The sequence below is a fragment of the Rhodobacter calidifons genome (assembly GCF_011174775.1).
Taxonomy (GTDB): domain Bacteria; phylum Pseudomonadota; class Alphaproteobacteria; order Rhodobacterales; family Rhodobacteraceae; genus Tabrizicola; species Tabrizicola calidifons.
The window spans coordinates 1-111,661 of the sequence record NZ_JAANHS010000005.1; the positions used below are offsets into that span (position 1 = coordinate 1).

A 111,661-nucleotide genomic window follows, 5' to 3' on the forward strand; every position below is an offset into this window, starting at 1 on the left:
CCGCCGAGGGGCGGGGCCGCCTGGTCGCGCTGGCCGAGCGGCTGGAGGCGGCCCCGGCGGCGCGGTTCGCCCGGGCGCGCGACCGGCTGGAGGCGCTTGACCGGACCCGGATGACGCTGGGCTACCATGCAACGCTGAAACGGGGCTATGCGGTGGTCCGGGCGGACGGGGCGGTCGTCACCTCGAAGGCAGGGGCCGAAAAGGCGGCCGCGCTGGAGATCGAGTTCGCCGACGGGCGGATGGCGGTCGGGAACCGGCCTGTCCGGCGGGCGAAGGGCGCTGAGGACGGCGGGCCGGACGGCGGGCAGGGCAGCCTGTTCTGACCGGGCCGATTCCGGCGGGACGGTGTGGCCTGGGCCGTCCCTCCCTGCCGGCAAGGGACGCGGGACTTCGGCGGCCTCAGACCCCGAAATAGCCCTCGCAGGTCACGATCTCTGGCGAGGGATACAGCAGGATCGGCGGGTTGGCCCGGTCGCCGTCCAGCCAGGCCATCAGCCAGTCGCCGCGGTCGTGGTAGGTCCAGCAATAGGGCTGCGGCTCGCCGGGGTAGTCGAAGCAGATCAGCGCGCCCTGCGGGCGCCAGCGACCTTCGAGGCAACGTTCGGCATCGCGCCAGATCGCGCGGCGGCCGGGCAGGAAGGTTTCCACCCCGTAGCGGCCGGTCTGGTCATGGGTGTCGAAGGTGCGACCCTGCACGAAGGTCTCGAAGGCCTCGGCCGAAAGCGGCGGGTCGGTCTCGGCATGGACCGCGAACCCGCAGGCCAGGGCGGCGGCCAGAAGCGCCGGGCCGCGCATCGCGGGCATCATGCGCCGATTCCGGGGCCAGGACAGGCCGGGGGATCGGGCGTCTCGGCGATGGTGACCGGCGGCGTTCCGGGCGGATGCGCGGTGTAGAGCGCATCGAAACCGTCGGCGGTGCGGGTGATGATCCAGCAGTCGGGCTCGCTGTCGGTTTCGTACTTGAAGCAGATCGCGGGGCCATCGGCATACCAGTGCCCGGCGGTGCACTCCGCGCCCACCGCCGCCCAGCGGACCCGGCGGCCGGGCAGATATTGCTCGACGCCATAGACTGCGCCGAACTCGGACCAGGTCATGCTGCGGCCCAGGGTGAGCGCGTCGAATTCCTCGGCCGTAACGGGGTCTTCGGCGCAGACCGGGCCTGCGGCAAGAGCAACGAGCAGGCAAGGCAGTCCGCGCATGGTCAGACCCCCACGTCGGGGCCGGTGCAGGCCAGAGGTGCCGAGGCCTCGGTCACCTGTTGCGGCGGCGTGTCCGGGGCGGCCGACAGGGGCTGCGCCACGACCGTCTCGCCCTCGCGCCAGTAGTGCCAGCAATGCACGCCCGCGATGGCCGGATAGACAAAGCAGATCGCCTCGCCATCCGCAAACCAGCTGCCGTCGATGCAGGGACCGCCTCTGTCGGCATCGCGCACCCGGCGGCCTGCGAAATAGGTCTCCGAGCCCAAGATCTGCCCATCCACCGCATAATCGAGCGTCTTGCCCCGCGACCAGTCGTCGAATTCCTCGGCCGTCATCAGGGTCTGCGCTGCAAGGGGCTGAGCCGTGAGAAGCCAGACCAAGATCCCGACGCGCATGGTCAGACCCCCACGTCGGGGCCGGGGCAGGGCAGGGGCGTCGTGTCGGCCGCGGTCTCGTACAATTCCTGACCCGGCGCGGCCTCGGTCGACAGCGCCACCAGCGCGCCGTCCTTCAGCCAGAAGATCCAGCAGGCGGGCCGCGGGTCGCCGTCATAGACAAAGCAGATGTCCTGTCCCGCAGGATACCAGCTGCCGTACTGGCAGGTGTCGGCCGTCACGCTCCAGCGGACCTTGCGGTCGGCCATGTACTGCTCGATCCCGAACAGGACGCCGTCCTGCCGGTAGGTGATGGTCTTGCCGGTGACATGGGCCTCGAACTCGTCGGCGGTGATCGGGGGCTCGGCGGCGGCGAGCGTCGGCCAGAGCACAAGCAGCAGGGCAGGCAGGCGCATCGGTCTAGACCCCCACATCCGGGCCACGACAGGACAGGGGCGCGGTCGCCACGGTCACGCGGCGGGGGGCGTCGCCGGGCCGGTCGTCGAAGGACCGTGCGGTGACAGCCTCGCCATCGCGCCAAAGGGTCCAGCAATGCCTGAACGGGTCGCCGTCATAGACGAAGCAGATATGCCCGGACCATTCGTGCCAGGACCCTTCCAGGCACTGGCCATCGCTGCCGGCCCAGCGGACGCGGCGGCCGGGCAGATATTCCTCGGTGCCGAAGATGCCGCCCTCGTTGGCGAAGTCGAGCGTCCTGCCGGTGGCGAAGGCGTCGAATTCCTCGGCGCTCATCCGCGTTTCGGCGGCGGCGGAGGCTGCGGCGCACGACAGCAAGAGGGCAAGGCGCAGGGTCGGGCGAAGCATCGGTCAGACGCCCAGATCCGGCCCGGGGCAGGGCAGGGGGCCGCCCCCGCGTGAGGATTCCAGGATCTCCCAGCCGCCGCCCTCGCCCATGTAGCGGCCGCGGATCCTGCCATCCTCAAGGAAATACAGCCAGCAGGCCGGGGTCGGGTCGTTTTCGTAGTCGAAGCAGATCTGGTCCCCCTTCTGATACCAGACGCCATAGATGCACAAGTCGCCCTCGAAGGCCCAGCGGACCCGGCGCCCTTCAAGATATTCCTCTGTCCCGAACAGCCCGCCGCCGTAGTCGTAGGTGATCGTGTCGCCCCGGGTGGCCGCGTCGAAGGCCTCGGCGTCCAGCGGGGTTTCGGCAAGCGCCGGCGTGGCGGCAAGGATCAGGGCAAGGCGGAAGGCACGCATGTCGGGCTCCATCAGATCTGGCGCGAGAGTGCCAGAGGCGGGGCGGGTTGGCCAGTCAAGCCGCCGTGTCCGCGGGTGCTGCCGCAGGTCGGGTTTCCCGCCATCGGGCCAGGTGAGGCGCGATGGCGCGCCGCCATGTGCGCGGGGCAAGCGCCAGGGCACAGGCCAGGGGCAGGGGCCAGGGCAGACGGGGGGCCTCGTCCGCCGGCGGCAGGATGAGGGCGGGGAAGGCGCGGCCGGGGTGGACATGGTGGTCGGAATGGCGCGGGGCGTTCAGCATCATCGCCGAGGAGAACCAGTGCGCAGTGTTCCAGCTGTGGGCGGGGCCGACGGGTTCCGGTTTCCCGTCCGGCCGCCGGGTTCGGGTCAGGCCGTAGTGCTGGACGTAGTCGGACAGCAGGATCTGGCTTTGCGCATGCAGCGCAAGGCAGACCCAGGCGAGAAGGCCGGGCAGGCCGGCGATCAGGAAAGCAAGTGCGAGGGCGGCCAGGCCGATCGCCAGATAGGCGGCGTAGGGGTGCAGGCCGCGCCCGGCCACCCCCTTGCGCAGCGCCGTTTCCGCCTTGGCGCCTTCGCGGAAGCTGCCGATCCAGGCGCGGGGGGCGAAACGGTAGAAACTCTCGCCCGCCCGGGCGGTGTTCGGATCGTCGCGGCTGGCGACGTGGCAGTGGTGGACCAGCCGGTGGGCGCTGGCGTGCTGGCCGAAGAGCAGGGCGGAATAGACCGTGGCCCCCAGGCGGAACAGGGCGCGGCGCGGGCGGTGGATCAGCTCGTGCGCGGCCGGATGCGCGACCTGGCCCAGCCAGAAGCCCGCCGCGAAGAACAGAAGCACCCGCTGGCCCCCGGTCAGGCCCGAGGCTCCGGCAATGCCCCAGGTGGCCAGGGGCAGAAGGACCAGCGCGCCGCATCCTGCCGCCACCAGCAGCGCGTCGGCAGCCGGAAACTCGCCGTCCTCGGCCGGTGCGGCGGTCAGGGGGATCAGCTGGTCAAGGACCAATGTCAGCACCGCCATGTAGAGAAATCCCGCCCAGAGCCAGCCGCCGCCAAGCGCCAGCCCGGCCGCGATCAGTGCCAGCGGGCCAAGCGCGGCCAGCGCAAAAAGGGGAAGGGGCAGGGGGCGTGCTTGCATCGGGGGTAATGTGCGGTGAAGTCTGGCGCGGGGAAGGCGGAGGGCAGGATGCCGGACAAGTTGGGCGAAATGCTGGCGGTTGCAACCGCAATTCCGGCACTGGCGGCGGCGGTCGTCTTCTGGCTGCGCTTTGCGACGCGCGAGGTCAAGGGTCCGGTGGGAGCGGCGGTCAAGACGGCCTCGACCGGCCTTCTGGCGGTTCTGGGGCTGGCCCTGGCGGTTGCCCTGTCGCCGGGGGGCTGGTTCTGGCTGTTTGCGCTGGGGCTGGCGCTGGGGGCGCTGGGCGACCTGATGCTGGCGCTGGGCGGCCTGCGGCGGTTTCTGGCCGGTGTGGCGGCCTTCGGCCTGGGACATCTGGCCTATGCGGGCGGTTTCCTGTGGCAAGGCGCCGCGCTTGGCTTCGACGGCCTCTCGCTGCCCGAGGGGCTGGCGCTGGGTGGGCTTCTCGCCCTTCTGGCCTCGACCGAGGTCTGGCTTGCCCCGCGCACCGGGGAATTGCGCGCGCCGGTGCGGGGCTATGTCGGGCTGATCGGGCTGATGGGCGCTGCGACGCTGATGCTTCCGGCGCATCCGGGGCAGGGCATCCTGCGGATCGGGGCGGCGCTGTTTCTTCTCTCGGACCTGCTGCTGGCGCTTCAGCTTTTCGTGGTCAGGGATGCCGGATGGCGGCGGCGTCTGGCGCTGACGCTCTGGCCCGCCTACTGGGCGGGGCAGGCGCTGATCCTCTGGGGCGCGGTGCAGTTCGCGGGCGTCGGGTGAGGGATCGCTGCCAGCGGGGCAACGGCGCGACCCGTCGTGCGACGGCGTCTTCTCCTCGCAAGCCGGGCGGCGCGCGACGAGGAGCCGCAGGCGAACGAGGAGCCCGGTTGCCGGGAGGTCCGGGCCGATGCACTTCCAATGCCGGGCCAAAGCGACTAGGTGAAGGGAAACAGCCCGGGGGTGCCGCCCATGTCGTTCTTCAGAAAGCTCAAGGAGCGCATGTTCCGCTCTTCGGACCGGATCGGCGAGGGGCTGGAGGCGCTGGTCGCAGAGGGTGCCGAGGCGCCGAAGGATCCGCCGCCGGAGATCCCCGCCCCCCCGCCGGACCTGCCGGCCCCCGCGCCGCCGGAACTGCCCCAGCCTTCGCATCCCGACCCTGACCCGCCGCCGCCCGAGGATCCCGCCCCTGCTGACCTCGGCCGCCCGGCGACGGCGGCCGGGACCACGCCCTCGGCCGAGCCCGCAAGGCCCGGGCTTCTGGGGCGGCTCTTCGGCCGGGCCCAGGCCGAAGAGCCGCGCCGGGTGCTGGATGACGCCATGCTGGAAAGCCTGGAGGAGCTGCTGATCCAGGCCGACATGGGGGTGGACACCGCCGTCCGGGTCACGGCGAACATCGCCGAAGGCCGGTTTGGCCGGAAGATCTCGACCCGCGAGCTGCGCGGGGCGCTGGCCGAGGAAGTGGCGCGGATCATGGCGCCCGTGGCGCGGCCGCTGCCGCTTTATCCCCAGAAGCCGCAGGTCGTGCTGGTGGTGGGGGTGAACGGTTCGGGCAAGACGACGACGATCGGCAAGCTTGCCAGCCAGTTCAAGGCGGCCGGCAAGCAGGTGGTGATCGCGGCGGGCGACACGTTCCGCGCGGCGGCGGTGGAACAGTTGCAGATCTGGGGCAACCGCGCCGGCGTGCCGGTCCTGACGGCTCCGGAAGGGTCGGACCCGGCCTCGCTGGCCTTCGACGCGCTGACCCGGGCCAGGGCCGAGGGTGCGGATCTTCTGATGATCGACACGGCGGGGCGGTTGCAGAACCGGGCCGACCTTATGGAGGAACTGGCCAAGATCGTCCGCGTCATCCGCAAGGTGGACCCGACCGCGCCGCACAACACGCTTCTGGTGCTGGATGCCACCACCGGACAGAATGCGATCACCCAGGTCGAGATCTTCCGCAAGATCGCCGATGTCTCGGGGCTGGTCATGACCAAGCTGGACGGGACGGCCAAGGGCGGCGTGCTGGTGGCCCTGGCCGACCGCTTCGGGCTGCCGATCCATGCGATCGGCGTGGGCGAGCAGATCGACGATCTGGCGCCCTTCGACCCCGAGGAGTTCGCCAGGGCCCTGGTCGGGGCCGAGGCATGATCCGGCGCGCGGTCCTCGCGCTGTTTCTGGCCATGGCGCCGGGCGGGCCGGCTCTGGCCGAGACCAGCCTGTGCCGGCACGTCTGGGATCGGGTGTCCGCCACGCTGGGCGCGCTTGGCCGGGTCACGGCAGAGGCCGTGGCACAGGAGGGCGACTGGTGTCTGGTCAGCCGCCCGGTCCTTGACATCGACGGGCGATATGCGCCGGACTGGCATCTGGATCGGCTGCGGTTTCGCGGCAGCGCGCCGGTCTGGCTGGTGGACGGATCGGTGCCGCCCGAGTCGCTGGAGGTCGCGGTCGAAGGTCTGCGTCTGGTGGTGCAGACCGGAGATGCCCAGTTCGACTGGCTGTACGCGGCGCAGGCTCGGGCCAACACCATCGCGGCCGAGGCGTCGCTGGCCTGGGAACCCGCCGCGCGCCTGTTGCGGCTGGAAGGGCTGCGCGTGGATTTCCCCGGCGCCAATGCGCTGGACCTGCGCGCGGTGGTGGCGGGGGTGGACCTGTCCTCCGCCGGGGCGATGCAGATGTCGGCCACGGGCTTTTCCCTGACCGAGGCGGACCTGCGGATCGAGACGCATGGTCTGTTCGAGGCCTATCTGCTGATGCCGCTGGGGGTGAACCTGCTGCCCTCCGAGGGCGACATGCAGGCCGCGGCCGAAACCTTGCGCGGCGATCTTCTCGACCTCGTCGCCGCCTTGCCCGAGCCTAGCGTTTCCCCCGCCAGCAAGGCGGCGCTGGTGGGCGAATTGCCGAACCCGGCGGGGGTGCTGACGCTTTCGCTGCGGGCTGAGTCCGGCATCGGGCCGGCACGGCTTGCCGGATATGCCCTGACCGGCATGCCCGCGACGCTGGCCGAGGCAGCGCCGCTGCTTCGGGGGGTGGTCGTGGATGTCGGGTGGAGCCATGGCGATGCGCCTTAGGCTGGCGCTGATCCTGGCGCTGGCCGCGGGTCCGGGCGCGGCCGAGACGGCGGTGGACTGCGCCAGGATGCCGGACCTTCTGCGCGACCTGTCCGGCCTTGCGGTCACCGCCCCGCCTGCGGCAAGTGCGGAGGACTGGTGCGTCCTGGACGGGGCACGGCTGGGACCCGATGGCGGTCCGCGCATCACGGCGGCGCAGTTGCGGGCCCGCGCGACGGCGGACGGGCCGGAGATCCTGTCGCTTGCGCTGGAGGCGCGCGGGCTGCGTCTGGCGCCGGATCCCCGGGACCCTGGGATGCCGGACTGGCTGCGCGACCTGTTGCGGTTGCAGTCGGGCGATCTGCGTCTGATGCTGCGGCGCGAGGTGGAGGCGGACCGGCTGCTTCTGGATCTGGCGCGGCTTGATCTGTCGGGGGGCACCATGCTGGAGCTTTCAGGCGCGCTTGCCGGGGCAGGGATCGCCCCGCGAACGCTGCCGTCCGGTCGGCTGCGGCAGGTGCGGCTGGTGTGGCGCAGCGACGGAAGCACACTGCGCCCGGTGCTGGCCGCCTGGGGCGCGCGGCTGAAGCCGGGCCTCGCCGAAGGCGCGGCGGTAGAAGCGGCCCGCGCGGCGCTGCTGGCGCTGGCCGCGGCGGTGCCCGCAGGCGCGCTTGGCGAGGTGGCGCGGAAAGAGCTGGAGTCGGCGATCCGCGCCCTGCCGCAGGGGCGGGGCAGGCTGACCGTGGACCTGGCTTCGGAAGGCGGGATCGGCGCGGCGGATCTTGGCCTTCTGGCCCTGTTGCGCGACCCCTCCGGCTCCGATGCGCTGGCGCAGTTCCTGGCGGGCAGCCGGCTGGACATCGACTGGCAGCCGGGCATCCTGCCCTGAACGCAGGTCCGGTGCGAGGGCCGGGAAAAGGGCACCCCCTGGTGCCGCAGGCAGAGACGACAAGGAGCAGGCAAGGTCATGGCCGGACGGAAGATCAACCCGATTATCAAGCAGGTGCTGGAACTGGGGCCGACCCTGGTCTTCTTCCTGATCTACATGCGGATCAAGGACGAGACCTACACGCTGGGCGGGACCGACTATTCCGGCTTCATTGTGGCAGCCCTGATCCTGGTTCCGCTGCTTCTTGCCGCAATTTTCGCGCTATGGTTGTTGACGGGCACGATCAGCCGGATGCAGATCTTCGTGGCCGTGATGGTCGTGGTCTTCGGCGGGCTGACCGCCTGGTTCAACGACGAGCGCTTCTTCAAGATGAAGACCACGATCGTCTATGGCACCTTCGCCCTGATCCTCGGCGCGGGGCTTTTGCGGGGCAAAAGCCTGCTGCAATGGGTGATGTCCGAAGCTTTGCCAATGAAACCAGAGGGTTGGATGATCCTGACCCGTCGGCTGATGTGGATGTTCGCGGGCCTGGCCGTGGCGAACGAGATCATCTGGCGCACGCAGAGCACCGAGCTCTGGGTCAAGCTGGAGACTTTCGCCATGCCCGCGGCCCTGTTCCTGTTCCTGATGTTTCAGTTCATGGCGCTGCAACGCTTCATGATCGAGGACCCCGAGGACAAGTCCTGACAGGATGCACAGGATTGCCCCGCAAGGGTCCGGGTTCTGCCCCAGCTCTGCCTTGATGCGCCGCTACACCGGAAGGCGAGCAAAAGGGAGACACCCCATGCACCGCACACCTTTCGATCTGGTCCGCCTGTTCCTGAGCCTGTTCCAGGATCTGCCGCCCCTGTCCCGATCGCTGTATCTGCCGGGCGCGGTGCTTCTGGTGGGATATCCGGTCCTGTCAGTCGCCTATGGTCCCGACCATTCCGGCGAAGCCTTCGCCACGGCCTTCATGGCGGCGCTGGCGATGCGGATCGGGATGGGGTTCGAGGGCATGGTGCGGCGGCTGCTGACCCGCTATTCGGTCGCGCAGGCGGTGGGTTGCGCGCTGGCCTTCGCCGGTCTGCCGCTTCTGGTGCTGGCGCTGGCGGATGATCCGCTGTGGTGCCAGCGGATGCAGAGCCTGTTCTACGTCGTGATCGGCGGCATCTTCCTTCAGGACGTGCTGAAGGGCAGCACGGCGACCGCCGCCAGCTTCTGGCCGGATGCCGAGATGCGCGAATATCTGCCGAACCTGACCCGGATGATGGTGATCTACAACTTCGCCTTCCTGCTGATGAACGAGACCATGATCCGGGCCGTCGATCCGTCGCACTGGCTCCTGTTCTGGGCGGTGCTGCCGATCATCGGCCATACGGTCCTGCGCGCCATGGTGCTGACCGTCATCAATCTCGACGACAACGGCCACCGGGCCTGACCGGCCTGGCGGGCGGCGACTTTCATCAAGCCCTTTGACCCCCAAGTTCCTTTGAAAAGGGCGCCGGAAGGCGCCCTTTTCTTGCCGCCGGGATAGCTAGGCTGCCGGAAGACCCGACCCGAGATCCATGCCGCGCGCGCCCAGGATCAGCCGCGACCAGCGTCGGCCAGGCCGGTGGACGGGCAGGTTCTGCGCCGAGAGCCGGCCCTCGATCAAGGCGCGGTACAGCGCGATCGTGCCGGGGCGCAGATATGGCGACCAGTGGCAGATCCGGCGCGGAGGGTCGGGCAGCGCGTGTCCCAGGCTGGCGAGGGCGCTCAGCGTCCGCGGCTGGTCGATCCACAGATCGTGCCAGTTCGGCCGGCTGCGCCCCAGACCCTGGCCGATCGAGGTGCTCAGCCCCAGATGGATGCCCCATTCGAAACAGGCGTCGAAGAGATCGTTCTCGCGCGTGGTGACGTTGACCACCTCGACCGTCCGTCCCGCGGGCGTGTCCAGGGCGGCAAGGGCCCGGCCCCGGGTCTCGGCCGCGGCCAGGAGGATGATCCGCTCGATCAGCCCGGCCGGCAGCAGCGGCAGCGCCGACAGCGAGACGCGGGCGCCCATGGAATGGGCGACGACCTGGACCCTGCGGCCCGACATCTCGTGGACGGTCAGGGCGATCTCGGCCAGGGCCGGTCCGGTCCGGCCCGCCCGCAGATGCGCGCGCCAGGGATCGCATTTCGCGTTCCAGCCCAGCGCGATGCCAAGGGCCGAGCGCCCGTCCAGCCCCAGATGCCGGGGCCAGCTGACCGCGCGCCGGTCGTCGGTCGGCGGGTCGAGCGAGAGGATCGAGCCGTGCGGGCAGTCCCTGGCGAAGCCCGGCGCATAGCGCCAGCCATGGATCATCACCACCACTGGCGCGGTCGCGGGCAGGGCGGCGAGGCGGCGCTCCAGCCGGGCGCGGTCGAGCCTGAGACCGAAGGCGCCGGCATCGGCGCGGATCGGTCGGGCCTCCTCCATCCGGGAGCCCTGGGTCTGGAGAGCGTCAGTCTGGGGATCGTCGGTCATTGCCAGTCGACCACTACTGATTGTGTTGCCAACGCCTTTGCCGCAGGCGGGCAACGCTGCGATGACGCGGCCGTGACAGGTCGATGACGCCGCCGCCCTGTGGCCGCTTGACCACAGGCTGGCGCGGGCGTATCAGGCGCCCCGTGGCGCTTTGTTACCGGATTGCGGGCCACGTTAAACAAGCCGCTAAAGAGGTGAAGGGCATGGCCCCGGCACCTTTGGTTTGCCGGGGCTTTTTCTTTGCCGGAGGGCGCCTGAGATGACGAAGGACTGGAAGACCCGCACGCAACTCGTGCATGAGGGCAGCCGACGCAGCCAGTATGGCGAGATGGCCGAGGCGATCTTCCTGACCCAGGGCTTCGTCTATCCCACGGCCGAGGCCGCCGAGGCGCGGTTCGTCAAGGCGGGCGCGGACGAGTTCATCTATGCCCGCTATGGCAACCCCACGACGCGGATGTTCGAAGAGCGCATCGCCGCGCTGGAAGGGACCGAGGATGCCTTCGCCACCGCCAGCGGCATGGCGGCGGTCTCGGGCGCTCTGATGTCCTGCTTGCGCGCGGGGGATCATGTGGTCAGCGCGCGCGCGCTGTTCGGCTCCTGCCTCTATGTGCTGGAAGAAGTGTTGCAGAAATTCGGCGTGCGCGTGACCTTTGTCGACGGGGCAGATCTCGACCAGTGGCGCGCGGCGGTGACGCCGGGGACGAAGGCGGTGTTCTTCGAATCGATGTCGAATCCCACGCTGGAACTGGTGGACATCCGCGCCGTCTCCGAGATTGCCCGCAAGGCGGGAGCCCTGGTGATCTGCGACAACGTGTTCGCGACGCCGATCTTTTCCCGCGCGGTGGAACAGGGCGCGGATGTGGTGGTCTATTCGACGACCAAGCACATCGACGGCCAGGGCCGGGCGCTGGGCGGGGTGGTCTGCGGCACGACCGGGTTCATCCGCAAGGTGCTGGAACCCTACATGAAACACACCGGCGGCTCGATGAGCCCCTTCACCGCCTGGATGCATCTGAACGGCCTGGCGACGCTGGACCTGCGCTGCCGGGCGATGGCGGACAGTGCACTGACCGTTGCCCGCGCGCTGGCGGCGCATGGGAAGGTGACGAAGGTGATCCATCCCGGGCTGGAAAGCCACCCGCAGCACGCGCTGGCGATGGCGCAGATGGGCTCGGGCGGGACGCTGGTGACCTTCGAGATCGCCGGCGGCAAGGAGGCGGCCTTCCGTTTCATGAATGCGCTTCGGATCGTGAAGATCTCCAACAACCTGGGCGATGCCCGGACGATCGCGACGCATCCCGCGACCACCACGCACCAGCGCCTGCCGCAGGACCAGAAGGACAGGCTGGGGATCACGCCCGGGTTGATCCGCCTGTCGCTGGGGCTGGAGGATGCGGACGACCTGATCGCCGACCTGACCCGGGCGCTTTCGGTGGCGTGACCGTCGCAATCGGTGCTTGCCTTGGGCGGCGGAATGCCTATCTGATGGAGACCTGCCACGGGCCAGGGTGATCCGGCGGCGGGGCTTGCGCGTAACACTCTCCGGAAATTGACGGCGCCTGCCTGCGGGCCGCGCCCGAACCGAAAGGAACTGCCCATGAATGTCCATACTCCTGAAATCGACCGTCTTCCCACCCGGGAAGAGGCCGAGGCGGCGCTGGCCGTCCTGCGCCAGTGGGCAGGCAGGACCTCGGACGAAGAGATCGCCCGGCTGGATTCCGCCGTGGGCTGGCTGGTGCCGGGGCAGGGCTATCCCGTGCTGTCGCGCAGCTACCCCGAGACATTCCGGCCGGACGCGGGCTATCGGGCCTCGCTGCCCGACCTGCAAAACGGGCCGGAAAGCCTGATCCGGGGAGCGAAGGCGCGGATCCAGCATGTCGGCATCTCGAATTTCCGCCTGCCGGTGCGCTTTGCCACCCGCGACGGCGCGCCCATCATGCTGGAAACCAGCGTGACCGGCACGGTCAGCCTGGAGGCCGAGAAGAAGGGCATCAACATGAGCCGCATCATGCGGTCCTTCTATGCCCATGCCGAGAAGGAGTTTTCCTTCGGCGTGATCGAGGCGGCGCTTGACGATTACAAGACCGATCTCGGCGCTTTCGACGCGCGCATCCAGATGCGGCTGTCCTTCCCGATGCGGATGGTGTCGCTGCGGTCGGACCTGACCGGCTGGCAGTATTACGACATCGCCCTTGAACTGGTCGAGACCGCCGGGGTGCGCAAGCGCATCGTGCATCTGGACTATGTGTACAGCTCGACCTGCCCGTGCAGCCTGGAACTGTCGGAACATGCCCGCGCCACACGGGGGCAGCTGGCCACGCCGCATTCGCAGCGCTCGGTCGCGCGGCTGTCGGTGGAGCTGACCGGCGAGATGGCGATCGAGGATCTGGTGGACCTCGCGCGGGGGGCGGTGGTCACCGAGACGCAGGTCATGGTCAAGCGCGAGGACGAGCAGGCCTTCGCCGAACTGAACGCGGCGAACCCGATCTTCGTCGAGGACGCGGCGCGGCTGTTCTGCGATGCGCTGCGGGCCGATCCGCGGGTGGGCGATTTCCGGGTGGTGGCCAGCCATCAGGAAAGCCTGCACAGCCACGACGCCATCAGCCTTCTGACCGAGGGCGAGACCTTCGCGGCCGAAAGCCTGGACCCGCATCTGTTCCGCACGCTCATCCACGCGCGCTGAGCGATGGATTGACCAAAGGCGCGGGGCGGCGTAGCCATGCCCGACCATGGTTGACTTCCGCCCCGTCGCCTATGTGATCGGTCGCATCCTGATCGTGCTTGCGATCCTGATGCTGGCGCCAGCCATCCTGGACTGGCGCGCGGGGCTTGCGAACGGGCATGCCTATCTGGCCTCGGCGGCGCTGACCGGGGTCACGGGGGCGGCGCTGACGCTTTCGACGGCCAATGCGTTGGGCCAGGCGCTGGACACGCGCCAGGCCTATCTCCTGACCGCCTGCATCTGGTTCCTGGTGCCCTTCTTCGGCGCCCTGCCGTTCTGGATCGGAGCGCCGCAGCTGTCCTTGCTGAACGCCTATTTCGAGGCGGTCTCGGGGATCACGACCACCGGGGCCTCGGTGATTTCCGGGCTGAAGGAGCTGCCGCAGAGCGTGAACCTCTGGCGCGGCATGCTGAACTGGCTGGGGGGCCTGGGGATCGCGTTCATCGCGATGATCTTCCTGCCCCTGATGCGGATCGGGGGGATGCAGTTCTTCCGTACCGAGGGCTTCGACACTTTCGGAAAGATCCTGCCGCGCGCCACCGACATCGCCAAGCAGCTTCTGATCGTCTATCTGTCGCTGACGGTCATGACGATGACGGTCTATGCCATGCTGGGCATGCCCGCCTTCGAGGCGGTGGTCCATGGCATGACCACCGTGGCGACGGGCGGCTTTTCCACGAACGACGATTCCTTCTCCGGCTATCCGCCGCCGATCCACTATGCCGGCGCCTTGTTCATGTTTCTCGCCAGCCTGCCCTATATCCGCTATGTGCAGCTGCTGAACGGCTCGCCCCTGCCGCTGTGGCAGGACGCACAGGTGCGCGCCTATGTGCGCTGGCTGGGGTTTGCGGTGCTTTCGGTCTGCCTCTGGCGGGCCTGGACCGCGAATATCGGTTTCGAGCAGGCCTTCCGGGAAAGCCTGTTCAACCTGGTCTCGATCATGTCCTCGACCGGCTACGGCGCCGGCAGTTTTGCCGGCTGGGGCGGGTTCATGCTGATCGTGGCCTTCGTGATCGGCGTGATCGGCGCCTGTTCCGGATCTTCGGCTGCGGGTCTTTCGATCTTCCGCGTGCAACTGGTGATCGCGGTGCTGCGGCGCGACCTGCGGCAGATCGGCAGCCCCTCCAGCGTCGATCCGATCCGCTACCAGGGCCGCGCGGTCGAGGATGACGTGCTGAACGCGCTGATCCTGTTCGTTTCAAGCTTCATCCTGATCCTGGGCGTGGCGAGCGTGGGCATCACGCTGATGGGGGTCGACAGCGTCTCGGCCCTGTTCGGGGTCTGGACGACCCTTGGCAACGTGGGCTACGGCTTCGGTCCCCTTGTCGAACGTACCGGCACCTTCATCGACTATCCGCCGGGCGCCATCGCGATCATGACGCTGTGCATGATCCTGGGGCGGCTGGGCCTTCTGGCGATCTTGGTGCTGGTGCTGCCCAGTTTCTGGCGGCGCTAGCCGCGCGGGACCGCGCGCCTCGCCACAACCCGCCTCGTGCGCCTTCGGCTTCTCGTCGGTGGGTCAGCGACGAGGGACGCAGTCCCGAGGAGCCGGAGGGCGCCGTTTCACTCCCAGCACGAGACCAGCGCCGCCACGTCCGTTGCGGTTTCGGACAGGGCCGCCGGGGTCAGCGGCCCCGTCCGGTTGGCAGAGGCCGGCACGATGCCGGCCGGGGCCAGCAGCCGGGTGATCTCTTCCGCCGACAGCGCGAAGGCCACGCCGTCCGGCATCTGCCTGCCGCCCTGCGGGCTTGCGGGCAGCAGCATCCCCAGCACATTGCCCGCGCCGTCCAGAACCGGCCCCCCGGCATCGCCGGGCAGGGATTGCAGCGCCAGACGGCGCAGCGCGGTCTCGCCGTTCAGGCCGGTCAGATCCTCCAGCGTGCCGAAAGTGATGACCGGGGCGGGCAGGCGGTCCTCGTAGGAATAGCCCGGAACCGCGACTTCGGCCCCGGGCCGGGGCGCGGCGTCGGCAAAACCGGCGACGGCCCGCGGCGACAGCGGGGTCCTTGGGGTCAGGACCGCCAGACCGCTTGCGGCATCGGCCAGGGTGACGCGGGCCTCGGTCGCGCGGTCGATGGTGACGCGGGCGCAACCCTCGACGGCCTCGGTCGTGGTCAGCACCGCGCCCTCGGGCGTGACGAAGAATCCGGTGCGGCTGAGCCTCGGCTTGCGGACCTCGAGTCCGGCCAGAAGGCCGGCCCGCGTCTCGGCCGCCATCGCCATCATGCCGGGGTCCAGCACCGACGCGCCATCGGGCGAGAAGCTGTCCTCGATCGCCTTGACGATTCGCGCATCGCGCGCCGAGTTGCCGGGGGTGGAGATCAGCATCCAGCCCTTGATCCGCCCGCCCTTCAGCTGGGCCGAAACCGTGGTATCGGCCTTTGCCGAGGTGCCACGGATGCGGAAGCTGCGCTCTCCCCGTTCGCGCGGGCCGTCAAGCGGCACCGAATCCAGCGTCTGCAACACGTCATACAGGCCGTAAAGCGCCGCCTGATCGCCCGGTTGCGAGATCAGCACGATCCGCGGGCCGTCCGGCGTCTTGGGGCGGTAATGGACGAAGGGCGGCTCGTAGCGGTCGAACTCGACCAGGCCCAGGGGCAGGGTGACGGTGATCCCGGATTCGGCCTCGACGACCTCGGTGAAGCCGAAGGCCGCGATGTCCCCCTGCCAGGCGTCCAGAAGCGCCCGGCGCTGGCGGGTGGTCAGGATCCCCGTCGCCTCGACGCCCTGCGCCTCCTGCCAGGCCGCCATGGCATTGCGCGTGCCGGGGCCGAAGGCGCCGTCGATGGCGCCGGGATAGAAGCCGAACCATCGCAGCGCGCTTTGCAAGGCGCGCCGCTCCTCTGGGGTCAGCAGGATCTCGCTGTCGCGGGCTTCGGCACGGGTCTCGTCGGGCAGCAGCACCGGATCGGGCGCGGCGACCGCTTCGGCCGGCGCGGCCTCGGGCCCGGGCTCGGGCAGGGGCTCGGGCTCGGCCGCGGCAAGCGTCTCGGCAAGAGCCGCCGCCGCGCCATCCTCGGGGTAGAACTGCGCGCCATAGCGGGCACCATCGGCCACGAAACTGTCCGAGGGCACGCGGCCCTCGCGCTTCAGCAGGCCAAGGCGGATCGGCGCCTCGTCGGCGGGGTAGGGGCCAAGCGCGATGCCGTACCAGCCCGAGCCCAGCCGGAAGCCCGCGGTTTCGGGAAACTCGGCCGCATAGGCGCGGGCGCGGTTGCGCGCGGTTTCAAGGTCGGGATGCGCCTCGATCTGGACCCAGGCCCGGCCCTCCTGCGCGGCAGAGCGCGTTGCGGGCACAAGGCTCAGCACGACAAGAAGCAGGGCAAGAAACGCAAAGGGTCTGAACATGAACGGGTCCCGGGGCCGGTAGAGGATCGGGCCGACATTAGCCATGGCGCGCGCCGCGGCAAGGGCGAACAGGGGCGCATCGGGTCACGATTGCGCCGGTCCTTTCCGGAATTGACCCTTCCGTGCCCGCCGGATAGGGAAGGCGCGAGTTTCGCCGCTGCCCGGGGGCCGCCCATGTCCGACGCCACCACCACCACGCCCAGAAGCTTTCAGGAAATCATCCTGCGGCTTCAGACCTACTGGGCCGCGCGGGGCTGCGCGGTGCTGCAACCCTATGACATGGAGGTCGGCGCCGGCACCTTCCATCCAGCGACCACGCTGCGGTCGCTGGGCACCCGGCCCTGGGCGGCTGCCTATGTCCAGCCCTCGCGCCGCCCGACCGACGGGCGCTATGGCGAGAACCCGAACCGGTTGCAGCACTATTACCAGTATCAGGTCATCATCAAGCCCAGCCCGCCCGACTTGCAGGACCTCTATCTCGGCAGCCTCGCGGCCATCGGCATCGACCTTGCGCTGCACGACATCCGCTTTGTCGAGGATGACTGGGAAAGTCCCACCCTTGGCGCCTGGGGCCTGGGCTGGGAGGTCTGGTGCGACGGGATGGAGGTCAGCCAGTTCACCTATTTCCAGCAGGTCGGCGGGCATGACTGCAAGCCGGTCTCGGGCGAGCTGACCTATGGGCTGGAACGGCTGGCGATGTATGTGATGGGCATCGATCATGTGATGGAAATGCCCTTCAACGACCCCGACAGCCCGATCCCGCTGACCTACGGCGACATCTTCCGCCAGACCGAAGAGGAATACAGCCGCCACAACTTCGACGGCGCCTCGACCGAGATGCTGTTTCAGCATTTCAAGGACGCCGAGGCCGAATGCGAACGCCTGCTCGCTTTCGACGCCGACGATCCGAAGTCGGGCAAGCGGATCGTCATGGCGCATCCCGCCTATGACCAGACGATCAAGGCCAGCCACCTGTTCAACCTGCTGGACGCGCGCGGCGTGATCTCGGTCACCGAACGCCAGGCCTATATCGGCCGGGTCCGGGCCCTGGCGAAGAAATGCGCCGATGCCTTCCGGTTGACCGAGGCGGGGGCGGACCTGTGAATGCGGGCAAACTCATCGTGGCGGCCATCGTGATCGTCGCTGCCGTCGCGGGCGCGTTTCTTTGGTACACGGCCGAGCGCGCCTTCTATGAACCCGTGGCCTTCACCCCGGGCGCAGAGATCCGTCTGGTGCCGCTGACCTCCGACCAGCCCGAGCCGATCCTTGTCGATGCGATCGAGGGGATCGACGCGGCTTCATCGCCCATCAAGTTCCGGGCCTGCTTCACCACGCCCCTGTCGCTGGCCATGCTGACCGAGACCTACCGCCCCTACGAGGGCGCGGTGCCGCTGGTCGCGCCCTCGAACTTCCCATGTTTCGACGCCATGGCCATCGGCCGGGCGCTGGAGACCGGCGAGGCGCTGGCCTTCCTGTCCGAGCCCGAGATCCGCCCCGGCGTGGACCGGGTGGTCGCCGTCTTCGGCGACGGCCGCGCCTATGCCTGGCAGCAGACCAACAGCAGTCTGAAGGACTGACCCATGCCCGATTTGCTGATCGAACTTTTCTCCGAGGAAATCCCGGCGCGGATGCAGGCCCGCGCCCGCGAGGACCTGCGGAAACTGGTGACCGACGGTCTGGTCGAGGCCGGGCTGACCTATGCCTCTGCCGGCGCCTTTTCCACGCCGCGGCGGCTGGTCCTGTCGGTCGAGGGGCTGACGGCGGAAAGCCGACCGCTGCGCGAGGAAAGGAAAGGGCCGTCCACAAGTGCGCCGCAACAGGCGATCGATGGGTTCCTGCGCTCGACCGGCCTGAGGCTCGACCAGCTGGAACGCCGGGCGGACAGGAAGGGCGAGACCTTCTATGCCGTGATCGAAAAGCCGGGGCGCAAGGCGGGCGAGATCGTGGCCGAGGTGCTGGAGACCACGATCCGCACTTTCCCCTGGCCGAAGTCGATGCGCTGGGGCTCGGGCAGCTTGCGTTGGGTGCGGCCGTTGCAGTCGATCCTCTGCATCCTGTCGGACGAGACCGGCGCGCATGTGGTGCCCGTGTCGGTGGACGGGATCGCGGCGGGCAACACGACCGAGGGCCACCGCTTCATGGGGATCGGGCGGTTCACCGTGACGGGCTTCGACGATTATGTGGTGAAGCTGAAGCGCGCGAAAGTGGTGCTGGACAGCGCCGAACGCGAGGCCGCGATCTGGCAGAGCGCGCACAACCTGGCCTTTGCCGCCGGGATGGAGGTCGTGCCCGACCCCGGCCTTCTGACCGAGGTCGCGGGGCTGGTGGAATGGCCGGTGCCGCTGATGGGCCGGATCGCTGACGATTTCCTCGACCTGCCGCCCGAGGTGTTGCAGACCTCGATGAAGGAACACCAGAAGTTCTTTTCCGTGAAGAACCCCCGGACGGGCCGGATCGAGGGCTTCGTGACCGTCGCCAACATCGAGGCGGCGGATGGTGGCGCGGTGATCCTGAAGGGCAACCGGAAGGTGCTGGCCGCCCGGCTGTCGGACGCGAAATTCTTCTGGGAGAACGATCTGCGCGTCGCCCGCGCCGGGATGGGCGAGTGGGCCGAGGGGCTGAAGGCCGTGACCTTCCACGCCAAGCTGGGGTCGCAGGCGGAACGGGTGGAGCGGATCGCGGCGCTGGCGCGCGAGATTGCCCCGCTGGTCGGGGCGGATCCCGACGACGCCGAATGGGCGGCACGGCTGGCGAAGCTGGACCTGCGCTCCGCGATGGTGGGGGAATTCCCGGAGTTGCAGGGCGTGATGGGCCGCTATTATGTGCTGGAGGCTTTGCAGACAAACCCCGCCCCGGACTTGATCCGGGAGCCCGCCCCGGACTTGATCCGGGGCCTCGGGGAGGCAAGCGGAGGCCCCGGGTCAAGCCCGGGGCGGGCATCCGCGATTGCCGACGCCGCGCGCGACCACTGGCGGCCGAAGGGGGAGAATGACTCCGTTCCCACCGAGCCGGTGTCGGTCGCCGTGGCGCTGGCCGACAGGATCGACATGCTGACCGGGTTCTGGGCGATTGACGAGAAGCCTACCGGGTCGAAGGACCCGTTTGCGCTGCGGCGGGCGGCGTTGGGGGTGATCCGGTTGGTGCTGGGGAATGGGGTGAGGGCACCACTGCTTGGCTGGCTGCGCCGGGCCATGGGCAGGCATGTCTCCGATACGCTGGAGGCGGGCCAAGACCTCCTCTCCTTCTTCCACGACCGCCTCAAGGTCTACCTCAAGGACCAGGGCATCCGGCACGACATCATTGATGCCTGCCTTGCCATGCCGGGGAATGACGACCTGACGCTTCTGGTGAAACGGGCCGAGGCGCTGGCGGCGGTGATGAAGACCGAGGACGGGTCGAACCTGATCCAGGGCTTCAAGCGCGCCGCCAACATCCTGGCGCAGGCCGAGGCGAAGGACGGCGTCGAATATTCCTTCGGTGCGGACCCGAAATTCGCCGAGACCGACGAGGAACGCGCGTTGTTCGCTGCTCTGGACAGGGCCGAGGCCGAGATCGCCCCCGCGATGCAGGCCGAGGATTTCCCGCGCGCCATGGCCGCGATGGCCGCCCTCCGCGCCCCCATCGACGCCTTCTTCACCGCCGTCCAGGTGAACAGCGACAACGAGATCATCCGCCGCAACCGGCTGAACCTTCTGCACCGCATCCGGGCCGTCTGTTCCGGTGTGGCGGATCTCGGCCGGATCGAGGGCTGACCCCGCGCCCCGGACTTGATCCGGGGCGGGTTTTCGCGGCGCCCGAAGATTCGTCACAGTGCTGACATGTCACGCTTGCGCGACGGGTCTTTCGGCGTATGTTGCATCTGAACATCGGGTGCCGCAGTGCAGAAACACGATCCCATTGCTGAATTCGCCCGGATCACGCCCTCGGCGCAGATCGCGACGGCGACGCATGGCTGGCGGGCGAAATGCCTGCAACGGCTGGTGCGGCTGGACCTGCCGGTGCCGAAATCGGTCGCCCTGCCGGCCTCGACCGTGCGGGCGATTGCGGCGGGGCACGGGGTGGAGGTGCAGGGCATCCTCGACCATTTCGGCGACGGGCCGCTCATCAGCGTGCGGCCAAGCCCGGCAAACCCGGACTGGGGCGGTCCTGCGACGATCCTGAACATCGGGATGAACGCGAAACGCCATGCCCGCCTGGCCGAAACCCATGGCGAGGCGGCGGCGGATGCGCTCTACCTGCGCTTTGTGCAGGCCTATGCGATCCATGTCGCGCGGCTGGATCCCGACGTGTTCGACGGGCTGAAGCCGGGACCCGGCGCGCTGAAGGAGGCGCTGCGCGACTACGAGGTCGAGACCGACGAACCCTTCCCGCAGGACCCCGCGCGGCAGCTGGCCGAGGTCCTGCGCTCGATGGCGCGGGCCTGGGAGGGCACCTCGGCGCGCCTTCTCCGCCAGGCCAAGGGCGCGCCGGACGAGGCGGCGCTGGGTCTTGTCGTGCAGGAAATGGCGCAGGGCATCGGGCAGGGGATCAGCGGATCGGGGGTGATCCAGTTCGTCGATCCGGTCACCGGCCAGCCGCAGATCACCGGGCGCTATCTGGGCCAGAGCCAGGGCCGCGACGCGCTGAAGACGACCGAAGCACTCTATCTGACCCACGACCCGCGCGGCCCCTCGCTGGAGGATGTCGCGCCCGATCTCTTCGCGACGCTCGTCGAATACGGCGCCACCTGCCGCACCCGCCTGCGCGAGGAGATGCAGATCGAGTTCACCATCGAGGACGGACGGCTTGCGGTGCTGGATGCGGTGAAGGTGCCGCGCTCGGCCCGGGCGGGGCTGCGGATTGCCGTCGCGCTGGCCGAGGACGGGATCATCCCGAAGGATGAGGCTGTGCTGCGGGTCGAACCGCGTGCGCTGTCGGAGCTTCTGCACCACCAGGTCGATCCGCGCGGACCGCGCGACGTGATCGCCAGGGGCATCGCCGCCTCGCCGGGGGCGGCGACGGGGATTCTGGTGTTCTCCTCGGCGGCGGCGCAGGCGGCGGCGGCGCGCGGCGAGGCCTGCATTCTGGTCCGCCGCGAAACCGCGCCCGAGGACATCCGCGGCATGCATTCGGCAGCGGCGGTGCTTACCGAACGCGGGGGCATGACCAGCCATGCAGCGGTGATCGCGCGCGGGCTGGGGCTGCCCTGTGTGGTTGGGGCCTCGGACCTGCGGCTTGACGCGCGCGACCGCAAGCTGACCGCACCGGACGGGCGGGTCTTCCGCGAAGGCGACGTGGTGACGCTGGACGGATCAAAGGGCGAGGCGCTGGCGGGTGCGGCCGAAATGCTGCCCCCGGCGCTGGACGACAGTTTCCGCAGGCTTCTCGCCTGGGCCGACGAGGTGCGCGACATCGGCGTCAGGGCCAATGCCGACACGCCTGCGGATGCCGAGACCGCCCGCAAGTTCGAGGCCGAGGGCATCGGCCTCTGCCGCACCGAACACATGTTCTTCGACGAGGACCGCCTTGTCGTCATGCGTGAGATGATCTTTGCCGATGCGCCGGGCGACCGGGCGGCGGCGTTGGCCCGGCTGTTGCCGATGCAGCGGGCGGACTTCGTGCAGCTCTTTGAAATCATGCAGGGACTGCCGGTCTGCATCCGCCTGTTCGACCCGCCCCTGCACGAATTCCTGCCTCAGACCCGCGAAGGTCTGCGCGAACTGGCCGAGGCGCTGGACCGGCCGCTCTCCGAAGTCACCCGCCGCGCCGAGGCGCTGACCGAGGTCAATCCGATGCTGGGGATGCGCGGCGTCCGGCTGGGGGTGGTGCTGCCGGAAATCTATGACATGCAGGCCCAGGCGATCTTCGAGGCGACGCTCGAATCCGCCCGCCGCGGCGCCCCCGTGGTGCCCGAGATCATGATCCCCCTCGTCAGCGCCCGGCGCGAGGTGGAGCTGGTCAAGACCCGCATCGACGCGCTGGCCGCCATGGTGCGCACCAGGGCCGGCGCGGGCTTCGACTACAAGCTGGGCGTGATGGTGGAAACGCCCCGCGCGGCGCTGCGGGCCGGAGAGATCGCCCAGCACGCGGCCTTCCTGTCCTTTGGCACCAATGACCTGACGCAGATGACCTACGGCCTGTCGCGCGACGACGCGGGGCGCTTCATGAACACCTATGTCCGGCAGGGCGTCTTTCCCGAGGACCCGTTCCACATGCTGGACGTGGACGGGGTGGGCGAACTGCTGCTGATCGGGGCCGAACGCGGCCGCAGGACGCGGAAAGACCTCACACTTTCCATCTGCGGCGAGCATGGCGGCAACCCGGAATCCATCGACTTCTGCCGCCGCGCCGGCTTCGACTATGTGTCCTGCTCGCCCTATCGGGTGCCGATGGCGCGGCTTGCGGCGGCGCACCTGGCGCTGCTCGATCGGAAAAAACCGTTTAGAAACAATTAATTGTAACGAAATCTTCAGGGTTTTCGGCGGTATTTCGCTTATGCAGCATTGATTTGCGTTGCAAATCTGCAACAGCGGTGGACCCCGGCCGCCGGTTCGCCTAACTGCCCCGCTGCTTGTCAAGGCGGGGAAACTTCCGCCGGGAAACCAAAGACGGAAGAGCAGAATGAAACGCATCATCGCGACGCTGACGCTGGCCCTTGGCCTGGCGGGAGGCTCGGCCATGGCGGAATCGGGCTGGAAATCCAGTCTTTTCGGCCTGGCGCCGACCGCGGCCGCCTACAGCACCGAGCTGAAGCGGCTGCCGCCGCCGGATCTGGACGCGCCTTTGCCGGCCCATGCCCTGACCGAGGGCATCACCGAGGACTGGCTGATGTCACGGCCCGAGCCTGAAGGCGATGCCGAATGGCAATGCCTGACCGAGGCGCTGTATTTCGAGGCCCGGGGTGAAAGCCTGGAAGGGCAGATCGCCGTGGCCGAGGTGATTCTGAACCGGGTGGAGAGCCCGCTTTATCCCCGCACGGTCTGCGGCGTGGTCAGGCAGCGGGTCGGGGGCTCGTGCCAGTTCTCCTATGTCTGCAACGGCAGGACCCGGATGCGCGAACCGGCGGCGGCCGATCTGGCCGGGCGCATCGCCCGTGCCATGCTGGACGGGGCGCCGCGCCTTCTGACCGAGGGCGCCACGCATTTCCATGGCCGGGGCGTGAAACCCGATTGGTCCAGGCGCTTTCCGCGCACCGCGGCCATCGGGGCGCATGTCTTCTACCGCCAGCCCGGTTCGCGCGGGTGATGTCGCCAATCGCGGTTTCTCCGACGCCTTCCCGCTTGGCCCGCGCGCAGCCCGTGGTATGACGGGCCGAACGGCGGAGGTGCCCCGATGAGCGACATAGAACTGGCTTTCGCCCATCCCGAGGATCGGGCCGAGGCATCCGCCGGGGCCGCCCCACGCGACCGGATCAGCTTGCGCGACCATGTGGTCGAGGCCGAGATCGGCGCCTTCCAGAAGGAACGCGGCCACAAGCAGCGCCTGCGTTTCAACGTGGTGGTCGAGGTGCGCCCGGTGACCGAGCCGCTGGAGGATGACGTGGACCGCATCCTGTCCTACGACCGGATCACCGAAGCCATCGCGGCGGAACTGGCGGCCGAGCGGTTGAACCTGCTGGAAACGCTGGCCGAGCGGGTGGCAGAACGCATCCTGTCCGAACCCGCCGCGATGCGTGTCTTCATCCGCATCGAAAAGCTGGACATCGGCCCCTATGCGCTTGGGGTGGAAATCGCCCGCTCGCGTGCCGAACGCCCCGTGCAGCGGGCGGGGCTGGAGGGGATGGAGGCGGTGCATCCCCTGGTCGTCTTCCTGGACAATGCCACGATCCGCGCGCCGGACCTGTCGGCGCGTCTGGACAGGTTGCAGGCCGAGGGGTTGCCGATGATCCTGACCGTGGGTCTGCCCGACCTGCCGCGTCCCCTGACCGGGCACAAGCCGACCCAGCGCCGGGTCGATCTTCTGGCCATCGAGCAGAACGCCTGGACCCTGGCCGCCCGCGATCCGCGCTGCGTGGTGGTGGCGACGCGGACCGAGATCGACTGGGCGATGAAGCGCGGGCAATCGGTGGTCTGGGCGCCGTCGAAACTGGTGCTCGACGCGGTGGACGGGCCGAAGGGCACCGATCCGGTGGGCCTGGCGCTCTGGCTGGCGGAAACCATGTCCGCCGCGGCGATGGTCGTTCACGGCGAAGTTGCAGTTCCGGCAGGAAGCCGCGTTCCGGTAAGGCGCGTCTGACGCTTCCCCCTTGAAATGCCCGTTTTCTTCGGTCACTCCGAAGGCCATGGAGTATTTCCGTCCCATTGCGATGACCGACGCGGCCCGTCCGGCCGGGGCCTTTGTCCTTGCCGGGGGCTGGTGCTGGTTCGACCGGGTCGAGGTCCTGTCCCGGGCGGCGCGCGGGCGGCTCATCCCGGCATCAAAGGTGCCTCCGGCGGTCCTGCACCGCCTGACCGCCCCGCGCCCCGCCTTCGCCGGGCTGACGCTGGACCGCCCGCGCCTGATGGGCATCCTGAACGTGACGCCGGACAGTTTCTCGGACGGGGGCCGCTTTCTGGCGCCCGAGGCGGCGCAGGCGCAGGCCGAGGCCATGGCGGGCGGGGCCGAGATCATCGACGTGGGCGGCGAAAGCACCCGGCCCGGCGCGCTGGAGGTGCCGCAGGACGCAGAGATCGCCCGCACCGTCCCGGTGATCCGCGCCCTGCGCGCGGGCGGGCTGACCATGCCGATCAGCATCGACACCCGCAAGTCCGGGGTGGCTGCGGCGGCTCTGGAGGCCGGAGCGACCATCGTCAACGACGTTTCGGCCTTCGACTTCGACCCGCTGCTCGGGCCGCTGGTGGCACGGACGGGGGTTCCGGTCGTGCTGATGCATGCGCAGGGCGTGCCGGCCTCGATGCAGGACGATCCGCGCTATGACGACGTGCTTCTGGATGTCTACGACGCGCTGGCCCAAAGGCTGGCGCGGGCCGAGGCGCTGGGGATCGGCCGCGACCGGATCGTGCTGGACCCCGGCATCGGCTTCGGCAAGACCCTGGCGCACAACCTGGCGCTTCTGCGCGGGTTGTCGCTGTTTCATGCCCTGGGCTGCCCCTTGCTGCTGGGCACCTCAAGGAAACGCTTCATCGGCAGCATCGGACGGGCCGAGGCGCCCGAGACGCGCGCGCCCGGCTCCATCGCCACCGCGCTGGCCGGGGTGGCGCAGGGGGTGCAGATCACCCGTGTGCATGACGTGGCCGAGACGCGGCAGGCGCTGCGGCTGTGGCAATCCCTGAACACCGACCATCTGGAGGGCGAGGCATGACCCGCAAGCTGTTTGGCACCGATGGCGTCCGCGGGCGCGCGAACAGCTGGCCAATGACGGCCGAGCTTGCGCTTCGGCTGGGCGCGGCGGCGGGGCGGTATTTCCGCCGTGACGGCTCGGGCGCGCACCGGGTGGTGATCGGCAAGGACACGCGGCTGTCGGGCTACATGCTGGAAAACGCGCTGACCGCGGGGTTCTGTTCGACGGGGATGAACGTGCTGCTGCTCGGCCCGGTGCCGACGCCGGCGGTGGGCTATCTGACCCGGTCGATGCGGGCGGATGTGGGCGTGATGATCTCGGCCAGCCACAACCCGCACCAGGACAACGGGATCAAGTTCTTCGGCCCGGACGGGTTCAAGCTGTCGGATGCCGCCGAGGCCGCGATCGAGGCGCTGGTCGAGGGCGAGATCCAGCCGGCCCGGCCCGAGAACATCGGGCGCGCGAAGCGGATCGAGGACGGGCGCGGGCGCTATCAGGAATTCGTCAAGACCTCCTTCCCCACCGGCCTGCGGCTGGACGGGCTGAAGGTGGTGATCGACTGCGCCAACGGGGCCGCCTACCGCGCCGCGCCCGAGGTGCTGTGGGAACTGGGCGCCGAGGTGATCCCGGTGGGGGTCTCGCCGAACGGGACCAACATCAACGACCGCTGCGGCTCGACCCATACCGATACGGCGGCCGAGGCGGTGGTCGCGCATGGGGCGCATGTGGGCCTGGCGCTCGATGGCGATGCCGACCGGATCATGATCCTGGACGAGAAAGGCCGCGTGGCGGACGGCGACCAGATCATGGCGCTGCTGGCCGCGCGCTGGGCCGAGGAGGGGCGGCTTCAGGGCGGCGCGCTGGTGGCCACGGTGATGTCCAACCTCGGGCTGGAGCGGTTCCTGGCCGCGCGCGGCCTGCGGCTGGAGCGCACGGCGGTCGGCGACCGCTATGTCGTCGAACGAATGCGCGAGGGCGGCTTCAACCTGGGGGGCGAGCAGTCGGGGCATATCGTGATGACCGATTACGCCACGACCGGCGACGGGCTGGTGGCAGGGCTGCAATTCCTGGCCGAGATGGTCCGGACCGGGCGGCCCGCCTCCGAACTGACCCGCAGCTTCGAGACGGTTCCGCAGCTGCTGAAGAACGTCCGGTTCACGGCCGGGGCGCGGCCGCTGGAGGTCGCTTCGGTCCAGGCGGTGATCCGGGCGTCCGAAGCGCGGATCGAAGGGCGGGGGCGCATCCTGATCCGCAAGTCGGGGACCGAGCCGCTGATCCGGGTGATGGCGGAATGCGAGGACGAGGCCTTGCTTGCGGCGGTGGTGGACGACATCGTCGGCGCGGTGGAAGCCGCGGTCTGAACCGGCGTTCCGGGCGAGCCTTGCATTGCCCTTCGGCCCGGCCCCGCGTCGCGGGCGAAACCGGCTGGCCTCCTCGTGCGACTTCGTCTTCTCGTCGGCCGGCAGGCCTGCCTTGGCCCCGCACCCCGCCGCCCCGCCGCCCGCCCGCCTAGCCCTGCGGCTTCGGCGCCAGCGCAAAGTCGCCGCGATAGGCCAGCCGGCCGTGATGGGTGATCTGCGCGTTTTCGTGACACCAGATCTCGCCGCCGCAGCCGCTGATCCAGCGGCGGCAGAAGGACGTGTCCTCGCCATGCATCACCGCCCCGCCGCGCCCGCGCAGATGGCTGAAGAAGTCGTGGAAATCCGCCCCCGGATAGCCCGGACCGTTGAACCCCGGCACGGGCAGGGCGACCCCGGCCGCGACCATCCGTTCGGGCACGGCGCGCCGGATCAGCATGAAGCCGGTGCCCGCGCCGGGCACCTTTCGAAAGCCGTTGCGGACTTCGTGGGGCCAGGCTTCTCCGGCCTCGTAGGCCTCGGCGATGTTGTAGCGCAGCGATTCGGCCAGCAGGTCGGCGGTCGAGGCGCGTTCGGCCTCGGGTCTTGCGGCCTCGCGTTCGATGGCGGCGCGGAACTGCTGCCAGCGCATCTGGCGCTGGGGATAGGCGGCAACGGTGAAATCGGCGTCGAACTCCAGCAGGTCGAAGAAGAGCTGCGGCTGATAGCTCATGTCGCTGTCGAGAAGCAGCGCATGGGTAAACTTCTTGTCGGCCAGAAAGCAGGACATCAGGTAATTGCGCGAGATCACCAGGTCGGACCATTCGTAGGTCTTCAGCGCAAAGGGGATGCCGCGGCGTTGCAGCGCCTGGGTCAGGCCCAGCAGGCTGTGAACGGCGGGGGTGTCGATCTGCCCGCCGGTCGGCATCAGGATCATCAGGGTGGTCATTCGGGCCCTCGTTCCGGGGTGCCACAGGCTTTGCGGCGCGGGTTGGGCTTGTCAAGTCTGGAACCGGGGCCGCCCCGGGGCCGTTGTCCCGATGACGGCGCTGTGGAGCGCCCCAATCAACGGCGGCCAAGATGACCATCGGAGCGATTGTTTCCTTCCTGTCCCTGTTCACCCTTCTGGCCGTTGCCGCGCTGGCGCTGATCTCGAAAGAACGCACGAAGGCGCGGATGCGTGACCCCAATGCACCGGTCTCGACTTTGGCGCAGGATGGCAAATATGGCGGCGTGGCCTTCCTGCTGCCCCCCGATGCGCGTCCGCGTCGCGTCGTGATCGAGCCGCGCCCGGCGGTGATGGGTTAACGCAGGGGCTGCCAGCCGTCGCTGCACAAAAGGCTACGGAACCTCTGCGTGCAGGTGACGGTTGCGCCGTCGGGCAGGGCGAAGCGCAGGCTGAAGCCGAACATGACCCCCTGACCGGCGATACCGCGTGCCTCGCCATCTCGCGGTGCGCGGCCGCTGGGCTGCACCGGCACCCTGCGCCCGTCGCGCTCCAGCGCGCTGATCGGCCGGGCCGCAAGGTCGCTGACCGCCATGCTGGCACCGAGATTGGTCAGGACGAACCACAGGACTGCCAGGGCGATGAGAGCGACGGGGATCCATTTGCGCATGGCGGTTCCCGGAAGCATGGGCGCCCCGAGGGGCGCCCGACGACCCTAGTTCCGGGCCTTGTCCACCAGCTTGCCCTTGCCGATCCAGGGCATCATGGCGCGCAGCTTCTCGCCGACCTTCTCGATCTGGTGCTCGTCGTTCAGGCGGCGGGTCGCCTTGAAGAAGGGCTGGCCGACGGCGTTTTCCTGCATGAAATCGCGGACGAACTTGCCGGTCTGGATGTCGTGCAGGACCTCTTTCATGCGCCGCTTGGTTTCCTCGCGCGGCAGGATGCGCGGACCCGAGACATATTCGCCGTATTCGGCGGTGTTCGAGATCGAATAGTTCATGTTGGCGATGCCGCCTTCGTAGATCAGGTCCACGATCAGCTTCACCTCGTGCAGGCATTCGAAATAGGCCATTTCGGGCTCATACCCGGCCTCGACCAGGGTCTCGAAGCCCATGCGGATCAGCTCCACCAGACCGCCGCAGAGCACAGCCTGTTCGCCGAAGAGGTCGGTCTCGCATTCCTGGCGGAAGTTGGTCTCGATGATCCCCGACCGCCCGCCGCCGATGGCCGAGCAGTAGGACAGGCCGATCTCCATCGCCTTGCCGGTCGCATCCTGGTGGACGGCCACCAGGCAGGGCACGCCGCCGCCCTTGAGATATTCGCCGCGCACGGTGTGGCCGGGGCCCTTGGGCGCCATCATGATGACATCGACGCCCTTCTTCGGCTCGATCAGGCCGAAATGGACGTTCAGGCCGTGGGCGAAGGCGATGGCGGCCCCTTCGCGCAGGTTGTCGTGGACGTATTGCTTGTAGGTCGCGGCCTGAAGCTCGTCGGGCATGGTGAACATGATGAGGTCGCACCAGGCGGCGGCTTCGGCGATGCCCATGACCTTCAGGCCCTCGGCGTCGGCCTTCTTCGCGCTGGGCGAGCCCTCGCGCAGCGCCACCACGACGTTCTTGGCGCCTGAATCGCGCAGGTTCAGCGCATGGGCGTGGCCCTGGGAGCCATAGCCGAGAATGGCCACCTTCTTGTCCTTGATCAGGTTCACATCGCAGTCGCGGTCGTAGTAAACGCGCATCGGGCGTCCTCCATTGGTTGATGGCGGCACAATAGGCGTTTCCGGCGCGCATCCCGTGCATTCTTTGACGATCCTGGTGGATTGTGCGAAGGATCATTCACGGAATGATGAATCTCTGAGAAATCCATGCAACTGGACGACACCGACCGCCGCATCCTGCGCCACTGGCTGGCGGAGCCGGGGCAGGACCGCGCCGTGCTGGCCGAGCGCGCCGGGGTGACGCCCGCCACGCTGTGGCGCAGGCTTGACCGGCTGCGCGCGGGTGGTCTGATCCGGTCCGAGGGCGCGCGGATCGACTGGCGCGCGCTGGGCTATGCGGTGGAGGTGAGCCTCCGCTTCACGCTGGACAAGACCAACCCACGCGCCTTCGACGAGTTCATCGCGGCGGCGCGCGAGGTGCCCGAGGTGATCGGGATCGAGACCTTCCTGGGCCGGGTCGATGTGCGGCTGAACGTGATCGCGCGGGACATGGGCCACTGGACCGGCATCTACCGCGACCGCATCCTGACCCTGCCGCATATCGCCGAGGTGGAGGCGCTGATGCTGGTCGCCACCATCAAGGAGACGGGGGGGTTGCCGCTGTGATCGACCTTGACGACACCGACCGGGCGATCCTGCGGGAGCTGGTGGCGGATGGGACCCTGTCGGCGGGAGAGCTGGGGCGGCGGCTGGGGCTGAGCCAGCCCGCGGCCTGGCGACGGGTGCGGCGGCTGGAAGAGGCGGGGGTGCTGAAGGGCCTGGCGGTGGAGGTGGACCGCGAGAAGCTGGGCTTCGGCGTGACGGTGTTCCTGGGGGTGAAGCTGGCCACCAAGGGCCGGGTCAGCCTGGAGGACTTCGAGCGCGCGGTGCAGGCGATCCCCGAGGTGCAGGTGGTGCAGCATGTGCTGGGGCTGTTCGACTACCGGCTGCGGGTCGTGGCGCGCGACATCGCGGATTTCGAGCGCGTCTTGCGCCGCCGGATCATGACGCTGCCGGGGGTGGGCAACGTCGAGGCCAACGTGCTTTTGACCGAGGAACGTCGCCCCGGACCCCTCGGCGTGGCGGAAACGGCCGCGAATCCGTGATCCGGCGCGGCTAGGGTCGGGGCAAACCGGGAGACCCAGATGAAGATCGCCAGATTGGAAACCTTCGACACACCGTTCGTCTGCTTCGTGAAGGTCACCGCGGATACCGGCGATGTGGGCTGGGGTCAGACCTCGACCTATCAGGCCGACATCACGGCGGAAGTCTTCCACCGGCAGGTTGCGCCCCATGCCCTGGGAACCGAGGTCGCCGACCTCGACGACACGCTGCGCCGCGTCTATGAGCGCGAGCACAAGTTCCCCGGCAGCTATCTGCGCCGGGCGCAGGCGGGGCTGGACACGGCGGTCTGGGATCTGCGGGGGAAGGTGGCGGGAAAGCCGGTGGTCAGCCTGCTGGGCGGAACGCCGGGGCGTGTGCGGGCCTATGCCAGTTCGATGAAGCGCGACATCACGCCCGAGGACGAGGCAGCGCGGTTCCTGCGTCTGCGCGATGCACATGGCTTCGACGCCTTCAAGTGGCGCGTCGGCGCCGAAGTCGGGCGCGACCGGGACGAATGGCCGGGGCGGACGGAAGCGGTTATCCCCATTGTTTCCAAGGCTCTCGGCGACAAGGTTGAGAAACTGGTTGATGGCAATTCCTGCTATTCCCCGGCGAAGGCCATCGAGGTCGGGCGGATGCTGGAAGATCACGGCATCGGCCATTTCGAGGAGCCGTGCCCTTACTGGGAGGTCGATCAGACAGCCGAGGTCCGCGCGGCTTTGAACATCGACGTGGCGGGGGGCGAGCAGGATTGCGAGTTCACAGCCTGGCAACTGGCCATCGAGCACAAGGCGGTGGACATCCTGCAACCGGATATCCTGTATCTGGGCGGCCTCTGCCGGACGCTGGAGGTCTGCCGGATGGGGCAGGCGGCGGGCCTGCCGATCACGCCCCATGCGGCAAACCTCGGTCTGGTGACGATGTGCACGATGCACCTGCTGCGGGCGATCCCGAACCCGGGGAAATATCTGGAGTTTTCCATCGAGGGCCCGGATTACTATCCCTGGCAGGAGGGCCTGTTCCGGAACGACCCCTACCGGATCGAGGACGGCCATGCCACAGTGACGGATGCGCCCGGCTGGGGCGTCGAGATCAACCCCGACTGGCTGGCCCGCGCCCGCCATCGCGTTTCGGAGAGGAGCTGAGATGCCAGGACTGCACGCCCATATCGACCCGGAAGGGCTGGAGGAATTCTCGGTCGTCTTCACCGACCGCAGCCTCAACCACATGTCGGCGCGGTTCCAGCAGGTGATGCGCGACGTGTCGGGGATGCTGAAGGAGGTTTACAAGGGCTCGGCCGTGGCTCTGGTCCCCGGCGGCGGGTCCTATGCGATGGAGGCCGTCGCGCGGCAGTTCGGGAAGGGCCGGGTGCTGATCGTCCGCAATGGCTGGTTCAGCTATCGCTGGACGCAGATCTTCGAAGCCGGCGGGTTTGCGGCCGAGACGACGGTGGTGATGGCCCGCCAGACCGGGAACAGCGCGACGGCGCCCTATGCCCCGCCGCCGATCGAGGAGGTGGTGGCGAAGATCCGCGCGGCCCGCCCCGAGGCCGTGTTCGCGCCGCATGTCGAGACCAGCGCCGGGATCATCCTGCCCGACGACTATATCGCGCAGATGGCGGCGGCGGCGCATGAGGTCGGCGCGCTGATGGTGCTGGACTGCATCGCCTCGGGGTGCATCTGGGTGGATATGGCCGCGACCGGGGTCGATGTGCTGATCTCGGCGCCGCAGAAGGGCTGGTCGGCCTCGCCTTCGGCGGGCGTCGTGGTCCTGTCCCCGGCGGGCGAGGCGCGGCTGGCCGAGACCACGTCGAACAGTTTTGCGCTGGACCTGAAGAAGTGGCGCGCGATCATGGAGGCCTATGAGAAGGGCGGCCATGCCTATCACGCGACGATGCCGACCGATGCGATTGTCGGCTTCCGCGACGCGATGGTCGAGACGCAGGCGATGGGGTTCGAGGCCGCCAAGGCCGCGCAATGGGCGCTGGGGCGCGCGGTGCGGGGGATGCTGGCCGAGAAGGGCGTGCCCTCGGTTGCAGCCGAGGGCTTCCAGGCGCCGGGGGTGGTGGTCAGCTATACCGCGGACCCGGATATCCAGAACGGCGCGAAGTTCCGGGCCGAGGGGTTGCAGATTGCGGCGGGCGTGCCCCTGCAGGTTGGCGAGGGGCCGGACTTCCGCACCTTCCGCATCGGGCTGTTCGGGCTGGACAAGCTGAAGGACGTGGAGGCGACCGTCGCACGTCTGCGGCGGGCGGTCGAGGCGGTGCTTTAGGCACACAGGCCGGAGGAGAGCGTCTCCGACCTGTGCGTTTCGGCAGTCAGCGCGCCGATCACTGGGCCGTCAGGATCGCCTTGACGGCACCGGCCGGGTCCTCGCCTGCGCCCAGGTTGTCCGAATTCGCGAAGAGCGAGACGATCTGGGCATATTGCGAGTTGGTCAGGTCGGACAGGTCGGTACCCGGAAGCCAGGCCAGGATCTGCGACTGGATGGCCGAGGACAGCTGCACCGGAGCCTGCTGGGCAAAGGCGCCCGTGGCGGTCGCGGCAACCATAGCGGTGACAAGAGCGAAGCTTTTCATTTTGTAATCCTTCGGTTTTCTGTGTGGTCCGCCTGTCTTGTGGCGGTGACCCAGAGATGGGGTATGCCGGGCGGATAGGGAAATCACGGCTTCATCGCCGCACCTCGCCCATCTGTGATGCGGCGTGCATCTTGCGCCAGGAAAGCTGCGGAAAAGCCAAGGTTTGCTGACCTCGGGCGCAAGCCGTTGTTCACGGGCCTTGCCGATCTCACGGCTCTGCGACTCCGTGCGACAGGCCTGTGCAAAAATGCACGAAACTTCAGGGCTCTTGCGGCGTAACCGGCGTTCGGCCGACCCGGAGCCCGGCGCGCATCAGCATCCGGCGCACGGGCCGGGCGGAATACAGTGCGTCCAGCGCCTTGGCGCGCAGGTCGCGCAGAACCGGCGCCCCGGCCATCGAGGCGCGGTTCAGCAGGTCGATCCCCGTCACCCGGGCGCGCACTTCCAGGTGGCGCTGGCGGTGGTAGGCCGTGGTGACAGCGGCCTGGCCGGGGTCGTCGCGGTGCGCCTCGGCCAGGGCCAGCAGGGCCGCCAGATCGGCCAGACTCATGTTCAGACCCTGCGCGCCGATGGGCGGCACGACATGGGCGGCCTCGGCGATCAGCACGGCCCGGGGGCCGGACAGGCGCTCGGCGATCTGGCTGATGATCGGCCAGACCGACCGGCGCGACAGCAGCGTCAGCGGGCCCAGCACATGGGCCGAGCGTAGGCTCATCTCGGCCTCGAAGGCGGGAACCGGCAGGGCGGCCAGACGGGCGATCTCGGGGCCTCGGTCCATCCAGACCACGGCCGAGGCCGGGCGGCCGTCGCGGTCGGGCAGGGGGACCAGCGTGAAGGGGCCGCCGGTGCGGTGCACCTCGGTCGAGACGTTCCGGTGCGGCAAGTCATGCGCCACGGCGAAGGCCAGCGCCTTCTGGCCGTAGCGAACGGTCTGCGCAGCAATCCCAAGGGCTTCGCGGACTGGCGAGCCGCGACCGTCCGCGCCGACCACCAGCCGGGCCGAGACCCGGGCGCCGTCGCTCAGCGTGACCAGTGCCTCGGTTTCGCGGGGCAGCATCCGGGCAAAGCCGATCCCGGGGCGGAAATCGACATTCGGCGACTCGGCCAGCCGCGCCACCATTTCGCGCCGCAGAAGCCAATTGGGCAGGTTCCAGCCGAAGGGGGCATCCGAGATGTCGGCGGCATCGAAGTCACGGGTCAGCCGCGCCTCGGGCTCGGGGCCGCCCGCGTCGATGATGCGCATCACCTGCAAGGCCGCGGCATGTGGTTCAAGACGCGACCACAGCCCGGCAGCCTGCAACACCGGGATCGAGGGTTGCAGGAAGGCCGTCGTGCGCAGATCGGCGCCGTCCGCATCGCCTGCCGTGACGGGCGGGGCGGGATCGACGCAGATCACACGGAATCCGGCCGCGCCGAAGGCACAGGCCGCCGTCAGCCCGGCGACGCCGCCGCCGGAAATCAGGATGTCACAGGTTTCGCGCATGTTGGGCCCCTTCCACCGTCAGCATAGGTCAGTGCAGTCGGGCGGGCCAGTGGACAGCTCGTCTCAGGGGCGCGCCAGGATGACGAGGATGACGAACATCACCGGCACCAGCCCGACCGCCGTCAGCACCAGCGCGGGCAGGCCCCAAGTCTGGACCGCCATCACCACTGCGGTCAGCACGATGACCAGAAGGTAGTAGATCGTATCGACTTCGCGCTCGATGTCGCGGATCACGCGGCCGACGACCGGCAGGCTGCGGGCGATGCGGCCCGGCAGCGCGGTCAGGGAAAGCGGGGCGCTGGTAGCGGTCATTTCGGCATCCTGTCTTGTACTCGGCATCCTGTCTTGTACTCGCTCCGTTATGTAACGAGCCGGGACGGCAAGGGGATGTGACCGGATGTCACTCCACCAGGCGGGCCAGGAAACCGGCGAGATCCGGGGTGTGGTGGTGGATGTGATCGGCCGGATCCGGGCTGGGGGCGACATGGACCGTCCGCATGCCCAGCCGGTGGGGGACGGCAAGGTTGCGGCTGTCGTCCTCGAACATCGCGCCGCGCGTCGGGTCCAGACCGTCGCGGGCAAAGACTGTGGCAAAGGCGGCTGCATCGGGCTTGGGGTGGAAATCGGCGTGCTCGACCCCGTAGATCGCGTCGAACAGTCCGGCAAGTCCGCGCGCGGCAAGGACTTTCTCGGCATAGGGTGCGCAGGCGTTGGTGTAGATGATCCGCCGGCCCGGCAGGCGCGCCAGGCTGCGCGCCAGCGCTGGATCGGGCGACAGCACCGAGAAGTCGATGTCATGCACCTCGGTCAGGTAGGGGCCGGGGTCCACGTCATGTTCCCGCATCAGGCCCGCAAGCGTGGTGCCGTAGGTCTGCCAGTAATGAGCCCGCAGATGGTCGGCCCGGGCGCGATCGACCTTCAGCGCCCGCATCACCCAGTCGGTCATGCGCAGCTCGATCTGGTCGAAAAGCCGCACCTCGGGCGGATAGAGCGTGTTGTCCAGGTCGAAGACCCAGGTGGTGACGTGGGCGAAATCCTGTTCCGGCATGTGACAGGGTGTAGTGTCGCGCTGCGGCATTGGGAAGGGTTGATCGCAGGGGGATGCGCGGCTTATGGTCCGGACCGCGCAAGGGGGACGGAGCAGGTGCAGAAAGACGCCTACACGCTGATCATGGAAGCGATCGAGGCCGGGGTCTACAAGCCCGGCGACCGGCTGGTCGAAAGCGAACTGGCCGAAAGGCTGGGGGTCAGCCGGACCCCGGTGCGCGAGGCGCTGCAACGGCTGGAGACCCAGGCGATGCTGACCCGCGACGGGCGCAGCCTGATCGTGGCCAGCCTCGATCACAACCAGCTGGCCGAGCTTTACACCGTGCGGACCGAGCTCGAGGGGCTGGCCGCGCGGCTGGCCGCACGCCACGCGACGCCCGAGGAGGTGCGCGTGCTGAAAAGCATGGTCGCCGAGGATCGCGCGCTTCTGGGCGGCGACCCGAAGGCGCTGTCGCGCGCCAACAAACGGTTTCACAAGCAGATCCACCTGGCCAGCCACAACCGCTTCCTGGTGCAGCAGCTGGATCTGGTGCACCGCAGCATGGCGCTGATGGCCAACACCTCCTTCGCCGCCGAGGGGCGCGACGAGGTGGCCCTGGCCGAACATGCCCAGATCGTCGCCGCGATCGAGGCGGGCGATGGCGAGGCCGCCTATCTCGCGCTGAAGTCGCATATCAGCCAGGCCTTCGAGACCCGGCTTCGGATCGACGCGGGCGAATTGCGGATGCGCTGAGCGGCGCGACGGGTGCGGCTCGTCGACGGACGGCGTCCTCTCCTCGCTGACGACGCCGGCCACCCCCAAAGCGGAGCAGTTGCGTCAGGTGCCGCAGAAGGTGACGTAGGGGCCAAGGCCGGCAGGGGCGGGAAGCATGTAGGGCTCGGCCCCAGCAAAGGGCTGGCGGACGGCAGCGAGCAGGGCGTGGAAGGGGGCCATGTCCCCCTCGGTCGCCGCGGCCAGTGCCTCTTCGACCTTGTGGTTGCGCGGGATCACCGCCGGGTTGGCCCCGGCCAGACGCTCTGCCGCGCCTTCCCCGGCACGGGCACGCCAGCGGGGAAGCCAGGCCTGCATCCGGGTGAAGTCGTGAAACAGCGGGCGCAGGGCGGCCTCGTCGCCCAGGCGGCGGAAGGTGAGCGTCCAGTCCGCCCCCTCCATCGCGGCCATCAGGTCGTCGGCCAGCTCCCCGTCGCCCGCGTCTTCCCCGGGCAGGCCAAGCTTGCGCCGCATCACAGCCAGCCATTCTGCCCGGAAGCGCGGGGCGATGCCAGCCAGCCGGTCGTTGGCCAGCTCGACCGCCCGGTCCGATGACGGGTCGAAAAGCGGCAGCAGCGTTTCGGCAAGCCGGGCGAGGTTCCAGCCCAGGATCAGCGGCTGGTTGGCATAGGCATAGCGGCCCTGGTGGTCGATCGAGGAAAACACCGTGCCGGGAGCATAGGCTTCCATGAAGGCGCAGGGGCCGTAGTCGATGGTCTCGCCCGAGATCGCCATGTTGTCGGTGTTCATCACGCCATGGATGAAGCCCAGGCCCATCCATGCCGCGACAAGGCGCGCCTGGGCGGCGATGACGGCGTCAAGCAGGGCAAGATAGGGCTGATCGGCCGCGGCCAGGTCCGGGTAGTGCCGGGCAATGGCATGGTCGGCCAGCGCCTTGACCGTCTGGCCGTCGCCGCGGGCGGCAAAGAACTGGAAGGTCCCGACGCGCAGATGGCTGGCCGCGACGCGGGCAAGGACGGCGCCGGGAAGTTTCGTCTCGCGCCAGATCTGCTCGCCCGTCGCCACCACGGCCAGCGCGCGGGTGGTGGGCACGCCCATCGCCGCCATGAACTCGGAGATCAGGTATTCGCGCAGCATCGGGCCCACGGCCGCCTTGCCGTCGCCGCCGCGCGAGAAGGGCGTCGGGCCCGAGCCCTTGAGCTGGAGGTCGAAGCGGCGTCCGTCGGGGGCCAGGATTTCGCCCAGCAGATGCGCCCGACCATCGCCAAGCTGGGGCGAGAAACCGCCGAACTGGTGGCCGGCATAGGCTTGCGCGATGGGGTCGGCGCCGGGCGGCAATTCGGCGCCCGAAAACCAGCGGGCGGCCTCTGCCTCGGTCAGGGTCAGGCCAAGCTCGGCTGCAAGCGGATGATTCAGGGCCAGAAGCCGCGGTGCCGGTGCGCGGTCCGGCACGACGCGCAGGAAGGTGCCCGGCAGATCGCGGACCCAGGAATGGTCGAAGGCGATGGTCATGCCGCAGATATGCGGCGGCAGACCGCCCGAGGCAACCGGCGCGACGCCGATTTCCGTCCGGAAATCGGTCCGAATTCCGCAGGGAATTCGGCCACGGGGGCGAACCGGGGGGGCGAAAGGGTGTTGCGGATGGTCGGGGCGGCGGGATTCGAACTCGCGACCTACGGTACCCAAAACCGTCGCGCTACCAGGCTGCGCTACGCCCCGACTGCGCCACCCTTAGCGGCATCGCGGAGGAATGAAAAGGCTCAGCCGTCGCAGGGCCATGCCGCAAGGTCCGCGGGGATGGACGGATGGCGCAGGGTCGCACCCGGACCGATGCCCAGCCGCGCGGCCAGGCCGCCGTTGATCTCCAGCACGAACATCACGCCCGGGCCGCCATCGATCGCGGTCAGATCGCCGGGAACGGCATCGGCATGGACGCGCGTCACCGTTCCGGTCCGGTCGGCGAAGATCATGTCCAGCGCGATCAGCGTGTTCTTCATCCAGAACGCGGGCCGCCCCGGGGTTTCGTAGACGAACAGCATGCCCTGCGACAGGGGCAGGCTTTCGCGGAACATCAGGCCCTGCGCCCGTTCCGCCGGATCGTCGGCCACTTCCACGGCAAAGCTTTCGCGGCCCCCCGCTCCGCGGATGTCAAGCCGGTCGGGGGCGCAGGCGGCCTCGGCCCAGGCGCTGCCCGGCAGGGCCGCCAGGAAGACCGCCAGCAGCCGCCGGCCGGCCATCACGATTTCCCGCGGCTTGCGGCTTCCCAGGAAACGACCTGAACCGCCATCCGCCCGCGCCGGCCTTCGATCACGCGCAAGGCCACCGCCTCGCCGGCGCTGAGATCCGCAAAGCCCGAGACGCGCAGCACCTCGGCATGGATGAAGATGTCCTCCGGCCGCCCGAAGACATTGGCAAAACCGAAGCCCTTGCCCTTGTCGAACCACTTCACCCGCGCCGGTTCCAGGTCCAGTGCCAGGATGTCGGCGCCCAGCATCTGGGCCGCATCCTCGCCCAAGGGCAGGGCGAGTCCCTCGGGCGGATCGATGCGCTTGACCTCGACAGCCTGCACCCCGCGCTGCGTCCGCTGGATGCGCACCTCGATCCCGGCCCCATCCGCAACCGAGCCCTGACCGTAGTTCCTCAGTACGTTTGCGTGCAGCAGGATATCCGAATCCGTCTGGTCGGATACGATGAACCCGAATCCTTTGGATGGATCAAACCACTTCACGCGACCATGCACGACCTGCACGGTCTCATCTTCTTCCGTCATAAGCAGAGCCTTCTCCCCAGAATGAGCCCTAGGTCGCACTGATGGCGGAATTGGCCGGCCGGGATCAAGGGCAATTCATCAATTGGCCAACTATTTTTGCGCGGTCTGGAATCAAACTACGGGTTCAGTCGGGCGATTTCCCAGCCAGACCTTGCGTCAATCCTGCGCCAGCGAAAGCGGTCGTGCAACCGGAATGCGCCATCCGCCCAGAATTCGATCTCGACGGGGGTGATGCGGAAACCGCCCCAGAAGGGGGGGCGGGGCGGATTGGGGCCCTTGGCGACGGCCACGCGCGCAGCCTCGGCCATCAGCGCCTCGCGCGAGGACAGCGGCTGCGACTGCCGGCTGGCCCAGGCCCCGATGCGCGACTTCAGGCTGCGGCTGGCGAAATAGGCATCGGCCTTCGGCCCGTCCTCGCGGGTGACGGTTCCGCGCACCCGGATCTGACGGCGCAGCGATTTCCAGTGCAGGACAAAGGCCGCCTTGCCCGAGGCCGCGATCTCCTGCCCCTTGGCCGAGCCGTAGTTGGTGTAGAAGACGAAGGCCTCAGGCTCGATCTCCTTCAGCAGCACCATGCGGACATTCGGCATGCCCTCGGCATCCACCGTGGCCAATGCGATGGCGTTGGGATCGTTCGGCTCGACCGCCTCGGCTTCGGTCAGCCAGGCCCGCGCGATTGCGAAAGGGTCGTCGCCTGCGAAGATGCCGCTGCGGTCCATGAATGCTCCTTGCCACGCCCTGCGGACCTGCCTTGAAGGAAGGACCCGCTTCGCCTACACGTCAGTGTCACCGAAAAATGGGCGAGGGGCCGGGAATGTCAACGGGACTGATGCAGGGCAAGCGCGGGCTGATCATGGGCCTGGCCAATGACAAGTCGATTGCCTGGGGCATCGCGCAGGCGGTGGCGGCGCAGGGGGCGGAGCTGGCGTTCTCCTATCAGGGCGAGCAGTTGAAGAAACGGGTTGCACCCCTGGCGGAAAGCCTGGGCGTGCCGAAGCTCTTCGAATGCGACGTGGCCAGCGACGCCAGCATCGACGCGCTCTTCGCCGCGCTGAAGGCCGAATGGGGGACGCTGGATTTCCTGGTCCATGCCATCGGTTTCGCCGACAAGAACGAGCTTCGCGGCCGCTATGTGGACACCTCGCGCGCGGGTTTCGCGCTGGCCATGGACATTTCGGTCTATTCCTTCACCGCCGTCTGCCAGCGCGCCTCGGCGATGATGGGGCCGGGGGGCAGCCTGCTGACGCTGACCTATTATGGTGCGGAAAAGGTCATGCCGCATTACAACGTGATGGGCGTGGCCAAGGCGGGGCTCGAGGCGTCGGTCAAGTATCTGGCCGAGGATCTGGGCAAGGACGGCATCCGGGTGAACGCGATTTCTGCCGGGCCGATCAAGACGCTGGCCGCCTCGGGCATCGGCGATTTCCGCTATATCATGAAGTGGAACGAGCTGAACTCGCCCCTGCGGCGCAACGTGACGCAGGAAGAGGTCGGCAAGGCCGCGCTTTTCCTTCTGTCGGACCTCGGCTCCGGCACGACGGGCGAGAACCTGCACGTCGATTGCGGCTACCATGTCGTCGGCATGAAGGCGATCGAGGCACCGGACATCGACCTGCTGTCCGCCAGGAAAGAGGGCGGACAGTGACGCCGACCGCCTTCTCGGTCTTTGTCGGGCTGGTGATCCTGGCCGCGATTTCGCCCGGCCCGGCGGTGCTGATGTCGGTGCGGACCGGACTGACCGAGGGCCTGCGCACGGGCTTCATGCTGGCGCTGGGGATCGGGGCCGGGGCGGTGGTCTGGGCCTCGGCGGCGATGTTCGGGCTGACCCTCGTCCTTGCGGCCGCCCCCGCGCTCCTCTGGGCGCTGAAGCTGGGCGGTGCGGCCTATCTGGTCTGGATGGGCTGGCGGCTCTGGCACGAGGCGAAAACACCTTTCATCGCAAATGACGACCGCCCGGTGCCGCGCAGCGCCGCCTCGGCCTTCCGGCTGGGGCTGTTTACCCAGCTGGCCAACCCCAAGCCGGCGGTCATGTTCTCGGCCATATTCCTGGGCACCGTGCCGCCGGGGACCGCGCCCTGGGTCTATGCCGCGCTTCTGGTCATCATCTTCTCGGCCGAGACGCTGTGGAACACAGCGGTTGCCCGCATCTTCTCGCTTCAGCGCACCCGCGCCGGATACATCAGCCTGAAGACGGTCATCGACCGCAGCTTCGGGGGCCTTCTGGCCCTGCTCGGGATCAAGATCGCTGCCACCTGACGGAGGACACCATGTCGCCTGACCGCCTGCCGCATGAAAAGGGATTTCACGTCAGCTGGGACCAGATCCACCGCGACGCGCGCGCGCTGGCCTGGCGGCTGGACGGCAAGGGTCCGGGCGAGGGCGGGACCTGGAAGGCCGTGGTCGGCATCACCCGCGGCGGGCTGGTGCCGGCGATGATCGTCAGCCGAGAACTCGACATCCGGGTCGTGGATTCGATCAGCGTCAAGTCCTACCATTCCGGAGGCGGCAAGGCCGACCAGCGGCGCGAGGCCCAGGTCATCAAGGCGCCGAACCCCGAGGTGATGGGGGACGGGTCGGGCGTGCTGATCGTCGATGACCTGGTGGACAGCGGCAAGACGCTGGAACTGATCCGCAGCCTGTATCCCAAGGCGCATTTCGCCTGCGTCTATGCCAAGCCCGAGGGCGAGAAACAGGCCGACACCTACATCACCTCCGTCAGCCAGGACACCTGGATCTTCTTCCCCTGGGACATGGCGCTGCAATATGTCCAGCCCTTCCGCGGCGCGGACTGACCGCTCCTCGCCTCATGGCATGCGCTCGTCGCTGACGGGCCGCGCCCCACGACGAGAAGCGCAGCGCACGAGGAGTTTGCCTTGCCCCTTCCCCTGAACCCCGCCTTCGCCGCGACCGACCCGCCTCCCGTGATGGAGGCCCGGCGCTGGATCGAGGGCGTCCGCTTTCCCGCCGACCGCCCGCTGATCAACGTCAGCCAGGCCGCGCCGGTGGACAGCCCGCCCCTGGCCCTGCGCCAGGCGCTTGCCGAGGCCGCGTTGCACGACCCCCAGGCACATCTCTATGGCCCCGTCCTCGGCCTGCCTGCGCTGCGCGAGGAAATCGCGGCGCAATGGTCGGCGGCCTATGGCGGCGCGGTCACGCCTGACCAGGTCGCGATCACCCAGGGCTGCAACCAGGCCTTCTGCACCGTCCTCGCCACCCTGGCCGGGCCGGGGGACGAGGTGATCCTGCCCACGCCCTGGTATTTCAATCACAAGATGTGGCTTGACATGGCCGGCGTCCGCACCGTGCCGCTGGACACCGGTCCCACGCTCATCCCCTCGGCCGATGCGGCCGCGGCGCTGATCACCGACCGCACCCGCGCCATCGTGCTGGTCAGTCCGAACAACCCCGGCGGCGTGGAATATCCGGCCGAGACGCTGGCGGCCTTCCGCGATCTGGCCCGCGCCAGGGGCCTTGCCCTGATTGTGGACGAGACCTACCGCGACTTCGACAGCCGCAGCGCGGCGCCGCATGATCTGTTCGCCGCCCCCGGCTGGCCGGAGACGCTGATCCAGCTTTACAGCTTTTCCAAGGCCTACCGGCTGACCGGCCACCGCGTCGGCGCCATCGTCGCCAGCGCCGCGCGGCTGGCCGAGGCCGAGAAGTTCCTCGACACCGTGGCCATCTGTCCCAGCCAGCTGGGCCAGATCGGCGCGCTCTGGGGGATGCGGAACCTCCGGCAATGGGTCGCGGGCGAACGCGACGAGATCCTCGCCCGCCGCGCCGCGATGGTGGCGGGCTTCGCGGCGCTGCCCGGCTGGAAGCTTCTGGGCTGCGGCGCCTATTTCGCCTATGTCGAGCATCCCTTCGACATCCCCTCCGACCAGCTCTGCAAGCGCCTGGTGACCGAGGCCTCGCTGCTGATGCTGCCGGGCACGATGTTCCAGCCCGAAGGCTCGCCGGCCGGCCAACGCCAGATCCGCATCGCCTTTGCCAATGTCGATGTGGCGGGCATCGCCGAGGTGATCCGGCGTCTCGCGGCCTTCCGCCCCTGACGGGCCCGTGACCGACCGCGCGCCGGGGCGATCTTGACCTTGCCCCCCGGGGGGCTTCCGACTATTCACCTCGAACGAAGCAGACGAAGGCGGACCCATGGCCAAGACCCCGACCGAAGACGGCAAACGCCCGCGCGGCAAGGTGCAGGAAGTGGCGGTCTGGACCCTGATGGGAATGCTGATCCTGGGGCTCGGCGGCTTCGGCATCACCAGCTTTTCCGGCGGTGTGACCAGGGTCGGCAGCGTCGGCAGGATCGACATCACCCCCGACGACTATGCCCGCGCGCTCCAGTCCCAGGTGAACGCCTTCTCCCAGCAGATCGGCCAGAGGATTTCCGTGCAGGAGGCCCTGGCCTTCGGCATCGACCGGCAGGTCATCCAGGGCCTGATCGCACGCGCCGCGCTGGACAACGAGGCCCAGCGGATCGGCCTGTCGGTCGGCGACGCGGTCGTGGCCTCGGAACTGATGCAGATCAACGCCTTCAAGGGGGCTTCCGGCGGCTTCGACCGTGCGGCCTATCGCTATACGCTTGACCGCCAGAACCTGACCGAGGCCCAGTTCGAGGCCAACCTGCGCCGGGACATCGCCCGCGACCTGTTGCAGGGCGCCATCGCCGGCGGCTTCGTGGCGCCCGCCGCGCTGACCGACACGCTCTATGCCTGGGCCGGGGAACGGCGCGGCTTTTCCATGCTGCGCCTGGCCGAGGCCGACCTGCCCGCCCCCCTGGCCGAACCGACCGAGGCCGAATTGCAGGCGCATTACCAGGCGCATCTCGACCGCTTCACCCGGCCCGAGGCCAAGCGCATCACCTATGCCGCCCTCTTGCCCGAGGCGATCGCCAAGGATCAGCCGGTCGATGACGCGATGCTGCGCAAGCTCTACCAGGACCGGATCGCCGAATTCGTGACGCCCGAGCGACGGATCGTCGAGCGGCTGGTCTATCCCGACCAGGCCGCCGCCGAGGCGGCGATGGAAAGACTTGCGGCCGGGTCCTCCTTCGAGGATCTGGTTGCCGAACGCGGCCTCACGCTTTCGGCCGTCGATCTGGGCGATGTCGAGGAGGACGAGCTGAACGGCGCCGGTCCGGCGGTCTTTGCCGCCGCCGAAGGCGAGGTGGTCGGACCTCTCGACAGCAGCCTCGGGCCGGCGCTCTTCCGGGTCGTAACCGTGCTTTCCGCCGAGGAAACCAGCTTCGAGGAAGCCCGCGACACGCTGGCCGTCGAGTTCCAGACCGATGCCGCCCGCCGCCTGATCGCCGACCGGGTGGAAGAGATCGACGATCTGCTCGCCGGCGGCGCGACGCTGGAGGATCTGGCCCGCGAGGCCGGGCTGACGCTTGCGACGCTGGACTATGTTCCGGGCCAGCCGGGCGATGCGGCGATCGAGGGCTACCCTGCCTTCCGCGCGGCGGCCGAGGCGGTGAAGGCAGAGGATTTCCCGCAGGCCATCCTGCTGGAGGACGGCGGTCTGGTGGCCCTGCGGCTGGACGAGATCGTGCCGGCCGCCCCGATCCCGCTGGACGAGGCAGCCGAGCGGGTCGCCGAGGACTGGCGCAAGGACGCGCTCGCCGCCGCCCTGGGCGCCCGGGCGACCGAGATCAAGGCGGCGCTGGAAGGCGGCGCCTCCATCGGCAGCTTGGGCATCGTCGACGTGACACCCGAGATCGACCGCAACGGCTTTGTGGCCGATGCGCCCGACAGCCTTCTGACCGAGGTGTTCCGGATGTCCGAAGGCGAGATCAGGGTGATCGAGGCCCCCGGCTTCGTCGCCGTGGTCAAGCTTGACCGCATCCTGCCTGCCACGACCGAGGGCGAGGAGGCCGAGGCGACCAGGGCCGCGCTTGCGGCTCAGGCGCAACGCGCCATCGCCAGCGACGCCTTCGCCGCCTTCACCGCCGCCCTGACCGCCGAGGCGGGGATCACGCTGGATCAGGCCGCGATCAACGCCGTGCACGTGAGCCTGCCCTGATGCAGCTGTCGCCGGATTTTGCCGCGTTCGAGGCGGGCTGGAACGCCGGGAAGAACCAGATCGTCTGGGCGCGGCTGGCGGCCGATCTGGACACGCCGGTCAGCCTGATGCTGAAGCTGGGCGATGCGCGCGCCGACACGTTCATGCTGGAATCGGTGACCGGCGGCGAGGTGCGCGGGCGCTATTCCATCGTCGGCATGAAGCCCGATCTCGTCTGGCAATGCCGCGGCACGCGGGCCTTCATCAACCGCGAGGCGCGGTTCGACCGTCAGGCCTTCACCGACCTTCCCGGCCACCCCTTGCAGACCCTGCGCGACCTGCTGGCCGAATGCCGGATCGAGATGCCCGAAGGCATGCCCGCCGTCGCGGCGGGGCTGTTCGGCTATCTCGGCTATGACATGATCCGGCTGGTCGAACATCTGCCGGACGTGAACCCCGACCCCCTGGGCCTGCCCGATGCCGAACTGATCCGGCCCTCGGTGGTGGCGGTGCTGGATGGCGTGAAGGGCGAGGTGACGGTGGTCGCGCCTGCGTGGGTCGCCTCGGGCCTCTCTGCCCGCGCGGCCTATGCGCAGGCCGCCGAACGGGTGATGGATGCGCTGCGCGATCTGGACCGCGCCCCTTCCGCCGCACGCGACCTGGGCGAAAGCGCGCCGGTGGGTCCCGCGACGTCGAACTTCACGCACGAAGGCTACAAGGCCGCGGTCGAGAAGGCCAAGGAGTATATCCGCGCGGGCGACATCTTCCAGGTCGTGCCCTCGCAACGCTGGGCGCAGAAGTTCACCCTGCCGCCCTTCGCCCTTTATCGCTCGCTGCGGCGCACCAATCCGTCGCCCTTCATGTTCTTCTTCAACTTCGGCGGCTTTCAGGTGATCGGCGCCTCGCCCGAGATCCTCGTCCGCCTGCGCGACGGTGAAGTCACCGTCCGCCCCATCGCCGGCACCCGCAAGCGCGGCGCCACGCCCGAGGAGGATCGCGCGCTGGAGGCGGACCTTCTGGCCGATCCCAAGGAACGGGCCGAGCATCTGATGCTTCTCGACCTCGGCCGCAACGACGTGGGCCGGGTGGCGAAGGTCGGCACCGTGCGCCCGACGGAAACCTTCGTCATCGAACGCTACAGCCATGTGATGCACATCGTGTCGAATGTGGTGGGCGAGATCGCGGAGGGCGAGGATGCCCTGTCGGCCCTTCTTGCGGGCCTGCCCGCCGGCACCGTGTCAGGCGCGCCGAAAGTGCGGGCGATGGAGATCATCGACGAGCTGGAGCCCGAAAAACGCGGCGTCTATGGCGGCGGGGTCGGCTATTTCGCGGCAAATGGCGAGATGGACTTCTGCATCGCCTTGCGCACGGCGGTACTGAAGGACGAGACACTCTATATCCAGGCGGGCGGGGGCGTGGTCTTCGACAGCGACCCCGAGGCGGAATATCAGGAAACCGTCAACAAATCCAACGCCTTGCGCCGCGCGGCCGAGGATGCGGGCCGCTTTGCCGGGCGCGGGAACGGCTGACCGGGCCTGCTCGTTCGCCTTCGGCTCCGCCTCGGCAGGCGGTCAGCAAGGAGGCACCAAGTCCGACGACGCGCGGGTCTCAGTCGATCTTCATCACCGCCGTCACCGGCGCCAGGGCCACCGTCGCGGCCTTGCCCTCGACCGTCCATTCCAGCAGCGCCGCCACCGTTTCCGGCGTGGCGGTGCCGACAACGCTGACCCGGCCATCCCGCCCGGCCTTGAACACCGCCCGGTCCAGCAGCCGGCGCAACGCCACCTTGTCGCCCCCGGCGGTGTCGAGGTCGCGGAACAGCACCGCAGCCTCCAGATCCTCGCGCCGGGCGACCTGATCGGCGGCATTCAGCCCTTCGTCGCGGGTCAGAAGGCCCCGGCCCTGTGCCTTCAGGATCGGCACCACGACGCTTGCCAGCCCGCGGTTGTTCTGGAAGGCCGGATCGGCCAGATCCATCGCCGCCACGGCTTCGGGCAGACCCTGTGCCATCGACTGGAAGGCCACTTCGACATCGGCAGGCTTGGCGCCATCGGCGATGCCGGTGACCAGCATCACCACCTCGTGCCCCGCGGCCCGGTAGATCGCCGCGTGCTCTGGCGTGGCGGGGTCCAGCGGGTCAAGCGCAAAGCTGACCGGGAAGGGCAGGGCGGCAAGGGCGGCGCGGTCAAGCTCGGGACTGCCCGGGTCGATCAGGATGATGGCCAGGGGCGGCTTGGTCCCGGCGTTCTCCCAGACTGCCGCGAACTGCGCGATCGGGCGCGGATCGGCAGGGAGGTCGGCAGGGACATCGGCGGGGGCGGCCTCGGCCGCGGGGGGCGGCGCGGCGTTGCTGCCGCGCCGGACGACCACGCCCTGATCCTTGCCGATCAGGCCGGGCGCCGGGGCGAAGGTCGATCCCTTGCCCGCTTCGCCCGTCGCGTCGGACCTGGCCGCATCGTCGGTTCCAGGCATGCCCTCGACAACGGTGCCTGGCAGGTCCGTGTCGTCGCCCCCGGCCTCGGGTGTCGCCGGCGCGGGCGCCGTCTCGGCGGCGGGCGCTTCGGGTTCGGGCAGGGGCTCCGCCTGCGGTTGCGGTGCGGGCAGGACAGAGACCTCTGCGCCAGCTTCGGCGGCAGGGTCCGTGGCAGCCTCCGGGGCGGGCCGTTCCGCCTCCGGGCCCGGCTCTGCCGCCGGATCCTGTGCCGCTTCGCGCGCCGCCTCTGGCGCTGCGGGCAAGGCCGGCGCCTCGGCGGTGGGCGGCTTGGCCACGGCCGGTGCGGCCTCGGTCAGGGCGGACGCCGCTTCTGCGAGCGCTGTCTCCGCCGGTTCTGCCGAAGGCGCGGCGGGTGCGGGCGCGACGGCCGCCGTGTCCGGCAGCGCGGCTTCGGTCTCGATTTCCCCCGTCGCGGCAAGCCCGCCTTCGGGAGGGGCGACCGGCTCTGGCGCGACAGCCGGAGCGTCGCTGGCCGTCTCGGCCAGGGGGCCGGGCGCGGCGGCCGCGGCGGGCGGGGGAACCTCGGCCGGGACAGGGGCCGCAGCTTCGGCGACCTCGGCCGCCGGGGGTTCGGGGGCCGCCGGGGCCATCTCGGCTGCGGCAATCCCGGGCTGGATGGCGCCGGCCGGTTCGGCCACAGGCTCGGGCTCGGGTGCGGGTTCGGGCACCGGTTCAGGTGCCGGTTCGGGCGCGGGTTCCGGTTGCGCCGCGACGGCAGGCGCAGGGTCGGCCCCGGCCACGGTTGCCGTTTCCCCCGTCACGGCCGCTTCGGCATCGGCTTCGGTCGGCCCGGCTGCGGCGATCGCGCCGTCGGCTGCGACCGTGACCGGGGCGCGTGCATTGTCATTGGCGGGCGTCAGCGGCGCGACCACCGATCCGATCACCAGACCGCCCGCAACCAGAAGGCCGCCTGAAGCCATGCCGAGTAGGAATTTGCCGACCACCTCTGCCTCCTGCTCCCGCCCCTGGGCGCGGACCGGACAGGGCCATCGTTTCGCGCCTGCCCGACCCCGCCCGCCGGTTCGCCCGGCGTCCTGTCCCTGATCTGCGGGCAGTATAGCCTGCGGTTGCGCAGCCTTCACCCCTTTTTGTCCTGCCGTCAATATCTTGCGCGGCATCTGCGGCCCGGCTGCATGATCGACGCAAGCGGCGGGGGCCAACAGGCGAGGGCAGGGGAAGTGGAGGCGGGTACCGGAATCGAACCGGTCTACACGGATTTGCAATCCGCTGCGTAACCTCTCCGCCAACCCGCCGCGAAGCTGGGGACGGGATAGCCGAAGCCACCGGGCTCTGCAAGGGCAATGGCGGGGCAATCCGCCCCGGGCGGGCTTGACTTGCACCGGGTCGGCGCGGATTGTCCGGCGCAAGCGCGCAGGGAAGGGCTTTCGTGCAGAGGATCCTCATCACCGGGACGGCCGGCTTCATCGGCTTCCACCTCGCGCGGCATCTTCTGGCGGCCGGCCACCGGGTGCACGGCTATGACGGCATGACCCCCTATTACGACGTGACGCTGAAACAGCGGCGCCACGCGATCCTGCGCGATCTGCCCGGTTTTTCCGCGACCGAAGCGATGCTGGAGGACATGGCGACGCTGACCCGCGTGGCCGGGGATTTCGCCCCGGATGCCATCATCCACCTCGCCGCACAGGCCGGGGTCCGCTACAGCCTGACCCATCCCCGCTCCTACATCGAGACCAATTTCACCGGCAGTTTCAACGTGCTGGAGATCGCGAAGGAACAGCAGGTCAGGCACCTGATGATCGCCTCCACCTCCTCGGTCTACGGCGCCAGCCCCGAAATGCCGTTTCGTGAAACCGACCGCACCGATCATCCGCTGACGGTCTATGCCGCAACCAAGAAGGCGGTCGAGGCGCTGTCGCATTCCTACGCCCATCTCTGGGGCCTGCCGGTCACGCTCTTCCGCTTCTTCACCGTTTACGGCGCCTGGGGGCGGCCCGACCTGGCCTATTTCAAGTTCACCAGGGCCATCCTCGAAGGCAAGCCCATCGACGTCTACAACCATGGCGAGCTCTGGCGCGACTTCACCGCCGTCGAGGACCTGGTCGAGGGCGTCACCCGCCTTCTGTCCCTTGCGCCGCCACTGCCGGAGGCACGCGGCATCCCGGTCGAGGGCGACAGCCTCAGCCCGGTCGCGCCGCACCGGATCGTCAACATCGGCAATTCGGACAGGATCCACCTGCTGGACTTCATCCGCACGCTGGAAACCCTGCTCGACCGGAAGGCGACCTGCAATTTCCTGCCGATGCAGCCCGGAGATGTCCCCGCGACCTGGGCGGATTGCTCGCTTTTGCAGCGACTGACCGGTTTCCGTCCCGCAACCGATCTTTCAGTCGGCCTCAAGCCCTTTGTGGACTGGTATCGCAGCTACTACCGGGTGTAAGGTCTGGCCATAACGGCGGCATGGGTCTGGTCCTAACGAAGACTGGCAAGATGCGGGATCATGCCGCGCAGATCGAACCGAAAGGATGTCCTCCCGTGGAAGACTATGCAGGCCTGAACGACATCGGCGCCGTGGTCGAGGCCGACCGCGCGCATGTCTGGCACCATCTGTCGCAGCACAAGCAGTACGAAACCGTCGATCCCCGCGTCATCGTCGAGGGCAAGGGGATGCGGGTCTGGGATGCCAGGGGCAAGGAGCACATCGACGCGGTCTCCGGCGGGGTCTGGACCGTGAACGTGGGCTACGGCCGCGAACGGATCGCCAATGCCGTCCGCGACCAGCTTTTGAAGCTGAACTATTTCGCCGGCTCCGCGGGGTCGATCCCCGGGGCCATGTTCTCCAAGGCCTTGACCGAGAAGATGCCGGGCCTGACCCGCGTCTACTATAACAACTCGGGCTCCGAAGCGAACGAGAAGGTGTACAAGATGGTGCGCCAGATCGCGCATCGTCACCATGGCGGCAGGAAGTGGAAGATCCTCTACCGCGACCGCGACTACCACGGCACCACCATCGCCGCGCTTGCCACCTCGGGCCAGGACCAGCGCGCGATGCAGTACGGGCCCTTCCCCGATGGCTTCGTCCGCGTGCCGCATTGCCTGGAATACCGCAAGCAGTGGGACGTGGAGAACTACGGCCAGCGCGCCGCTGACGCGATCGAGGAAGTCATCCTGCGCGAAGGCCCCGACACGGTCGGCTGCCTGATCCTGGAACCCGTGACCGCCGGCGGCGGCGTCATCGTCCCGCCCCAGGGCTATTGGGAGCGGGTGCAGGACATCTGCAAGAAATACAACATCCTCCTGGCCATCGACGAGGTCGTCTGCGGCGTGGGCCGCACCGGCACCTGGTTCGGCTATCAGCACTACGGGATCAAACCGGACTTCGTGACCATGGCCAAGGGGGTGGCCTCGGGCTACGCCGCGATTTCCTGCACCGTGACCACCGAGGCCGTGTTCGAGATGTTCAAGGACGACGCCTCGGATCCGCTCAGCTATTTCCGTGACATCTCCACCTTCGGCGGCTGCACCGCGGGCCCGGCGGCAGCCTTGGAGAACATGAAGATCATCGAGGAAGAGGGCCTGTTGCAGAACACGCTCGCCATGGGCGACTACTGCCTCGACCGCTTGCGCGCGCTCATGGACAAGCACAAGGTCATCGGCGACGTCCGCGGCAAGGGCCTGTTCCTCGGGGCGGAACTGGTGGCGGATCGCACCACCAAGGAGCCGATGGACGAGAAGAGGGTCCAGGCCGTCGTCGCCGACTGCATGGCGCAGGGGGTGATCATCGGCGCCACGAACCGCTCGTTGCCGGGGATGAACAACACCCTCTGCCTGTCGCCCGCGCTGATCGCGACGAAGGACGACATCGACGAGATCACCACCGCGATCGACGGCGCGCTGACGCGGGTGTTCGGGTAGGGACTTAGGCCCATTGCGGGCGGCGAGGGTGTCCGGGAACGGGCACCCCCGCCCAGTCCTGCCGCGTAGGGTGCGCTACAGCGCGCCGGCCCTCGCGATTCGCCAGTCATGGTTAACCCCGCGAATGCCCGACAGGGTGCCATACGCTTGCCAGACGCATGGCAGACAGATGCCAGACGCTGCCTTGTCCGATGGCGGACCCGATCAACAGCGCGTTCTGAAGGGGATACCCGCGGGGTTTCGACGTGACCTTTGGCTTGACTTCCCTTCCCGACCGGCCCCCAAACTGGACTCATGCCCGCCATCCCCGTCGAAGCCTTCTACCTGACCCCCGGAGCCTCCGGTTCCCTGCAACAGCAGATCAGGACCATGGTCACGCAAGGCATCCTCTCCGGCCGCTTCAGGCCCGGCAGCCGGATGCCCTCGTCGCGCGGCTTGGCCGAACACCTCGGCGTCAGCCGGATCACCGTGACGCTCGCCTATGCCGATCTCGTCTCCTCCGACTACCTCACCTCGGCGGGGCGGTCGGGCTATTTCGTCTCGGACACCGCCCCCCTCGCGCCCGAATTCCCCGAAGGGCCGCCCCGGGCCGAGGCCATCGATTTCAAGGCCCTGACCGGCGGCCGCTTCACGCGCACCCCGCGCGTCGAACGGCCCGAGGACTGGGACCGCTACCCCTTTCCCTTCATCTACGGCCAGGCCGACCCGACGCTCTTCGACCACCAGAACTGGCGGCAATGCGCCCTGCGCGCGCTCGGCAAACGCGACTTTGCGGCGCTGACCACCGACTATTACGACCGCGACGACCCCCTGCTGATCCAGGAGCTTCTGCGCACCATCCTCCCCCGCCGCGGCATCGCCGCCCGCGAGGATGAGGTCCTTCTGACCCTCGGCGCCCAGAACGCGCTGTGGATCGCCGCCACCACGCTGCTCGGCCCCGGTCGCCGCGCCGTGGTGGAAAACCCCGGCTACCCCGCCTGGCGCGCCATCGTCGCGGCAACGGGGGCCACGGCGATCCCGGTGGATGTCGATGCCCAGGGCCTGCCCGTGCAAACCATTGATGCAGATGTGATTTTCACCACCCCTTCGCATCAGTGCCCGACCAACGCCACCATGCCGGTGGACCGACGCGTGGCGCTTCTGGGGGCCGCAGAGGCGCAAGGCGCAATCCTCATCGAAGACGACTACGAATTCGAGATGTCCTTCCTGAAGCCCGTCGCCCCGGCGCTGAAGTCGCTCGACCGGAACGGCAGGGTGATCTATGCCGGGTCCTTCTCGAAATCCGTCTTTCCCGGCCTGCGGCTCGGCTACCTCGTCGGCCCCCCCGGCTTAATCGCCGAGGCGCGGGCGCTGCGGGGCCTGATGCTGAAACACCCGCCCGGCCATATCCAGCGGACCGTGGCCTATTTTCTCGGCCTCGGCCACTACGATGCCCTCGTCAACCGGATGAAGAACGCCTACCGCCGCCGCCGCCAGATGATGTCCGAGGCCATCGCCGCCGAGGGTCTCACCGTGGCAGGTCAGGGCGGCTTCGGCGGATCGAGCTTCTGGATGCGTGCGCCCGAGGGTCTGGATACCGAACAACTGGCCCTGGCCTTGCGCGGCGAAGGCGTCCTGATCGAACCGGGCCGCGCCTTCTTTGCCGGGGACGGCCCGCGCAATTTCTTCCGGCTGGCCTATTCCTCCATCGCCCCGCAACGCATCCCCGAGGGCATCGCACGGATCGCCCGGGCGGTAGCGCGTCGATGACGTCCTGACGCCCCGCTGGCGACGCGAAGCCGAAGGCGCGAAGCAGGGGCGGTCGCTGGCCATACCGGGGCGCATGAACTGGCCCTAAGCTCGGTCTCGGCGCCGCTGTAGGCTGCGAGTGACTGGCCTTATCGGGCCGATCGGGACATGGAGAAGTGCGATGAAGATGACGACAGAGGAAGCCTTTGTTAAGGTTCTTCAGCTACATGGCATCGAACACGCCTTCGGCATCATCGGCAGTGCCTTCATGCCGATCTCTGACCTGTTTCCCAAGGCCGGGATCACCTTCTGGGACTGCGCCCACGAAGGGTCCGGGGGCATGATGGCCGACGGGTTCACCCGCGCCTCGGGCAGGATGTGCATGATGATTGCCCAGAACGGGCCGGGCATCACCAACTTCGTGACGGCGGTCAAGACGGCCTACTGGAACCACACGCCGCTGCTGCTGGTCACCCCGCAGGCCGCGAACAAGACGATCGGGATGGGCGGCTTTCAGGAAGTGGAGCAGATGGCGCTGTTCCGCGACATGGTCTGCTATCAGGAGGAGGTCCGCGATCCCTCCCGCATGGCCGAGGTGTTGAACCGCGTGATCCTGCAAGCCAAGCGTCAATCGGCCCCGGCACAGATCAACGTGCCGCGGGATTTCTGGACGCAGGTCATCGACATCGCCCTGCCCGCGGTGGTGGAGTTCGAGCGCCCCTCGGGCGGTGAGGAGGCCATCGCCCGGGCGGCGCAGCTTTTGTCCGGCGCGAAGTTCCCGGTGATCCTGAACGGCGCGGGCGTGGTGATCGGGGGGGCGATCCCGGCCTCGATGGCCCTTGCCGAACGCCTGACCGCCCCGGTCTGCGTCGGCTATCAGCACAACGACGCCTTCCCCGGCTCGCACCCCCTGTTCGCGGGGCCGCTCGGCTATAACGGGTCGAAGGCGGCGATGGAACTGATCGCGCAGGCGGATGTGGTGCTGGCGCTCGGGACGCGGCTCAACCCCTTCTCGACCCTGCCGGGCTATGGCATCGACTACTGGCCGAAGGGCGCGAAGGTGATCCAGGTGGACATCAACCCGAACCGGATCGGCCTGACCAAACCCGTGACGGTGGGGATCGTGGGCGATGCGAAGAAGGTGGCCGAGGGGATCCTCGCGCGCCTCTCCAAGACCGCGGGCGATGCGGGGCGAGAGGAGCGCAAGGCCTTGATCGCGCAGAAGAAATCGGCCTGGGCGCAGGAACTGGCCTCGATGGACCATGAACAGGACGATCCCGGAACCACCTGGAACGAACGCGCCCGCAAGGCCAAACCCGACTGGATGAGCCCCCGGATGGCCTGGCGCGCGATCCAGGCGGCGCTGCCGCGCGAGGCGATCATCTCCTCCGACATCGGCAACAACTGCGCCATCGGCAACGCCTATCCCAGCTTCGAGGCGGGGCGGAAATACCTCGCCCCCGGCCTTTTCGGCCCCTGCGGCTATGGCCTGCCCGCCATCGTGGGCGCCAAGATCGCCTGCCCCGACACGCCCGTGGTGGGCTTTGCCGGGGACGGAGCCTTCGGCATCGCGGTGACGGAACTCACCGCCATCGGCCGCCCGGAATGGCCCGCGATCACCATGGTCGTCTTCCGCAACTACCAGTGGGGGGCGGAAAAGCGGAACTCGACGCTGTGGTATGACGACAATTTCGTCGGGACCGAGCTGAACGAGCAGGTGTCCTATGCCGGGATCGCGCGCGCCTGCGGTCTTCAGGGCGTGGTCGCGCGGACGATGGAGGAGCTGACGGCGGCGCTGCGGCAAGCCATCGAGGACCAGATGAGCCACGGCAAGACGACCCTGATCGAGGCGCTCATCAACCAGGAACTGGGCGAGCCCTTCCGCCGCGACGCGATGAAGAAGCCGGTCGAGGTCGCGGGGATCTCGAAAGCCGACATGCGGCCGCAGGTCGTCTGATGCCCTATGACCTTGGCCCCGGCGCGCTGGTCTGGCTCGCCGTGGCCTGTCTGGTGGCCGGGTTCGTGCGGGGCTATTCGGGGTTCGGCTTCTCGGCCCTGCTGATCGCGGCATCAAGTCTTGTTACCAATCCGCTGAACTTCGTGGCCGTTGTGGTCATTCTGGAAACGGTAATGTCCCTCCAACATGCCAAAGGGGCGGGGCCGGATGTGGACTGGCGTCGGGTCGGCTGGCTTCTGGGCGGGGCGGCGGTCGGATTGCCGCTGGGCCTCTGGGTCCTGACCGGGGTCAGCGAGAACACCGGGCGGGCGGTTGTGTCGGGCTATGTCCTGCTGATGTGCGTCGTGCTGCTGGCGGGGTGGCGGCTTGCGGCCGAGGTCAAGGGGGCGGGAAACGGGCTGGCGGGGGTCATCTCGGGCCTGGCCAATGCGCCCGGCATGGGGGGGCTGCCGGTGGCGGCCTTCTTCGCCGCGCAGCCGATGCCCGCATCGGTGTTCCGGGCCACGCTGATCGCCTATTTCCCGCTTCTCGACCTCTACTCGGCGCCGCTCTACTGGCTGGCCGGGCTGGTGACCTGGGACACGCTCTGGGCCGCGCTCATCGCGCTGCCCGTGACGCTGTTCGGCAACTGGCTCGGGGGGCGGCACTTCTTCGGCACCGACCCGCAGGAGTTCCGCCGCTTTGCCATCGTCCTGCTTGCCGGGCTGGCCGCACTCGGGCTGGGAAAGGCGCTGCTCTGATGTGGCTGATTGTGAACGCAGGTTCGTCTTCGCTGAAGCTGAAACTCTTCGAAGGCGAACAAGAGGTCGGAAATATCAGGCTGACCGAGATCGGCCCGGATGGTCACGCGGCGGCGCTGGCCGCAGGGCTGGCGCGGGCGGGCATCTCTCCGCGTCGGCTGACGGCAGCGGCGCATCGGGTGGTGCATGGCGGGGCGGGGCTGACCCGGACCTGCCGGGTGACGCCCGAGGTCCTGCGCGAAATCGCGGCCTGCATCCCGCTCGCCCCCCTGCATAACCCGGCGAATCTGGCGGGGATGCAGGCGCTTGCCGCCTTTGCGCCCGACCTGCCGCAATATGCGGCCTTCGACACCGCCTTTCACGCCACGAACCCCGAGGTGGCGACGACCTATGCCCTGCCGAAGGCGGAGCGTGACCGGGGCCTGCGCCGCTATGGCTTTCACGGGATCAGCTATGCCGCGCTGGTGCGCATCCTGCGGGGCAGGGGAGAACTTCCCGAACGCCTGCTCGCCTGTCATCTGGGCAATGGCTGTTCGATGGCGGCGATTGTGAACGGTCGTTCGGTTGCGACGACGATGGGCTATTCGCCGCTGGACGGGCTGACGATGGGCACACGGTCCGGGTCGATCGACGGGAACGCGGTGCTGCGGCTGGCCGAACTCCACGGGGTGGAACGTACGGGCCGCATCCTCAACCGCGAAAGCGGGCTGCTTGGCCTGGCCGGTCACAGCGACCTGCGCGCGCTGCATGCGGCAGGCACGTCCGAGGCGCGCTTTGCGCTGGAGCATTTCGCCTATTGGGCGGTGCGCCACGCCGGGTCGATGGTGGCCGCGATGGGGGGGCTCGATGCCGTGGTCTTCACCGGGGGCATCGGCGAAAACGATCCCTGGATGCGGAAGGAAATCCTGTCCGGCCTCGGGTTTCTGGGAGTATCTCCCGACCTTGCCGCGAATGCCCGGAACGAAACGCGCCTGCATGATACGACATCCCGTGTCGTTATCCTTGTTGTGCCAGCCGACGAGGAACGCCAGATTGCCCTTGAAGCGCAGGCCGTCAGGGCCGGGGAGGGCGCGTGAATCAGCCGAGGGTGGACACGCAACGCAAGGTCGGCGACGAGGTCCGCCAGACAACCTGCTACATGTGCGCCTGCCGCTGCGGGATCAACGTGCATCTGAAATCGGGCAAGGTGGCCTATATCGAGGGCAACCGGGACCATCCGGTCAACAGGGGCGTCCTCTGTGCCAAGGGCGCCTCCGGGATCATGCAGGTCACCGCGCCGTCGCGCCTTCGCGCGCCCCTGCGACGCGTAGGCCCCCGGGGATCGGGGGCCTTCGAGGAGATCACCTGGGAAGAGGCGCTGCAAACCGCCGTTTCCTGGATGAAGCCCCTGCGCGAGACGGCCCCCGAGAAGCTCGCCTTCTTCACCGGCCGCGACCAGAGCCAGAGCCTCACCGGCTGGTGGGCGCAACAGTTCGGGACGCCGAACTATGCGGCCCACGGCGGATTTTGCAGCGTCAACATGGCGGCGGGCGGCATCTACACCATCGGCGGCGCCTTCTGGGAATTCGGCCAGCCGGACTGGGAACGGACGAAGCTGTTCGTCCTGTTCGGGGTGGCCGAGGACCATGACAGCAATCCGATCAAGATCGGTCTGGCCAGGCTGAAGGCCCGCGGCGCGCGGATCATCAGCGTGAACCCGATCCGCACCGGCTATTCGGCGGTGGCCGACGACTGGATCGGGATCACGCCCGGCACGGACGGATTGCTGATCCTGTCGCTGATCCATTGCCTGCTGGAGGCGGGGAAGATCGACCTCGACTACCTCGCGCAATGGACCAATGCGCCCTTGCTGGTGAATGGGGCCGAGGGGCCGGAGAAGGGCCTTTTCGTCCGCAACGCCGAAAGCCAGCCCTTCGTCATCGACCGCCGCACCGGCCATCCGGCGCCCTGGGACGGCAAGGATGTGCAGCCCGATCTCGGCGCGGAATGGCAGGGCAACCGCACGGTCTTCCGCCACATGGTCGAGGAATACCTCAAGCCCGCCTACGCGCCCGAGGCCGTGGCCGCCCGTTGCGGGGTGACGGCGACGCGCATCCGGCAACTGGCGGCGGAACTGGCCGATGTGGCCTTCAACCAGTCGATCACGCTGGACCGGCCCTGGACCGACTTCCGCGGCAAGCAGCACGCCAACATGCCCGGCCGCCCGGTCAGCTTTCACGCCATGCGGGGCATCTCGGCCCATTCGAACGGCTTCCAGACCGCCCGTGCGCTGCATCTGTTGCAGATCCTGCTGGGCGCGGTGGAAACCCCCGGCGGCTACCGCCTGAAACCGCCTTACCCGAAGCCCGTCGAGGCGCATCCGACCCCGCATTTCGTGACCTCCCCCGGCAAGCCGCTGACCGGCCCGCATCTGGGCTATGTCCGCTCGCCCGACGACCTGTGCCTGCTGCCCGACGGCCAACCGGCGCGGATCGACAAGGGCTTTTCCTGGGAAAATCCGTTCTCGGCGCATGGCCTCATGCACATGGTCATCCCCAACGCCCATGCCGGGGACCCCTACCGCATCGACACGCTGTTTCTCTACATGGCGAACATGTCGTGGAACTCCAGCATGAACGCTGCCCGGGTGATGGAGATGCTGACGGAACAGCGGAATGGCGAGTATGTGATCCCCCGGATCATCTACTCCGACGCCTATGCGAGCGAAATGGTGGCCTATGCCGACCTGATCCTGCCCGACACGACCTATCTCGAACGCCACGACTGCATCAGCCTTCTCGACCGGCCGATCTCCGAACCCGACGCCGCGGGCGATGCGATCCGCTGGCCGGTGGTGGAACCCGACCGGGACGTCCGCTGTTTCCAGTCGGTCCTGCTGGAACTGGGCGCGCGGCTCGGCCTTCCGGAGATGGTGAACGAGGACGGGACGGCGAAATACAAGGACTATGCCGACTATATCGTGAACCACCAGCGCCGGCCCGGTGTCGGGCCGCTGATGGGATTCCGGGGCAATGGCGAGGCGGAAGGGCGGGGCGCGCCGAACCCCGACCAGCTGAACCGCTACATCCAGAACGGCGCCTTCTATCAGGCGCATGTGCCCGAGGAAGCCGCCTTCTACAAACCCTGGAACGCCGCCTATCAGGACTGGGCAGTGCGCCTTGGCCTTTATGAGACGCCGCAGCCCTACCTCTTCAACATCTGGTCCGAACCCATGCGCCGCTTCCAGCTGGCCGCCGAGGGCTTTGGCCCCCGCCAGCCCCCCGACCATCTGCGCGCGCGGCTGAAACAGGCGATGCACCCTCTGCCGATCTGGTATCCGCCCTATGGCGACGCGGACGCGGCCTTCGGCTATCCGGTCCATGCCCTGACGCAACGCCCGATGGACATGTATCACTCCTGGGGCAGCCAGAACGCCTGGCTGCGGCAGATCAGGGGGCGCAACTACCTGTATCTGCCGACGAAGATCTGGCAGGCGCAGGGGTTCGAGGAGGGCGACTGGGCGCGGGTGTCCTCGCGTGCCGGGACCATCGTTGTGCCGGTGGCCCACATGGCCGCGCTGAACGAGAAAACCGTCTGGACCTGGAACGCCATCGGCAAGCGCAAGGGCGCCTGGGCGCTGGACGAGAACGCGCCCGAGGCGACGACGGGCTTCCTTCTGAACCACCTGATCCCGGAACTGCTGCCGGACCGCGAGGGCAGGCGCCTGTCGAACTCCGATCCGGTGACGGGCCAGGCCGCCTGGTTCGACCAGCGGGTGCGGGTCGAACGGGTCCCGGCCGAGGATCACCCGCGCGGAACGGTAGAGCCGATGCTTCCGCGCCTCCCCGACCCTCCGCGCACCGGTGGTGGCCGGGCGCAAAATTCTTCGAAGAATTTTGCCAAAAGTTTTCGAAAACTTTTGGCGCCCGGCGGGGAGGCCGCGCGATGACCGCCCTGCCGCAAACGACCGCAAGGAAACTCGGTCTGGTCATCGACCTTGACACCTGCGTCGGTTGCCAGGCCTGCGTCACCGCCTGCAAGGGCTGGAACGACGCGGGTATCGGCCTGTCCGACCAGGATCCCTACGGTGCCGATCCCTCGGGGACGTTCCTCAACCGTGTCCATTCGTACGAGGTCGCCATCCCCGATGCCCCCGCGCAGGTCGTGACCTTCCCGCGCTCCTGCCTGCACTGCGACAACGCGCCCTGCGTCACCGTCTGCCCCACGGGGGCCAGCTACAAGCGGGCCGAGGACGGGATCGTGCTGGTGAACGAAGACGCCTGCATCGGCTGCGGCCTCTGCGCCTGGGCCTGCCCCTATGGCGCGCGCGAGATGGATGCGGACCAGGGCGTGATGAAGAAATGCACGCTCTGCGTCGACCGGATCTACAACGAGACCCTGCCCGAGGAAGACCGCGAGCCCGCCTGCGTCCGCACCTGCCCGACCAACGCGCGCCATTTCGGCGATCTCGCCGACCCGGACAGCGCGGTGTCGCGGCTGGTGGCCGAACGCCAAGGCTATGACCTGATGCCCGACATGGGCACGAAACCCACCAACAAATACCTGCCGCCGCGCAGGAAGGGTCCGGGCGATGCCAGCCCGCTGGCCCCGCTGCTTGACATCAAGGCCACCGGGATCGCCGGGTGGCTGGACCGGATGCTGGGGAAGCTATAGGATGCATCCCGCGCTGTCCGTGATCCTGTTCTCCACCCTCTCGGGGCTGGGCTTCGGTTTCCTCGCCTTCCTCGGCTGGGGGGCGCTGATGCCCTCGGGCTGGGCCGCCTTCTTCCTCTGGGCCCTTGGCTACGGGTTGGCCGTCGCGGGGCTTCTGGCCGCGACCTTCCACCTCGGCAACCCGCGTAACGCCCTGAAAGCCTTCACCCAATGGCGCACGAGCTGGCTGAGCCGCGAAGCCTGGGCTTCGGTCGCCACGCTTGTGATCCTTGCGCCCGTGGCGCTGTCCGACATCTTCGCCCTCGGCCTGCCGCGCCTGATCGGCCAGATCGGCGGTGCGCTTGCCATCCTGACCGTCTTCACCACCGCGATGATCTACACCCAGATCCGGGCCGTCCCGCGCTGGCACCACTGGCTGACGCCGGTGATGTTCCTGACCTTCGCGCTTGCTGGCGGGGCGATGCTCTCGGGCCGCGCCTGGGCGCCGCTTCTGCTCCTGGCCTTGGGGGCGGTCCTTCTGGCGCTCTGGCGGGTGGGCGACGGGGCCTTTGCCCGCGCGCGGCAGACTCTGGGGACCGCCACGGGCCTTGACCGGCTGGGTGTGCCGTCTGTCCTCGACCCCGCCCATACGGCGGGAAACTACCTGAAGCGCGAGATGATCTTCGTCGTCGGCCGCAAACATGCCGCCAGGCTGCGCAGGATCGCCCTCGCGCTGGCCTCGATCCTGCCCGCGCTGATCCTTCTACTGCCGCTGGGCGTCTGGGGCATCGCGCTGGCGGCCCTCCTGCACCTGGCCGGAGCCCTTGCCGCGCGCTGGCTGTTCTTTGCCGAGGCCGAGCATGTCGTGGGGCTTTACTACGGCGCGCGGGGATGATCCCTTGCGCGCATGAGCGCCTTCAAGACCTATGACATCCGCGGCCGTCTTGGAACGGACCTGACCGAAGCCATCGCCCACCGGATCGCCCGGGCCTTTGCCCTGGTGACCGGGGCGGATGCCGTGGTTCTGGCGCGGGACTGCCGGGAAAGCTCGCCGGCGCTGGCCGATGCCGTGGCGGCGGGGCTGGTGGCGCAGGGGGTGCGGGTGCTTGACCTGGGGCTTGCGGGAACCGAGGAGATGTATTTCGCCACCGCCCATCTTGGCGCAGGCGGCGGGATCTGTGTCACCGCCTCGCACAATCCGCGCGAATACAACGGGATGAAGCTGGTCGGCCGCGGCGCGGTGCCGCTGCCGGACGGCGATTTCGCCCGGATCCGCAGTCTGACCGAGGGGGCGGAGGCCCTGCCCGCCGCCCCGGGCGGGGCGCGCGAGGATCGGTCTTCGACGCGTGCGGCCTATGTCGCCCATGTGGCCGCGCTGGTCGGGCAGGGGATCGGGCCCTTGCGGCTTGTGGTGAACGCGGGGAACGGCGCGGCGGGGCCGACGCTGGATGCGCTGGCCGAGGGGCTGGCGCAACGGGGGGCGCGGCTGGACCTTGTGCGGATGCACCATGCGCCCGACGGGACCTTCCCGAACGGCATCCCGAACCCGCTTCTGCCCGAGAACCGCCCGGTGACGGCCCAAGCGGTCAGGGCAGCCGGGGCCGACATGGGCGTCGCTTTCGACGGCGATTTCGACCGGTGTTTCCTGTTCGATGGGGCCGGGGGCTTTGTCGATGGCGAGCATGTCGTGGCGCTGCTTGCCGCGGCCCATCTGGCGTCGGAACCGGGAGCCACGATCATCCACGATCCGCGCGTGATCTGGGCGGTGCAGGATGCGGTGCGGCGCGGTGGCGGGCGGTCGGTGCTGGCGCCCACGGGGCACATCTTCCTCAAGGCCGCAATGCGCCGCGAGGGCGCGGTCTATGGCGGCGAGATGAGCGCACACCACTATTTCCGCGGCTTCATGGCCTGCGATTCCGGCATGATCCCCTGGCTGCTGGTGGCCCGCCTTGTCAGCCACTCGGGGCGCAGCCTGACCGATCTGGTGGGCGCGATGCGGCGCGACTTCCCCTCTTCGGGCGAGATCAACTTCCGCGTCGCAGAGGTGCCGGCGGTCGTGGCCCGTGTTCAGGCGGCGCTTGCACCAAAGGCACGGTCGGCCGACCACACGGACGGCCTGAGCCTGGATTTCGGGGACTGGCGGATGAACCTGCGCGCCTCGAACACCGAGCCGCTTCTGCGGCTGAACGTCGAGGCGCGGGGGGACGCGGGCCTTGTGGCCGCAGGCGTGGCCCGCGTCAGGGCCCTGATCGAGGGCTGAGCCCCTCAGGCCGAAACGGTGGATGCTGCCGGTTGCTTGCGCAGGATCGGCCAGCCGCGGCGGAAGACCGGTATCCGCGGCAGGTCGTCGGCAAGGCGCTGCAACGAGGCCTCGCGCCGTTGCAGACGTTCGATCTCGGCGCGGATTTCCAAAAGTTCGTCGGCAAGGGTCAGTCGGGAAGCGGCCATCTGGTCCTCCTTTGTTCTTCATCGCCAGCATCGACTCGAAGTCTGAAGACTTTGCTAAGTGCCGGAACGTTTGCAGTCTGTTTCCAGCCGGGCCGCTTGTCTCGCGGCTGTTCGGCGGGCATCCTGCGGGAAAAACCGGACCTGCTTGCATGTGGACATTCAGCCTGCTCAAGGCCCTGGCCCTCTGGGTCAGGCTTGCGCCGCTTCTGGCGGTTCGCCTTGCGGTATTTGCAAGCCTCGCCCTTGGCGCAGGCCTGGCAGCCTGGACGGGTGCCTGGGCCGCCTTCGTCATGGGCCCGGCCCACGGCCAGGGCGGGCTGGCTCTTGACCCGGTGTCCGGCGCCCTGACCGGCGGGGTGATCGCCGCCGTTGTCCTGGCGATCTGGCAGGCGCGCAGGCTTGCCGTGCAGCAGGCCCTGCTGATCGCGCTGATCTCTGACCTGCATGACGGCCTCCGGTTGCCCCTCGGCCCCGGTCAGATCGGCCATGCCCGATCCGCCGTGGCCGCCCGCTTCGGATCGGTTGCGGACCTTCAGGCGCTGGCACGCCATGTGCGCAGCGTCACGGGTGTCATCCCCGCGCTGGCCGAGGGGGGCGGACTGCTTGCGCTGCCTTTTCTGGGTCGCCTTGCACAGGGCGGGCTTGTGGATCGGGTCGTGCTGGCCCATGCCTATCGCGCCCGCCCGGAAAACGCCTGGGAGGCCGCGCATGACGCTCTGGTGCTGGCGACCCAGAACGGGCGCGACCTCCTGGCGACCGCCGCAAGGCTGACGGCGGCGGGCTGGGCGGTGACGGCGGCACTGGTCCTTCTGCTGGCGCAGCCGCTGGCAGGACTGTCCGCGACATGGCCCGGCAACGGGCCGGTCGGCGCCCATGTCGGCGCGGCGCTGCTGGCCCTGGCCCTGCGCGCGGCGCTGGTGCAGCCGTTCCTTGCGGCCTGCCTGTGGCAGATGTTCCAGGGTCTTGTCGCCGGGCAGGCGCCCCTCGGCGAATGGCGCGGGCGTCTGACCCGAGTTTCCGTCCCCTTCCGGACGCTTGGAGAGAAGGCCCTTTCCTGGGCGCCGGACGGGCGCGGCGCGGCCTGACCGGGCGCGCCCTCTGCAACATCCACCCGCATGAAACGGCTGCGATGGCCGGTTGCGGCAACGCGGCAACTGTGGCAAGACTCGACGCAGCCGCAAACAAGACCGATGAGTTCAGAATGAGCGAATTCGCCAGCCGACGCATGATGATGGTGGATACGCAGGTCCGCCCCTCGGACGTGACCAAGCTCCCGATCATCGATGCGATGCTGACCGTCCCGCGTGAGACCTTCGTGCCCGATGCCCTGCGCGAGGCCGCCTATGTCGGCGAGAACCTGCCGCTGGCGCCCGACCGGGTGGTGCTCGAGGCGCGGACCCTGGCCAAGCTGCTGGACGCGCTGGACATCCAGCCTGGCGAACTTGTGCTCGATATCGGCTGCGGTCTTGGCTATTCGGCCGCCGTCATCGCACGGCTGGCCGAGACGGTCGTTGCGGTCGAAGAGGACGAGACCCTGGCCGCCGAGGCACAGCGGATCCTGTCGGAAGAGGGCGTGGACAATGCCGTGGTGGTGACGGGCCGGCTGGCCGAAGGCTCGGCCAAATGCGCGCCCTATGACGTGATCACGGTCGAGGGCGGTGTCGAGCAGATGCCGCAGGCGATCCTGGACCAGGTGAAGGACGGCGGCCGGATCGGGGCCGTGTTCATGGAAGGTGCCGTGGGCACGGCGCGGATCGGCTACAAGGTCGCCGGTCGCGTGACCTGGCGGCCGATGTTCAACGCCTCGGCCCCGGTCCTGCCGGGCTTCCGGAAGGAAAGGGCCTTCACGCTCTAGGTCTGTGCGACCCTGTCCGGCACCGGCGAACGGTCCGGACGCGAACGAAATGCCTGGCGATCAACGCGGGCCTCAGGAAAGCGAAAAACATGCGTGGATGGCTTCTGTCGATGGTCGTGGCTCTGGCCGGGGCCTTGGCTTTGCCGGCGGCGCAGGCGGAAACCCTGACGGACGCGCTGATCGCCGCCTACAGGAACTCGAACCTGCTGGACCAGAACCGCGCCGTGCTGCGCGCCGCCGACGAGGATGTGGCCGTCGCGGTGTCGTCCCTGCGTCCGGTCGTCTCCTACACCCTCCAGGGCGCCTGGCAGCGCGCCGACATCACCACGCCCAGCGGACCCGCCGTGTCAGAGGGCCTCTCGGCCGCACTGACCCTCAGCGCGGAACTCATGCTTCTGGACTTCGGTCGCCGCCAGATCGGGATCGAGATCGCCCGCGAAAGCGTGCTGGCCACCCGGGCCGCGCTGGTCGATGTCGAGCAGAACGTGCTTCTGGCCGCCGTGCGCGCCTATGTCGATGTGCGGCTGGCGCAAGAGGTGGTGGCGCTGCGCCAGTCGAACCTGCGCCTGATCACCCAGGAACTGCGCGCCGCGCGCGACCGGTTCGACGTGGGCGAGATCACCCGCACCGATGTCTCGATCGCCGAGGCGCGGCTGGCGGCCTCGCGCGCGGCGCTGGCGGCGGCCGAGGGGCAACTGAAGATCGCGCGCGAGGCCTACAAGGCCGCGACCGGCGCCTATCCGCACGGGCTGGCGGCCTTGCCACGGGCGCCGGCCCTGCCGCGCACGATGGAAGAGGCGCAGGCCGTGGCCCGGGCGACGCATCCGCTGCTTCGGCAGGCGCAGCACCAGGTGACGATTGCCGATCTTCAGGTCGAACTGGCCAAGGCGAACCGCCGGCCGACGGTCGGGGCAGGGGTCACGCTGCGCACCGATGACAACGACCGGCAGGCGCAGTCCTTCGGGCTGACGCTGAACCAGACGCTTTATGCCGGCGGGCGGCTTTCGGCGTTGCAGCGCAAGGCCCTTGCCGGAAAGGATGCCGCCCGCGCCGGCCTGCAACAGGTCGCCGTCGGGATCGTGCAGAACGTGGGCGTCGCCTGGGCGAACCTTGCCGTCGCCTCCGCCTCGATCGAGGCCTCGGACCTCCAGATCCGCGCCGCGCAGGCCGCTTTCGACGGTGTGCGCGAAGAGGCGGCGGCGGGCACCCGCACCACGCTGGACGTGCTGGATGCCGAACAGGAACTGCTTGACGCCCGCAACGCCCGGCTCGAGGCCGAGGCGCAGCGCTATGTCGCGGTCTATCAGGTGCTGGCGACGATGGGCCTGCTGACGGTCGATCACCTGAAACTTGGCATCCCGACCTACGACCCCGAGGCCTATTACGGCGCGGTCAGGAAGGCACCCGCGCACAGCGCGCAGGGCAAGAAGCTGGACCGAATTCTGGAAAAGATCGGGAACTGAGGGCCACAACTTCGCGACAATCGGCGGTTTCTGTTGCTATTCGGGGGCTTGTGGCGCTAAGTTAAGACCAGTTCCACGCCAGCGAGCGGATGATCCCGATGGTCGGCCCCTTAAGCTCGGAAGAGATCGAGGATGTCGTGTCCTCTGTGCGTCGGCTGGTGTCGAACGAACTGCTTCCGCGCAGCCCGAGCCGTGACCTGACCTCCGAACGCCTGCTCCTGACGCCGGCGCTGCGCGTCGTGACCGAGCCTGTCCCCCTGGCGCCGCTGGTGCTTGACGCTCCGGTTGTCGAGGCCGCCCCGGGGCGTGATGCCGACCATGGCGCGGATGCCGCCCCGGACGAGGCGCTCGCCGAACTTGTCCCGCCAGAGCCTGCCTTCCGCGCCGAGGACGCCGCAGAGGACCCTGGTCCCGCGCAGCCGCTGGGCGCTGATCCGGCCCTGGATCTCGAGCCGGATCTGACGCCGGTTTACCTGGCCCCCGCGGACGATGTCGCTCCGGTCGGCGAGTCCCCCGCCGCGCCCGTCGAACGCGACGTTGTGGCCGGGCAACCCGAGGCTGACGACATGGCTTATCAGATCATGGCCGAACCGGTCGAAGCCGCCTGGCAGGACGCCCTCTGGGTCGAACCGCGGCCCGTGTCGCTGGGCGAGGTTGCGCTGGCCTCGGAAGAGGCCGAGGTTCTTGCCGATCCGGCTGTGGCAAGGCCGACAGCTGACGATCCCTCCGAGGCAGCGATGTCCGAAGCCGGGGATCTGGCCGGGCCGGTCGGGTCGGATAGCGATGATCCGGTGCCCTTCGTTCCCTTCCGGCGCCGGACCGAGCAGCTTTCGGCACAGCCGGCTTCGGGCGAGGTGCCCGCCGCGCCGGCGGCTGACAGCGCGGCCGAGGCCGAAAGGGCGGCCACCGAATTCGTGGATGCCGATGGCATGCCGCTTGCGGTGCTGGACGAGCTGGCCTTGCAAGAGATCGTGCGCCAGACCCTGCGGGCCGAGCTGCAAGGCGAGCTGGGCGAACGGATCACCCGCAACATCCGCAAGTTGGTGCGGGCCGAGATCAACCGCGCCTTCGTGGCACGCGATCTGGACTGACCTTACCGACCTGAGCCGCATGAAAAAACGCGCGCCCTTGCGGACGCGCGTCGGACCTTGATTGCCGGTCAGATCAGGGTCAGGCGGCTTCGGCCTGTTCCAGTTCCAGGGCATGACGGCGCTCGGATTCTTCGCGGCTCAGCGCGACCGAGGTGCGCACGCCCTTGGCGACGAATTCCATCAGCCCCTTGACCACGCGCTCGTTCGGGTCGATCCCGGCGCAGGACAGAACTTCGCGACCGTCGCGCGAACGCGCCCAGCGGGCGATCTGTTCCGGGCCGTTGCCGTATTTCTTGTCGTCGGCAATGGCATCGTCCAGCGCCGCCAGAACCACGGCGGCGAAAAGCTTGCGTGCACGTTGACCCTGCTCGAAGTTGAAGGCCGTGCTGTCGATGGTGTCACGCATGGTGGATTCCTTTGTTCTTGCTCTTGTCTTTCGCGGTATCCGCGGTTTCTAACGGTTTGAACACGATTCGGGGGCTTCCGGTTTGGAATGACGGGCATGCAGAAATTGCATGGCTTGCATCAGCCGGAACAGCATCTAGTCGGTCCGTTGCCGGGCCAGTAACGACATTTAGGGACCGGGTGCAGCATTTCAACCTTTGGTAAGGATTTTCTTGCATGACCGCACGGTGCCGGGGTCAGGCCAGCCTGACCCGTGCATCGCCTGCCGCAAGGTCACCCTCGGCCCGGTCAAGGCGCAGATGCGCGATGCCCGCGCCGCCGGCCTGGGTGAACAGGCGGCCCACCGGCCGGCCGTCGGGATCGGTGATCTCGGTCCCCACCGGGGCGGCGCCTTCGACGCTGACCCGCACCAGACCCTTGCGCAGTTCGGTCTTGTGCTTCATCCGCGCGGTGACTTCCTGGCCGACATAGCAGCCCTTGCGGAAATCCACCCCGTGCAGCCGCTCGAAGCCGGCTTCCAGGATATAGCTGTCCTCCGGCACCAGCTCGATCCCGCTTTCCGGGATGACGTGCTCCACCCGGATCCGGTCCCAGTCGATGGCCGGATCGGGGCCGGCGGTCTCGGACCAGGCCCGCCAGCCCAGCGCGGGATGGCGGGGATCGGGCAGGGCACCCTCGGGCGGCGCGTCCAGCCCGCGCAGCACATGCAGCCCGGACGGGGCGATCTGCACATCCGAGCGCAGCCGGTACATCGTCAGCCGCCGCAGCGTGTCGTCGGCAAGGCGCGAGGCGATGTCGATCAGCAGCGTCCCGTCCGGCCGGCGCACGACGAAGAAATCGGCCAGATACTTGCCCTGCGGCGTCAGAAGTGCCGCCCAGACGATGCCGGGCGCCTGCTCCAGCGGGCGCAGGTCATTCGTCACCAGGCCTTGCAGGAAGCCCAGGGCATCCCTGCCGGTCAGGGTCCAGACGGTGCGGTCGGGGGCGGCCTCGCCTTGCATCATGGGGCCAAGCCTAGGGCGGCCGCGGGTCGGACGGAAGGGTCAGTCACGCAGTTGTGCCTCTTGCAGCTGCGCATAGGCCCCGCCCCGCGCCATCAGGCTGTCATGCGTGCCTTCCTCGACCAGACGGCCGCGATCCAGCACCAGGATCCGGTCCGCGCCCTTCACCGTGGACAGCCGGTGCGCGATGACCAGCGTCGTCCGCCCGGTCCGGGCCCGCGCCAGCGCCTGCGACACCGCCGCCTCGGTGCGGGTATCCAGCGCCGAGGTTGCCTCGTCCAGAAGCAGGACCGGCGCATCGGCCAGAAGCGCCCGCGCAATCGCGATCCGCTGCCGCTGCCCGCCCGAGAGGGCCGAACCGCGTGTCCCCGCCGGCGTCTCCAGACCCTGCGGCAGCGCGGCGGCAAAGCCCGTGACCTCGGCATCGGCCAGCGCCTGCTCCAGCTGGGCCGGGTCGATGCCCTGGCGGCCCAGAAGCAGGTTCTCGCGCAGGGTCTCGTCGAACAGCGCCGCATCCTGGCTGACCGAGGCCAGAAGCGCGCGCTGGTCGAACAGGCTCATCTCCTGCACATCGACGCCGCCGATCAGGATGCGGCCCGCCTGCGGCTCGATCAGGGCCGAGATCAGCTGGAACACAGTGGACTTGCCCGCGCCCGAGGCGCCCACCAGCGCGGTGACCTTCCCGGCCTCGGCGGTGAAGCTGAGCTCGTGCAGCACCGGGCGGTCGGGGTAGGCGAAGCTGACGCCCTCGAAGCGGATCTCCGGCGCGCCCGGCGCGGGCAGGGCGCGGCTGACGGCGGGGCGGCGGGTGTCGGGCCGGGTGTCGAACAGGGTATAGATGCGCGCCAGGCTGGCCTCGGCCACCTGCCATTGCCCGGCCAGGTCGCTCAGCCGCCGGATCGGCTGGAAGGTCAGCGCCATGGCGGTGAAGAAGGACATGAACTCTCCGGTGGTGCGGTTGCCTGCCGCAACTTCGCTGCCGCCCAGCATCAGCACGGCGAAGAAGCCGATCCCGGTGACGACATCGACCAGCGCCGGCATGGCCGCCCGGCCAAGCGCGGTCTTGACCTCGGCGCGGCGGATCGTGTCGACGATCCGCTGGAAGCGGCCGGCCTGATAGGCCTCCATCCGGTTCAGCTTCACCGCCTGGATGCCGTGGAAGATCTCGTCCAGCCGGGTTGCGCGCAGGCCGGCCTGCTGGCGCGTCAGCATCGCCTTGCGCCAGAGATAGCGGCGCAGCACCAGCGCCGGCAGCAGCAGCATCGGCGCCCCGACCAGCGCCGCCAGCGTCCAGAGCGGATCGATCAGGATGGCGACGGTGAACAGCCCGATCAGCGAGACGACATCGCGCCCCACGCCGCCGATCACCAGCACCGCCGCGCCTTGTGCGGCCAGCGTGTCGCCCTGCACCCGCTCGATCAGCATGCCCGGCGCATGGCGCTGGTAGAAGCCCGCGTCCAGCGTCAGCAGGTGCCGCACCAGATCGGCCTGCATCGCCCCCGCCGCCGCCTGGTTTACCCGCGCCAGCAGCCAGCGCCCCATGACCGAGGTCACGGCCCTTACCAGAAACAGCCCCAGGATCGCCCCGCCGACCCAAAGCAGCAGCCCCGACCCGCCGGGGGCGAAGACCTGGTCGAACAGCGGATTCAGCATGTAGGACAGAAGGCCCAGCGTCGAGCCCTCGATCATCATCACCAGGAAGGCCAGCGCCATCAGCGGCAGATGCGGCCGCAGGTAGCCGCTCCAGAACCGGCCGAACAGCTGGCGAGAGGTATAGGCGCGTTCGGGTTGCAAGGGCGGGACAGCCTTCCTTCGGATCAGCCGGGGTGTAGCCGGAAAGCCCGCCCCTCGCAACGTGCCCCGCGCTCCCTGCCGCGCGCAAGGCGGGTCGCGCAAGGCGGGTCGCGCAGGGCGCCCGACCGCGGCAAGCCCGGTTGACGCTGGCGGCGCGCGGGCCTAGCCATGGCGCAGCCGCTCAGGAGACCCTCATGACCCTCGCCGCCGGCCGTCCCTATCTGGCCATTCCCGGACCTTCGGTGATCCCCGACCGCGTGTTGCGCGCGATGCATCGCGGCTCGCCCAACATCTACGAAGGCCCGCTGATCGAACTGGTGGCCGGCCTGATGCCCGATCTGCGGCTGGTCGCCGGGACAACGGGCCATGTTGCGATCTACATCGGCAACGGCCATGCGGGATGGGAGGCGGCGAATGCCAACCTCTTCAACCGGGGCGACAGGGCGCTGGTGCTGGCGGTGGGGCAGTTCGGCCTGTCCTGGGCCAATTCCGCCCGCGCGATGGGGGTGGAGGTCGAGGTCATGGACTTCGGCAAGTCCTCCCCCGTGGACATGGGGCGCGTCGAGGCCGCCCTGCGCGCCGACACCGGGCACCGGATCAAGGCGGTGCTCACGACGCAGGTCGATACCGCCAGTTCGATCAAGACCGACATCCCTTCCTTGCGCGCCGCGATGGATGCCGCGGGGCACCCCGCGCTTCTGGCGGTGGACTGCATCGCCTCGCTTGGCTGCGACGAGTTCCGGATGGACGACTGGGGCGTCGATGTGATGGTCTCGGCCTGCCAGAAGGGCCTGATGACCCCGCCCGGCCTGGCCTTCGTCTGGTTCTCGGAAGCCGCCCGCCTGCGCTGCGGCCGATCCGACCTTGCGACGCCCTATTGGGCCTGGGGCCCCCGCGCCGAGCCCGAGGAGTTCTGGCAGCTCTGGGACGGGACCGCGCCGACGAGCCACCTTTACGGCCTGCGCGAGGCGCTGGACATGATCGCCGAAGAGGGTCTGCCCCAGGTCTGGGCGCGTCACCACACGCTGGCCCGCACGGTCTGGGCCGCCTTCGACGCCTGGGGCGCGGGCAACCCGGCCATCGCGATGAACGTGGCCGACCCTGCGCATCGCGGCTGGTCGGTGACGGCGGCCCGGCTGGGGGCGCCGCACGCCACGCGCCTGCGCGACTGGTGCGAGAAACAGGCCGGCGTCACTCTGGGCATCGGCCTTGGGATGGCACCCTCGACCGACCCGGCCTATCACGGCTTTCTGCGGGTGGGCCACATGGGGCATGTGAACGCGCACATGACCCTGGGCGCGCTTGCGGTGATGGAGGCGGGGATGATCGCGCTGGACATTCCCCACGGGGAAGGGGCGCTGTCCGCCGCCGTCCGGGTCATCGGCACCGGGGCCTGACCGGCGCGCCCCTGGCCGGCCCCGGAGGGTTTCACACCCTCCGGACCTCCCGTGGAGTATTTGTCCATGGGCAAGCCATTCACGCTGTCCGGTGGCACGGGTTTTCGTCGTGCACAGAGATGCGGATGATCTCGTCACAGCCGCTCTCGGCGATGAACCCCAGCGACCGGGCGGTCTTCGCGCCGCAGGCCTGGGCCCAGGAAGTGACGACACCGGGTCGGGCTGGTGGCGGATCAGGTCCATCGCCGCTTGCCCTGCCACGCGCCGCAGCGTCCTGATCATCTCGGCGCTGCGGGCCGACAAGCCGGGCATCGACAGCGCGCGGCTGGGGCCAAGCCGGCCGGTTTCCAGCGTCGCTGCGCAGAAGGAACCCGGTCGCGGCGCGGGGGCTGGCGAACCAGTGCCGCAAGCTGTCGCGGACGGGCAGGGTGGCGGGCAACCCGCTCAGGGGCTCGCGCAGGATCGAGGAATAGAAGCCCGAGGCCGCCCGGTTCGGCGCGCCGGGGCGGATGCAGATCGTGGGCAACCGCAGCGCGACCCCGTTCAGCCCCCGGCGCGAACAGTCGGACAGCAGCAGCGCGGTCATCGCCTTCTGCGTGCCATGGCTCGTGCGCGGGGTCAGGTGGAAATCGTCCGGGATGACCTTCGGAAAGGGCGCGCCGAAGACCGCGAGCGAGGAGGCGAAGACCACGCGCGGGCAGTAATCTGGGATCGCGGCGATGGCGTCGAACAGGGCGCGCGAGGCGTCGAGGTTGACCGCATAGCCCCTGGCCAGGTCCGCCTCGGCCTCGCCCGAGACCACGGCGGCCAGATGGAAGATCAGCCCCGGCCGGTCCTTGACCAGGATCGCCGCCGCACCTGGATCGGCCAGGTTCAGCGCCAGTGTGACCGCCCCGTCCACCGGCGGCGGGGCCACCACATCGGCCAGCGTCAGCCGCGAGAAGGGCAGGGCGCCGCCCATGATCGCCGCGGTCAGCTTGCGGCCCAGCATCCCCGCCGCGCCCAGGATCAGGATCGGCATGGCCCCCTCCGTTTGCCGGAAGGGGACCACATCAGCCGCGACAAGCCAAGCGGATCAGCCGCCGTTCCTGGCCAGCCAATCCTTCATCCATTTGATCTCGGCCTCCTGCGCCGCGATGATGCCTTCGGCCAGCTTGCGCACCTCGGGGTCCTTGCCGTGTTCCAGCACGATCTTCGCCATCTCCACCGCGCCCTGATGGTGCGGGATCATGCCGCGGATGAAATCGACATCGGCATTGCCGGTGAACTCGATCGCCATCCCCTCGTGCATGCGGGTGTTGGCCGCCATGAAGGCCATCGCGGCGGGTCCCATGTCGCCCATCATCGCGTGGCCTTCGTGGCCGGTTGCGGCCTCTTGCGCAAGGGCCGTCGCAGCCGCTGCGGCGGCTGCGATACCCAGGGCCAGGGTCACAGGTTTCAGCATGGCAGGTCTCCTTCGTTCGCGTTCCGCCTCTTTTCCGACCTTACCCCATGGGAAGGAAACTCATTTCGGCGTGACCGGGAATTGTGCCGCGGCTGTGCACGACCTCAGCCGATCTGTGCGCAGCGCCCCCCTTTCCGCCGCCCCTGCACCGGCGTATCCTGTGCGACAGGTGGACATCGCAAGTGGTGACAAGAGTGCAGCGCAAGGGGCAGAGGCCCGTCGTCGGGATCATCGGCAACAGCTACCTCATCAACGGCAGCTATCCGTCGCATTCCGCCGGGACGATGAACACCGCCGCCGTGGCCGAGGTTGCGGGCTGCGTGCCGCTCATCATCCCGTCCGACCCGCGCTACATCAGCGTCGAGGAGCTTCTGGAGCTCTGCGACGGCTTCCTCTTGACCGGCGGGCGCCCGAACGTCCATCCCAGCGAATATGGCGAGGAAGAGACCCCCGCCCACGGCGCCTTCGACCGGGGGCGCGATGCGATCACGCTCCCGCTGATCCGGGCCTGCGTGGACCGGGGCCAGCCTTTCCTGGGGATATGCCGGGGCTTTCAGGAGGTGAACGTGGCGCTTGGCGGTACGCTGCACCCGGAGATCCGCGATCTGCCGGGCCGGATGAACCACCGCATGCCGCCGGACGGCACGCTGGAGGAATGTTTCGCACTGCGCCATGTCGTGACCTTCACCGAAGGCGGGGTGTTCCACCGCCTGCTGGGCGCGCGTGAGGTGATGACCAACACCCTGCACGGCCAGGGCATCGCCCGCCCCGGCTGCCGCATCGTGATCGACGGCCACGCCCCGGACGGCACGCCCGAGGCGATCTATGTCAAGGACGCGCCCGGCTTCACCCTGTCGGTCCAGTGGCACCCGGAATGGAACGCGGCCAGCGACCCGGTCTCGCGTCCGCTGTTCCAGGCCTTCGGGGCGGCGGCGACGGCCTGGGCTGCGGGCGAGCGGCCGGGGGTCGCCAGGCGCCGCTCGGCCTAGGCGGGCGGAATTGCGCCAGATCAGGGTGACCCTGACTGAGGTCGGATAGGCTTGGTGCGTCCACAGGAAAGGGATGCGCCATGTATCTGCTGATCGCCTATGCCACGACCGACGGCCAGACCCGCAAGATCGCCCGCTTTGCCGCTGACCGGATGGCGGGGCAGGGCCAGGCCGTCGAACTTCTGAATGTCGAGGATGCCGAGGGGCTGGACCTGTCCCGCTTTGACGCGGCGATCCTGGCCGGTTCGCTGCATGCCGGGGGGTTCCAGAAGGCGCTCGCCCGGTTCTGCGCCTCGGCCAGGACCGAACTTGCGCAGATGCCCACGCTGTTCCTGGCCGTGTCGCTCTCTGCTGCCGGGCAGGATCCGGACGACTGGTCGGGCCTGCACAAATGCCTTGCGGCCTTCCAAGCGGATACCGGCTGGACCCCGGGAGAGGTGGAACATGTCGCGGGGGCCTTCAGGTTCTCGGAATACGACTTCTTCCGCGCCTGGGCGATGCGCCGGATCGCCGATCAGAAAGGCGAGAAGGTCGAGCCCGGCAAGGACAAGGAATACACCGACTGGGCGGCGCTTGGACGGCGGCTTGACGCCTGGCTCGCCGGCCTTTCCTCACGCGTCACAGCGGGCGCAGCTTCAGCTTCGTGATCCGGTTCTCGCGCCGCTGCATCACCGTGAAGCGGAACCCGTGGAAACTGAAGACCTGGCCCTCGTTCGGGATCATCTGCGCCTCGTGGATGACCAGGCCCGCGATGGTGTTCGCCTCGTCATCCGGCAGGCGCCAGTCCATCGCCCGGTTCAGGTCGCGGATCGTCATCGACCCATCGACCAGCCAGGAGCCGTCCTCGGTCTGCACCAGACCCGCATCCTTGCGCACCACGTCGAATTCGTCGGTGATGTCGCCGACGATTTCCTCAAGGATGTCCTCCAGCGTGATCAGCCCCTGCAAGGCGCCGTATTCGTCCACGACCAGCGCGAAATGCGTCCGCCGCGCCAGGAACTCGCGCATCTGTTCGTCCAGCGTGGTGGTGTCGGGGATGAAATAGGGTTTCATCGCCACCTTCACGATGTCCAGCGCCTCGATCCCCGGCGCGTCCGGGCCGCGGACCAGCCGGTCCACCTCGCGCAGAAGGTCCTTGGCATGGACCACGCCCAGGATGTTGTCGTCGCTGTCGCGAAAGATCGGCAGCCGGGTATGGGGCGAGGCCAGGACGCGGGTGATGATCTCTCCCGGCGGCAGGTCGGCGTCGATCATCTCGATCTGGCGGCGGTGGCGCATGATCTCGTCCACCGTGCGGTGCGCCAGGTCCAGCGCTCCCAGCAGGCGGTCGCGGTCCTCCTTCTCCACCGCGCCCTCGGAATGACCCAGCGCAATGGCCCCGGCGATCTCCTCGCGCAGCGCCAGAAGCGGGTCCGAGGCATCGGCGCGCATCCCGAACAGACGCAGGATCGCGTTGACCAGCGTCCGCACGACCACGATGACCGGGGAAAAGACCAGCGTCACCAGGCGGATGGCCGGCGCCACACGGGTTGCCACGGCCTCGGGATAGGTGATCGCCACGGTCTTCGGCATGACCTCGCCGAAGATCAGGACCAGCACGGTCATCACCAGCGTGGCCAGCGCCACGCCGCTGTCGCCGAACAGCCGGGTCAGCAGCGCGGTGGCAAGTGCGGCCGACAGGATGTTGACGATGTTGTTGCCCAGAAGGATCGCGCCGATCATCCGCTCGCGGTCGTCGGTCACCCGCAACGCGGCCTGTGCCCCGCGTGATCCGCGATCGGCCTGCGCCTTCAGCTTTGCACGCGACGAGGCCGTCAGCGAGGTCTCGGACCCGGAGAAGAAGGCGGACAGCATCAGCAGCGCCAGGATGGCGGCAGTGGTCAGCCAGAAGGCAGTATCAAAGGTCTCGGGTGTCATCGTCTCGTTCCGGGTTCAGCCCTTGCGGGCCAGGGGATGCCTGGTCAGGACAAGGTCCTTCAGATGGTCGTCCAGCACATGGGTGTAGATTTCCGTCGTGGCGACATCGGCATGGCCAAGCAGGGTCTGGATCACCCGCAGATCGGCGCCGTTGGCCAGAAGATGGGTGGCGAAGGCATGGCGCAGCACATGCGGCGTCACCCGCGCCGGCGACAGGCCCGCCCGCACCGCGACATCCTTGACCAGCGCATGAAAATACTGACGCGTCAGATGGCCCTCCCGCCCCTCGCCGGGAAAGAGAAAGCGCGAGGCCGGGCGTCCGGCCTGCCGCGCGGCCTCTTCCGCGCGGTCGCGCTCGGCCAGCCAGGCCGCCAGCGCCGCGCGGGCGGGGGTGGAAAGCGGCACCATCCGCTCCTTGTCGCCCTTGCCCTTGACCAGGATCATGCGCGGATCGCCCCGGACGGCGGCGACCGGCAGGCCGACCAGCTCGCTGACGCGCAGGCCCGTGGCATAAAGCAGCTCGAACAGCGCCGCGTCGCGCAGCCGGTCGGCTTCCGTCCGGCCCCGGCTCCGCGCCGCCTCCATCAGCCGCGCGACCTCGGCCTCGCTCAGCGTCCTGGGCAGGCCCTGCGCCTTTCCCGGCCCGGTCAGCCGCAGCGCGGGGTTGTCGCCGCGCCAGCCTTCCTCGAAGGCAAAGCGGTAAAGCTGTCGGATCGAGGACAGCCGCCGCGCCCGGGTGGCCTTCGACAGGCCCTGCGCATCGCAGGCCACAAGATAGTCCTCCACCGCCGCGCGGTCGGCCCCGGCCAGCCCCGCCCCGCGCCGGTTCAGCCAGTCGGCGAAATCCACCAGGTCCCGGCCATAGGCCAGCTGCGTGTTGCGCGCAGCCCCCAGATCGGCGGCCCTGGCGTCCAGGAAGGTCGAGATCCAGCGGCTCGACTCGGGGTCGGGCATGGCCGGCTAGCCCCTCCGTTCCAGGATCATCAGCTCCAGCGCCGTGCGCCGGGCCACCGCGTCCAGCCCCGCCAGGCGCAGGATCGACAGGCCCTCCGTCACCCCGCGCAGGTCGCCCTTGACGCCCCGCCCGATGCTGTCGATCGCAACGATGACCGCCTCGCCGGTGCGGTTGCCGTCCAGCAGCCGCTGCCCCTCGACCGAAGGCGTCGGGATGCGAAAGGCGGCCGAGATCGCGCGGGCCATGCTGTCTGGGGGCAGGGCCTCGGCCCCGCGGCCAAGCGCGATCGCGGTCAGGAAGGCCTCTTCCGGCGTGGTCGGGCTCGCCCGCCGGGCCCAGGTCTCGGCATGGGGCGACAGAAGGCCCACCCGGAAGGCGATGTCGGCCGCCGCGCCGGTCAGCGGCAGGTCAAGCAGCGCCTTGGCGTAAAGCGTGGCGAAGGGCACTTCCAGCTCGGCCTCCTGCATCCGGTTCCAGACGGCGGGCAGGGTGGCGGCGACGCGCGCGGGATCGCCCGCCGCCATGGCCGCGTCGAAGGCCTGGAAGGCGGCCGCCCGGTCCCAGACCCCGCCCGAGGCCGCGGGCGTGTTCTCGGTGTAAAGGCCAAGGATGACATTCGGCGGGATCGTCCCGGCCCGGGTCAGCCGCTCGGCCGCCTCGATCCGGGCCTTCCAGCCCGAGCGGGGCCGCAGTTCGGCGTAGGAAAAGGCGATGGGCAGGCCGTCGGTCGGCAGGGGCTCGCCGATCGCGGCATAGATCATCCAGTCCAGCGGCGTCACCGGGCTGGGCGGCGGTGGGACCGGCTCGCCCTCGTAAAGGTCGGGATCCAGGAACCGCGACAGAAGCTGCTCCTGATCCGCGCTGATCTGGCCAAGCGCGCTGGCGGTCCGGATCGTCAGCGCGGCGGTGTTCCAGTCGCCCGACCGCGCCAGGCAGAAGATGCGCGCGGGCAGGGTCGGCGCCAGATGCGGCGCGTTGGCCATGCCGTCGCAGGCCCGGTCCTCCGCCCCGGTCAGCAGCGCCACGTCGAAGGCCCGGCGGAACAGTTCGGGCGAGGTCACGCCCGCCGCCTCGATCAGGGCTGCCGCCTGCTCCAGCGCGCCCAGCGCCAGAAGCTTGTCGATCCGCACCAGCAAAAGCTCGCCCCGGCCCCCGGCGTCGATCGGCGGGTTCAGTTCCGCCAGCAGGATGGTCAGGAACAGCTGGCGCAGCGCCGGCAGCGCGTCGTCGGGATGCGAGACCAGGCTTTCCGCGATCTCGCGCGTCAGCCCCGCCCCCCAGAAGCCGCGCGGCAGGCCCGAGACCGAGGGCGAGATGAGGCCGACCCCGTCGGGCGCCGGTCCGTCGAGCGACGAGGTGGTCACGTCGGCGGGCAGCGTGGTTCCGGCAGCGGCCACGGGGGGTTCGTCCGGCAGCACAAGGCCCGCATCGGGTGCTGCGGCGGCCGGTGTGGCCACCGATTGCGACAGCCAGTCGATGGCCGACAGCGGGCCGCCGGTCGTGCCGGCCTCCTGCGCTGCGGCGGGCTGGATGGCAAGGATCAGGAACAGGACACCGGCTGCACTAGTCCGCATTCAACACCACTGGCTTCTTCACCTCGCCCTGCACCGGGGACAGGTCGCCCAGATAGGCATAGACGGTCAGCCCGAGGAAGCCAAGAATCACCAGCAAGAGGAACGCCTTGATGATCCGACCCATGATGTAGCCCTTCCTCGACTTCTGCCATGGGCTTCATCCCATGGGCGTTTCTTGCCGCTCGTCGCCGCCCGATCGGCGGTGCGTCGCGGGTATCCGTTCGAATGTATATAGCATTCGCCAGGACTTCACGCCATTGAGGGTGGAAGTTTTCCCGTCGGCAAGTCCTTGCCCGGGATCGGCAGGGCCAGGGGAACCGGAGGGACATGACGAGGCTGGCAAAGACTGTGGTGCTGGTGGGGATGATGGGCGCGGGCAAGACGGCCGTCGGCACCGCGCTTGCCCGCCAGCTTGGCGTCGAATTCCGCGACAGCGACGAAGAGATCGTCCGCGCCGCCAACCGCACCATTGCCGAGATCTTCGAACGCGACGGCGAGGCCTTCTTCCGCGCCCGCGAGACCGAGGTCATTGCCCGCCTCCTGCGCGGCACGCCCTGCATCCTGTCCACCGGCGGCGGCGCCTTCCTGTCGGGGCCGAACCGCCGGCTGATCCACGATGTCGGCGTGTCGGTCTGGCTGAAGGCGGATCTCGACCTGTTGTGGCAGCGCGTGCGGCACAAGACGACGCGACCGCTGCTGCGCACGCCGAACCCGCGCGAGACGCTGCGCGCGCTTTACGAGGCGCGCCAGCCGTTCTATGCCCTGGCCGACATCACGGTCGAAAGCCAGCCCGACAAGACCGTGGAGGACATGGCCCGGCGGGTGCGCGAGGCGCTGAGATCGCGGCCCGATGTGCTGGAGGAGGCGACGTGAACAGGGTTGCGGTGGATCTGGGCGACAGGTCCTACGAGGTGCGCATCGGTCCCGGCCTGATCGCGCGCGCAGGCGCCGAGATCGCGCCCCTCCTGCGCCGGCCGCGCGTGGCCATCGTCACCGAGGAAACGGTGGCCGCCCGCCATCTTCCCGCCTTGCAAGCGGCGCTCGCGGCCGAGGGCATCGCCGCCTCCGCGCTGGCGCTGCCGCCGGGCGAGGCGACGAAGAACTGGGACAACCTCGCCCGCTGCACCGAATGGCTGCTGGAGCAGAAGGTCGAACGCCGCGATCTGGTGCTGGCCTTCGGCGGCGGGGTGATCGGCGATCTGGTGGGCTTTTCCGCCGCCATCCTGCGCCGCGGCGTGCGCTTCGTGCAGCTGCCCACCACGCTTCTGGCCCAGGTGGACAGTTCGGTCGGCGGCAAGACCGGGATCAACACCGCGCAAGGCAAGAACCTGGTCGGCGCCTTCCACCAGCCCAGTCTGGTGCTGGCCGACATCGACGTCCTGTCCACGCTGCCCGATCGCGACTTCCTGTCGGGCTATGGCGAGGTGGTGAAATACGGCCTTCTGGGCGATGCCGCCTTCTTCGACTGGCTGGAACGCGAAGGCCCCGCGATCCGCGCAGGCGATGCGGCGGCCCGGCTGCGCGCGGTCACGCGCTCGGTCGAGATGAAGGCCGGGATCGTCAGCCGCGACGAGACCGAAGAGGGCGAACGCGCGCTTCTGAACCTGGGCCATACCTTCTGTCATGCGCTGGAGAAGGCGACCGGCTATTCCGACCGCCTTCTGCACGGCGAGGGCGTGGCGATCGGCTGCGCGCTGGCCTTCCAGCTTTCGGCGCGGCTGGGCCTGTGCAGCCAGGAGGAACCCTCGCGCCTGCGGGCGCATCTGGCGGCGATGGGGATGAAGGTCGATCTGGCCGACATCCCGGGCGACCTGCCGGGGGCCGAGACGCTGATCGCGCTGATGGGGCAGGACAAGAAGGTGGTGGACGGCCGCCTGCGCTTCATCCTGGCGCGCGGGATCGGCCAGGCCTTCGTGGCCGAGGATGTCCCGGACGAGGCCGTGCGCGCCGTGCTGGACGACGCGCTTGCCGGGGCGCTTGCCGGGCGCTGATCAGAACAGAAGCTTGTAGACGTTGCCGTTGGTGTCGCTGGCCTGGCCGGTGCCGCTGGCGGTGCCCGAGCCCACCACGAAGGTGCCCTGCACCCGCGTGCCGTCGTCGCAGACCGCGTAGATCTCGCCGTTGTTCACCCCGGCGACCGTCTCGCGCTTGCTGCCGACCTCGCCGCCGGTCTTCTTCAGCGTCAGCGCCAGCCCCTGCGAGTTCGACACCACCCGCGGCGTCAGCGAGGTCCAGGTGCCGGTGCACTTGCCGCGCTTCGGCAGACGGAAGCTCAGCGGACCCGAGGTGCTGTTGGTGTTCTTCGCCACCGCCCGGATCACCAGCGTCGGATCGGCCTCGGCGATCTCGCCCGACAGCGGATAAAGCTGCATCGTGCTGGTGGTATCGGCGCAGGCGGCCAAGGGCAGGATCAGGGCCAGGGCCAGGCGGCGGGTCGTCTTGCGGCTCCCGCCGGGAACGGCCGGGCGCGGGCGCGACAGGTTCGGGTCAGGGGTCATGGGCGGGACGTCTCTGCTCGGCCGTAAGGGGCGCACCGTCGTTCGGGCACGGCCCCCGCGGGGCACGCGGCCGGGACAGGCGCGGTGCGACCCGCCCGACAGGCGCGTCTATGAAGCGAAACGGCCCCTCTGTCCAGTGCATTGCCCGGTCTATCACGCCGGCGCGATGCCGCTGCGCGATCAGCTTGCGGCAAAGCGCAGCAAGGACCGCAGCGAGGTCAGCGCGCGCCTGCCCGGGCCTTTCAGCGGGCTCTGGCGCGGATGCCAGCCGCCGCCCGCATGGTTCAAAAGCGACTGCGGCATGTGCCGCATCAGCCCGGTGATCGTGTCGGCGATGATCTCGCTGGCCAGGGGGCCCAGACGCTCGCCCCGGCCATGGTGGCGCGCCTCGGCCAGCACGTACAGCCAGGGCGGGGTCTCGGCCAGCATGCCCAGCCCTTCCGCCAGCTCGCGCAGGCCCTGCTTGCCCGGGGCGCTTTCGGGCAGGGCGGCGCGCAGCTGATCCGCGTCCAGCGGCACCAGCCCGCAGGCCCGGGCCAGCACCTGGCCAAAGGGGATCCGACGCTGAAAGCCCCGCATCAGGTTGCGGAACAGGATCGAGCCATGCGCCGCCACTTCGGAATCGCCCATCGCGCTCAGCATCCCTTCCGCGAAGGTCAGGTCGATCTGCTCGGCCCCGCCCGGACCGGGCCCGGGTTTCGGACGCCGGGTCATCCGGTCCCAGTCGATGACCCAGTGGTCGGGCAGTTGCAGCGTCTCGGCCAGTTCCGGGTGCCCCATGTTGCCATGGGTGGTGAAGGCGAACAGGTCCTGCAACCTTGCCCCCGCGCGGTCGATGCGCCCGCCGCGGCCGAAATTGGCGTTGAAGTCGTAGGTGGCGCCGACCATCGAATGTCCGAAACGGAAGGCCGCGGTGGTGAATTCCAGCGGCACGGCGCGCGGGGCGGGCAGCTTCTGCGGGCGCTCGGCAAAGGGGGCGCGCAGGGTCAGGGGGGACAGCAGCTCTGCCAGGAAATCGTGCAGGATCAGCCAGTGGTAATGCAGCGTGACCAGTTGCCTTGCCCTGGCGAAACAGGCGGCCCGATCCGGCGTCTCGCCCTCCAGCGCTGCCACCGCCTTGTTGTGGAACAGCAGAAGCGCCAGGTGCAGCTGGCTGACGATCAGGTTCTCGTCATTGCGCCGGTCGGCGATCAGGGGCTTTCCGTCCAGCCGCAGGATGTCGGGCGCGCCCCGGTCGTGGTGGATGCGCGCGGGGTCGCGGCCCCTGGCCCGGAAGACCTGCGCCGCTTCGGTTCGGGTCTTGCCCAGGCGGAACCGCTTGCCGTCCGGCGCATAAAGCGCCCGGATCTCCGGGTCGGCGCTGTCCGGCCCGTCGCCGTACAGGCTGTCCAGCGCCAGAGGCTCGGCCTGTTCGTTGACGAAGTTCGCCAGGATCACCGGCACCGGGGCCCGCTGCCACCTGTCCAGCCCCGGCGGAAGCCCGGTGTCGATGACCCCCATGCCCGCCGGGGGCGCGGCCAGCGTGACCACATCACCCACCGGGGCCGAGATGTCATGGTTCACGAACTGGCCGAAATAGGTGTAGACCGGCGCCAGCCGCATCGGCAGCACCTGCGGCGCGGACAGGATGGAGCGGCTGTCCTTCTCGAAGGACTGCAAGCGCCGGAAGCTTTCGGCCGGCGTGGTGCCCTGGAAGCAGCCCACATCGGCCCGGCGGGCGAGGTCGGGGAACAGATAGCAGAAGCCGGACTGCGACGGCCTGGCCGTCTCTCGGCGCGGCGCGGCGGCTCGGGCGGGTCCGAACAGGCTGTGCGGGGTCGAGATCGGCGGCATGGCGGCCTTTCGGCAACGGGATCAGAAGGGTTCGGGCAGGGTCGGCCGGGGCTGGTCCGGACAAAGCCGGGCATAGCGCGGGCAGTCGATCCGCCCCCGCATCGCGCAGAGACCGGGCACCAGCACCCGGACCGCAGGCAGGGGGTCGCCGGGCAGGGTCATGTCGATGCCCAGAGCCCGGTGCCCAAGCCGGTCCAGCCGTTCCAGAAGGGCAGGCATCTCCATCGGCCGGGCCGGCCGTTCCGGCCCCGGCTGGAACTGCGGCTGCCCGATCAGCGAGGCCGCGGCCAGCCAGGCGGCCGCTTCCGGATCCCCGGCCTCGCGGGCGTGTTCCAGACTGACCTCGGTCTGCACCATTTCCGTGACCGCGGCGAGGGCGGCATCCTCCAGCACGGGCCGCGCAGCCGCGCCCATGGCGACGGTCCGCCCGTCGGGATCGGCCGAGGCGGCCACCACGACCGGCAGGCCGATGTCGCTGGTGATCTCGATCAGCCGGGTCTGCCGGGCGCGCTGGTGCAGCCACCAGTAGAGGCGCGGCTGGTGGGCGTCGATGATCTCGGTCTCCACCCGGCCGCCCGGCAGCCGGCCATGCCACCACAGGGCCAGCGCATCGCGCTCGACGCATTCCCACAGCCCCCGGGCCAGCGCGCTGTCGCGGTCCGGCCCGACCGCGCATCCTGTGGAATTGGCATCCTCGCGCAGGGGCTCGCCGAGGATCGCCGCGCAATCCAGATAGACCTCCTGCGCCGGCACCTCGACCGTCGCCCCGCTGACCAGATCGCTTGTCGCGACCATGGCGATGCCGTCCCGGCGCGGCAGTCGGCGCAGGTCGGACAGGTGCCGCTGCGCCAGGCTCGCGCGCAGCTCCAGCGCCTCGGCACCGGCCGCCAGCATCGCCTGCTGCGGCGTCATGCCCCGTCCGGCCGGCAGCCGCGGCTTCAGCCCGGTCACCCCGTCATCCGTCGGCAGGGCGACGGCCAGGAACAGCGGCGCATCGGGTTCGTCCAGGGCGAGGATGCGGAAATCGTCGTCCAGGGCGCGCGCCAGTTTCGCGATCAGCTCGGCCGGATTTTGCTTCATTCCCGCATTCAAGGCAGGATGACCCGCGGGATCAAGGACGGAATCGGTCGCCGCCGGCGCATTTCACGCTGGCATCACGAACCGGCCGGATACTGGTTCCGGGCGGAAGAGCGGCAACAGCCAGGGCAAGGGGAGAGACGGCGGAATGGTGGGATTCTTCAATCTGAAAAGCAATGTGCTCGCCGATCAGGTCGATACGGGCGAGGCGATCATGCGGGTCAGCAGAAGCGTGTTCAAGGACTCGCCGAATTCGGAATGGAAGAAGTTCGAGGACGACACCCGCGGCTGGCTGCATGCGAACGGCTACCGCTATGACGGGCCGGGCGCCGGGCCGAACGGCGAGATCCCGGACAGCGTGCAGATCGTGCCGGTCTATGACACGGCGAACCGGATGCATGTCCGCATCCCCTGGGCCGGCCTGCTGAAGAACCCGCCCGCCGTGGTGGACGAACCGACCTACGGCAATACCCAGTCGATCCGCTTCAAGGTGCTGCTCGCGCGCTATTTCATGCGGCACTGCCGCTAGGGCAGGCCGCCCCGGGCCCGGGCGTCCGGGCCTAGGCGTTCTCGGCTGCCATGGCCCGGGCCAGCCGGATGCCCCTTTGCAGGGACAGGCGGCCTTCGGGCCAGTTGATCGGCAGCGTGTCCAGCACCCAGGCCTCCAGATCCTCGTCGGTCGGGGGGGTGCTGCCTTCCCACATCTGCGTCGCGATCCGGCGGAAGGTCGCATAGGCGCGGGCGGCCTCGCGCGTCTGGCCCAGATGCGCGTAAGAGGCCACCGCCCAGACGCCCAGGTCGGGAAAGCCGTCGGGGCATTTCTCGACCGTGGCGATGGTGGTCTCGTGGTCGCCGGCCATGAAGTGGATCCCGGCGAGATAGGCGATGTAATACTCGGGATAGATCGGGTTCAGCCGCAGCGCCTGCTGCGCCAGGTCCCTGGCCAGATCGACATGTCCCAGGAAGCCCAGCCCGCTGGCCGCCGCGATCAGCGTCTCGGCATCGTTCGGGTTCATGTCCACCGCCAGCCGGAAATGCGAATTGGCCCGTTCCGGCGACCGCGCAATGGCCCAGTTCCAGGCCATGCTGATGTGGCAGCGCGGGTCATAGGGGTCCAGCGCGATCGCCTCGCGCGCATGGCGGAAGGCGGCGGCGCAGTCGGCCTTGCGGTTGGCGTAACCGGGCCGGACCATGCAGCGCGTGCTCAGCACCTGCGCGAGGCTCGCGTGGCTGCCGGCAAGGCCGGGGTCCAGCTCGATCGCCTTCAGGAACAGGGCTTCGGCCTGGGCATCCGCCTCGGCCGACCAGAGCCGCGACAGCTGATGCCCCTTCAGCCACAGGTCATAGGCCACCGGATTGCCGGGCGTGGACCGCGCATGGCGCAGCAGCGTGATGTGGTTCACCTGACTGGCCAGATGCGCCGCCACCGCCCCCGCGACCGAGGAACTGACCTCCTGCAACTCGTGCTCGGCCACCGGGTAAAGCTGGGACCAGACCTCGCTGCCGTCGCGGCAATCGATCAGCGTGACGAACAGCTTGCCCTGGCCCGTGCGCCAGTCCAGCACGCAGTCCACCGCGAAATCGGCGTCGATCACCTGGCCGACGGCGGTGAAATCGACGGCCGTCGTCGAATTGAAGCCGCTCGACGGCCAGGGGATCACGATCCAGCAGCGAAAGCGCGACAGGCAGGACTTGGCCAGAAAGGCGAACCCCTCGCCGAGATAGTCCTTGCTGTCATCGACATAGCGGGTCAGGGGCGGGCGGATGGTGATCCGCGGCGGGCCGTTGCGCGTCAGGGGCGCTGGCGCTGCCAGGGGCGCCGCGGCGGAGCGCTGCAACGAGACCTCGCCGCTCTTGATCGCGACCAGAAGCGCATTCGTGGCCTCGCTCGGCTCGCTGTCCAGTTCTTCCGCAAGCGCCTGTTCCAGCAGCCCGTATTGCCGCAGCGCCGCCGACTGGTCGCCGCGCTGGGCGTGAAAGCGCATGATGAACTGATGCGCAAGCTCGTGGCTGGGTTCGACCCGGACCAACTCTTCGGCGATGCGGGTGTCGGCGAAGCTGTTGGCCGCGATCAGCCTTTCCAGCTGGTCGGTCAGCGCGCCGGTCAGGATCGAGCGCAGCTGCGTCCGTTCGATCTGCAACCAGGCCTCGAAGACCGGCGCGCTGGGCTGGGCCGGGCCGAACAGTTCGCCCTGCCAGAGCGCCGCCGCCGCCAGAAGCGCGCTCTGGTCGTGGGTCGCTGTCGCGATCAGCTCGCGGAACCGCCGCACGTCCAGATCGAACGCCGCCGACTTCAGGCCCACCGAAAAGCGGTCGGCCTCGATCACGTCCGCGTCCTGCGGGCCCAGCACTTCCTTCAGCTCGCGCAGCGCCTGGCGCAGGCTGGACCGCGCCAGCGTCTCGGGTGCCGGGTCCCACAACAGCGAGGCCAGCTGCTCGCGGTTTATCCGCTGGCCGGGGGACAGCAGCAGAAGGCCCAGCAGAAGCCGCGTCTTGCGCGTGCGGAACGCCAGGTCCTCTCCGGTCGCGATGCGCGCGACCCGGCAGGCACCGAGAAGATCGACCTGGAAGCGGAACATGCGAACTGGCCCGGGATCAGAGAGTTCAACGATGCACCGAAGCAAGGCGGCCTTTCAACAGACCACGGCCAGGAAATCCACCAGAGTCCGGCGCTGTGGCTCTGCGGTTGCCCCGCGGCGCGGATTTGGCGCTGAGGTCGCGGGAAAATCACGCAGGCCCGGCTTGTCTGACCTTGCTCTGCACACATCGTCGCGGGGCGGGAAATGCGATTTCGAAACATGACTTCGCCAATACGCGAGATCGGGATGAAGGCCGTCCTTGCCATGTCGCCTGTGCCGCCGAGGTGCGGACGACCCTGGGCCTGCCTGCGAACTAGGTCGCCCCGGCCGCGCCTCAGCCTTTCAGGAAGGGCGCGGCCGTCATCGTGGCGGGGACCGGCACGCCCAGGCGCGTCAGGATCGACGGGGCCAGCGCCAGCTGGTGCAGCACCTCGTCCTCGGGCGGCAGCGGGCTGTCGCCGAAATAATAGAAGGCAAAGTCGCGCTGGTCCTCGCCGGTCCCGCCATGATGGCCGCGCGCGTCCTGGCCGTGGTCGGCGGTGACGATGACCTCGTATCCCGCCTGCCGCCAGCGGTGCAGGAAGGGGGCAAGCACCGCATCCAGGTGGCCGCAGGCATGGTCCATCTCGGCGCAATCGTGGAAGAAACGGTGGCCCATGCTGTCCAGCGTGCAGCTGTGCAGGATGCCGTAGTCGATGCCCTTGACCTCGCAAAGGCGTGTCAGCGTGCCGAAGAGGTCGTAGTCCGAGGGCGTCATCTGGTTGGCCTGCCCATAGCCGTGCATGGTGTGGAACCGGCCATGGGTGATCGGGCCGCCGGGTTCGTCATATTCGATGTCGCGCACCACATCGAAGGGCGCGCGGTTGAAGAACTCCGACCAGTAGCTGTGCGTGACGGCACCGGTCCTGCGGCCTGCCTTCGTCAGTTCGCTGAACACATCGGGAAACTCCAGCCGCCGGATGTCGGCATTGTCCCAGATCCGGTGCACCTGCGGCGGCAGGCCGGTGTGGATCGAGGCATAGCACGAGGCCGAAGTCGAGGGCAGCACCGACCGCATCCGCCGGACCCGCGCCTCGCCCTGTTCGACCCAGCCTTCGAGGTTGCCGAACAGCCGGCGCCAGTTGCGCCAGGGCACCCCGTCCAGGATGATGAGCAGAAGCTTCGTCACGTCACAGTCTTCCCGCAAACACCCGGCGCGCCCCGAAATTCCGCGAATTTCGGTCCGATTTCCGCAGGAAATCGCGCCCCCGGTTCAATTCCCCGCGCTCTCCATCTTCCGGTGCGCGATCACCTGCTCCAGCCAGCCCTGTTCCATCTCGGGCACCGAGGACAAGAGCAGGTCGGTGTAATCGTCGAAGGGCGGGGTCAGCACATCCGACTTCTGCCCATAGCGCACCACCGCCCCCTTGAACATCACCGCGATCTTGTCGGAAATCGCCTTCACCGTTGCCAGGTCATGGGTGATGAACAGATAGGCCACCCCCGCCTCGGCCTGCAACGCCAGCAGAAGCTTCAGGATCCCGTCCGCCACCAGCGGGTCCAGCGCGCTGGTCACCTCGTCGCAGATGATGAGCCGTGGCTTCGCCGCCAGCGCGCGCGCAATGCAGACGCGCTGCTTCTGCCCCCCCGACAGTTCGGCCGGATAGCGCTGAGCAAAACCCTTGCCCATCTCGATCTGGTCCAAGAGCTCCTGCACCCGGCGGTCCCTCTCGGCCCCGCGCAGCCCGAAGTAGAACTCCAGCGGCCGCCCGATGATCGTGCCCACCGTCTGGCGCGGATTCATCGCGGTGTCGGCCATCTGGTAGATCATCTGGATCTCGCGCAGGTCGTCCTTCGTGCGCCCCGCCAGATCCGCCGACAACTGCCGCCCGGCAAAGGTGATCCGCCCCTGGCTCGGCGGCAACAACCCGGTGATCGCGCGGGCCAGCGTCGATTTGCCCGAGCCCGACTCCCCCACCACCGCCAGCGTCTGCCCGGCGGGAAGTTCGACCGAGACATTCTTCAGCACGTCGAAATTCGTCCCCCGATACCGCGCCGTCAGGTTCTGCACCTGCAACACCGGCGGGGCAGGGGGCTTTTCCTCGTGCTCCAGCCCGCGGACCGACACCAGCGCCCGGGTATAGTCCTCGCGCGGGGCGTGGATGATCTGCCCGGTCTCGCCCAGTTCGACCATCCGGCCATGGCGCAGCACCATGATCTCGTCGGCCACCTGCGCCACCACCGCCAGATCATGCGTGATGTACAGGGCCGCCACCCCGGTATCCCGGATCGCCTCCTTGATCGCCGCCAGCACGTCGATCTGCGTCGTCACGTCCAGCGCCGTCGTCGGTTCGTCGAAGATCACCAGATCGGGCTTCGGACACAGGGCCATCGCCGTCATGCAGCGCTGCAACTGCCCGCCCGAGACCTGATGCGGATAGCGCAACCCTATCGTCTCCGGGTTGGGCAGGCCCAGCTTGCGGAACAGCCCCACCGCGCGCGCCTCGGCCTCGGCCTTGCCGCAGAGCCCATGGTTCAGACAGGTCTCGATGACCTGCTCCATGATCTGCCGGGCCGGGTTGAAACTCGCCGCCGCCGATTGCGAGACGTAAGTCACCTCGCGCCCCCGCAGAGCGCGCAAGGTCCTGGCATCGGCCAGCCGGATCTCGCGCCCGTTCAGGTGGATCGTCCCCCCGGTCAGCCGCACCCCGCCGCGGCCATAGGCCATGGCCGACAGGCCGATGGTGGATTTGCCCGCCCCCGACTCGCCGATCAGCCCCAGCACCCTGCCGCGCTCAAGCGTCAGGTCCACGCCATGGACCAGCGTGACCTCCCTCGGCGGCTCGCCCGGCGGATAGGACGTCGCCTCGATCACCAGGCCCCTGATCTGCAACAACGGCTCAGCCACCGCGCCCTCCTTTCAGGCTGGAGGTCCGGGTCAGGATCCAGTCCGCGACGAGGTTCACGGAAATCGCCAGCGCGGCAATCGCGGCGGCGGGCAGCAGGGCGGCGGACTTGCCGTAGATCAGCCCGTCCTTGTTCTCTTTCACCATCCCGCCCCAGTCGGCCAGCGGCGGCTGGATGCCAAGGCCCAGGAAGGACAGGGTCGAGATGAACAGGACCGCGAAGATGAAGCGCAGCCCGAACTCGGCCACCAGCGGCGACAGGGCATTGGGCAGGATCTCGCGGAAGATCACCCAGCCGCCTTTCTCGCCCCGCAGCCGGGCGGCCTCGACAAAGTCCATCACCGCGATGTCGGCGGCGACGGCGCGCGACAGGCGGAAGACGCGGGTGCTGTCCAGGACCCCGATCACCAGGATCAGCACCGTCAGGTTCAGCGGCAGGACCGACAGCATCACCAGCGCCACGATCAGCGAGGGGATCGCCATCATCAGATCGACCATGCGCGACAGCAGCTGGTCGATCCAGCCGCCCTTCACCGCCGCCAGGAAGCCGAAGAACGCCCCCAGCGAGAAGGCCAGCAGCGACGAGGCCAGCGCCACGAAGATGGTGATCTGCGCGCCGTAGATCAGGCGGCTCAGGATGTCGCGGCCGATGGTATCGGTGCCCAGCCAGTGCCGGGCCGACATGCCCTCCCACTGGCCGCCGGAACTGTCCGAGATCGGATAGGGCGCGATCCACTGCGCGAAGATCGCGACGAAGAGGAAGGTGCCGGTCAGGATCAGGCCGATGAGGGCAGAGAGCGGGATCCTCATTTGGGGTGCCTCAGCCGCGGATTGGCCAGGATGCCGATGATGTCGGCCAGCATGTTCAGGAAGATGTAGACGGCCGCAAAGATCAGCCCCACCGCCTGCACCACCGGCAGGTCGCGCTTGGTCACATGATCGACAAGGTATTGGCCCAGGGCGTTGTAGCCGAAGACCACCTCCACCACGACGACGCCGACGACCAGATAGGCCAGGTTCAGCATGACCACGCTGACCACCGGGGCGATGGCGTTCGGGAAGGCATGGCGCCAGATCACCGTCATCGGCGACAGGCCCTTGAGTTCTGCGGTCTCGATATAGGCCGACTGCATCACGTTCAGGATCGCGGCGCGGGTCATCCGCATCATGTGGGCCAGGACCACCAGCACCAGCACGATGACGGGCAGCGCGACGGCGTGCAGCTTGGCCCAGAAGCTCATGCCCGGAAAGACCATGGCCACGGGCTGGAAGATCGGAATCAGCTGGGTGAAGAGGAAGATCACGAAATAGGCCGCGACGAATTCGGGCAGGCTGATCGTGGTCAGCGTGATGCCCGAGATCAGCTTGTCCGGCCAGCGCCCGGCATGGCGCGCGGCGATCAGGCCCAGCAGGATCGCCAGCGGCACGGCGATGACGGCGGCGCAGCCGGCCAGGAACAGCGTGTTCCCCAGCCTTTGGCCGATAGCCTGCGCGATATCGACGCCATTGGTCAGCGAGGTGCCCAGGTCTCCGGTCAGCACGCCGCCCAGCCAGGCGAAATAGCGCGTCAGCGGCGGGTCGTTCAGGCCCAGCTTCTCGCGCAGGTTCTCCAGCGCCTGCGGCGTGGCGGACTGGCCCAGGATGGCTTGCGCGGTATCGCCCGGCAGCGCCTCGACGCCGAGGAAGATCACGGCCGAAACGGCCAGCAGCAGCAGGAGGCCCAGCGCAATGCGCTGGACCACCAGTTTCAGGATCGGATGCACGGGCGAAGCCTCAGGCCAGCCAGCACTTGATCAGCGCCCTGCCGTTCATCAGCTCGCCGTTGGGGTCCGGCTCCCAGCCCGCGACCTCGTTGCGCCGGGCCTCGACCCAGTCGTTGAACATCGGCAGGATCAGCCCGCCCTCGTCGCGCAGGATATGGGCCATTTCCGAATACAGGGCTTTCCGCTTGTCCTGATCCAGCTCGGCGCGGGCGGCGATCAGAAGCTCGTCGAACTTCGCGTTCCGGAACTTGGTGTCGTTCCACTCTGCGGTGGACAGATAGGCGGTGGAATACATCTGGTCCTGCACCGGACGCCCGCCCCAGTAGCTGGCGCAGAAGGGCTCGACGTTCCAGACGTTCGACCAGTAGCCGTCATCGGGCTCCAGCTTCACCTGCAACGGAATGCCCGCCGCATTGGCGCTGGCGGCGAAGAGGTTGGCGGCATCCACCGCGCCCGGGAAGGCCCCCGGCGCCGTGCGCAGGATGATCGGGCTGCCGTCGTGCCCGGACTTCCGGTAATACTCGGCCGCCGCCGCCGCGTCGTATTCGCGCTGCGGGATCGTGTCGTCGAACAGCGGATAGGCCGCGTTGATCGGGAAGTCGTTGCCGACCGAGCCGAGCCCGCCGAGGATCTTCTCCACCTGCTCCTTGCGGTTGATCGCCAGCTTCAGCGCCATCCGCAGGTCATTGTTGTCGAAGGGCGGCTTGTCGCAATGCATGATGAAGACGTAATGCCCCCGGCCCGGAGCATGTTCGATGGTGATGCCCGGCGCGCCCTTCAGAAGCTCGACGATCTTCGGATCGACCCGGTTCATCATGTGGATCTGGCCCGACTGCAAGGCCGCCGTCCGCGCGGTGTTGTCGTTGATCACGATGATCTCGACCTGATCGGCATGGGCGCCGTTCGCCGCATCCCAGTAGTTCGCATGCCGCTCGAACACATGGCGCACGCCGGGCTCGTTGACGGCAACCTTGTAGGCCCCCGCGCCGATCCCCGCCGCCGGATTGTCGAAACCGCCGCCCGGCTGGATCACCAGGTGATAGTCGGCCATCAGGTAAGGCAGGTCGGCATTGCCCGCGGCCAGCGTCAGCGTCACCATGTCGCCCTCGGCCTTCATCTCCGCAATGCCCTGCACGATCCCCAGAGCCCCCGACTGCGACTTCTCGTCGGTGTGCCGCTTCAGCGTCGCCACCACATCCTCGGCGGTCACGGTCTTGCCGTCGTGGAACTCCACCCCCTGACGGATCTTGAACTTCCACTCCGTCGCATCGGCGTTGGACGAGATCTCCTCGGCGATGCGATGCTCGATGGAACCGTCCGGGGCCACATCCACCAGCATCTCGCCCCAGGTCATGTTGACCGCAAAGGGCACCTCGGAGGCCGCCAGCGCCGGGTCAAGGCTGTTGGTGGATTCCCCGCCCTGCATCCCGGCGCGCAAGATGCCGCCCTTCTTGGGCTCGGCCCGGGCCGCCTTGCCGAACAGCGCCGAGGCCAGCCCCGCCGACACACCCAGCGCCGTGGTGCGGCCCACGAACTCGCGCCGCGTCATCCGCCCGGCCTTCGCCTGCGCCACCATCCAGTCAAGCTGTCTGTGCTTGTCGTCCATTGTCGTCTCCCTGTTTGGCCCCCGTTACGGGGAGTCTTTTGTTGACTTGAGAATCAATAAACTGCGAACCGCGCCGTGCGACAAACCTTTTCTTGCCCCGGCTCACACAAAGTGGCGTGCGACCTCCTCGTCCCAGTCGCGCCGGAAAACGACCTGATCGCCCTCCCAGGCGGTCAGCGTCGCCTGCATCCGCAGATGCGTGGCCGAAGCCGTCATCACCGTCTCCGCCCGCGTCCGCACCCGCCAGTCGCCGCGCGACAGCCGCTGCTCCCAGGTGATCGCGGCCCGGGCCGACAAAGGATCGGCGCCGATCTCCCAGCGCTCGGTCGTCGTCTCGCCCGTGACCAGGCCGTGGCCCAGGTTCTCCGTGTCGCCCGTATCCTCCTCGACGACCAGCGCATGGGTCCCCGCGATCAGGTCGCTCTCGATCCGGCGGCCGGATTTCCCCTCGCGCAGCACCCGGTGCGCCCAGGGCGTCGCCGTCTCGGCCTGCGGGGGAGTCCACTCCTCCTCCGATCCTCGATGCACCGGCAGATCCAGGCTCGCCTGCATGAGGGTCAGCACCGCCGCCTCGGGGCTGGGCCAGACGAAGGGCCAGTAGGTCGTGGACAGGGCCAGCCGCAACCGGTGCCCCGCCGCCAGCCGATAGCCCATCTGGTCCAGCACCACGACCACATCCTCCGCCACGCCGGGCCGCATCGGCTGCGGGCTTTCCGCGCTGTGGCGATGGCAGAGATTCAGGATGCCATGCGCGATCCTGGTGGAGGACCCGTCCGGCGCCACATCGCACAGCCGGGCCACGACAAAGGCCAGAGGCTTGTCCGAGGCCAGCCGCAGCGTCAGCCGCGCCGCCCCCAGCAGCTCCAGCGGCCCGGTCAGAGGGGGCCCGTCGAAACAGACCGACAGCGCGTCATCCGCCCGCTGGTCGCCCGCCATTTCCGCATTCAGCCCCATCGGAAAGAACTCGCCCGCCGCCATCCCCAGATGCTGCGGCGTGCAGACCCGGGACGACAGCGGCCCCGCCAGCCCCAGCCCCGCATCCGACACCGGCAAGACCCGGCGACTGACGCGGCGCGAAGGCCATTCCGCCTCGGCGATCCAGTGGCCGTCCCGATGGGCAGCACTCGGGTCCGGGGGCGCGGAATGCAGCATGTAGGCCCGCAGGGCTGGGTCATCCTCGGCGCCGTTCGGGATCCCCTTCAGCCAGCGGTCCCACCAGCGGATCGCCAGTTGCAGAAACCCGATCCGCGGCCCCGGCACCGCCGTATGCGGATACTGGTGCACCCAGGGGCCGATGATCCCCTTCACCGGGCCCTTGGCGCCTTCCAGCAGCTTGGCGACCGTGTTCATGTAATTGTCGTTCCAGCCGCCGATCGACAGGATCGGCACGGTCATCCGGTCCCAGTCCTCGCAGATCGAGCCGTGCTTCCAGTAGGCATCCCGCGTCTGGTGCGCCGCCCAGCGCGGGGCAAGGAAGGGCTCTGCGACAAGCCGCTTCAGCCAGTCTTCGCGCCAGCCGTTCCGCAGCATGGGATCGGCCGGACGCGAGGAGTAGGACAGCATGACCGAGCCCCAGCCGAAATTCTCGCCCAGCAGCGCGCCGCCCTTGAAGTGGATGTCATCGGCAAAGCGGTCGGTGGTGGAATAGACGCTGATCACGGCCTTAAGCGCGGGCGGTTGCAGGAAGGCCGTCTGCAAGCAGTTGAACCCGCCCCAGCTCTTTCCCATCATTCCCACCGCGCCGCTGCACCAGTCCTGTCTGGCCAGCCAGCCGATCACATCGCAGGCGTCCTGCAACTCCTGCGCCGAGTATTCGTCCTCCATCAGCCCGTCGCTGTCGCCGTTGCCCCGGATGTCCACCCGGATACAGGCATAGCCATGACCCGCGACGTAAGGGTGCATCAGCTCATCCCGGGGCAGGGTCCCGTCACGCTTGCGGTAGGGGATGTATTCCAGCACGGCCGGGACGGGTTTCGCCTTGGCGCTCTGCGGCATCCAGACCCGCGCCGACAGGCGGGTGCCATCGGGCATCGGGATGGGCAGGTCCTCGATTTCGGTGACCGTTTCCGGAAAACTGCTGCGGATCGTCACGAGACCCCTCCGATTCTCTGCCTCCATCGGATATTATCCGTTCGTACAATTCAAGCCTCGCGTGAGCCTTCTCCTGCGCCTTCGGCTTCTCGTCGGAGCGCCATGCGCGATCTCCTCCCCCGCGAGGAGCAGCGAAGTCCCCGACGAGCGGCCTCGAGAGAAGCCCTAACCAAACGTAAATACCCGCACGCAACCCATTGATTTCCTTGGTCCCGAAAAAGCCGCCGCGCGCGGCGCACCCGCCTGTTCACCCCCGCACAGCCCCCGCGCGCCGGGATCGGGATGAAATTCCGCCCCCTCGGGTCTACCTTCCCTTCCAAAGGAGACCGCCCATGTGGAACCCGCTTCTCGACCCCTCGATCCCGATCGGCACCCAGGTCGACCAGATCGAGACCGTGATCGTCCCCCGCGCCCGCGACCTCGGCGGCTTCGAGGTCCGCCGCGCCCTTCCCTCCGCCCAGCGGCAGATGGTCGGCCCTTTCATCTTCTTCGATCAGATGGGCCCGGCCGAGTTCCTGACCGGGCAGGGCATCGACGTCCGCCCCCACCCCCACATCGGGCTCGGGACGGTCACCTACCTGATGAAAGGCCGCCTCCACCACCGCGATTCCTTGGGCACCGACGCCTGGATCGAACCGGGAGCGGTCAACTGGATGCTGGCGGGGCAGGGGATCACCCATTCCGAACGGACCGACGGCGCGGCCCGCAAGGCCCCCCTCTCGATGTTCGGCCTCCAGACCTGGCTCGCCCTGCCGAAGGATCGCGAAGAGGACGCCGCCGGGTTCGCCCACCTCGGGCGCGACCAGCTTCCCGAACTCGAAGGCGAGGGCAAACAGGTCCGCCTCATCCTCGGCCATGCCTGGGGGGAGACCGTCCCCCTCCGGATGCCCTCCGAGGTCTTCTACGCCGACGCCCTCCTCCAGCCAGGCGCTTCCATCCCCCTCCCCGACGACCAAGAGGACCGGGGGGTCTATGTCCTGCAAGGTGAGGTCACCTGCGCCGGGCAGACCTTCGAGGCGGGCCGGATGCTGGTCTTCCGCCCCGGCGACCGGGTCTCGGTCCAGGCCGGCCCGCAGGGTGCCCGGGTGATGCTTTTGGGCGGGGCCACGATGGACGGTCCCCGCTTCATCTGGTGGAACTTCGTCGCCTCCTCCCGCGAGAAGATCGAGGCGGCCAAGGAGGCCTGGCGGGCGGGCGACTGGATGCACGGCCGCTTCTCGCTGCCACCGGGGGATGACAGGGAATTCATCCCCGCCCCGGAAAGGTAGGAATGGCCGCTGAAAAACCTGTGCCACCCCATTGACGCCCCCGGGGGAAGCGTCTATCCCGCCTGCCACGCGCGGTGGTAGCTCAGTTGGTTAGAGTACCGGCCTGTCACGCCGGGGGTCGCGGGTTCGAGCCCCGTCCACCGCGCCAGCCTTTCCCGTCACAAGCCCATAAGGGCGGCCACGCGTGGGCAGCCTTTATAACACAATGAAATCAATGGGTTGCTTGCGGGCGTCAACCATCGGTCAACGATGTTTCGGGTCATTTCCGCAGCATTCGCCGACGCAGGGGCAGGGCGTCCTTGGGCAGGTGGGGCGACTGCATCGCGGCTGAGGGCAGCTGCACCGGATCCTGCCGCTTTTCCCGCTTGACGCCCCCCGACCAACCCCTTATCTGGCCCCTCAGCGCGCGGTGGTAGCTCAGTTGGTTAGAGTACCGGCCTGTCACGCCGGGGGTCGCGGGTTCGAGCCCCGTCCACCGCGCCAGTTTTTTCTTCCGAAGGGCATGTCTATTGGCCTCGTCAGACGGGCGGGTCAGGGATGTCGGTCAGCCCGTCAGACCAGACAGCCGAACCGCGTCGAGGCAACGATGCTGAACCAGGGCGGCGGTAGAGACTGGGAGGATTGCGCAATCCTGACCCCGGCCGAGGACGGAACGACGCTGCGGTTCGACCATCCCGACGGGACCTCGGTGGTTCGGAGCCGCTGCCCGTGATCGCCTGCGGCATCGGCAAGGCTTGACCTTGCGCATGGGGCGGATCAAGCCTTCGCGCGACGTTCAACCGGAGCTGACGGATGCACTTTCTGGACAAGCTGCCCCTGTCGGTTCTGGTGATCGCCGCGCTGACGCTGGGCCTGGCGCCGTTCTTCCCCGAGCCGCATATCTGGGAAAAGCTGAAGATGCTGGTCGCCGGGCAACTGGTGAAGCCGGTGGACATCTTCGATCTGGCGATGCACGCGGCACCCTGGGTTCTGCTGGCGGCCAAGCTGGCGCGGATGGCGGTGGCGCGGGGGTAGCGGAGTCGGGGCAAGCCCCGACCTACAGCGTCATGCGATAGCGGATGTGGCCGTCGTTGTCGCAGAACCGGTCATACAGGCGGCGGGCGGTGGTGTTGGTGATCTCGGTCAGCCAGTAGAGCCGCCGCCAGCCGTTCGCGCGGGCGATGGCGATCAGGTCCTCGATCAGCGCGCGGCCCAGGCCCTGGCCGCGGGCTTCGGGGGCGACGAAAAGATCCTCCAGATAGCCGTCATCGCCCATCACCCAGGTCGAGGGGTGGTGCTGGTGGATCGCAAAGCCCTGCGGCACCCCGTCCAGCACGGCCAGACGGACGGTCAGAGGGCAGGCGGGGTCCATCAGGCGGGTCCAGGTGAAGGCGGTGACTTCAGGCGGCAGGGCCATGCCGTAGCCGTCGCAGAACCCTTGCCAGAGCCGCAGGAAATCCGTTTCGTCCGAGGAGGTTGCATTGCGCAGTTCAAGCATCTTGCGAAGCCGGTCACGCGATGCGCGCCAGAATGCGCGCCCAGGAGCGGATGCCCTTGTGGAAGGATTCCAGGTCGTATTTCTCGTTCGGGGAATGGATCTGGTCGTCGTCGCGGCCGAAGCCGATCAGCATCGCGTCCATGCCGAGGATCGACTTGAAGTAGCCCGCCACGGGGATCGACCCGCCCGCCCCCACGAAGGCGGCGGGGCGGCCCCATTCCTCGGTCAGCGCCTGGCGGGCGGCCTCGAAGGCGGGGTCGGAGATTTCCATCACCGAAGCCGGGGCGCCGTCGCTGCCGCCGTGCCAGATGATCTTGCAATCGGCGGGCATCCGGGCCTCGGCCCAGGCCTTGAAGGCGGCGATGATCTTGTCGGGGTCCTGGCGCGAGACAAGGCGGAACGAGACCTTGGCATGGGCTTCGGCCGGCAGCACGGTCTTGAACCCGGCGCCGGTGTAGCCGCCCCACATGCCGTTCACCTCGGCGGTCGGGCGCGACCAGATCTTCTCCAAAGGCGTGCGGTCCTGTTCCCCGGCAGGGACCGACAGGCCCACGTCGGCAAGGTAGCGGGCATGGTCGAAGGCCAGCGCCTGCCATTGCTGGCGAAGCGTATCGGGCAGTTCGTCCACATCGTCGTAGAAGCCCGGCACCTGCACCCGGCCCTGCGAATCGTGCAGGTCCGCCAGAAGGCGCGCCATGAGGTGCAAGGGGTTCTGCGCCAGCCCGCCATACATGCCGGAATGCAGGTCGCGGCTGGCGGCGCGGATGGTGAATTCCGCCTTGCAAAGCCCGCGCAGCATGGTGGTGATGGCTGGCGTCGCGCCCTCGAACAGCCCGGTGTCGCAGATCAGCGCGAGGTCGCAGGACAGTTCGTCCCGGTGCGCTTCAAGGAAGGGGATCAGCGAGGGGGAACCCGACTCCTCCTCGCCCTCGAGGAAGATCGTGAGCTTGCCGGGCAGGGTGCCGTGGACGTCCTTCCAGGCCCGGCAGGCCTCGATGAAGGTCATGAGCTGGCCCTTGTCGTCCGAGGCGCCGCGCGCGCGGATGACGCGGCCCCTGGGGGTGTCCTGCACCTCGGGGTCGAAGGGCGGTCGGTCCCAAAGTTCAATCGGATCAACGGGTTGCACGTCATAGTGACCGTAGAACAACAGATGCCTGCGCGCCCTCTCCGCCATGGGCCACGACCATCGGATGCCCCGGGGTCCGCGCCGCGCGGGCGTCGAAACCCAGCGCGGCAAGGTCGGCGGCGATCAGCTCGGCCGCGCGGGCGCAATCGGCCTTGTAGGCGGGGTCGGTCGAGATCGAGGGGATGCGCAGCAGGTCCATCAGCCGGTCCAGCGACTGCGGCAGGGTTTCGTCGATGCGGGCAAGGACGGCGTCCAGCGACGGGGGGGGCATGGCGGTCTCCGGAATTTGATCGCGACGCAGCCTAGCAGGCGGCTTGGCACTGTCCAGAGCGCGCGGGCTGCGGTAAGGAAGGCTGTCGGGGCGACAATTCGTCGGATTGGCAGGCCCCGTTGCTTGACCGAAATCAAGGCAGCCAGGCGGAGGTTCGTCCAGAACCTGCGCAAAAGGAACCGGGACGCATGACCAGATACGACGACGACATCGACGCCAGCCTGCAACGCCTGCACGACGAGGGGCGCTATCGCACCTTCATCGACATCGCCCGGGAACGGGGGCAGTTTCCGCATGCGGTCTGGACCCGGCCCGACGGGACGACGAAGGCGATCACCGTCTGGTGCGGCAACGACTATCTGGGCATGGGTCAGCACCCCGAGGTGCTGGGCGCGATGCATGCGGCGCTGGACGCGACCGGCGCAGGGTCGGGGGGCACCCGGAACATCAGCGGCACCACGGTCTGGCACAAGCAGCTGGAGGCAGAGCTGGCCGATCTGCACGGGAAAGAGGCGGCGCTGGTCTTCACCAGCGCCTACATCGCAAATGACGCGACGCTGTCCACGCTGCGGACGATCTTTCCGGGGCTGATCATCTATTCCGACGCGCTGAACCATGCCTCGATGATCGAGGGCGTCCGGCGCGGCGGGGGCGAGAAGCGCATCTTCCGCCACAACGATGTGGCGCATCTGCGCGAACTGCTGGCGGGGGACGATCCGGCAGCGCCGAAGCTGATCGCCTTCGAATCGATCTATTCGATGGATGGGGACTTCGGCCCGATCCGGGACATCTGCGATCTGGCCGCAGAGTTCGACGCGCTGACCTATCTGGACGAGGTGCATGCCGTGGGCATGTATGGCCCGCGCGGGGCGGGGGTGGCCGAACGCGACGGACTGATGCAGCGCATCGACATCATCAACGGCACGCTGGCCAAGGCCTATGGCGTCTTCGGCGGCTATATCGCGGCCTCGGCCCGGATGGTGGATGCGGTGCGGTCCTATGCGCCGGGGTTCATCTTCACCACCAGCCTGCCGCCGGCGGTGGCGGCGGGGGCGGCGGCCTCGGTCCGGTTCCTGAAGGGTGTGGGCGGGCAGGCGCTGCGGGCGCAGCATCAGACCCAGGCCCGGATACTGAAGACCCGGCTCAAGGCGCTGGGACTGCCGCTGATCGACCACGGCAGCCACATCGTCCCGGTCCATGTCGGCAACCCGGTGCATTGCAAGATGCTGTCGGACATGCTGCTGGAGGACCACGGGATCTATGTCCAGCCGATCAACTTCCCCACCGTGCCGCGCGGCACCGAACGGCTGCGCTTCACCCCCTCGCCGGTCCACGGTCCGGACGAGATCGACCGGCTGGTGCGCGCGATGGATGCGCTTTGGGCGCGTTGTGCGCTGAATCGCGCCGAAGCGGTCGCCTGAGGGGTTTGCCCGGTGGAAATGCCCTTGTCCTGTGCTACGGTTTGGCCAATAGAACAAGGCGAGTGAGTCGCTGGGGAAGGCGACCGCGTAGAGTGGTGCACCGAAGGGGACAGGGCGCGCATGATCGGTTGGAGGGCGAAACCTTCGACAACCGAAGAGGACAAGCCAAAGGGCTTTGACGACTTCGAGTTGCGTCTGGGCGACCTGATGCGCGGCGAGAGGGCCACGCTGGGCAAGTCGCTGCTTGACGTCCAGCGCGAGCTGAAGATCAAGGCCACCTACATCGCCGCCATCGAGAACGCCGACCTTTCCGCCTTCGAGACCCCAGGTTTCGTCGCGGGCTATGTCCGGTCCTATGCGCGCTATCTGTCGATGGACCCGGAATGGGCCTTCGAACGGTTCTGCGCCGAGGCCGGCTATTCTCCCTCGCACGGGTTGTCGGCCGCCGCCGCACCGCAGCAGATCGTCAAGGCCCGGGCACGCCGCGATGTGGGCGATGCGCTGGCGGATCCGAACGCCAGCTTCATCCCGCGCGGCGAGGCCATCTGGAGCCGGATCGAACCCGGCGCCGTGGGCTCCGTCGCCGTGCTGGTCGTGCTGATCGGCGCCATCGGCTATGGCGGCTGGTCGCTGTTGCAGGAAGTGCAGCGGGTCCAGCTTGCTCCGGTGGACGAGGCGCCGACCGTGGTGGCCCAGATCGACCCGCTGTCCGATGTCGGTCCCGCCGCGACGCAGATCGTCGCCAGCCGCCCGGCCGAGCCGACCGCGCAGGCGGTGGCCAGCGTCGAAGGACAGGCCACGGCGGATGTGATGGACCGGCTCTATCGCCCGCAGGCGCTGGACGTGCCGGTGCTGACCTCGCGCGATGGTCCGATCGCCGCGATCAACCCGCGTCAGACCGGCGTCCTGGCCGAACTGGCCGAGGCCGGCAGCGTCGATGCCGCCATCGACGAGGCCCTTGGCGCCGAGGTGCAGGTGATCTCGGAGGCGAAGGAGGGGATCGAGGTGCTGGCTGTCCGTCCCTCATGGGTCCGGGTCAACGCCGCCGACGGCACGGTGCTGTTCGAGAAGATCCTCGATGCCGGGGAACGCTATGCCGTGCCGCCCCTGGAAACCGCTCCGGTGTTCCGCACCGGCAATTCGGGGTCGATCTACTTCGTCGTGGATGGCGTGCCCTATGGCCCGGCGGCTCCGGGGGCCAATGTGGTCAAGGACATCAAGCTGTCGCCCGAGGCGCTGACGCAGAACTATGCCCAGGCCGATCTGACCAAGGATCAGGACCTGGCCAATTTCGCCACCGCGGATGCGGCATCGCTGCTGGCGGCGCCCACGGTCAGCGAATAGGACTTCGGCCTCTTCCGCCCATTGCCGCAGGCCGCCGCGCGGCTTATGCTGCGCGCGCACTGCTAGGGAAGCCCGACCCATGACCCACAACCCCGTCCGCCCCTGGCGCAACATTGCGCGACGGGTGTCGCGGCAGATCCGCGTGGGCAAGGTGCTGGTGGGCGGCGATGCGCCGATCTCGGTCCAGACGATGACCAACACGCTGACGACCGACGTCGCGGCCACCATCGCGCAGATCCAGCGCTGTGCCGTGGCGGGGGCGGACATCGTTCGGGTCTCGACCCCCGATGAGGCCTCGACCAAGGCGCTGAAGGAGATCGTGGCCGAAAGCCCGGTGCCCATCGTCGCGGACATCCATTTCCACTATCGCCGGGCCATCGAGGCGGCCGAGGCGGGCGCGGCCTGCCTGCGGATCAACCCCGGCAACATCGGCGACGCGTCGCGGGTGGCCGAGGTGGTGCGGGCGGCCAAGGATCACGGGTGCAGCATCCGCATCGGGGTGAACGCGGGGAGCCTGGAAAAGCACCTGCTGGAAAAATACGGCGAGCCCTGTCCCGAAGCGATGGTGGAATCGGGCCTCGATCACATCAAGCTGTTGCAGGACAACGATTTCCACGAATTCAAGATCAGCGTGAAGGCGTCGGACGTGTTCCTTGCGGCCGCAGCCTATCAGCAGCTGGCGGACGCCACCGACGCGCCGATCCATCTGGGGATCACCGAGGCCGGGGGACTGGTCAGCGGCACGGTGAAATCGGCCATCGGACTGGGCAACCTGTTGTGGATGGGGATCGGCGACACCATACGCGTCAGCCTCTCGGCGGATCCGGTGGAAGAGGTGAAGGTCGGCTTCGAGATCCTGAAGTCGCTGGGTCTGCGCCACCGGGGGGTGACGATCATCTCCTGCCCCTCCTGCGCGCGGCAGGGGTTCGATGTCATCAGGACCGTCGCGGTGCTGGAGGAACGGCTGGCCCATATCACGACCTCGATGAGCCTGTCGATCATCGGCTGCGTGGTGAACGGCCCGGGCGAGGCGCTGATGACCGACATCGGCTTCACCGGCGGGGGCGCGGGCAAGGGGATGGTCTATCTGGCCGGCAAGCAGGACCACACCCTGTCGAACGACCGGATGATCGACCATATCGTGGAACTGGTCGAGAAGAAGGCTGCCGAGATCGAGGCGGCCGCGAAGCTGGCGGCAGAGTAGTCCCGCCTCCCCCTGCGGCTTCGCCTTCTCGTCAGTGCGCGGGCGAGGAGGAACGCATGTTCCGAGATTTCACAGCTAGCCGTCGGTTCGGGCGTCGGCCACGAAATCCTGCATGACCTCAAGCGGCGCATAGCCGCGCATCACCATGTCCTTCAATACGAAGGCCGGCGTGCCGGAGATCTGCATCTTGTCGGCCAGCGCGTGGTTGTCGCGGATCACCTGCATCACCTCGGGCGCCTGCATCCGGTCGAGAATCGGCTGCGCCGCAAGGCCAAGGTCACCCGCCAGCCGGCCCAGCGTTTCCGGGTTCGGCTCGCCCCGCAGCCGTATCAGCGCGTCATGCGCCTTCGCATAGGCCGCGTCGCCGTGCAGCTGGCGCACCGCGATGGCGAACTGCGCCGACATGAGCGATGCCTCGCCCAGGATCGGGAATTCCTTGACCACAAAGCGGATGTTGCCGTCGGTCCGGATCAGTTTCTCGACCTCGTCATAGGCCTTGCGGCAATAGCCGCAGCGGTAGTCCATGAACTCGACAAGGGTGATGTCGCCTTCCGGGTTGCCGCCGACCCAGTCGTTGGCATTGCGGAAGATCTCGTCGTGCAGCGAGGCGACCGTCTGCACGTCGCGCAGCGCATCGGCCGCTTCCTGACGCGACTGCAACACGTCCATCGCCTCGATCAGCAGCTCGGGGTTTTCCAGCAGATAGGCCCGGACTTCGGCGCGGAAGGCGGCGCGTTCGGCATCCGTCATGGTGGAGGGGGCGGCCGGGGTCTCGGCCAGCGCGGGCAGGCTGGCAAGGCCGACGATCAGGCCAATGGCGAGGCGGGTCATGGGGTCTCCTGCGATGGCCGGATGCGGCGGCAGGGAGGATAGGGGCGGGCCCTGGCCGAAGCAAGCCACTCGCCGCATTGTGATCCCCGTGATCCCCCTAACCGTTGTGATCCGGGGGCCACGCCGGCTCGCGCAGCCGTGCGGGTGGAATTTACTTCCCCCGTCCAGGCGGGGATAAATCCGGCATGCGACTGGTCCGCCCGCTTTTTGCTGTCCTGTTCATGCTTCTGTCCCTGCCGGCGGGGGCCGAGGCGCTGTCGGCGCTGGCGCGGGTCGATCCGATGCGCTCGGCGCTGGTGGCGACGGGGGAGGGGCTGGAACTGCGGCTGACGCTGAGCCAGCCGGTGCCCTGGCGGGTGCGCCTGTTGGACGGCCCGCCGCGGCTGGTCATCGACACGCGCGAGGTGGACTGGTCGGGGGCGCAGGTCCTGGCCATGGTCCGACCGGCGCTGGCGATGCGGGCGGGGTCGTTCCGGCCGGGCTGGTCGCGGCTGGTGCTGGAACTGGACGGGCCGCACCGGCTGGCCCGGGCCGAGATGGTGACGGGTGCGGCCACGCGCATCGACATCCGGCTGGAGCCGACCGATGCGGCAAGCTTTGCTGCCGAGGCCGCGCGCGCCGACCTGCCGGAATGGGGCCTGCCCGACGCCGCACGGCTGCCCCCGCAGCCCGCCGCGGGGCTCGGGCCGATCACGGTCGTGCTGGACCCCGGCCATGGCGGCATCGACCCGGGGGCGGAACGCGACGGCACCAGCGAGGCCGCGCTGATGCTGACCTTCGCGCGCGAGCTGAAGGAGGCCCTTGTCCGCGACGGGCGCTTTCGCGTGGTGATGACGCGGGAGGACGATGTCTTCGTGCCGCTGGAAACCCGCATATCGATCGCGCGCGCGGCCGGGGCGGACCTGTTCCTGTCGCTGCACGCCGATGCGCTGGCCGAGGGCGATGCGCAGGGTGCCACGGTCTACACGCTGGCGCCCGAGGCCTCGGATGCCGCCTCGGCCGCGCTGGCCGAGCGGCATGACCGCGACGACCTTCTGGCCGGGGTGGACCTGAGCGATCAGGACGACCTCGTGGCCGAAGTGCTGATGGACATGGCCCGCACCGAGACGCGGCCGCGCAACGACCGGCTGGCCGAGGCCCTGGTCGGCGCGCTCAGGGCGGCCGAGATCCGCATGCACCGCCATCCGCGCCAGACCGCCGGATTCTCGGTGCTGAAATCGCCCGACATCCCCTCGGTGCTGCTGGAGGTCGGCTTCCTGTCTTCGGACCGCGACTACCGGCGGCTGGCCGATCCGACCTGGCGGGCCCGGCTGGCCGGGGCGGTGGTGCAGGGCATCGTTGCCTGGTCCGAAGAGGATCGGTCACTTCGGGCGCTGGCCGCGCCCTGACCCTTGCGAAACGCCGCCCGCGCCGCCACTTGTGACCGGCCAAGGTTTTGACGCGGGCGCGCGTCTGGTATACTGCGGGTCCAGATCAGCGGGAGTTCCGGGTGCTTCGATTTGTCGGCAATGTGTTGGGCGGCCTGTTCTCCCTGGTCACGCTGGGGCTGGTCTTTGCTGCGCTGACGCTGGGCGGGATCTTCTACATGTATTCCCGCGACCTGCCCAGCCATGAGAACCTGGCGCAGTACACCCCCGCGACGATCAGCCGGATCTATTCGGGCGAGGGGCGGATCATCGACGAATTCGCTCAGGAGCGGCGGCTTTTCGTTGCCTCGGAGGACATTCCCGATCTGGTGAAGCAGGCCTTCATCAGCGCCGAGGACAAGAACTTCTACCGCCACCACGGCTATGACACCCGCGGCATGATCGCGGCCCTGATCGAGGCGGTGAAGTCGCGCGGCGAAAGCATGCGGGGGGCGTCCACCATCACCCAGCAGGTGATGAAGAACTTCCTCCTCGACGGCTCGCGCAGCGTCGAACGCAAGATCAAGGAGATCATCCTGGCCACGCGGCTGGAGCAGACGCTGTCCAAGGACAAGATCCTGGAACTCTATCTGAACGAGATCTTCCTGGGCCAGAATTCCTATGGGGTGGCGGCGGCGGCGCAGACCTATTTCAACAAGCCCCTGACCGAACTTGCCCCGCACGAAGCCGCGATGCTGGCCGCGATGCCGCAGGCGCCGGGCAAGTATCACCCGGTGACGGCCAGGGAACGGGTGACCGAACGGCGCAACTATGTCCTGCGCGAGATGTGGCAGAACGGCTATATCGACGAGGCGACCTATCTGGCCGAGAAGGAGATGCCGCTGCGTTCGGTGCAGAACGGCGATTTCGAGGCCTTCCGCGACGCCCTGCCGCCGCGCGACTATTTCACCGACGAGATCCGCCGTCAGCTGTCGGGCGTCTTCGGCGAACAGGAGTTCTTCACCGGAGGTCTGACGATCCGCGCGACGGTGGACCCCGAATTGCAGGAAGCTGCCGCCGCTGCGCTGCGCAAGGGGCTTGAGGATTATGACCGCAGCCTGGGTGTCTGGCGGGGCACGGGGCTGAGGCTGCCGGCCGAGGTGCTGGGGTCCGAGGCCAGCTGGCGCGAGGCGCTGGCCGCGGTCGATGTGCCGCGCGACATTGCCACCTGGTTCCCGGCCGTGGTGCTGGAGGTTGGCGAAAACGCAGCCCGGATCGGCATCGAAGGTGTGATGGATGACGAGGACGGCCATTTCATCCCGGCCGAGGACGTGAAATGGGCGCGCAAGCGGCTGCCGGACGGCCGGCTTGGCCCGAAGGCCAAGGTGCCGGGCGATCTGGTGTCGGTCGGCGATGTGGTCCTGGTGCGCACCGTCACCAACAAGGACGGTACCTTCAACCGCTGGTCGCTGCGCCAGGTGCCCGAGGTGCAGGGCGCCTTCATGGCGATGGACGTGAACTCGGGCCGGGTGCTGGCGATGCAGGGCGGGTTCTCCTACCAGTTCTCGGTGTTCAACCGCACCACCCAGGCCGCGCGCCAGCCGGGCTCGAGCTTCAAGCCCTTCGTCTATGCCGCCGCGCTGGACAGCGGGTTCACCCCCGCCACGATCGTCGTCGATGCCCCGATCGAGGTCGATACCGCCCAGGGCTTGTGGACGCCGAAAAACGCCTCGGGCAAGTTCTACGGCCCCACCCCCCTGCGCACCGGGATCGAGCAGTCGCGCAACCTGATGACGGTGCGGATCGCCCAGGAAATCGGGATGGAGACCGTCGCGGGCTATGCCGAACGCTTCGGGGTCTACAACCGGATGGGGCCCTATCTGGCCAATGCGCTGGGCAGCCAGGAAACGACGCTGTTCAAGATGGTGGCCGCCTATGCGATGTTCGCCAATGGCGGCGAAAGGGTAGAGCCGACGCTGGTTGACCGGGTGCAGGACCGCTTCGGTCGCACGATCTATCGCCACGACAAGCGGGTCTGCGAGGATTGCAGCGCCCCCGAGCTGCCGCGCGGGCAGGGGGTGCGCATCTCCACCAACCGCGAGCGGGTGATGAACGCGATCACCGCCTATCAGCTGACCAGCATGATGCAGGGCGTCGTCCAGCGCGGCACGGCGCGCGGCATCAACCTGCCGGTGCCGGTGGCCGGCAAGACCGGGACGACGAACGACGCCAAAGATGTCTGGTTCATCGGCTATACCTCGAACATCGCTGCGGGCTGCTACATCGGCTTCGACCAGCCGCGCTCGTTGGGCGGCGGCGCCTCGGGCGGCGGCTTGTGCGGCCCGGTCTTCGAAAAGTTCATGAAGACGGCGATCAAGAAATATGGCGGCGGCCCGTTCAAGGTTCCGCCGGGCGGCTATTTCCGCAAGATCGACCGTTTCACCGGGATGCCGCTGCCCGACGATGCCACCGGCGACAATGTCGTTTCGGAATACTTCCGCGAAGGCGAGGACGCGCTGGTCGGGCTGGGCTATGTCGTGGACGGTGGTTTCGCCATGGGCGAGAACCTGCCGCTGTTCGCCTATGGCGAAGGCGAGGGCGTGGTCGACCAGGGCAAGACGGTGACCAATTCCGAAGGCAAGAAGGTCGTGGTGCCGAAGAAGGCCGATTTCGGCACCGTGTCCTCCGGCGGGCTTTACTGACGGCTGCAAGCCACGAAGGCCGTGCCCTTGCCGGGGCGCGGTCAAACCCTTATGACCGCCTCCGCAAGACCAAAGGTGGACCCGACCCATGCGCGCCGAAACCCAAGCGAATGTCGAAGCGATCGAGAAGACGCTGAAGCTTCTGGCCCAGCGGATGGACTGGGAAACCGCGCCGCACCGGCTGGAAGAATTCGACGCGATGATCGAGGCGCCGGACCTGTGGAACGATCCGGCCAAGGCGCAGAAGCTGATGCGCGACCGTCAGGCACTTCTGGATGCGGTGGCCTCCTACAAGCTGATCGACAGCGGGCTGAAGGAGAATGTCGAGCTGATCGAACTGGGCGAGGCCGAGGGCGATGCCGAGATCGTGCGCGAGGCCGAGGCAGCCCTTGCCGATCTGGTCAAGGTCGCCGAGGCGAAGGAGCTTGAGGCGCTGCTGGACGGCGAGGCGGACGGCAACGACACCTTCCTGGAAATCAACGCCGGCGCGGGCGGCACCGAAAGCTGCGACTGGGCCGCGATGCTGGCGCGGATGTATGTCCGCTGGGCGGAAAAGCGCGGGTTCACCGTCGAACTTCAGTCGGAAAGCGAAGGCGACGGCGCGGGGATCAAGTCGGCCAGCTACAAGATTTCCGGCAAGAACGCCTATGGCTGGCTGAAGACCGAGGCCGGGGTGCACCGGCTGGTCCGCATCTCGCCCTATGACAGCGCGGCGCGGCGGCATACCTCGTTCTGTTCGGTCTGGGTCTATCCGGTGGTCGATGACAACATCGAGATCGAGGTGCTGGACAAGGACATCCGCATCGACACCTTCCGCTCCTCGGGCGCGGGTGGGCAGCACGTCAACAAGACCGACTCGGCGGTGCGGATCACCCACTTCCCCACCGGGATCGTCGTCACCTCGTCCCTGAAGTCGCAGCACCAGAACCGCGACATCGCGATGAAGGCGCTGAAAAGCCGCCTGTATCAGATGGAACTGGACAAGCGGAACGCCGCGATCAACGAGGCCTACGAGAACAAGGGCGACGCCGGCTGGGGCAACCAGATCCGGTCCTATGTGCTGCAACCCTACCAGATGGTGAAGGACCTGCGCACGGGCTATGAGACCAGCGACACGCAGGGCGTGCTGGACGGGGACCTGGACGGGTTCATGCAGGCCACGCTGGCCCTGAAAGCCTCGGGCAAGAAGCGCGGCGACATCGAGGATGTCGACTGATCGGCCCCCGGTCATGAGGGAATGCCCGCCCCGGACCTGATCCGGCTGTCCTGCGGCAAAATCCTTGCCTGACGCTTCGCCTCGCGCTTAATCTTCGGGCATGAGCGTCACACATCCGCCCGCCGTGCCCGAAGTGAACGAGGTCGATGTCTCCGACCTCCGGGCCAGCCTTGCGGCCGGATGGCAGGACTTCCGCCGCGCGCCGCTTCTGGGGCTTGCCTTCTCGGCGTTCTATGTGCTGGGCGGCTGGCTGATCCTCTGGGCGATGACGGCCAAGGGCCAGCTCTGGTGGACGCTGCCTGCCGGCGCCGGTTTCCCGATCCTCGGCCCCTTCATCGCCTGCGGGTTCTATGAAATCTCCCGCCGGCTGGAAGCAGGCGAGCCGCTGGTCGCAGGCGAGATCTTCGGCGTGATCTTCCGCCAGAAGGACCGGCAGATCCCGGCCATGGCGGCGGTGATCGTGGTCTATTTCCTGTTCTGGAACTTCCTTGCGCACATGATCTTCGCGCTGTTTCTGGGGAATGCCACGATGACCAACGTGTCCTCCTCGCTGGCGGTGTTCCTGACGCCGCCGGGGCTGATGATGCTGGCCTTCGGCACGCTGGTCGGCGCGGCCTTTGCGACGCTGCTGTTCTGCCTGACCGTTGTCAGCCTGCCGATGCTCTTGGACCGCGAGGTGGATTTCGTCACCGCGATGCTGACCAGTTTCGCCTTGGTGCGCGAGAACCCCGGCGTGATGCTGGGTTGGGGCGCGCTGATTGCGGTGTGCCTCTTCCTGGGGATGCTTCCGGGCTTCCTCGGGCTGTTCCTGGTCCTGCCGCTCTTCGGGCATGCCAGCTGGCACCTCTACCGCCGCGCGATCACCTGACCGGACGCCTGACCAGCAGCGCCAGCACCGCCGCCAGCGCGGCCATCCCGCTGGCCGTCAGCGCCACCGTGCCGAAGGCCGCCCCGGTCGCGGCCAGATGCGCCGCCGTGTCGCCCGTGACGCCGAACCCCGGGCCGCCCGGCCCATAGGCCGCCGCCGCCATCCGGCCCAATAGCGCCACCGCGATCAGCCCCGCGACCCGCGCCACCGCGTTGTTCACGCCCGAGGCCGCGCCCTGTTCGCCATCCTCGGCCCCCTGCATCGCTGCCGCCGTCAGGGGCGCCACGACCAGACCCAGACCGAAGCCCGCCAGCGCCGTGAAGGGCACGACATGGGCCCAGAACTGCCCGTCCGGCGCAAAGTGCCACAGCGCCGCATAGGCCAGAGCCACCAGCGCGGACCCTGCCGCCATCAGCGGCCCCGCACCCCAGCGGTCGGCCATCCGGCCCGCAGGCGCCGACATCACCCCGATCAGCACCGAGATCGGCAGAAAGGCCGCCGTGACCTCCAGCGCCGTCACGCCCCAGGCCGAAACGGCGGTCATCGGCAGGTAGAACATCACCCCGTTCAGCGCGAAATACAGCGCGAAGGTCACCAGATTCGTCACCGCAAGCGTGCGGTTGCGAAACAGGCCCAGCCGCAGCATCGGGGCAGGGGCCACGGCCTCCCAGGCCACGAAGGCCGCAAGGCTGGCCAGGGCGGCCAGCGCCACCCGGACCGGAGCCGTGGCATCGGTCAGCGCCCAGGCCATCAGGCCAACGCCGAGCGTGGCCAGACCCGCTCCGACCAGATCGACGCGCACCCCCGGCCTGCCGACATCGCCCGGCGTGCGGCCCTGCACCAGCCAAAGCGCGGCAAGGCCGAGCGGCAGGTTCAGCGCGAAGATCAGCCGCCAGCCGATCTCGCCGCCCCAGGTGACGAACATGCCGCCCAGGACCGGCCCCAGCGCCGTCGTCAGTGTCGAGGCTGCCGCCCAGAGGCCAAGCGCCCGGCCCCGCTGGGCGCGTGGATAGGCGCGCGAGACCATGGCCATCGACCCCGGCACCATCAGCGCAGCACCCACCCCCTTCACGGCGCGGGCGGCGATCATCTGCTCTGGCGTCATCGCGACCGCACAGGCCAGCGACCCCGCCACGAAAACGAGGATCCCCAGCGAGAACACCCGCGCGGTCCCGAAGCGGTCGCCCATCGCGCCGCCGACCA

General features: G+C 68.7%; 103 protein-coding genes, 4 tRNA genes, 2 pseudogenes and 1 riboswitch (1 of these 110 cut by a window edge). Of the genes and pseudogenes, 62 read left to right on the top strand and 47 right to left on the bottom strand.

The genetic code is table 11. The features are described 5' to 3' along the window. Window positions 1–323: exodeoxyribonuclease VII large subunit (locus tag G8O29_RS08005; RefSeq protein WP_302848570.1), on the top strand; the 323-nt coding region annotated here is incomplete at its 5' end. 76 nt (window positions 324–399) lie between these two features. On the opposite strand, the gene G8O29_RS08010 is transcribed toward G8O29_RS08005, so the two are convergent. The 7 genes from G8O29_RS08010 to G8O29_RS08040 are packed head-to-tail and all read right to left on the bottom strand — an operon-like array spanning window position 400 to window position 3,923. After that, the gene (locus tag G8O29_RS08010; protein ID WP_166402730.1) at window positions 400–807 is read right to left on the bottom strand and encodes a hypothetical protein; all 408 of its coding nucleotides are present in this window, start codon (window positions 805–807) and stop codon (window positions 400–402) included. Beyond that, entirely contained in the window at window positions 804–1,199 is a 396-nt protein-coding gene (locus G8O29_RS08015; protein ID WP_166402731.1) for a hypothetical protein, read from the bottom strand. The genes G8O29_RS08010 and G8O29_RS08015 overlap by 4 nt, the downstream gene beginning before the upstream one ends. 2 nt (window positions 1,200–1,201) lie before the next feature. After that, complete coding sequence (locus G8O29_RS08020) at window positions 1,202–1,594, bottom strand: hypothetical protein (protein WP_166402732.1); 393 nt, start codon at window positions 1,592–1,594, stop codon at window positions 1,202–1,204. Window positions 1,595–1,596: 2 nt separating this feature from the next. After that, complete coding sequence (locus tag G8O29_RS08025; protein WP_166402733.1) at window positions 1,597–1,989, bottom strand: hypothetical protein; 393 nt, start codon at window positions 1,987–1,989, stop codon at window positions 1,597–1,599. Between the two features lie 4 nt (window positions 1,990–1,993). Next, window positions 1,994–2,398 (bottom strand): hypothetical protein, encoded by a 405-nt coding sequence (locus G8O29_RS08030; protein ID WP_166402734.1) that lies wholly within the window; start codon window positions 2,396–2,398, stop codon window positions 1,994–1,996. Between the two features lie 3 nt (window positions 2,399–2,401). Then, window positions 2,402–2,794: a hypothetical protein gene (locus G8O29_RS08035; protein ID WP_166402735.1), complete on the bottom strand. Its 393-nt coding sequence runs from the start codon at window positions 2,792–2,794 to the stop codon at window positions 2,402–2,404. 55 nt (window positions 2,795–2,849) lie between these two features. After that, a complete protein-coding gene (locus tag G8O29_RS08040) occupies window positions 2,850–3,923 on the bottom strand; it encodes an alkane 1-monooxygenase (RefSeq protein ID WP_166402736.1) in 1,074 nt (357 codons plus the stop codon). Between the two features lie 48 nt (window positions 3,924–3,971). On the opposite strand from G8O29_RS08040, the gene G8O29_RS08045 reads away from it, so the two are divergent. The 6 genes from G8O29_RS08045 to G8O29_RS08070 all read left to right on the top strand — a co-directional run bounded on the left by G8O29_RS08045 (window position 3,972) and on the right by G8O29_RS08070 (window position 9,240). Next, window positions 3,972–4,682, top strand: a complete 711-nt coding sequence (locus G8O29_RS08045; protein WP_166402737.1) for a lysoplasmalogenase family protein — start codon at window positions 3,972–3,974, stop codon at window positions 4,680–4,682. Window positions 4,683–4,871: 189 nt separating this feature from the next. Then, window positions 4,872–6,032 (top strand): signal recognition particle-docking protein FtsY, encoded by a 1,161-nt coding sequence (gene ftsY, locus G8O29_RS08050; protein ID WP_166402738.1) that lies wholly within the window; start codon window positions 4,872–4,874, stop codon window positions 6,030–6,032. After that, complete coding sequence (locus G8O29_RS08055) at window positions 6,029–6,952, top strand: hypothetical protein (RefSeq protein ID WP_166402739.1); 924 nt, start codon at window positions 6,029–6,031, stop codon at window positions 6,950–6,952. The genes ftsY and G8O29_RS08055 overlap by 4 nt, the downstream gene beginning before the upstream one ends. Further along, complete coding sequence (locus G8O29_RS08060; RefSeq protein WP_166402740.1) at window positions 6,936–7,820, top strand: hypothetical protein; 885 nt, start codon at window positions 6,936–6,938, stop codon at window positions 7,818–7,820. The genes G8O29_RS08055 and G8O29_RS08060 overlap by 17 nt, the downstream gene beginning before the upstream one ends. 78 nt (window positions 7,821–7,898) lie before the next feature. Then, window positions 7,899–8,507: an inner membrane-spanning protein YciB gene (locus G8O29_RS08065; protein ID WP_166402741.1), complete on the top strand. Its 609-nt coding sequence runs from the start codon at window positions 7,899–7,901 to the stop codon at window positions 8,505–8,507. Between the two features lie 97 nt (window positions 8,508–8,604). Next, on the top strand, window positions 8,605–9,240 hold the full coding sequence (locus G8O29_RS08070) for a hypothetical protein (RefSeq protein ID WP_166402742.1): 636 nt from the start codon (window positions 8,605–8,607) through the stop codon (window positions 9,238–9,240). Window positions 9,241–9,336: 96 nt separating this feature from the next. Here G8O29_RS08070 and G8O29_RS08075 read toward each other — a convergent pair whose 3' ends face one another. Beyond that, a complete protein-coding gene (locus G8O29_RS08075) occupies window positions 9,337–10,290 on the bottom strand; it encodes a hypothetical protein (protein ID WP_166402743.1) in 954 nt (317 codons plus the stop codon). A gap of 133 nt (window positions 10,291–10,423) precedes the next feature. Continuing rightward, window positions 10,424–10,501: riboswitch (SAM riboswitch) on the top strand. 48 nt (window positions 10,502–10,549) lie between these two features. Between G8O29_RS08075 and metZ the strand changes: the two genes are divergently transcribed. The 3 genes from metZ (at window position 10,550) to G8O29_RS08090 (ending at window position 14,468) form a co-directional block, all read left to right on the top strand. Further along, complete coding sequence (gene metZ / locus G8O29_RS08080; RefSeq protein WP_166402744.1) at window positions 10,550–11,731, top strand: O-succinylhomoserine sulfhydrylase; 1,182 nt, start codon at window positions 10,550–10,552, stop codon at window positions 11,729–11,731. A 156-nt stretch (window positions 11,732–11,887) separates the two neighbouring features. Then, window positions 11,888–12,973, top strand: coding sequence for a GTP cyclohydrolase FolE2 (folE2, locus tag G8O29_RS08085; protein WP_166402745.1), 1,086 nt, complete (start codon window positions 11,888–11,890; stop codon window positions 12,971–12,973). A gap of 46 nt (window positions 12,974–13,019) precedes the next feature. Beyond that, on the top strand, window positions 13,020–14,468 hold the full coding sequence (locus tag G8O29_RS08090; RefSeq protein WP_166402746.1) for a TrkH family potassium uptake protein: 1,449 nt from the start codon (window positions 13,020–13,022) through the stop codon (window positions 14,466–14,468). A gap of 107 nt (window positions 14,469–14,575) precedes the next feature. On the opposite strand, the gene G8O29_RS08095 is transcribed toward G8O29_RS08090, so the two are convergent. After that, entirely contained in the window at window positions 14,576–16,360 is a 1,785-nt protein-coding gene (locus G8O29_RS08095; protein ID WP_166402946.1) for a serine protease, read from the bottom strand. 174 nt (window positions 16,361–16,534) lie between these two features. On the opposite strand from G8O29_RS08095, the gene G8O29_RS08100 reads away from it, so the two are divergent. The 8 genes from G8O29_RS08100 (at window position 16,535) to glmM (ending at window position 26,980) form a co-directional block, all read left to right on the top strand. Beyond that, complete coding sequence (locus tag G8O29_RS08100; protein WP_166402747.1) at window positions 16,535–17,464, top strand: glycine--tRNA ligase subunit alpha; 930 nt, start codon at window positions 16,535–16,537, stop codon at window positions 17,462–17,464. Then, entirely contained in the window at window positions 17,461–17,937 is a 477-nt protein-coding gene (locus G8O29_RS08105) for a DUF6446 family protein (RefSeq protein ID WP_367890147.1), read from the top strand. Before G8O29_RS08100 ends, G8O29_RS08105 begins: the two co-directional genes overlap by 4 nt. A 3-nt stretch (window positions 17,938–17,940) precedes the next feature. After that, window positions 17,941–20,112, top strand: coding sequence for a glycine--tRNA ligase subunit beta (gene glyS, locus G8O29_RS08110; protein ID WP_166402749.1), 2,172 nt, complete (start codon window positions 17,941–17,943; stop codon window positions 20,110–20,112). A 126-nt stretch (window positions 20,113–20,238) separates the two neighbouring features. Continuing rightward, window positions 20,239–22,794 (top strand): putative PEP-binding protein, encoded by a 2,556-nt coding sequence (locus G8O29_RS08115; RefSeq protein ID WP_166402750.1) that lies wholly within the window; start codon window positions 20,239–20,241, stop codon window positions 22,792–22,794. A 166-nt stretch (window positions 22,795–22,960) separates the two neighbouring features. After that, window positions 22,961–23,584 carry a cell wall hydrolase gene (locus tag G8O29_RS08120; protein ID WP_166402751.1) on the top strand — a complete coding sequence of 208 codons (624 nt, stop codon included), beginning with the start codon at window positions 22,961–22,963 and terminating at the stop codon, window positions 23,582–23,584. Between the two features lie 87 nt (window positions 23,585–23,671). After that, entirely contained in the window at window positions 23,672–24,574 is a 903-nt protein-coding gene (locus G8O29_RS08125) for a dihydroneopterin aldolase (RefSeq protein ID WP_166402752.1), read from the top strand. A gap of 46 nt (window positions 24,575–24,620) precedes the next feature. Further along, window positions 24,621–25,640 carry a dihydropteroate synthase gene (folP, locus tag G8O29_RS08130; RefSeq protein WP_166402753.1) on the top strand — a complete coding sequence of 340 codons (1,020 nt, stop codon included), beginning with the start codon at window positions 24,621–24,623 and terminating at the stop codon, window positions 25,638–25,640. Further along, entirely contained in the window at window positions 25,637–26,980 is a 1,344-nt protein-coding gene (gene glmM, locus G8O29_RS08135; protein ID WP_166402754.1) for a phosphoglucosamine mutase, read from the top strand. The genes folP and glmM overlap by 4 nt, the downstream gene beginning before the upstream one ends. Before the next feature lie 148 nt (window positions 26,981–27,128). Here the strand turns inward: glmM and G8O29_RS08140 are convergent, their stop codons facing one another. Further along, window positions 27,129–27,905, bottom strand: a complete 777-nt coding sequence (locus tag G8O29_RS08140) for a hypothetical protein (protein WP_166402755.1) — start codon at window positions 27,903–27,905, stop codon at window positions 27,129–27,131. Window positions 27,906–28,036: 131 nt separating this feature from the next. On the opposite strand from G8O29_RS08140, the gene G8O29_RS08145 reads away from it, so the two are divergent. Beyond that, complete coding sequence (locus G8O29_RS08145) at window positions 28,037–28,264, top strand: hypothetical protein (RefSeq protein WP_166402728.1); 228 nt, start codon at window positions 28,037–28,039, stop codon at window positions 28,262–28,264. On the opposite strand, the gene G8O29_RS08150 is transcribed toward G8O29_RS08145, so the two are convergent. Further along, entirely contained in the window at window positions 28,261–28,572 is a 312-nt protein-coding gene (locus G8O29_RS08150) for a hypothetical protein (protein WP_166402756.1), read from the bottom strand. The genes G8O29_RS08145 and G8O29_RS08150 overlap by 4 nt on opposite strands. A 45-nt stretch (window positions 28,573–28,617) precedes the next feature. Then, on the bottom strand, window positions 28,618–29,640 hold the full coding sequence (gene ilvC / locus G8O29_RS08155; protein ID WP_166402757.1) for a ketol-acid reductoisomerase: 1,023 nt from the start codon (window positions 29,638–29,640) through the stop codon (window positions 28,618–28,620). A 126-nt stretch (window positions 29,641–29,766) separates the two neighbouring features. Between ilvC and G8O29_RS08160 the strand changes: the two genes are divergently transcribed. The 4 genes from G8O29_RS08160 to G8O29_RS08175 are packed head-to-tail and all read left to right on the top strand — an operon-like array spanning window position 29,767 to window position 32,973. After that, on the top strand, window positions 29,767–30,225 hold the full coding sequence (locus G8O29_RS08160; protein ID WP_166402758.1) for an Lrp/AsnC family transcriptional regulator: 459 nt from the start codon (window positions 29,767–29,769) through the stop codon (window positions 30,223–30,225). Continuing rightward, window positions 30,222–30,704: an Lrp/AsnC family transcriptional regulator gene (locus tag G8O29_RS08165; RefSeq protein WP_166402759.1), complete on the top strand. Its 483-nt coding sequence runs from the start codon at window positions 30,222–30,224 to the stop codon at window positions 30,702–30,704. The genes G8O29_RS08160 and G8O29_RS08165 overlap by 4 nt, the downstream gene beginning before the upstream one ends. 39 nt (window positions 30,705–30,743) lie before the next feature. Beyond that, on the top strand, window positions 30,744–31,847 hold the full coding sequence (locus tag G8O29_RS08170; protein WP_166402760.1) for a mandelate racemase/muconate lactonizing enzyme family protein: 1,104 nt from the start codon (window positions 30,744–30,746) through the stop codon (window positions 31,845–31,847). Between the two features lies 1 nt (window position 31,848). Further along, window positions 31,849–32,973, top strand: a complete 1,125-nt coding sequence (locus G8O29_RS08175; protein WP_166402761.1) for an aminotransferase class V-fold PLP-dependent enzyme — start codon at window positions 31,849–31,851, stop codon at window positions 32,971–32,973. 58 nt (window positions 32,974–33,031) lie between these two features. Here G8O29_RS08175 and G8O29_RS08180 read toward each other — a convergent pair whose 3' ends face one another. The 4 genes from G8O29_RS08180 to G8O29_RS08195 form a co-directional block, all read right to left on the bottom strand. Then, on the bottom strand, window positions 33,032–33,280 hold the full coding sequence (locus G8O29_RS08180; protein ID WP_166402762.1) for a hypothetical protein: 249 nt from the start codon (window positions 33,278–33,280) through the stop codon (window positions 33,032–33,034). Window positions 33,281–33,539: 259 nt separating this feature from the next. Then, a complete protein-coding gene (locus G8O29_RS08185) occupies window positions 33,540–34,763 on the bottom strand; it encodes a UbiH/UbiF family hydroxylase (RefSeq protein ID WP_166402763.1) in 1,224 nt (407 codons plus the stop codon). A gap of 63 nt (window positions 34,764–34,826) precedes the next feature. Beyond that, on the bottom strand, window positions 34,827–35,075 hold the full coding sequence (locus G8O29_RS08190; protein ID WP_166402764.1) for a hypothetical protein: 249 nt from the start codon (window positions 35,073–35,075) through the stop codon (window positions 34,827–34,829). An 88-nt stretch (window positions 35,076–35,163) separates the two neighbouring features. Next, window positions 35,164–35,811 (bottom strand): pyrimidine 5'-nucleotidase, encoded by a 648-nt coding sequence (locus G8O29_RS08195; protein ID WP_166402765.1) that lies wholly within the window; start codon window positions 35,809–35,811, stop codon window positions 35,164–35,166. A gap of 96 nt (window positions 35,812–35,907) precedes the next feature. Between G8O29_RS08195 and G8O29_RS08200 the strand changes: the two genes are divergently transcribed. Continuing rightward, window positions 35,908–36,543: a GntR family transcriptional regulator gene (locus G8O29_RS08200; RefSeq protein WP_166402766.1), complete on the top strand. Its 636-nt coding sequence runs from the start codon at window positions 35,908–35,910 to the stop codon at window positions 36,541–36,543. Between the two features lie 84 nt (window positions 36,544–36,627). On the opposite strand, the gene G8O29_RS08205 is transcribed toward G8O29_RS08200, so the two are convergent. From G8O29_RS08205 to pdxH, 5 genes are all read right to left on the bottom strand, one after another. Then, a complete protein-coding gene (locus G8O29_RS08205) occupies window positions 36,628–38,034 on the bottom strand; it encodes a protein adenylyltransferase SelO (protein WP_166402767.1) in 1,407 nt (468 codons plus the stop codon). A 130-nt stretch (window positions 38,035–38,164) separates the two neighbouring features. Further along, window positions 38,165–38,241: transfer RNA gene (locus G8O29_RS08210), tRNA-Pro, on the bottom strand. 41 nt (window positions 38,242–38,282) lie between these two features. Continuing rightward, window positions 38,283–38,759: a DUF192 domain-containing protein gene (locus G8O29_RS08215; protein ID WP_166402768.1), complete on the bottom strand. Its 477-nt coding sequence runs from the start codon at window positions 38,757–38,759 to the stop codon at window positions 38,283–38,285. After that, the gene (locus tag G8O29_RS08220) at window positions 38,759–39,292 is read right to left on the bottom strand and encodes a cold-shock protein (protein ID WP_166402769.1); all 534 of its coding nucleotides are present in this window, start codon (window positions 39,290–39,292) and stop codon (window positions 38,759–38,761) included. Before G8O29_RS08220 ends, G8O29_RS08215 begins: the two co-directional genes overlap by 1 nt. A 116-nt stretch (window positions 39,293–39,408) precedes the next feature. Then, window positions 39,409–40,011 (bottom strand): pyridoxamine 5'-phosphate oxidase, encoded by a 603-nt coding sequence (pdxH, locus tag G8O29_RS08225; RefSeq protein ID WP_166402770.1) that lies wholly within the window; start codon window positions 40,009–40,011, stop codon window positions 39,409–39,411. Between the two features lie 95 nt (window positions 40,012–40,106). Between pdxH and fabI the strand changes: the two genes are divergently transcribed. The 6 genes from fabI to trpE all read left to right on the top strand — a co-directional run bounded on the left by fabI (window position 40,107) and on the right by trpE (window position 46,821). Further along, entirely contained in the window at window positions 40,107–40,937 is an 831-nt protein-coding gene (gene fabI, locus G8O29_RS08230) for an enoyl-ACP reductase FabI (protein ID WP_166402771.1), read from the top strand. Beyond that, window positions 40,934–41,548 (top strand): LysE family translocator, encoded by a 615-nt coding sequence (locus tag G8O29_RS08235; RefSeq protein ID WP_166402772.1) that lies wholly within the window; start codon window positions 40,934–40,936, stop codon window positions 41,546–41,548. Before fabI ends, G8O29_RS08235 begins: the two co-directional genes overlap by 4 nt. Before the next feature lie 11 nt (window positions 41,549–41,559). Then, entirely contained in the window at window positions 41,560–42,084 is a 525-nt protein-coding gene (gpt, locus tag G8O29_RS08240) for a xanthine phosphoribosyltransferase (protein ID WP_166402773.1), read from the top strand. Between the two features lie 81 nt (window positions 42,085–42,165). Further along, window positions 42,166–43,344, top strand: a complete 1,179-nt coding sequence (locus G8O29_RS08245) for an aminotransferase (RefSeq protein WP_166402774.1) — start codon at window positions 42,166–42,168, stop codon at window positions 43,342–43,344. 97 nt (window positions 43,345–43,441) lie between these two features. Further along, a complete protein-coding gene (locus G8O29_RS08250; RefSeq protein WP_166402775.1) occupies window positions 43,442–45,313 on the top strand; it encodes a peptidylprolyl isomerase in 1,872 nt (623 codons plus the stop codon). After that, entirely contained in the window at window positions 45,313–46,821 is a 1,509-nt protein-coding gene (gene trpE / locus G8O29_RS08255; RefSeq protein WP_166402776.1) for an anthranilate synthase component I, read from the top strand. The genes G8O29_RS08250 and trpE overlap by 1 nt, the downstream gene beginning before the upstream one ends. A 79-nt stretch (window positions 46,822–46,900) precedes the next feature. Here the strand turns inward: trpE and G8O29_RS18805 are convergent, their stop codons facing one another. Then, window positions 46,901–48,730 (bottom strand): divergent polysaccharide deacetylase family protein, encoded by a 1,830-nt coding sequence (locus G8O29_RS18805; RefSeq protein ID WP_166402777.1) that lies wholly within the window; start codon window positions 48,728–48,730, stop codon window positions 46,901–46,903. Between the two features lie 235 nt (window positions 48,731–48,965). Continuing rightward, window positions 48,966–49,039, bottom strand: a tRNA-Cys gene (locus tag G8O29_RS08265). 134 nt (window positions 49,040–49,173) lie between these two features. Between G8O29_RS08265 and G8O29_RS08270 the strand changes: the two genes are divergently transcribed. The 10 genes from G8O29_RS08270 (at window position 49,174) to G8O29_RS08315 (ending at window position 62,979) form a co-directional block, all read left to right on the top strand. Beyond that, window positions 49,174–50,187 (top strand): NAD-dependent epimerase/dehydratase family protein, encoded by a 1,014-nt coding sequence (locus G8O29_RS08270; RefSeq protein WP_166402778.1) that lies wholly within the window; start codon window positions 49,174–49,176, stop codon window positions 50,185–50,187. Between the two features lie 95 nt (window positions 50,188–50,282). After that, window positions 50,283–51,662 (top strand): hypotaurine--pyruvate aminotransferase Tpa, encoded by a 1,380-nt coding sequence (tpa, locus tag G8O29_RS08275; protein ID WP_367890148.1) that lies wholly within the window; start codon window positions 50,283–50,285, stop codon window positions 51,660–51,662. A gap of 294 nt (window positions 51,663–51,956) precedes the next feature. Then, a complete protein-coding gene (gene pdxR / locus G8O29_RS08280) occupies window positions 51,957–53,411 on the top strand; it encodes a MocR-like pyridoxine biosynthesis transcription factor PdxR (protein ID WP_166402780.1) in 1,455 nt (484 codons plus the stop codon). Window positions 53,412–53,571: 160 nt separating this feature from the next. Further along, a complete protein-coding gene (xsc, locus tag G8O29_RS08285) occupies window positions 53,572–55,347 on the top strand; it encodes a sulfoacetaldehyde acetyltransferase (RefSeq protein ID WP_166402781.1) in 1,776 nt (591 codons plus the stop codon). Next, window positions 55,347–56,087, top strand: a complete 741-nt coding sequence (locus G8O29_RS08290; RefSeq protein ID WP_166402782.1) for a sulfite exporter TauE/SafE family protein — start codon at window positions 55,347–55,349, stop codon at window positions 56,085–56,087. The genes xsc and G8O29_RS08290 overlap by 1 nt, the downstream gene beginning before the upstream one ends. Continuing rightward, a complete protein-coding gene (locus tag G8O29_RS08295; RefSeq protein ID WP_166402783.1) occupies window positions 56,087–57,163 on the top strand; it encodes an acetate/propionate family kinase in 1,077 nt (358 codons plus the stop codon). Before G8O29_RS08290 ends, G8O29_RS08295 begins: the two co-directional genes overlap by 1 nt. Beyond that, window positions 57,160–60,015 (top strand): molybdopterin-dependent oxidoreductase, encoded by a 2,856-nt coding sequence (locus G8O29_RS08300; protein WP_367890149.1) that lies wholly within the window; start codon window positions 57,160–57,162, stop codon window positions 60,013–60,015. Before G8O29_RS08295 ends, G8O29_RS08300 begins: the two co-directional genes overlap by 4 nt. Beyond that, window positions 60,012–60,740 (top strand): 4Fe-4S dicluster domain-containing protein, encoded by a 729-nt coding sequence (locus G8O29_RS08305; RefSeq protein WP_166402784.1) that lies wholly within the window; start codon window positions 60,012–60,014, stop codon window positions 60,738–60,740. Before G8O29_RS08300 ends, G8O29_RS08305 begins: the two co-directional genes overlap by 4 nt. A gap of 1 nt (window position 60,741) precedes the next feature. Continuing rightward, complete coding sequence (locus G8O29_RS08310; RefSeq protein WP_166402785.1) at window positions 60,742–61,614, top strand: dimethyl sulfoxide reductase anchor subunit family protein; 873 nt, start codon at window positions 60,742–60,744, stop codon at window positions 61,612–61,614. Window positions 61,615–61,626: 12 nt separating this feature from the next. Next, window positions 61,627–62,979, top strand: a complete 1,353-nt coding sequence (locus tag G8O29_RS08315) for a phosphohexomutase domain-containing protein (RefSeq protein WP_166402786.1) — start codon at window positions 61,627–61,629, stop codon at window positions 62,977–62,979. A gap of 5 nt (window positions 62,980–62,984) precedes the next feature. Here G8O29_RS08315 and G8O29_RS08320 read toward each other — a convergent pair whose 3' ends face one another. Further along, a complete protein-coding gene (locus G8O29_RS08320) occupies window positions 62,985–63,167 on the bottom strand; it encodes a hypothetical protein (RefSeq protein ID WP_166402787.1) in 183 nt (60 codons plus the stop codon). Between the two features lie 149 nt (window positions 63,168–63,316). Here G8O29_RS08320 and G8O29_RS08325 point away from each other — a divergent pair, with 149 nt between their 5' ends. The 4 genes from G8O29_RS08325 to G8O29_RS08340 all read left to right on the top strand — a co-directional run bounded on the left by G8O29_RS08325 (window position 63,317) and on the right by G8O29_RS08340 (window position 67,576). After that, window positions 63,317–64,252 (top strand): hypothetical protein, encoded by a 936-nt coding sequence (locus G8O29_RS08325; RefSeq protein ID WP_166402788.1) that lies wholly within the window; start codon window positions 63,317–63,319, stop codon window positions 64,250–64,252. Window positions 64,253–64,368: 116 nt separating this feature from the next. Beyond that, window positions 64,369–65,022 carry a protein-L-isoaspartate O-methyltransferase family protein gene (locus tag G8O29_RS08330; protein WP_166402789.1) on the top strand — a complete coding sequence of 218 codons (654 nt, stop codon included), beginning with the start codon at window positions 64,369–64,371 and terminating at the stop codon, window positions 65,020–65,022. Between the two features lie 89 nt (window positions 65,023–65,111). Beyond that, window positions 65,112–66,485, top strand: coding sequence for a TolC family outer membrane protein (locus G8O29_RS08335; protein ID WP_166402790.1), 1,374 nt, complete (start codon window positions 65,112–65,114; stop codon window positions 66,483–66,485). Between the two features lie 98 nt (window positions 66,486–66,583). Continuing rightward, complete coding sequence (locus G8O29_RS08340) at window positions 66,584–67,576, top strand: hypothetical protein (RefSeq protein WP_166402791.1); 993 nt, start codon at window positions 66,584–66,586, stop codon at window positions 67,574–67,576. A 79-nt stretch (window positions 67,577–67,655) separates the two neighbouring features. On the opposite strand, the gene G8O29_RS08345 is transcribed toward G8O29_RS08340, so the two are convergent. The 3 genes from G8O29_RS08345 to G8O29_RS08355 form a co-directional block, all read right to left on the bottom strand. Next, entirely contained in the window at window positions 67,656–67,982 is a 327-nt protein-coding gene (locus G8O29_RS08345; protein WP_166402792.1) for a DUF6280 family protein, read from the bottom strand. A gap of 235 nt (window positions 67,983–68,217) precedes the next feature. Next, a complete protein-coding gene (gene ygfZ, locus G8O29_RS08350; RefSeq protein ID WP_166402948.1) occupies window positions 68,218–68,982 on the bottom strand; it encodes a CAF17-like 4Fe-4S cluster assembly/insertion protein YgfZ in 765 nt (254 codons plus the stop codon). Between the two features lie 42 nt (window positions 68,983–69,024). Continuing rightward, window positions 69,025–70,695, bottom strand: a complete 1,671-nt coding sequence (locus G8O29_RS08355; RefSeq protein WP_166402949.1) for an ABC transporter ATP-binding protein — start codon at window positions 70,693–70,695, stop codon at window positions 69,025–69,027. A gap of 275 nt (window positions 70,696–70,970) precedes the next feature. Between G8O29_RS08355 and G8O29_RS08360 the strand changes: the two genes are divergently transcribed. Continuing rightward, on the top strand, window positions 70,971–72,173 hold the full coding sequence (locus tag G8O29_RS08360; RefSeq protein ID WP_166402793.1) for a pyridoxal-phosphate-dependent aminotransferase family protein: 1,203 nt from the start codon (window positions 70,971–70,973) through the stop codon (window positions 72,171–72,173). A gap of 79 nt (window positions 72,174–72,252) precedes the next feature. Here the strand turns inward: G8O29_RS08360 and G8O29_RS08365 are convergent, their stop codons facing one another. Together G8O29_RS08365 and copM are read right to left on the bottom strand one after the other, a co-directional pair. Continuing rightward, window positions 72,253–73,194, bottom strand: coding sequence for an NAD-dependent epimerase/dehydratase family protein (locus G8O29_RS08365; protein ID WP_242678993.1), 942 nt, complete (start codon window positions 73,192–73,194; stop codon window positions 72,253–72,255). 54 nt (window positions 73,195–73,248) lie between these two features. Then, window positions 73,249–73,617 carry a CopM family metallochaperone gene (gene copM, locus G8O29_RS08370; protein ID WP_166402794.1) on the bottom strand — a complete coding sequence of 123 codons (369 nt, stop codon included), beginning with the start codon at window positions 73,615–73,617 and terminating at the stop codon, window positions 73,249–73,251. Between the two features lie 185 nt (window positions 73,618–73,802). On the opposite strand from copM, the gene G8O29_RS08375 reads away from it, so the two are divergent. Beyond that, the gene (locus G8O29_RS08375) at window positions 73,803–74,606 is read left to right on the top strand and encodes a gamma-glutamyl-gamma-aminobutyrate hydrolase family protein (protein ID WP_367890150.1); all 804 of its coding nucleotides are present in this window, start codon (window positions 73,803–73,805) and stop codon (window positions 74,604–74,606) included. Between the two features lie 80 nt (window positions 74,607–74,686). Then, window positions 74,687–75,253 (top strand): flavodoxin domain-containing protein, encoded by a 567-nt coding sequence (locus G8O29_RS08380; RefSeq protein WP_166402795.1) that lies wholly within the window; start codon window positions 74,687–74,689, stop codon window positions 75,251–75,253. Here G8O29_RS08380 and G8O29_RS08385 read toward each other — a convergent pair. The 4 genes from G8O29_RS08385 to G8O29_RS18690 are packed head-to-tail and all read right to left on the bottom strand — an operon-like array spanning window position 75,225 to window position 79,176. Then, window positions 75,225–76,523, bottom strand: coding sequence for an HlyC/CorC family transporter (locus G8O29_RS08385; protein ID WP_166402796.1), 1,299 nt, complete (start codon window positions 76,521–76,523; stop codon window positions 75,225–75,227). The two genes, G8O29_RS08380 and G8O29_RS08385, sit on opposite strands and share 29 nt — an antisense overlap. A gap of 15 nt (window positions 76,524–76,538) precedes the next feature. Beyond that, window positions 76,539–77,477 (bottom strand): tyrosine recombinase, encoded by a 939-nt coding sequence (locus G8O29_RS08390; RefSeq protein WP_166402797.1) that lies wholly within the window; start codon window positions 77,475–77,477, stop codon window positions 76,539–76,541. Window positions 77,478–77,483: 6 nt separating this feature from the next. Next, window positions 77,484–79,052, bottom strand: a complete 1,569-nt coding sequence (locus G8O29_RS08395) for a hypothetical protein (RefSeq protein WP_242678995.1) — start codon at window positions 79,050–79,052, stop codon at window positions 77,484–77,486. Continuing rightward, a complete protein-coding gene (locus G8O29_RS18690; protein ID WP_302848571.1) occupies window positions 79,042–79,176 on the bottom strand; it encodes a hypothetical protein in 135 nt (44 codons plus the stop codon). The genes G8O29_RS08395 and G8O29_RS18690 overlap by 11 nt, the downstream gene beginning before the upstream one ends. Window positions 79,177–79,361: 185 nt before the next feature. On the opposite strand from G8O29_RS18690, the pseudogene G8O29_RS08400 reads away from it, so the two are divergent. Both G8O29_RS08400 and aroB read left to right on the top strand, forming a co-directional pair. Next, window positions 79,362–79,925, top strand: a pseudogene (locus G8O29_RS08400) (shikimate kinase); the annotation flags it as partial. Continuing rightward, entirely contained in the window at window positions 79,922–81,043 is a 1,122-nt protein-coding gene (aroB, locus tag G8O29_RS08405) for a 3-dehydroquinate synthase (RefSeq protein ID WP_166402799.1), read from the top strand. The pseudogene G8O29_RS08400 and the gene aroB, both read left to right, overlap by 4 nt. On the opposite strand, the gene G8O29_RS08410 is transcribed toward aroB, so the two are convergent. From G8O29_RS08410 to G8O29_RS08420, 3 genes are all read right to left on the bottom strand, one after another. Then, window positions 81,044–81,550: a hypothetical protein gene (locus tag G8O29_RS08410; RefSeq protein WP_242678996.1), complete on the bottom strand. Its 507-nt coding sequence runs from the start codon at window positions 81,548–81,550 to the stop codon at window positions 81,044–81,046. A gap of 180 nt (window positions 81,551–81,730) precedes the next feature. Beyond that, window positions 81,731–83,383, bottom strand: a complete 1,653-nt coding sequence (locus G8O29_RS08415; protein WP_166402800.1) for a peroxidase family protein — start codon at window positions 83,381–83,383, stop codon at window positions 81,731–81,733. Between the two features lie 21 nt (window positions 83,384–83,404). Then, on the bottom strand, window positions 83,405–84,463 hold the full coding sequence (locus G8O29_RS08420; RefSeq protein ID WP_166402801.1) for a YcaO-like family protein: 1,059 nt from the start codon (window positions 84,461–84,463) through the stop codon (window positions 83,405–83,407). Window positions 84,464–84,608: 145 nt separating this feature from the next. On the opposite strand from G8O29_RS08420, the gene G8O29_RS08425 reads away from it, so the two are divergent. Then, window positions 84,609–84,989: a hypothetical protein gene (locus G8O29_RS08425; RefSeq protein ID WP_166402802.1), complete on the top strand. Its 381-nt coding sequence runs from the start codon at window positions 84,609–84,611 to the stop codon at window positions 84,987–84,989. Window positions 84,990–85,020: 31 nt separating this feature from the next. Here the strand turns inward: G8O29_RS08425 and G8O29_RS08430 are convergent, their stop codons facing one another. The 7 genes from G8O29_RS08430 to G8O29_RS08460 all read right to left on the bottom strand — a co-directional run bounded on the left by G8O29_RS08430 (window position 85,021) and on the right by G8O29_RS08460 (window position 95,384). Continuing rightward, the gene (locus tag G8O29_RS08430; protein ID WP_166402803.1) at window positions 85,021–87,039 is read right to left on the bottom strand and encodes an AfsR/SARP family transcriptional regulator; all 2,019 of its coding nucleotides are present in this window, start codon (window positions 87,037–87,039) and stop codon (window positions 85,021–85,023) included. A 334-nt stretch (window positions 87,040–87,373) separates the two neighbouring features. Beyond that, window positions 87,374–88,207, bottom strand: coding sequence for an alkaline phosphatase family protein (locus G8O29_RS08435; RefSeq protein ID WP_367890151.1), 834 nt, complete (start codon window positions 88,205–88,207; stop codon window positions 87,374–87,376). An 84-nt stretch (window positions 88,208–88,291) separates the two neighbouring features. After that, window positions 88,292–89,926: an ABC transporter ATP-binding protein gene (locus G8O29_RS08440; protein WP_166402805.1), complete on the bottom strand. Its 1,635-nt coding sequence runs from the start codon at window positions 89,924–89,926 to the stop codon at window positions 88,292–88,294. Continuing rightward, window positions 89,919–90,734 carry an ABC transporter permease gene (locus tag G8O29_RS08445; protein WP_166402806.1) on the bottom strand — a complete coding sequence of 272 codons (816 nt, stop codon included), beginning with the start codon at window positions 90,732–90,734 and terminating at the stop codon, window positions 89,919–89,921. The genes G8O29_RS08440 and G8O29_RS08445 overlap by 8 nt, the downstream gene beginning before the upstream one ends. Then, entirely contained in the window at window positions 90,731–91,687 is a 957-nt protein-coding gene (locus tag G8O29_RS08450; RefSeq protein WP_166402807.1) for an ABC transporter permease, read from the bottom strand. Before G8O29_RS08450 ends, G8O29_RS08445 begins: the two co-directional genes overlap by 4 nt. Window positions 91,688–91,697: 10 nt before the next feature. Beyond that, the gene (locus tag G8O29_RS08455; RefSeq protein WP_166402808.1) at window positions 91,698–93,293 is read right to left on the bottom strand and encodes an ABC transporter substrate-binding protein; all 1,596 of its coding nucleotides are present in this window, start codon (window positions 93,291–93,293) and stop codon (window positions 91,698–91,700) included. A 102-nt stretch (window positions 93,294–93,395) separates the two neighbouring features. After that, the gene (locus G8O29_RS08460) at window positions 93,396–95,384 is read right to left on the bottom strand and encodes a CocE/NonD family hydrolase (RefSeq protein ID WP_367890152.1); all 1,989 of its coding nucleotides are present in this window, start codon (window positions 95,382–95,384) and stop codon (window positions 93,396–93,398) included. Between the two features lie 332 nt (window positions 95,385–95,716). Between G8O29_RS08460 and G8O29_RS08465 the strand changes: the two genes are divergently transcribed. The 5 genes from G8O29_RS08465 (at window position 95,717) to G8O29_RS08480 (ending at window position 97,666) form a co-directional block, all read left to right on the top strand. After that, a complete protein-coding gene (locus G8O29_RS08465) occupies window positions 95,717–96,652 on the top strand; it encodes a pirin family protein (protein WP_166402810.1) in 936 nt (311 codons plus the stop codon). 71 nt (window positions 96,653–96,723) lie between these two features. Next, a tRNA-Asp gene (locus G8O29_RS08470) sits at window positions 96,724–96,800 on the top strand. Between the two features lie 258 nt (window positions 96,801–97,058). Continuing rightward, window positions 97,059–97,135 (top strand) — tRNA-Asp (locus G8O29_RS08475). A 103-nt stretch (window positions 97,136–97,238) separates the two neighbouring features. Continuing rightward, window positions 97,239–97,364 carry a hypothetical protein gene (locus tag G8O29_RS18695; protein ID WP_302848572.1) on the top strand — a complete coding sequence of 42 codons (126 nt, stop codon included), beginning with the start codon at window positions 97,239–97,241 and terminating at the stop codon, window positions 97,362–97,364. A gap of 80 nt (window positions 97,365–97,444) precedes the next feature. Next, window positions 97,445–97,666: an RND transporter gene (locus tag G8O29_RS08480; RefSeq protein ID WP_166402811.1), complete on the top strand. Its 222-nt coding sequence runs from the start codon at window positions 97,445–97,447 to the stop codon at window positions 97,664–97,666. A gap of 22 nt (window positions 97,667–97,688) precedes the next feature. Here the strand turns inward: G8O29_RS08480 and G8O29_RS08485 are convergent, their stop codons facing one another. Both G8O29_RS08485 and G8O29_RS08490 read right to left on the bottom strand, forming a co-directional pair. Next, window positions 97,689–98,129, bottom strand: coding sequence for a GNAT family N-acetyltransferase (locus G8O29_RS08485; protein WP_166402812.1), 441 nt, complete (start codon window positions 98,127–98,129; stop codon window positions 97,689–97,691). A gap of 13 nt (window positions 98,130–98,142) precedes the next feature. Then, window positions 98,143–99,526: pseudogene (locus tag G8O29_RS08490) on the bottom strand (M20/M25/M40 family metallo-hydrolase). 188 nt (window positions 99,527–99,714) lie between these two features. On the opposite strand from G8O29_RS08490, the gene hemA reads away from it, so the two are divergent. The 3 genes from hemA (at window position 99,715) to ispG (ending at window position 103,495) form a co-directional block, all read left to right on the top strand. Next, entirely contained in the window at window positions 99,715–100,947 is a 1,233-nt protein-coding gene (hemA, locus tag G8O29_RS08495; RefSeq protein WP_166402813.1) for a 5-aminolevulinate synthase, read from the top strand. A gap of 120 nt (window positions 100,948–101,067) precedes the next feature. After that, on the top strand, window positions 101,068–102,291 hold the full coding sequence (locus G8O29_RS08500) for a helix-turn-helix domain-containing protein (RefSeq protein WP_166402814.1): 1,224 nt from the start codon (window positions 101,068–101,070) through the stop codon (window positions 102,289–102,291). A gap of 79 nt (window positions 102,292–102,370) precedes the next feature. Beyond that, entirely contained in the window at window positions 102,371–103,495 is a 1,125-nt protein-coding gene (ispG, locus tag G8O29_RS08505) for a flavodoxin-dependent (E)-4-hydroxy-3-methylbut-2-enyl-diphosphate synthase (protein ID WP_166402815.1), read from the top strand. 75 nt (window positions 103,496–103,570) lie between these two features. Here ispG and G8O29_RS08510 read toward each other — a convergent pair whose 3' ends face one another. Continuing rightward, a complete protein-coding gene (locus tag G8O29_RS08510) occupies window positions 103,571–104,326 on the bottom strand; it encodes a DsbA family protein (protein ID WP_166402816.1) in 756 nt (251 codons plus the stop codon). Window positions 104,327–104,511: 185 nt separating this feature from the next. Here G8O29_RS08510 and G8O29_RS08515 point away from each other — a divergent pair, with 185 nt between their 5' ends. The 4 genes from G8O29_RS08515 to G8O29_RS08530 all read left to right on the top strand — a co-directional run bounded on the left by G8O29_RS08515 (window position 104,512) and on the right by G8O29_RS08530 (window position 110,458). Beyond that, entirely contained in the window at window positions 104,512–105,714 is a 1,203-nt protein-coding gene (locus G8O29_RS08515; RefSeq protein WP_166402817.1) for an N-acetylmuramoyl-L-alanine amidase, read from the top strand. 101 nt (window positions 105,715–105,815) lie between these two features. Further along, window positions 105,816–108,374, top strand: a complete 2,559-nt coding sequence (locus G8O29_RS08520) for a penicillin-binding protein 1A (protein WP_166402818.1) — start codon at window positions 105,816–105,818, stop codon at window positions 108,372–108,374. Between the two features lie 88 nt (window positions 108,375–108,462). Then, window positions 108,463–109,590: a peptide chain release factor 2 gene (gene prfB, locus G8O29_RS08525; RefSeq protein ID WP_166402819.1), complete on the top strand. Its 1,128-nt coding sequence runs from the start codon at window positions 108,463–108,465 to the stop codon at window positions 109,588–109,590. A 100-nt stretch (window positions 109,591–109,690) separates the two neighbouring features. Beyond that, complete coding sequence (locus G8O29_RS08530; protein ID WP_166402820.1) at window positions 109,691–110,458, top strand: DUF2189 domain-containing protein; 768 nt, start codon at window positions 109,691–109,693, stop codon at window positions 110,456–110,458. Here G8O29_RS08530 and G8O29_RS08535 read toward each other — a convergent pair. Further along, a protein-coding gene (locus G8O29_RS08535; protein ID WP_367890153.1) for an MFS transporter crosses the window boundary here: on the bottom strand, window positions 110,451–111,661 show its 3' portion. 196 nt of this gene lie beyond the right edge of the window; 1,211 of the gene's 1,407 nt are visible here — the last part of the coding sequence; the start codon falls outside the window, past its right edge — the gene reads right to left on this strand; it ends in the stop codon at window positions 110,451–110,453. The genes G8O29_RS08530 and G8O29_RS08535 overlap by 8 nt on opposite strands.

What these genes read in the sequence shown, in the direction of transcription:
- G8O29_RS08010 (WP_166402730.1), bottom strand. Translation starts at nt 807, where the DNA reads ATGATGCCCGCGATGCGCGGCCCGGCGCTTCTGGCCGCCGCCCTGGCC.
- G8O29_RS08015 (WP_166402731.1), bottom strand. Translation starts at nt 1,199, where the DNA reads ATGCGCGGACTGCCTTGCCTGCTCGTTGCTCTTGCCGCAGGCCCGGTC.
- G8O29_RS08020 (WP_166402732.1), bottom strand. Translation starts at nt 1,594, where the DNA reads ATGCGCGTCGGGATCTTGGTCTGGCTTCTCACGGCTCAGCCCCTTGCA.
- G8O29_RS08025 (WP_166402733.1), bottom strand. Translation starts at nt 1,989, where the DNA reads ATGCGCCTGCCTGCCCTGCTGCTTGTGCTCTGGCCGACGCTCGCCGCC.
- G8O29_RS08030 (WP_166402734.1), bottom strand. Translation starts at nt 2,398, where the DNA reads ATGCTTCGCCCGACCCTGCGCCTTGCCCTCTTGCTGTCGTGCGCCGCA.
- G8O29_RS08035 (WP_166402735.1), bottom strand. Translation starts at nt 2,794, where the DNA reads ATGCGTGCCTTCCGCCTTGCCCTGATCCTTGCCGCCACGCCGGCGCTT.
- G8O29_RS08040 (WP_166402736.1), bottom strand. Translation starts at nt 3,923, where the DNA reads ATGCAAGCACGCCCCCTGCCCCTTCCCCTTTTTGCGCTGGCCGCGCTT.
- G8O29_RS08045 (WP_166402737.1), top strand. Translation starts at nt 3,972, where the DNA reads ATGCCGGACAAGTTGGGCGAAATGCTGGCGGTTGCAACCGCAATTCCG.
- ftsY (WP_166402738.1), top strand. Translation starts at nt 4,872, where the DNA reads ATGTCGTTCTTCAGAAAGCTCAAGGAGCGCATGTTCCGCTCTTCGGAC.
- G8O29_RS08055 (WP_166402739.1), top strand. Translation starts at nt 6,029, where the DNA reads ATGATCCGGCGCGCGGTCCTCGCGCTGTTTCTGGCCATGGCGCCGGGC.
- G8O29_RS08060 (WP_166402740.1), top strand. Translation starts at nt 6,936, where the DNA reads ATGGCGATGCGCCTTAGGCTGGCGCTGATCCTGGCGCTGGCCGCGGGT.
- G8O29_RS08065 (WP_166402741.1), top strand. Translation starts at nt 7,899, where the DNA reads ATGGCCGGACGGAAGATCAACCCGATTATCAAGCAGGTGCTGGAACTG.
- G8O29_RS08070 (WP_166402742.1), top strand. Translation starts at nt 8,605, where the DNA reads ATGCACCGCACACCTTTCGATCTGGTCCGCCTGTTCCTGAGCCTGTTC.
- G8O29_RS08075 (WP_166402743.1), bottom strand. Translation starts at nt 10,290, where the DNA reads ATGACCGACGATCCCCAGACTGACGCTCTCCAGACCCAGGGCTCCCGG.
- metZ (WP_166402744.1), top strand. Translation starts at nt 10,550, where the DNA reads ATGACGAAGGACTGGAAGACCCGCACGCAACTCGTGCATGAGGGCAGC.
- folE2 (WP_166402745.1), top strand. Translation starts at nt 11,888, where the DNA reads ATGAATGTCCATACTCCTGAAATCGACCGTCTTCCCACCCGGGAAGAG.
- G8O29_RS08090 (WP_166402746.1), top strand. Translation starts at nt 13,020, where the DNA reads ATGGTTGACTTCCGCCCCGTCGCCTATGTGATCGGTCGCATCCTGATC.
- G8O29_RS08095 (WP_166402946.1), bottom strand. Translation starts at nt 16,360, where the DNA reads ATGTTCAGACCCTTTGCGTTTCTTGCCCTGCTTCTTGTCGTGCTGAGC.
- G8O29_RS08100 (WP_166402747.1), top strand. Translation starts at nt 16,535, where the DNA reads ATGTCCGACGCCACCACCACCACGCCCAGAAGCTTTCAGGAAATCATC.
- glyS (WP_166402749.1), top strand. Translation starts at nt 17,941, where the DNA reads ATGCCCGATTTGCTGATCGAACTTTTCTCCGAGGAAATCCCGGCGCGG.
- G8O29_RS08120 (WP_166402751.1), top strand. Translation starts at nt 22,961, where the DNA reads ATGAAACGCATCATCGCGACGCTGACGCTGGCCCTTGGCCTGGCGGGA.
- G8O29_RS08125 (WP_166402752.1), top strand. Translation starts at nt 23,672, where the DNA reads ATGAGCGACATAGAACTGGCTTTCGCCCATCCCGAGGATCGGGCCGAG.
- folP (WP_166402753.1), top strand. Translation starts at nt 24,621, where the DNA reads ATGGAGTATTTCCGTCCCATTGCGATGACCGACGCGGCCCGTCCGGCC.
- glmM (WP_166402754.1), top strand. Translation starts at nt 25,637, where the DNA reads ATGACCCGCAAGCTGTTTGGCACCGATGGCGTCCGCGGGCGCGCGAAC.
- G8O29_RS08140 (WP_166402755.1), bottom strand. Translation starts at nt 27,905, where the DNA reads ATGACCACCCTGATGATCCTGATGCCGACCGGCGGGCAGATCGACACC.
- G8O29_RS08145 (WP_166402728.1), top strand. Translation starts at nt 28,037, where the DNA reads ATGACCATCGGAGCGATTGTTTCCTTCCTGTCCCTGTTCACCCTTCTG.
- G8O29_RS08150 (WP_166402756.1), bottom strand. Translation starts at nt 28,572, where the DNA reads ATGCGCAAATGGATCCCCGTCGCTCTCATCGCCCTGGCAGTCCTGTGG.
- ilvC (WP_166402757.1), bottom strand. Translation starts at nt 29,640, where the DNA reads ATGCGCGTTTACTACGACCGCGACTGCGATGTGAACCTGATCAAGGAC.
- G8O29_RS08160 (WP_166402758.1), top strand. Translation starts at nt 29,767, where the DNA reads ATGCAACTGGACGACACCGACCGCCGCATCCTGCGCCACTGGCTGGCG.
- G8O29_RS08170 (WP_166402760.1), top strand. Translation starts at nt 30,744, where the DNA reads ATGAAGATCGCCAGATTGGAAACCTTCGACACACCGTTCGTCTGCTTC.
- G8O29_RS08175 (WP_166402761.1), top strand. Translation starts at nt 31,849, where the DNA reads ATGCCAGGACTGCACGCCCATATCGACCCGGAAGGGCTGGAGGAATTC.
- G8O29_RS08180 (WP_166402762.1), bottom strand. Translation starts at nt 33,280, where the DNA reads ATGAAAAGCTTCGCTCTTGTCACCGCTATGGTTGCCGCGACCGCCACG.
- G8O29_RS08185 (WP_166402763.1), bottom strand. Translation starts at nt 34,763, where the DNA reads ATGCGCGAAACCTGTGACATCCTGATTTCCGGCGGCGGCGTCGCCGGG.
- G8O29_RS08190 (WP_166402764.1), bottom strand. Translation starts at nt 35,075, where the DNA reads ATGACCGCTACCAGCGCCCCGCTTTCCCTGACCGCGCTGCCGGGCCGC.
- G8O29_RS08195 (WP_166402765.1), bottom strand. Translation starts at nt 35,811, where the DNA reads ATGCCGGAACAGGATTTCGCCCACGTCACCACCTGGGTCTTCGACCTG.
- G8O29_RS08205 (WP_166402767.1), bottom strand. Translation starts at nt 38,034, where the DNA reads ATGACCATCGCCTTCGACCATTCCTGGGTCCGCGATCTGCCGGGCACC.
- G8O29_RS08215 (WP_166402768.1), bottom strand. Translation starts at nt 38,759, where the DNA reads ATGGCCGGCCGGCGGCTGCTGGCGGTCTTCCTGGCGGCCCTGCCGGGC.
- G8O29_RS08220 (WP_166402769.1), bottom strand. Translation starts at nt 39,292, where the DNA reads ATGACGGAAGAAGATGAGACCGTGCAGGTCGTGCATGGTCGCGTGAAG.
- pdxH (WP_166402770.1), bottom strand. Translation starts at nt 40,011, where the DNA reads ATGGACCGCAGCGGCATCTTCGCAGGCGACGACCCTTTCGCAATCGCG.
- fabI (WP_166402771.1), top strand. Translation starts at nt 40,107, where the DNA reads ATGTCAACGGGACTGATGCAGGGCAAGCGCGGGCTGATCATGGGCCTG.
- gpt (WP_166402773.1), top strand. Translation starts at nt 41,560, where the DNA reads ATGTCGCCTGACCGCCTGCCGCATGAAAAGGGATTTCACGTCAGCTGG.
- G8O29_RS08250 (WP_166402775.1), top strand. Translation starts at nt 43,442, where the DNA reads ATGGCCAAGACCCCGACCGAAGACGGCAAACGCCCGCGCGGCAAGGTG.
- trpE (WP_166402776.1), top strand. Translation starts at nt 45,313, where the DNA reads ATGCAGCTGTCGCCGGATTTTGCCGCGTTCGAGGCGGGCTGGAACGCC.
- pdxR (WP_166402780.1), top strand. Translation starts at nt 51,957, where the DNA reads ATGCCCGCCATCCCCGTCGAAGCCTTCTACCTGACCCCCGGAGCCTCC.
- xsc (WP_166402781.1), top strand. Translation starts at nt 53,572, where the DNA reads ATGAAGATGACGACAGAGGAAGCCTTTGTTAAGGTTCTTCAGCTACAT.
- G8O29_RS08290 (WP_166402782.1), top strand. Translation starts at nt 55,347, where the DNA reads ATGCCCTATGACCTTGGCCCCGGCGCGCTGGTCTGGCTCGCCGTGGCC.
- G8O29_RS08295 (WP_166402783.1), top strand. Translation starts at nt 56,087, where the DNA reads ATGTGGCTGATTGTGAACGCAGGTTCGTCTTCGCTGAAGCTGAAACTC.
- G8O29_RS08305 (WP_166402784.1), top strand. Translation starts at nt 60,012, where the DNA reads ATGACCGCCCTGCCGCAAACGACCGCAAGGAAACTCGGTCTGGTCATC.
- G8O29_RS08310 (WP_166402785.1), top strand. Translation starts at nt 60,742, where the DNA reads ATGCATCCCGCGCTGTCCGTGATCCTGTTCTCCACCCTCTCGGGGCTG.
- G8O29_RS08315 (WP_166402786.1), top strand. Translation starts at nt 61,627, where the DNA reads ATGAGCGCCTTCAAGACCTATGACATCCGCGGCCGTCTTGGAACGGAC.
- G8O29_RS08320 (WP_166402787.1), bottom strand. Translation starts at nt 63,167, where the DNA reads ATGGCCGCTTCCCGACTGACCCTTGCCGACGAACTTTTGGAAATCCGC.
- G8O29_RS08325 (WP_166402788.1), top strand. Translation starts at nt 63,317, where the DNA reads ATGTGGACATTCAGCCTGCTCAAGGCCCTGGCCCTCTGGGTCAGGCTT.
- G8O29_RS08330 (WP_166402789.1), top strand. Translation starts at nt 64,369, where the DNA reads ATGAGCGAATTCGCCAGCCGACGCATGATGATGGTGGATACGCAGGTC.
- G8O29_RS08335 (WP_166402790.1), top strand. Translation starts at nt 65,112, where the DNA reads ATGCGTGGATGGCTTCTGTCGATGGTCGTGGCTCTGGCCGGGGCCTTG.
- G8O29_RS08340 (WP_166402791.1), top strand. Translation starts at nt 66,584, where the DNA reads ATGGTCGGCCCCTTAAGCTCGGAAGAGATCGAGGATGTCGTGTCCTCT.
- G8O29_RS08345 (WP_166402792.1), bottom strand. Translation starts at nt 67,982, where the DNA reads ATGCGTGACACCATCGACAGCACGGCCTTCAACTTCGAGCAGGGTCAA.
- ygfZ (WP_166402948.1), bottom strand. Translation starts at nt 68,982, where the DNA reads ATGCAAGGCGAGGCCGCCCCCGACCGCACCGTCTGGACCCTGACCGGC.
- G8O29_RS08355 (WP_166402949.1), bottom strand. Translation starts at nt 70,695, where the DNA reads ATGGCGCTGGCCTTCCTGGTGATGATGATCGAGGGCTCGACGCTGGGC.
- G8O29_RS08360 (WP_166402793.1), top strand. Translation starts at nt 70,971, where the DNA reads ATGACCCTCGCCGCCGGCCGTCCCTATCTGGCCATTCCCGGACCTTCG.
- G8O29_RS08365 (WP_242678993.1), bottom strand. Translation starts at nt 73,194, where the DNA reads ATGCCGATCCTGATCCTGGGCGCGGCGGGGATGCTGGGCCGCAAGCTG.
- copM (WP_166402794.1), bottom strand. Translation starts at nt 73,617, where the DNA reads ATGCTGAAACCTGTGACCCTGGCCCTGGGTATCGCAGCCGCCGCAGCG.
- G8O29_RS08380 (WP_166402795.1), top strand. Translation starts at nt 74,687, where the DNA reads ATGTATCTGCTGATCGCCTATGCCACGACCGACGGCCAGACCCGCAAG.
- G8O29_RS08385 (WP_166402796.1), bottom strand. Translation starts at nt 76,523, where the DNA reads ATGACACCCGAGACCTTTGATACTGCCTTCTGGCTGACCACTGCCGCC.
- G8O29_RS08390 (WP_166402797.1), bottom strand. Translation starts at nt 77,477, where the DNA reads ATGCCCGACCCCGAGTCGAGCCGCTGGATCTCGACCTTCCTGGACGCC.
- G8O29_RS08395 (WP_242678995.1), bottom strand. Translation starts at nt 79,052, where the DNA reads ATGCGGACTAGTGCAGCCGGTGTCCTGTTCCTGATCCTTGCCATCCAG.
- G8O29_RS18690 (WP_302848571.1), bottom strand. Translation starts at nt 79,176, where the DNA reads ATGGGTCGGATCATCAAGGCGTTCCTCTTGCTGGTGATTCTTGGCTTC.
- G8O29_RS08410 (WP_242678996.1), bottom strand. Translation starts at nt 81,550, where the DNA reads ATGACCCCTGACCCGAACCTGTCGCGCCCGCGCCCGGCCGTTCCCGGC.
- G8O29_RS08415 (WP_166402800.1), bottom strand. Translation starts at nt 83,383, where the DNA reads ATGCCGCCGATCTCGACCCCGCACAGCCTGTTCGGACCCGCCCGAGCC.
- G8O29_RS08420 (WP_166402801.1), bottom strand. Translation starts at nt 84,463, where the DNA reads ATGAAGCAAAATCCGGCCGAGCTGATCGCGAAACTGGCGCGCGCCCTG.
- G8O29_RS08425 (WP_166402802.1), top strand. Translation starts at nt 84,609, where the DNA reads ATGGTGGGATTCTTCAATCTGAAAAGCAATGTGCTCGCCGATCAGGTC.
- G8O29_RS08430 (WP_166402803.1), bottom strand. Translation starts at nt 87,039, where the DNA reads ATGTTCCGCTTCCAGGTCGATCTTCTCGGTGCCTGCCGGGTCGCGCGC.
- G8O29_RS08445 (WP_166402806.1), bottom strand. Translation starts at nt 90,734, where the DNA reads ATGAGGATCCCGCTCTCTGCCCTCATCGGCCTGATCCTGACCGGCACC.
- G8O29_RS08455 (WP_166402808.1), bottom strand. Translation starts at nt 93,293, where the DNA reads ATGGACGACAAGCACAGACAGCTTGACTGGATGGTGGCGCAGGCGAAG.
- G8O29_RS08465 (WP_166402810.1), top strand. Translation starts at nt 95,717, where the DNA reads ATGTGGAACCCGCTTCTCGACCCCTCGATCCCGATCGGCACCCAGGTC.
- G8O29_RS18695 (WP_302848572.1), top strand. Translation starts at nt 97,239, where the DNA reads ATGCTGAACCAGGGCGGCGGTAGAGACTGGGAGGATTGCGCAATCCTG.
- G8O29_RS08480 (WP_166402811.1), top strand. Translation starts at nt 97,445, where the DNA reads ATGCACTTTCTGGACAAGCTGCCCCTGTCGGTTCTGGTGATCGCCGCG.
- G8O29_RS08485 (WP_166402812.1), bottom strand. Translation starts at nt 98,129, where the DNA reads ATGCTTGAACTGCGCAATGCAACCTCCTCGGACGAAACGGATTTCCTG.
- hemA (WP_166402813.1), top strand. Translation starts at nt 99,715, where the DNA reads ATGACCAGATACGACGACGACATCGACGCCAGCCTGCAACGCCTGCAC.
- G8O29_RS08500 (WP_166402814.1), top strand. Translation starts at nt 101,068, where the DNA reads ATGATCGGTTGGAGGGCGAAACCTTCGACAACCGAAGAGGACAAGCCA.
- ispG (WP_166402815.1), top strand. Translation starts at nt 102,371, where the DNA reads ATGACCCACAACCCCGTCCGCCCCTGGCGCAACATTGCGCGACGGGTG.
- G8O29_RS08510 (WP_166402816.1), bottom strand. Translation starts at nt 104,326, where the DNA reads ATGACCCGCCTCGCCATTGGCCTGATCGTCGGCCTTGCCAGCCTGCCC.
- G8O29_RS08515 (WP_166402817.1), top strand. Translation starts at nt 104,512, where the DNA reads ATGCGACTGGTCCGCCCGCTTTTTGCTGTCCTGTTCATGCTTCTGTCC.
- prfB (WP_166402819.1), top strand. Translation starts at nt 108,463, where the DNA reads ATGCGCGCCGAAACCCAAGCGAATGTCGAAGCGATCGAGAAGACGCTG.
- G8O29_RS08530 (WP_166402820.1), top strand. Translation starts at nt 109,691, where the DNA reads ATGAGCGTCACACATCCGCCCGCCGTGCCCGAAGTGAACGAGGTCGAT.